This window comes from Hyphomicrobium album (genome assembly GCF_009708035.1).
Taxonomy (GTDB): Bacteria; Pseudomonadota; Alphaproteobacteria; order Rhizobiales; family Hyphomicrobiaceae; genus Hyphomicrobium_A; species Hyphomicrobium_A album.
The window spans coordinates 2,387,234-2,497,171 of the sequence record NZ_WMBQ01000001.1 but is presented as its reverse complement, the minus strand read 5'-3'; the positions used below and the strand labels follow the sequence as shown (position 1 = coordinate 2,497,171).

Below are 109,938 nucleotides of genomic sequence, written 5' to 3'. Positions count from 1 at the left end.
CTTGGCCACATGGAACGCGCCCGAAGCGATGAACAGCACGTGGTCGGTCTTCACCGGCCCGTACTTGGTCGACACCGTGGTGCCCTCGATGAGCGGCAGGAGATCGCGCTGCACGCCTTCGCGCGAGACGTCGCCGCCAATACGCCCGGCGTCCGAGCGCGAGCAGATCTTGTCGATCTCGTCGAGGAACACGATGCCATTGTTCTCGACCGCGTGAATCGCCTCGCCGGTCAGCGCCTCGTTGTCGATGAGCTTGTCGCCCTCCTCGCCGATCAGCAGGTCGTAGCTGGCGGAGACGGTGACCCGGCGCGGCTTGGTGCGGCCCCCGAAAGCCTTGCCCAGCATGTCGCCGATGTTGACGGCGCCGATGGACGTGCCCGGGGCGCCCGGAATATCGAACATCGGGAAGCCGGCCCCCGGCGAATCCGAAACCTGGATCTCGATCTCCTTGTCGTTGAGCTCGCCGGTGCGCAGCTTCTTGCGGAAGGATTCGCGCGTCGCCGGCGACGCGCCTGGCCCGACGAGCGCATCGAGCACCCGCTCCTCGGCGTTTTTCTCCGCCCGCGTGCGCACGTCCTTGCGCTTCACGTCCTTGACCAGCGCCAGCGCCACCTCGACGAGATCGCGAATGATCGAATCGACGTCGCGGCCGACATAGCCGACCTCGGTGAACTTGGTCGCCTCGATCTTGATGAACGGCGCGCCGGCAAGCTTGGCCAGGCGGCGCGAGATCTCCGTTTTGCCGACGCCCGTCGGCCCGATCATCAGGATGTTCTTCGGCAGCACCTCTTCCTTGAGGTCGCCGGTGAGCTGCTGACGCCGCCAGCGGTTGCGCAGCGCGATCGCCACGGCGCGCTTGGCGTCATTCTGGCCGACGATGTAGCGGTCGAGCTCGGAAACGATCTCGCGGGGAGAGAAGCTGGTCATAGGATCGAAGGGGCCTCTGCTGCGCGCGCCGTCGCCGCTCAACGGCTGGACGGCAGGCTTTCGATGACGACGTTGTCGTTGGTGTAGACACAGATCTCGGCGGCGATCGCCATCGCCTTGCGGGCAATCGCCTCGGCGTCGAGCGGCTGGTCGAGCAGCGCCCGCGCCGCGGCGAGCGCATAGTTGCCGCCCGAGCCGATGCCCATGACATGCCGCTCAGGCTCCAGGACGTCGCCCGTGCCGGTCAGCACCAGCGTCGTCTCCGCGTCGGCGACCAGCATCATGGCTTCCAGCCGGCGCAGGTAGCGGTCGGTGCGCCAGTCCTTGGCGAGCTCCACGCAGGCGCGGGTGAGCTGCCCCGGGTACTGCTCGAGCTTGGCTTCCAGCCGCTCGAACAGGGTGAAGGCGTCCGCCGTCGCCCCGGCAAAGCCGCCGATAACGCCCCCTTTGCCGAGGGTGCGGACCTTGCGGGCATTGGCCTTGATGATGGTGGCGCCGAGGCTGACCTGGCCGTCGCCGGCGATGACGACACGACCATCTTTACGAATGGTCAGTATAGTCGTGGCGTGCCAGGAGCGCGGCTCGTCCGCGTGTGGGCCGGAGGTTTGCATTGCATTAGCATCCAGGCTGCGGGTTTATCGGCCCGCGAGCCGCAGGATGCGGCTCTGGAACGGCAGGGTCCAAGCTGATAAACGCTCGGTTCCAACGAGGCAAGTAAAGCCGAAGAGGGCGCATTTGAAGCGGCAGGCGACAATTTCCCGCAAGACCAAGGAGACCGAGATCACGGCCACCGTCGATCTCGACGGGTCGGGCGTATTCGACGTTTCGACCGGCATCGGCTTTCTCGATCACATGTTGGAGCAGCTCGCCCGCCATTCAATGATCGACATCACCCTGAAGGCGAAGGGCGACCTGCATATCGATTTCCACCACACGGCGGAAGACACCGGCATCGTGCTCGGCCAGGCGGTCGCCAAGGCCCTCGGCGACAAGAAGGGCATCACCCGCTACGCCGACGTGCACCTGCCGATGGACGAGACGCTGACGCGCGTCTGCATCGATGTGTCCGGCCGCCCGTATCTCATCTGGAAGGTCGAGTTTTCGAAGCCGAAAGTCGGCGAGATGGACACCGAGCTGTTCCGCGAGTGGTTCCAGGCCTTCGCGCAGAACGCCGGCATCACGCTGCACATCGAGAACCTGTACGGCGAGAACAACCATCACATCGCCGAGACTTGCTATAAGGGCCTTGCGCGCGCGCTCCGGGCGGCGACCGAGCCCGACGCGCGCCAGGCGGGCCGCGTGCCTTCGACGAAGGGCACGTTGGCGAGCTGAGTCACATCAACTGCGCATGAGGACCGGCGTGGTCACCTACACCGTCTATGAGCCGCCCCACGCCTCCGCCAACCGGCTGGAGAGCGCCGAGCAGCTCGTCTTCGTGAAGGACGGCTACACCATCATCGGCGCGCTGTTGCCGCCAATCTGGCTCCTGGCGAAGCGCATGTGGCTGGAATTCGCAGTTTACATCGGCGGCTCCGGCCTCCTCGTCTGGGCGCTGACCTCCGCGGGCGCGACGGAGCTCGCCAACGTCCTCGTGCTCATCATCCAGATCGTGTTCGGCTTCGAGGCCGGCGCGCTGTACGGCGCGGCGCTGGAGCGGCGGGGCTGGCGGCTCGTCGGCACCGTGACCGGGCGTGGCCAGGAGGACAGCGAGCGGCGCTTCCTCGAGGTGTGGCTGCCGACCCGCACCGAGATCCCGCCGGCGCCGCTGGGTGCCGCCACGCCGGCCGCACCGTCATGGACCGCGACCGCGCTGACCCGTGCCAAAGAGACAATCGTGCGCGGCCGGCGCGCGTGGGCGGGGGCGCAAACCTAGAATGCAGCGCGTCGCTATCATCGACTACGGCTCCGGCAACCTTCACTCCGCGGCCAAGGCCTTTGAGCGGGCGGCGCGCGAGAGCGACGCCGACGCCTTGATCACCGTCACCGCCGATCCGAAGATCGTCGCCGCCGCCGATCGCATCGTGCTGCCGGGCGTCGGCGCGTTCGCCGACTGCAAGCGCGGGCTCGAAGCCGTTCCCGGCATGCGCGCCACGCTGGAAGAGGCCGTGCGCGGCAAGGGCCGGCCGTTCCTCGGCATCTGCGTCGGCATGCAGCTCATGGCGACGCGCGGGCTGGAGTTCGAAGTGACCGACGGCCTCGGCTGGATCGCCGGCGAGGTGCGCCATATCGAGCCCACCGACAAGACGCTGAAGATCCCGCACATGGGCTGGAACACGCTGAAGACCGTCACGCCGCACGCGTTGCTCGACGGCATCCCCACCGGGCCGAACGGCCTGCACGCCTACTTCGTGCACTCCTTCCACTTCGTGCCGGAGGACGCCGCGGCCGTGGTGGCGCAGACGGACTACGGTGGACCGGTCACGGCGATGATCGCGGCGGGCAACGTCGCCGGCACGCAATTCCACCCCGAGAAGAGCCAGACCCTCGGCCTGAAGCTGATCGCCAACTTCCTCAACTGGCGCCCGTGATCGGCGCCGCACAACGGCTCAGAGCGCGGTGGCGCAGACAACGCCAAGCAGCGCAATGATTGCTCGTCGGTTGTCGGCCTGCTGACTGATGTAATGAGCCTTTTCAACAGGCCCAGGCCGGATTCACGCGGCCCAGACGGCGGCGAGTTGCAGGAGCTGTCCCATGAAGATGAACCACAGTCCCGTTGAACCCTCGAAGAACAGCCAGTTGCGCAGGCCTGTCCTGATGGGGGTGTCCGGGTTGTCGATGATCTCACGGGTGATGCGCGAGGGCGGCCCACCCGGCCACTTCTCCTCGTCGCCGTACTCGCGGATGATCCGCGCGAAGACGCCGCTAACCTCCAACTGCACGAGGCCCGCGATGTCGAACAGCAGGCCCGCCGTGCTCAGCCAATGCGCCGGGTCGCCGATGAACACCATCGCCAGCGACCCCGCGATGAGCGCCAGCAATGGATAGAGCAGCAGCCGACGCTTATTCCACACGATCCACCACCTAGGTTAGCGCCAGTTCTCGACCAGCATCTCAAAGATGTGGCTGCCGACGCCGTGGCACATGCCGATCAGCACCGCGCCGACAATCCCGACCACCCTCGTCCACCACCACGCCGAATGCCCGCGCCTCTCCGGTGGAGGCGGCGGCGCGGTGTGCTTGATGAGGAGCGGCTTCTTCGGCGGCTTGGGCGCGGGGCGCGGCACCAAGTCGGCCAGCGACACCTTGTAAGGTGGTCCCCGTCCTTCCCCGACCTTGATGTGGAGCGCGTGCTCCTCCTCGTCGTAACGCGTCGGATTTGGCCGGCGGGATCTTCTGTCTTCCGTGGTGGGCATGCGAGCGAAAACCTCAAAACAAAACCGCAGCGCGACCCCCGACGCGCGCTTTCAATATGCCTGCAAGATTCCCTTGGCAACACCGATTCCGCGCGGATTTGAGCGACAAAATATCGGCGTTTCATTCTGGACTGGCGCGCGGCTTTTGTCGGTGAATATGCGGATTGAACTTCCCCGCGTATCACCGAGACGGGGCGCGATTTTTCCCGAGCCGAGCGCAGCAACGACATCAAAGCGACCCGCGTCTCCCGCCAGAACTTCTTAACTTCTGAAATGGCTCGCGGCGATTCCGTGGCGCTCAACTGTTGCCCGATCACCGCGCGGGAAACAGCGTCAACGCCAGTCACCGGCCGAAACTTCGTCTGCGATGTTCTGCTTGGCGCCCCGCGCCACGACGTACACCGCGCCCAAGATCGCGGCGAAAGCTTCCCGTCCGTCGCGAGGACTAGCTCTCCTTAGGTCCGTGGGGGCACGCAGTTCCACCCCGAGAAGAGCCAGACCCTCGGCCTGAAGCTGATCGCCAACTTCCTCAACTGGCGGCCTTAGCTCATCTCCTACCTTGCTCGAGACTGGTGGTGCTGGCGAAGACGCGCGGCGGCGAATTCGACGAAGCGTTTCACGCGCGGCGTATCCGAGCGCGTGGCCCGGTAAACGAGATTGATCGGAATGGCAGTGTCCTCGAACTGCTGCAGAAGCGGCACAAGTTGTCCGGCCCGGATCGCCGCCTCGGCCTGATACGACAGCACGCGCACGACGCCGACGCCGGAGATCGCAGCGTCGACGGCCGCCTCGGCCGTATTGACGTTGAGGCGGGGATGAACGCGTACGGCCTTGCGGCCGTGGCGTTTGCTCTTGAACACCCAGCGAGAGCCGCCCTGCATGAGACCGCTGAAGGTGATGCATGGCCGATCCGCGAGATCGGACGGCGAGGAGGGGATGGCGCGGCCCTTCAGCAAGCGCGGCGCTGCGCCGGCCACGAGGCGCAATGATCCAACGCGCTGCGCCAGGAGGCCCGAATCCCGCAGATCCCCGATGCGAACCGCGACGTCGATGTCTTCCTCGACAAGATCGATGTTGCGATCGGACAGCAGCAGTCGCGCGTCGAGGCGAGGGTGGGTCGAAAGAAATTCGGCGACAAGCGGCACAATTTGCAGGCGCCCGAAGCTGACGGGCGCGGTGATCGCGATAGTCCCGGCAAGTTCCTCGGACTGACCCGCTATCCGGCCCTCCGACGCCTCGAGCGTTTCGATCACGTGGCGGCAAGCATCCAGGTAGTCGCGTCCTGCCGCTGTGAGCGCCATCCGGCGCGTGGTTCGCTCGATGAGTACGCAGTCGAGCTGCCCTTCCAGCTGCGCAAGCAGCCGGCTGATATTGGCCAGCGGTGCGCCCATACGGCGTGCCGCCGCCGACAGGCTGCCTGCGTCAGCTACCGCGATGAACGCCTTCATGGCGCGGAAGTGGTCCATATTATTCTTCCATTTTTCGCAAAGATCTTTCCCGCTATTCCTGACTAGCGCATCAATCGCCGAAGCGCCAGTTAGGTCCCCGGGGACAACTCAATTCAGGAACGCGACATGGCCGCCAAGCTCTATGACCTCGAGCTATCCGGGAATTGCTACAAAGTGCGGCTGTTGGCAGCGCTGCTCGGCGTGCCGCTCGATATCGTCCCGGTGGATTTTCTCGGCGGCGCGCACAAGAAGCCGCCGCTCGTCGACCTCAATGCCTTCGGCGAGCTTCCGACCTTCGAGGACGACGGCCTGGCGCTGCGCGACAGCCAGGCGATCCTCGTCTACATGGCGCGGAAGTGGGGCGGCGAAAGCTGGCTGCCGACGGATGCTGCGGGGCTCGCGCTTGTAACGGCGTGGCTGATGGTGGCCGAGAACGAGATCGCACGGGGGCCCAATGACGCGCGGTTGCACGACAAGTTCGGCTACAAGCTCGATATTCAACGCGCCCGCAGCAACACGGCGCACGTTCTCGGGCTCATGGAGAACCACCTGGCCCGCGCCACCTGGCTGGCGCTCGACCGCGTGACGATCGCGGACATCGCGTGCATGCCGTATGTCGCGCTCAGTCACGAAGGCGGCGTCTCGGCCGATGACTATCCGGCGGTCGCTGCCTGGGTCCAGCGTGTGAAGGCGCTGCCGGGCTTCGTCGGCATGCCCGGGATTTGACGCCGCTGCCGGCGACTCTCATCTCGAACAGGAGTGGCGATCGTGGCGCAACCCGTTTCCGACATTGCATTCACGCCGTCGGTGAAAGCCGCGCAAGAGCGGAACGGCTCACGCGCTCAGTATGCACGCATGGAGCAGGCGAAGGGCTGGGCAAGCGCAGTTACGCCCGACCTTGCCGCGCAGATCGGCGCCGCGCGCTCGTTCTATCTCGGCACCGCGAGCGCCGAAGGTCAGCCTTACATTCAGCATCGCGGCGGACCGCCTGGTTTTCTCCGGGTGTTGGACGAGCGGACGCTCGCTTTCGCGGATCTTTCGGGAAACCGGCAATACATCACGACGGGCAATCTCGCCGAGAACCCGCGCGCCTTCATTTTCATCATGGATTACGCACGGCGTCGCCGGGTGAAGATCTGGGGTCGTGCCCGGGTGGTCGAGGGCGATGACGAACTGCTGGCGCGGTTGCGTCCATCGCAAGGCAGCGGCGTTGCGGAACGCGTCATCTTGTTCGAGATCGAGGCCTGGGACCGCAACTGCCCGCAGCACATCCCTCAGCTTGTCGCCGTCGAAGACGTGCAGGCGGCGGTGCTGGCGCTTCAGGAGCGCATCGCTACGCTCGAAGCGGAGCTCGCACGGGCGCGAGCGGGCGGGTAGGACGTGCTCCCTCGCGGACTAGTTGCCGGCGGCCGGTGCACTTGCCGGCAGCAGATACCGCAGCAGACGTGACGTGAAGTCTGTCGGTGCGTCGGCTTCTGCCGGTGACTGCTGGGCCATGAAGTCGGCCCGGCTCACGAGCCGCGGTCCCTCTACAAGCTGCACTTCCCGACTGGCGAGACGCGGGCCCTGCACGAGCCGCGGGCCGGGGCTCGCCGGCCGCGGGGGCGCGCGCAATATCACGAGCTCGCTTGCGAGCGATGGCGACACCGCGAGCTGCGGCCGCGGCACCAGTTCATTCTCCAGCGCCGCAACTTCCGCCGTCCCCGCCGTGTCGTCGACAAGCTCCTCACCCTCGCGCAGGTCAAAGCGAACCTCGGCCGTCTCGATCGCAGCATCGACGGTCGCGAACTTGCCGAGGTAGCCCGGAACGAGTGGGTACACGCGCCTTCTTGCGTAGCTCGCCTCGGCCTTGGTCGGCGATTGCAGGACGCTGATGACCAGCCCGGCAACGCCCTGCTTGCGGAAGCCGAGCTTATCTGCAGCGGCGCGCGATACGTCGAGCTTGCGCTCTCCGCTATACGGGCCGGCGTTGGTGACGCGCAGCACGGAGGCGTCGCCGGTTTTCGGATTGTAGGCGAGAATGACGGTGCCGTCCGGCAGCAGCGGGCTCGCGGCGTTGTCGGGGAGATCGGCGCGGAAGACGGCGCCCGAGCTCGTCAGCCCGCAGGGATTCAACCGGTCACGATGACAGCTGTCGTAGTAGGAAGCCTGCACGTAGCCGCGCCAGCCCACGAGCGTATCGGTCTGCGCCAGCGAGCCGACGCGGTGACAATAACCGTGGAAGCAGTAGCGGCTGCCGGGAGATTTGGCATCCGCCGTCGGCACGGCCATGGCGCTGACGATGAAGGTCGCGGCGCCGACTAAAGCCGGCAACCCAACCCGCCAACCCGTGATCAAATGCGAGCCTGTTGCAAGCAGCGGAAGCGTCTCCCGTGGCATGTGACGCGGGCCGATTCGCCAAGACCGATTTTCCGACTTGCGAGACAATGGTGGCAAATTTTTGAGCAGGCTCGTTCCCGCCAGGCTCGGCAAGCAGCCATGCAGCCCGGTCGCCGCCCAAAAAACAAAACGGGGCCCGGCTGCGGACCGGGCCCCGAACTCTTACGCAAACGCTTCACGCATTACCGGAGGGAGAGAGAACTCAGCACGCTTCGGCGAGTGGCAGCTCCTGCTGGTCGTCGATAAAGGGCTTCGGCATCGGGAAGGCGAGGACGTTGGAATCGCCGCCCATATCGACGCCGGCGCGCCGCTGGCGGAACCAGCGCAGCGCCGTGTTGGTCAGCACCGCCTCGTCGCGGGTCGCCTGGATGAGCAGGCCGTCATCGGGATCGAGTGCGCCGCGCAGCTGCGCCTCGATCTCTTCCTCCGTCGCGTCGGTGCGCACGTACCAGGTCTGCTCGAGCGGGCGCGCCCAAGAATTGCCGATGGCCATGATGTGATGCGCGAGGACGTGCTTGTTACGGTGTGGCTGGGCCAGGTCGTAGGAAATGATGAGGGTGCGCATGGCGGGATTTCTCCTGGCTGTGGCTTCACGGGGGGAGACGCGAAACTAGCTCCGGATTGCGCTGCATTTGCGGCTGGAACGTAGGGAGAACATCGCACGAATCAGCGGGTCTGTCCAGCGTTTGTTCTCATCTTGTTCCTGGCTGTTCCTGGCCGTGGCCCGGCGCAGCAGCAACTATTCGAACATCGCCAGCTGGTCGGGATGGGGGGCGCGAACGTGGCGCGCGTGGGGTCCGAAATCGACCCGGTCGATGAGCCCCGGATAGCGGGCCGCGAACAGCTCCAGCGCCTTCTTCCTGGCCCCCGCGAACCGCTCCTCGCCCCAGATCTCGTACAGGCGGCGCGGGTCGCAGCCGTAGCGGTTGACGAGATCCTTGCGGCGGATGCGCAGCCAGCGAGCGATCCAGATGTCGACCGCGTCCGCCTCGGTGAGCGGACGGCGCGCAAGCGCGGCGGGTACGGTCTGCAGGAACGCTACGGCCATCGTCGGTACGCGGGTGCTCCGCTGTTGCGCGCGGCCTTGACTTATAGAGCCGCTCAACCTCTATCGCCGACAATAACAGCGAACTCATGGCTGCGGTTCAAGCGGAGCGCGACTTCGCATCCACGCAGCCGCTCAACCGCCACGCGAGGCCCGCCGTGATTCTTTTCCCCGCCATCGATCTCAAAGACGGGAAATGCGTGCGCCTCAAGCTCGGCGACATGAACCAGGCGACGGTCTTCAGCGACGACCCGGGCGCCCAGGCACGCGCTTTCCAGGATCAGGGCTTCACGTACCTGCACATCGTCGACTTGAACGGCGCCTTCGCCGGCGAGCCGGTCAACCAGGACGCGGTCGATTCCATCCTCAAGGCGATCGACATCCCCGCCCAGCTCGGTGGCGGCATCCGCGACATGGAGACGATCGAGAAGTGGATCGACACGGGCATCGATCGCGTCATTCTCGGCACCGCCGCCGTGCGCGATCCCGAGCTGGTGCTCCGTGCCTGCGTCGAATATCCGGGCCGCATCGCCGTCGGCATCGACGCCAAGGGCGGCAAGGTGGCGGTCGAAGGCTGGGCGGAGACGTCCGAGCTCACCGGCGAGGAGCTGGCCAAGCGCTTCGAGGACGCCGGCGTCGCCGCCATCATCTACACCGACATCGAGCGCGACGGTATCTTGAAGGGCCTCAACCTCGAGGCCACCGCCAAGCTGGCGCGGGCGACGAAAATCCCCGTCATTGCCTCGGGCGGGCTCGCCTCCATCGACGACGTCAAAGCCTTGCTGCAGCCCGAGTATGCGATGCTCGAAGGGGCGATCACCGGCCGGGCGCTTTACGACGGCCGGATCGACCCGAAAGCCGCCCTGGCCCTGCTCGCCGCGACCACCTGAACCTCGCAAATTCTACCGGGACATCGACGCTCTAGTCCAAACCGACTTTGCCCGGCGCCCAATAGGCCTTGGTCTTCACCCGCGATGCTACGACGCCGGCTGCTCGCAGGGCCCGGTTCACGCGCTGGATCGACGATGCCTTGCCTGTAAGAACGAAATGCACGCCGCCGCTTGCGGCAAAGCGCAATACCTGTGCTTCGGCCGCGGCGAGATGGGCGTCATCGGCGCTGCGCTCGATCAGCGTCGCTTGGCCGAGACCGATCTCCTCCAGCACCGGCCGCGACTCGGAGACATCCGAGACCTCGAACACATGGATCGGATCGGCACCCATCGCCGCCGCCAGGCCGAACGAGGTCTCATCGCCGAACAGGACCACCGGTGATTCAAGGCTGGCCAAAGTGGGGCCCGATAGATCGAGAGAGCGGCGCGGACCGAAGAACTGGCACGTGTCGCCTTCGCGCAGATCGCTTGCCCATCGGCTGCCGGGACCCTCGCCATGCGCGAAGGTGAGCAGTCGCATCCTGCCGCTGTCGGCGTCCCACGACATCGGCGTGTAGGTCCGCGCGCTAAGGCCCGAGCCCATCGATATCTGGACCTTTTGGCCAGGCGTCCAAGCGATGTGCCTCAGCGCTTCCCCTTCCAGATCGACCAGCCGGAAGCGGGGCGAGAGCGTCTCGACTGCGGCAACGCGCGCCGGACGCATGAACCATCGCAGCAACGTCAGCGTCAATCGACCCGGCGGAGGCGGCGCCGCCGCGCCGGTCACTTGGTCCTCACCGTGAGTTCGTTGCCGCGGCTGGGATTGAACGGCAGTGGCAGCGAGAGATACCCGTTTTGCGGATCGCGCACGTACTCGATGTAGCCGCACGCTTGCTCGAACGCGTTCTCGCCGATGATCACCGCGCCGGGCCTCAGGTGCGGCTCGAGCAGCTTGAGGATGGGAAGGTAGAGGGTGAAGGCGCCGTCGAGCATCACCATGTCGATGTCGCCGCCGACGCCGGGTTGGAGCGTTTCCCGCGCATCGCCGACACGGATCTCGACCAGATCGGCCAGCTCGGCGGCGGCGACGTTCGCCTGTGCCCGCTCGGCCTTGCTAGGCTCGAGCTCGGTCCCGATCAGGCGCCCACCGCCCATGTCGCGCAACGCAGCCGCCAGGTAGATGGCGGAAATTCCCATCGAGGAGCCGAACTCGACAATGCGCTTGGCTCGGCAGCTGCGGGCGCACATGTAGAGGAATCGCCCGAACTCCGGCGAAACCGCCAGGAAATTGCCGGCGAGGCCCTCATAGACCGCTTTCAAATCCTTGGTCTCTGCTTCGATGAACTGGCCGATCACATCGTCGAGATTGGTCCCCTCGCTCATGTGGGTCTGCATCAGCGGCGCGTCGGTCGCTTCCGCTTCCTGATGGAGGCGCTGAAGAACCTCCGCGACCGCGCCGCTGCTGATTGAATCCATGTTTCGGTCCCCTCGAACGTGCCGGCGGCCCATCCCGCCGTCAGCGTCGGAGCCTGGATACGCAATCGCCCGCATGGCTGCATTCCGCCAACGGGACAATAAATTGCGATTTCTGGTCACGGCCCGCGAAGGGAATTTGTCCGAAGGCGGCGAGCGATCACGCGGCGTTCCGGCGTTCCGCCAGATAACGGGCGGGCGGCTTGCCCAGGGCTTTGCGGAACATGGTGACGAAGGCGCTCGCGCTCTCGTAACCGAGATCGAGCGCCACGCTCTGCACCGACGCCCCCTGGTCGAGACGCTGCAGCGCAATGAGGATGTGGAGCTGCTGGCGCCAGCGGCCGAAGCTCATGCCGGTCTCGCGTTTCAGCGCGCGGGTCAAGGTCCGCGGAGCGACGGCCATTCGCCGGGCCCACTCGTCGATCGTCGCGCGGTCGGAGGGTTCGGTCATCATCGCGGCGGCGATCTTGCGCAGCTTGGCGTCGGCCGGCATCGGGAAGTTGAGCTTCTCGACCGGCGCCAGGGATAGTTGGTCGAGCAGAACAGCGGCGATGCGGCCGTCGGCGCCATCGACATCGTAGAGGAGCGGAATCTGGGTGACGTGCAGCAGCAGACGTTCCAGCAACGGCGAGATCGACAGCGTGCAGCATTGCCTGGGCAGCACCGGCGCCGCATCCGGTTCGACCAACAGGACGTAGACCTCGACGTCTCCGGCGAAGGTCGCGCTGTGGGGAACATTGTCGGGAATCCATAATGCGCAGCGCGGCGGCACGATCCAGACGCCTTGGTCGGCTTCGCACCTGACGACGCCCCGCAAGGTCAGAATAAGCTCGGCTTTCCGGTGTGCGTGCGTGGCCAGCTCCATGCCTTTCGTAACCATGGTGCCGCCGACGGCGACGACGGCGCGCGGCACGTCGTCTGGAGCGAAATCGACACCATCGGCGAAGTCGAGGTCGTTTTCCTCGACACGATAGAACGGCATGGCGGGCAACTCTGATCAGACTGCGACATTCAGCACAGGGGGCCCCGTTTTCAGCCGGCGTTGCCCCACCGCTCAAACATCTACGATGGAACCCTGAATGTCGATCAGTCCTAGACCGCCGGCCCGCCGCCCGCTAACGATCGCGCATGCTGAAAACCCGCGTCATCCCCTGCCTCGACGTTAAAGACGGCCGCGTCGTCAAAGGCGTCAATTTCGTCGACCTGATCGATGCCGGCGACCCGGTCGAGTCGGCTGCCGCCTACGACGCCGCCGGGGCCGATGAATTGTGCTTCCTCGACATCACGGCGAGCCACGAGAACCGTGACAACATCTTCCACGTCGTCGAGCAGACGGCCGAGCGCTGCTTCATGCCGCTCACCGTCGGCGGCGGCGTGCGCACGGTGGAGGACATCGGCCGTCTGCTCAACGCCGGCGCCGACAAGGTGTCGATCAACACCGCGGCGGTGAAGAACCGGCAGTTCGTCAAGGAGGCGTCGGAGAAGTTCGGCGCCCAGTGCATCGTCGTCGCCATCGACGCCAAGCGCGTCTCCCAGGTCGACGAGCCGAACCGGTGGGAGATCTTCACGCACGGCGGTCGCACGCCGACTGGCATCGATGCCGTGCAATTCGCCAAGGACGTGACTGCGCTCGGCGCCGGCGAGATCCTGCTCACGTCGATGGACCGCGACGGCACCAAGGCCGGCTTCGACCTCGAGCTGACGCGCGCTGTCTCCGACGCCGTCACCATTCCGGTCATCGCCTCGGGCGGCGTCGGCAATCTCGATCATCTCGTCGAGGGCATCACGCAGGGCCACGCGAGCGCCGTGCTCGCCGCGTCGATCTTCCATTTCGGGACGCACTCGATCTCGGAAGCCAAGCGCTACATGGCGGAAGCCGGCATCGCCGTGAGGCCCGCCGGCTAACCCTGCACTTCACGCGGCGTGCGAATGGCGCAGCGCGCACTCCGACAGCACCGCGGCGAGCTCGCTCACCGGCACCGGCCGGCCGATGTAGAAGCCCTGCGCCTTGTTGCAGCCGGCGCGCACCACGGTGTTGAGCTCGTCCAGCGTCTCGACGCCTTCCGCAACGCTCGTCATGCCGAGCGTGTCGGCAAGCGTGGCGACGGCCTTCACGATCGCCGCGTTCTCATTGCGGCCGGGCATCTCCCGCACCAGGCGCTTGTCGATCTTCACCTTGTCGAACGGGAACGAGCGCAACGAGCTAAGCGAGCCAGTCGCCTTGCCGAAGTTGTCGAGCGTGATGCCGACGCCGATACGATGCAGCTCCTCCAGCGTGCAGCGCATCTTGCCCTTGTCGCGTTCGATCAGCGCCTCGCTGATCTCGAGTTCGAGCCGCGACGGCGCGAGATCTGCATCGGCCAGCGCCTTCTTGACGACGTTGATAAGATCGCCGCTCTCGAACTGCAACAGCGACAGGTTTACCGTGACGGTGAGCTCCTCGGCCCAGCGGGTCACGTCGTGGCACGCCTGGGTGAGCACCCAACGTCCGATGTCGACGATGGCCCCGGTCTTCTCGGCGAGCGGCAGAAATTCCGAGGGCGGGATCAGCCCGCTGCGCGGATGCTGCCAGCGCAGGAGCGCCTCGCAACTCGTCACGTGATGCGTACGCAGGCTGAGGATCGGCTGATAGTGCAGCTCGAACTGCTCGCGCCGCAGAGCCGCCTGAATGTCGGCCTCCATGCGCCTCTGTGCATCGACGTGACGTCCGCAGCCGCGGCGATAGATTTCAAAGCCGCGGCGGCCGGCGGTTTTCACGTTGTAGAGCGCGATATCGGCGTTCTTCAGAAGCTCGTCCGGCGTCTTGCCATGCGCCGGCGCCCGCACGATGCCGAGGCTGGCGCTGATCGTGATCGGCTGCCCGAGAATGTTGTAGGTCCTGCCGATCGACCCCAGCACGCGCTTGGCCAACCGCTCGCACTGCTCCGTGCGGCCACCGCCGGTCTGGATGATGGCGAACTCGTCGCCGCCAAGCCGGGCGAGGAAGTCCGACTTGCGTATGCTGGCCCGCAGCCGCTGGGCCACGGCCTTCAGAAGCGCATCGCCGATCGGATGGCCATAGGTGTCGTTGACCTCTTTAAACTCATCGAGGTCGATCCAGTGCAGGGCCAGCGACTGCCCTTTCGGTAGCGCTTTCAACGCCTTCTCGAAGGTCTGGCGGAAGTGGAAGCGATTGGCGACGCCGGTCAGCGCATCGTGATGCGCGAGCCACTCTATCCGCTCCTCGGCGCGTCGCTTCTCGGTGATGTCCTCTTGGATGTCGACCCAGCCGCCGTCGGCGAGCGGTTGATAGGTGACGAGCAAGGTGCGCCCGCAGCGCAGATGCTGAACTTGCGAGAACGGGCTGCCTACCGCGATCTTCACAAGGTGATCGTCCAGCCACTTGGAGAAGTTCGCTTCTTCCCCGCTTTGCTCGCGACCGCTTTCGTGACGCAAGTGATAGCTCACGATCTCCGTCAGCGGGGTGCCGGGACGCGTCAGCTCCTCGGGCAGCGAGTATATCTGGCGATAGCTGTTGTTGCAGACGATCAGCCGCTGCTCGCGGTCGAACATGGAGAGACCGCGCACCATGTTGTTGAGTGCGATCTCGAACCAAGCGTTAAGCTGCTCGAGCGAGCGCTTCTGCTCCAACAGCAGATCGGCGCGTAGACCTTCGGTGAAGTGATCCGGAGGATCCCCGGCCTCGTAATCCGCACGAGCGGTTTCGGGTTTTCTACCCATAGAAAAGTGTGCCCCTCCACAACGCAAACGTCTGTGGCCCAATGAGGCGGACGATACGAAGCGATCCGTATTCGGTAGCTTAAGCCGGCCGGCGGGCTTTCACCTAAATCTCGATGATCGCGGTAACCTTTGAGGCTGCGAGCCGTCTGGCTGACCCTTGATAAACCAGCGTCTTTCATCGGCTCGTCAGGCGAGGCGTTAACGCCTAAGCAGTCCGCAGTCCTCTATAGCAATCACATATTGTGTCGACCGACTTACCTCAGTTTGAACACGGCGTTTTAGCCTCGAACAGGCACAAATCACGGATGCTGCAACTAGGACATTCCGGGCGGCGCGCCTTGCAGACGTAGCGGCCGTGCAGGATGAGCCAATGGTGGGCATGCAAAGCATATTCGGCGGGAATGACGCGCAGCAGGTCCTCCTCGACCTCGAGCGGCGTGCGCCCGCGCGACAGGCCGGTGCGGTTGGCAACGCGAAACACGTGCGTGTCGACGGCCATCGTCGGCTCGCCGAACGCCACGTTCATGACGACGTTTGCCGTCTTGCGGCCGACCCCGGGGAGGGCCTCGAGCGCGGCGCGATCGCGCGGAACGTTGCCGCCGTGGTTGGCGATAAGCTGGCGCGATAGCTCGAGCACGTTGCGCGCCTTGTTGCGGTAGAGGCCGATCGTCTTGATGAACTCGCGGATTCCCGCTTCGTCGAGACGCACCATCTTCTCGGGCGTGTCGGCAATCTTAAATAGCGCGCGCGTCGCCTTGTTGACGCCGGCATCCGTCGACTGCGCCGACAGCACGACGGCAACGAGCAGCGTGAACGGATTGACGTACTCGAGCTCGCTCTTCGGATGCGGGTCGGCGGCTTCGAGACGGCGGAATATCTCGGCAATTGCGGGCTTGCTGAGCCGCGTGCGCCGCGGCATGGCCGGCGCTCGCGTCGGCTTCGACGACGGGCCGTGGCGCCCGGCGGGTTTCGCACTCTTGGTCGCTTTCCCAAGGGTCTTCATATTGGCCGCCCCCCGCGCTAGGCTTGCCACATGAGCGAAAACCAGGAGCCAAAACAAGCGCCGATCGCGCCCCCTCCGGATTCCGCTGCGCATGACATTGCGTCCGATGCGCCCTCGAATGCGCCCCGGCCGTTTCGCGTCGTGCTCTATCCGCATCGCTCGCTGGGACCGACCGGCTTTCTGATCCTCATGTCCGCCGTCGGCGGCGTCAGCTTCGTCACCGGGATGGTGTTCCTGATGATGGGCGCCTGGCCGGTCATGGGATTCTTCGGCCTCGACGCCGCGCTGGTCTACGTCGCGTTCAGGCTCAACTACAGGTCGGGGCGCCTCTATGAAACCGTCGAGCTGACGCGCGAGACGCTGACGGTCACGCGCGTGCATCCCTCGGGCGACCGGGAGAGCTTCGACTTCAATCCCTATTGGGTGCGCGTCCGCCTCGCCGAGGGACCGCAAGGGCGCAACGACCTGCGGCTCACCTCCCACGGCCGCGAGTTCGCGTTCGGCCGCTTCCTCACCGACGACGAGCGCCGCGAGGTCTCCCAAGTGCTCGCCGGCGCCCTCGCCCAGACTCGCGTCGGGCCCGACGTGAAATCGGCGTGAAATGAAGGTTCATGCACCGGTTCATGAGGCGCATGCACATTCGATGCAAATGCATGCAATTTGACGGAATTTCGCTTCAAACACGCATGCCCCACCAAGCGTGAAAGCAACCCCCGACGGGTAACCTTAAGGCAGCCGGGAAATCCGGCATGAGGTTCAGGTGTCGGAGGGGAATATGCGTGCTCTTGTCATCGCCGCGCTGCTGGCCGGAGCAATCCTGCCGGTCGTCGGCACTCAGTCGGCGGAAGCCGGCCGGTCGTACCGCGCACCGCGGAGCGACTGCAAGCCGTACAATGGTCCGTTCGGCTTCTACGGCAACATCTGGTGCGATCCGGGCGAGGCGTCCTACCTGCGCAATCTCGGTGCGCAGTGGCCGCAGAAAGTTCCGAAGTCGCTGCGCTCGCCGAAGTACTCGTCGAACTACGACTGGTAAGGCCAGGACTGCGTCGCGAAATTAAAGAGCCCGCACGTTGCGCGGGCTCTTTGCTTTTTTACTGGAAGCGGCCGCCGCGCTGCAGGACCTCGATCTTATAGCCGTCGGGATCCTCGATGAAAAAGAAGGTGCCGAACGGCTTGCCGTCGTGCGCCATCTGCTTGATGTCCTTCGGCGCCAACCCGACAGACTTCATGCGCGCGTGCTCGGCGGCGAGGTCATCGACGACAAACGCCATGTGCCCGTAGCCGTCGCCCAGTGAGTAGGGCTCGGCGCGTCCTTTGTTGACGGTGAGCTCCACCTCGAACGGCGATTGCGCGCCCTTCATGTAGATCAGCGTGAAGTCCGGGAAGTCGACGCGCTCGGAAATCTCCAGACCGAATGCCTTGCGATAGAAGTCGACGCTGCGCGCCTCCTCGTTCACACGCACCATCATATGGATCGGCTTGGCCATGGTGCCGCTGTCCTCCCTGGCTTATTTTTTGATTTGCCTTCGAAAGTCGTCTTACAGCCACGGGCGCGCCGTGGCCGCCGATTGCTCGAACTTCTCGATCGATTGCTTCTTCTCGAGCGTCAGGCCGATGGCGTCGAGCCCGTTGAGCAGGCAATGCTTGCGGAACGGGTCGATGTCGAACTTGATCACGCCGCCGTCGGGGCCGCGGATCTCTTGGCTTTCCAGATCGACCGTGAGGGTCGCATTTGCGCCGCGGCCGGCGTCGTCCATCAGCTTGTCGACCTCTGCCTGCGGCAGCTTGATCGGCAGAATGCCGTTCTGGAAGCAGTTGTTGTAGAAGATGTCGGCGAAGTCCGGCGCGATGATGCAGCGAATGCCGAAGTCGAGGAGCGACCACGGCGCGTGCTCGCGCGAGGAGCCGCAGCCGAAGTTCTCGCCGGTGACGAGGATCGTCGCCTTGCGATAGGCCGGCTGATTGAGCACGAAGTCCGATACCTCCTTGCCCTGCTCGTCATAGCGCATCTCGTAGAACAGGCTCTTGCCGAGCCCGGTGCGCTTGATCGTCTTCAGGAACTGCTTGGGGATGATCATGTCCGTGTCGATGTTGCGCAACGGCAGCGGCGCGGCGACTCCGGTGAGGGTGGTGAACTTGTCCATGCTCTCGCTCTTTCAGCGCCTTCACATTCTGAGGCCGTCCGCGAGGGCACGGAAATAACCCTCGGCCGAGGCCAGGCGATCCAGGTGGATGGGCTTGTGGCCGGCAACCACGCTTTTGTGCAGCTCGCCCGGCCGAAGCAGCTCTAGGCGCCTTTTAACCCCCGCCAGCTTGCGCCCGTCAAGGTGATGCTCCAGCGCGCCGACCATCGTCTCGATGTAGCCGCTGATGCGGCCAAGCTCACGGACCGCTTGCGCGCAGGCTCTGCGGTCGCTCGGTGCGGCCTCTAGATGGCGCAGGGCTTCCCCGGCCCGCTCTAGGGTCGCCGCGATCTTTTCCGCGTAGCCGGCAACCCGCGTCCGGCGCACCTCGTCCAGGCCGGCGAGCGTGGTGAGCCAGCAATGGACCGTCTCGGCGATCGAAAGCAGGCAGCGGGCGTAGTCGGAGAGGGGCAAGGGCGTGAGGCTCCGGGGCTGCCGGGATCATAAGGCAGGCCACCGGTGACGGGGATTTCCAGGCCTTATCCGAGACCTGCATCCTGCCCCGCCCGCCAATCCGCGCCGAACTGGCCAATCGTCCACCTTTTCTTAACCAAAAGAATTCACCCTCCGGGACAGGCCCCTGGCTGTCTAATTCGTGTTCGGAGATGCGTATGTACCGAGTTCTCGTCGCCGTCCTTTTGGGCGCCCTAGCAGTTGCCGTAACGGGCTGCACCGGCTCGCTCCGCCTCGGCAGCAACATCCCCGTGGTCTCTGCCGGGCATTCCGCCACCCACGCCTGATCAGACCGCGCACCCTAGCGACGAACGTGGGCCGCAAACTCGGCTGGCACGCCGCGAGACTGTAGATCTCTGCCTGTAGACGCTGCATCCCGCCGCCGGTATTTGGCTGCGGGCTGCTTGGCGTCGGGCAGCGATGCTTCAGGGTCCGCCCATGTCCTCGCACGTCGGCACTACGTCATCAGGTCTCGCGGCGCTTACCAGCGGCGCCGTGCTGTCGCCGTTCACGCAGTTGCGCAAGCTCTTGGGCGCGACGCCGGCAGGTCATGCGGAGGCGATCGATCTGACGATCGGCGAACCACGCGAGCCCATGCCGCCGTTCGTCGTCGACAGGCTCGTCGAGGCAGCGTCGAGCTATGCGAACTATCCGCCCATCCGCGGCACGACGGAGCTGCGTGAGGCGATTTCCGGTTGGGCCGCGCGCCGCTACGGAAGTGCTGCGGCGCCGGACCCCGAGCGCGAAGTTTTGCCCATAAATGGCTCGCGCGAAGGGCTTTTCCTTGCGGCGCTACCCGCCGCCGGCCGCAAGCAGGTGCGCGGTCAGCCGGCCATCCTGATGTGCAATCCGTACTACAGCGCCTACATCGGCGGCGCGCTCGCCGCCAACGCCGAGCCCGTCTATCTCAACGCCACGGCGGCGACCGGCCATCTGCCCGATCTCGAAGAGCTCGCGCAGGACAGGCCGCTGCTCGAACGCACCGTGGCACTCTACCTTTGCTCGCCGGCGAACCCGCAGGGCGCAGTGGCGAGCGCCGCTTACATCGCCCGCGCGCTCGAGCTCGCGCGCACCTACGACTTCCTGCTGTTCTTCGACGAGTGCTATTCGGAAATCTACTCGGCCGCGCCACCGCCGGGCGCCCTGCAGGTCGCCGCCACAACGCCGGATCGCTTTGCCAATCTCGTCGTCTTCAACTCGCTGTCGAAGCGCTCGAACCTGCCCGGCTTGCGCTCGGGATTCTGTGCCGGCGACCCAGGCTTCATCGAGACGTTCGCCGAACTGCGCAACATGGTCGCCCCGCAGATGCCGGGTCCCACCCAGCATGCGTCGGCGGCAGTGTGGGCGGACGAGACGCACGTCGAGGCGAACCGCGCCGCCTACCGGCAAAAATACGAGGTCTGCGACTTCGTCCTCGGCAACAAATACGGTTACCGCCGACCGGCCGGCGGGTTCTTCCTGTGGCTCGATGTAAGCAACTTTGGGGGCGCCGCTCAGGCAACAGTAACCTTATGGCAACGCGCAGGTGTCAAGGTTCTACCCGGTGCCTTCCTGGCGCAAGTCGGACGCGATGGGACCAATCCGGGAGCGAACTACCTGCGCCTGGCTTTGGTCCGCGACGCGGCGACCGTCGGAGAGGCGCTCGAACGATTAGTAGTAGTATTTGCGTAACAGAGTACGTTCGAAATGCCGCTCGAGTCGCAAGACCCGAGACGCCTGCTTCCGCCTGCGTTGGAAGAAAGGCTGATCGGATGGCTGATCCGCGCCGGAGGGCTGCTTGTCCTGGCTTGCGTCGCTGCAGCCTGGGCTAGCCTCCTCACCTGGTCCCAATCCGACCCCAGCCTGACGCACGCCGCCGACGGCGCCGCGACGAACGCACTGGGTTCGCTGGGCGCCATCTTCGCCGACGTACTCCTCAACACCCTCGGATTTGCCGGCGTGTTCCTGCTGCTCGCCCCGATGTTCTGGGGGCTCGAGCTGATGCTCACCGAGCGCGTCTCCGCCAATCGGAAGAAGACCAGCCTATTCCCGCTCGCCGTGCTGCTGCTCGCCGCCGGCTTTGCCGCGCTGCCGCTGTCGCCCGGCTGGCCGTTCGGGCACAGCTTCGGCGGCATCGTCGGCGACTGGGTCTACAAGCTCACCGCCACGGTCTTCGATGTCGTCGGCGCCGGCAACGCGATGCCGCTCGCCGGCCTTGCCTACTTCCTCACCGGCTTCGCGATGCTGGGATACAGCGTCGGCCTGGAGCGTGACGACCTCAACCGGTTGATCGAGCGCAGCCAGCGCATTTCACGTCGCCGCGGTGGGCTGATGCCCGAGTGGCTGGCGCAACACTTCGCCAAAGTGACCGTGGCCTTCGAGCCCGCCGCGGCAGCAGCCGCTGCCGCTCAGCGTCCGCGCTACGCCACCGACGGCGAGCCGGCGTTCGCGCCGACGCGCCGCGAACCCTTCCTTCCTGGCCCCGCCGCCTTCGAGCGTCCGAACCCGGTCATCCAGGCCGCCTTCGCGCAAGCGATCGCGCGCAAGGCCGGAACGCCAGCGGCCGCCGAAGCCCGCGACGATCTGCCCAGCGGCCGCGACATCGATTTCGACAACGATACCGACGCGGAAAGCCGCGCCATCGCTCGCCGCTTCGCACCCGCCAACGCGGAGCGCCCGCCAACACCGCAAGTCGTCGAGCTGCCCCTCGAGCACGAGGACAAGCCGGCTCCCGCGAAGTCCAAGGCGAAGCGCGGCAGCCTGTTCGCCGGGCTGGCGCAGGTGCGTGCCAGCGGTAGCTATCGCCCTCCGTCTCTCAACCTTTTGCGCCGGCCGCCGGTCTCGAAGGCCGGACCGACCTTCACCCAGTCGGTTCTGCGCGGCACGGCGCGCCTTCTCGAGGAAGTGCTCGCCGACTTCTCCATCAAGGGCGAGGTGCGCGAGATCAAGCCCGGTCCCGTCATCACCCTGTTCGAGCTCGAGCCAGCGCGCGGCACGAAGTCATCGCGCGTCGTGGCGCTCGCCGAAGACATCGCCCGGTCGCTGAGCGTCACCTCGGCGCGCGCCGCCGTGGTTCCCGGCCGCAACGTGATCGGCATCGAGCTGCCCAACGTGCGGCGCGAGACCGTTTACCTGCGCGACATCTTCGAAGCCGATGCATTCCGCACGTCCGACGCGGTGCTGCCGATGGCGCTCGGCAAGTCGATCGGCGGTGAACCGATCGTGGCCGACCTCGCGCGCATGCCGCATCTGCTCGTTGCCGGCACCACCGGCTCGGGCAAGTCCGTCGGCATCAACGCGATGGTGCTGTCATTGCTCTTCCGCCGTTCGCCGGAAGAGTGCCGCCTGCTGATGATCGACCCGAAGATGCTGGAGCTGTCTGTCTATAACGGCATTCCGCATCTGCTGACGCCGGTCGTCACCGATCCGCACAAAGCGGTCGCGGCGCTCAACTGGGCCGTCGCCGAGATGGAGGAGCGCTACAAGCGCATGGCCGCCCTGTCGGTGCGCAACATCGAGGCCTTTAACACGCGCGTCCGCAAGGCGCAGAGCCGCGGTGAGCTTCTCACGCGCACGGTGCAGACCGGCTTCGACGAGAGCACCGGCGAAGCCGTCTACGAGCAGCAAGACCTACCGGCCGATACGATGCCGTACATCGTCGTCGTCGTCGACGAGTTCGCCGACCTGATGATCGTTGCCGGCAAGGAGATCGAGGGCGCCGTGCAGCGCCTGGCGCAGATGGCGCGCGCCGCCGGCATCCACCTGATCATGGCCACGCAGCGTCCCTCGGTCGATATCGTCACCGGCACGATCAAGGCGAACTTTCCGGCACGCATCAGTTTCAAGGTCGCGTCGAAGATCGACAGTCGAACCATCCTCAACGAGCAGGGAGCCGAACAGCTCCTCGGCCACGGCGACATGCTCTACTCGCTCGGCATGGGGCAGATCGTCCGCGCCCACGGACCGTTCGTCTCCGACGAGGAGGTCGAGCGCATCACCGAGGCGCTGCGCCAGCAGGGCACGCCGCACTATGTCGACGGCATTACCGATACGCCGGCCACGACCGAAGGCGCGGCCGCGGAAGGCCGCCCGACGAGCGACGACGACCTCTACGACATGGCCGTCGCCATCGTGCTGCGCGACCGCAAGGCGTCGACCAGCTACATCCAGCGCCGCTTATCGATCGGCTACAACCGCGCCGCCGACCTGATCGAGCGGATGGAGAGCGAGGGCCTGATCGGCCCGGCGAACAGCACCGGCCGCCGCGACATCCTCATCACCGGCCGCGATGGCGCGGCCGCACGCGCCGCTGCCGGCTAGACGGGCACCCCCGCCAACATGTAGACGCATTGTTCGGCGATGAGCGCTGGCTGGGAGTTCACGCGCGCGCGCGGATATTCTATCAAAGGCAAGATTTCTGACGATTCGGGAGATCTCGGGGGCCCATGCAGGAGCTGAGAGCAGTCGCGGTTGCGGCAATGGCAACCCTTGGTCTGCTGACGGGGCCTGCGGGCGCCGCCGCCGAGGACGCCGCCAAGCCCCTGAATGTGCCGGCACCGATGCCGGCATCTCCACCCAAAGCCGGTGATCCGCCGTCTCCGGGCTCGAGCTCTGCGTGGAACGCAGAAGTCGCGCCGGCCAAGCCCGGCGAAGCCATGACGCTCAATCCCCACCAGACCGAGCTCGTGCACAAGGTCTCCAGCTACTTCAGCGAGATCAATACGTTGCAAGGCAACTTCGTGCAGACGGGTGCGGACAACAAGAAAATGAAGGGCAAGTTCTACGTCAAGCGCCCTGGCCGTTTCCGCTTCGACTATGCGCGGCCCTCGCGGCAGATCGTCGTGTCGGACGGCCACTACCTTTCCATCCAGGATCTGGACCTCAACAACGAGGACCGGGTGGCGCTCGACGACACCCCGTTCCGGCTGCTGCTGCGCTCCGACGTCGACCTCGTGCGCGACGCGAAGATCATGGAAGTGCAGGAATCGGAAGACCTTCTGGTCGTCGGGCTGGTCGACAAGAACCCCGACACCCCTGGTCAAATCAAACTGTTCCTGTCGACGAAGCCCAACCTTGAACTCAAGGAATGGGTGACCAAAGACGCCCAGGGATTGGACACCCGGGTGCAGGTCTCGGACCTGACCAAGAGCGGCGAACTCGATGCGGCGCTGTTCAAGATTCAAACCATCGGGCGCCCGATGACGATGCCCTGAACGCCAGCCACTGTGGCTGTTCGGACTCTTGGCAACAGCAGGCTGGGGAAAACCCCGGCCGCTCTGGTAACATTTTTGTGAAGTCCGGCCCCCGGCTCTATTGAACTTCGGGCCTTTGCGCTTAACTCAAGTCAGTCAGGTGGTGTCACCCTGTATCGGTAGTGCCCCCCGTCTAGCCGAAAGACATCACCTGGGGTGCCGGCTTCCCTCCCGGCACCACGCGCGAAAGCGCTCTCGACGCCCAACCCCTCCCCCCGGGGTTGGGCGTTTTTTCGTTCGGAAGGCCGGCCTCAGGCTGCAGTTGCTTCCGGCTCGGCCGCGATAGGTTTCGGCGCGGGACCCGCGAGGCGTGCGTCCACGCTGCGGAGCTCCTCGGCGAAGGCGGCCAAGCGCCGGCCAAGGTTCTCAGCCAGCCGGCCGGCCAGATCGGGATCTTCCAGCATTTGGGCGTGCAAGGCGTCGCGGGTGATGTGTACCGCCCGCACCGCCGTCCGTGCGACCACGGTGGAGCCGTAGGTGGTCTCCACCAGCATACCGGCCTCGCCCAGCAGCGAGCCGGCGATCACCGGCTCGGACCGGCCCTCAAGCTCGGGTCCGCTCACCCGTGCTGCCGTCCCTTTGATGACGAGTATGGCCGCCTCGGCAATCCCGTTCTCTTCGATGATGGTGGCGCCGGGGCTGTAGGAGACCCGATCTGCGCGGCGGGCGATGCCGGCTAACTGCAGCGGGGTGAGCCCGCGAAACAGGGGCAGCACCGCGAGGTATCCTGCAAAGAGTTCCAATGGCGACCGTTGCGTTGAGCGGCTGATCCGAACGCATGACTTGTCACCACGCCATCCACATCGCGACCGGCGCGGCGGATGCGCAGAATCTGGGGCAACTTCAATTGATTCGGAGCAGGCTACTAGGACCGGCGCACAACAGCGGCGCGCTGCATCCACATGATGTCCACTTGGGCTGTGGAGAAGTCTCAGGGCACCAGCCGATAGCCGCCGGTCTCGGTCACCAGCAGCTCGGCGCTCGAGGGGTCCTTCTCGATCTTCTGCCGCAAGCGATAGATGTGCGTCTCGAGCGTGTGCGTCGTCACGCCGGCGTTGTAGCCCCACACCTCGTGCAGGAGCGTGTCGCGCGACACGACCTTGTCGCCGGAGCGATAGAGGTACTTGAGGATCGATGTTTCCTTTTCAGTCAACCGGATCTTCGTGCCCTTGTCGTTGATGAGCAGCTTGGAGGCCGGCTTGAACGTATACGGCCCGATCGCGAATACGGCGTCCTCGCTCTGCTCGTGCTGACGCAGCTGCGCGCGGATGCGCGCCAACAGCACGGCGAACTTGAACGGCTTGGTGACGTAATCGTTGGCGCCGGCGTCGAGGCCGAGGATCTGGTCGGCGTCGGACACGTTGCCCGTCAGCATGACGATCGGCGTCTTGAAGCCGGACTTGCGCAACAGGCGAACCGCCTCACGTCCGTCCATGTCGGGCAACGACACGTCGAAGACGACGAGGTCGTAGTGGTCGGATTTGGCGAGCTCCATGCCCTTCGACGCGGTGCCGATGGTCTGCACCTCGAACTCGTCATGAAGGATGAGCTGGTCCTTGAGGGTTTCGCGCAGCTCCTCATCATCGTCGACGATGAGGACGCGTCGGGCAGTGCTCATATTCGTATCTTGCTCCCGCTCGGATACTGCCGGAGAGGCTGCAAAGTCCTTGGCCGCGGCCCATGCCGGCTTTATCTGACGGGAAGCGAATAGCACGCGCGCCGGGAACCTCCAATGAAGACCCAGGGTGGCAGCCCCCAGCAGGCCCCTAAAATCGTCGTGAGAAGCCTATCGGCGGGGGCCACCCGCGGCGTGGTCAGCTACGGCAACCTGCGCTTCCCGTGCGCTCTGGGCCGGACCGGTCGGCGCTCCGGCAAGCGAGAGGGGGACGGCGCCACCCCGACCGGCGATTTTCCACTGCGGTCAGCCTATTATCGGCCGGACCGCTTGCGCCGGCCGCAGACGCGGCTGAGCCTCACGCCGCTGCGCCCGGGCGACGGCTGGTGCGATACCACCCAAGATCGCAACTACAACCGCCCCGTTCGCCATCCCTATCCGGTGAGCGCCGAGGAGATGTGGCGTGCTGACGGGCTCTACGACCTCGTCGTCGTGATGGGCTACAACGACCGTCCGCGTGTGAAGGGTCGCGGCAGCGCCGTGTTCATGCACGTTGCGCGGCCGGGCATGTTGCCGACGGAAGGATGCGTCGCGCTCGCTCGCCCGCACCTCGAGCGCCTGCTGCAGGCGGTGAAGCGCAACGCCGTCGTCAGCGTGCGCCCTTAGCAGCGATCATCTGAGAAAATAAAAAACGGCCCGGAATGCCGAAGCACCGGGCCGAGTTTAGAGCGCGCCTAGGGGAAGGCGCACGCTCGGGAGAAGACGCAGGCCGCGCGCCGTGAGAGCGCGCGGCCTGCAGGAGCCTTACTGAACGGACTCGCCGTGCAGCGCGACGTCGAGGCCTTCGACCTCGGCGGCCTCGCTGACGCGAATGCCGATCGTGAACTTCAGGACCATCAGGATGACGAAGGTGGCGATGGCGCACCAGGCAACGGTGGCGAGGACGCCGTACACCTGGATCGGAACCTGCGCGAAGTTGCCCTCGAGCAGACCGGCCTTGCCGCCGTAGGCCTCAGCGGCAAACACACCCGTCAGGATGGCGCCGATGATGCCGCCCACGCCGTGGACGCCGAAGACGTCGAGGCTGTCGTCGTAGCCCAGCATCTTCTTCACGCCCGTGGAGCAGATGTAGCAGCCGACGCCGGCAGCCGCGCCGATGACCAGCGCGCCCTTCGGATCGACGAAGCCGCAAGCCGGCGTGATGGCAACGAGACCGGCGATGGCGCCGGAAGCGATGCCGAGCAGGCTCGGCTTACCGTGGACGAGCCACTCGGAGAACATCCAAGCGAGCGCCGCCATGGCGGTGGCAACCTGCGTCGTCATCATGGCGACACCGGCAGTCGAGTTGGCAGCGACAGCCGAGCCGGCGTTGAAGCCGAACCAGCCGACCCACAGCAGCGAGGCGCCGATGAGCGTCAGAACGAGGTTGAACGGAGCCATGCTCTCGGTGCCGTAGCCAGTGCGGCGGCCAAGAACCAGGGCGGCCACAAGACCGGCGATACCGGCGTTGATGTGAACGACCGTGCCGCCGGCGAAGTCGAGAACGCCGTCGGCCGAGAGGAAGCCGCCGCCCCACACCCAGTGGCAGACCGGGATGTAAACGAGAAGCATCCAGGCGGCCATGAAGATCAGGAGGGCCGAGAACTTCATGCGATCGACGATCGAGCCGATGATCAGCGCCGGAGTGATGATGGCGAAGGTCATCTGGAAGCAGACGAACACCAATTCGGGGATCGTGCCCGTCAGGCTATCCTTGCCGACGCCGGCGAGGAGGAGTTTGTCGAGACCGCCGATGTAAGGCTGGTAGCCTTCATTGGCGTTGGTGGTGAAGGCCAGCGAGTAGCCTACGACCATGTAGATGACCGACAGAAGGCAGATGGTGGCGAACGTCGCCATGAGCACCGACAGCACGTTCTTCTTGCGGACCATGCCGCCGTAGAACAGTGCCAGGCCGGGGATGGCCATCATGAGCACGAGACAGGTGGAGGCGAGCATCCACGCCGTGTCGCCAGAGTTGAGCGTCGGCGGCGGTGCGTCCTGTGCCAGCGACGGAAGTGCAGATCCGGCGTAGAGTGCAGCCGCCGCGGACGCGGTTGCTGCCAGCTTTCTTAGTCCGTTGAAGTTCATCCTGAAACTCCCCTTCCCTTCCAGTAGTACTTGGACCGTGTCCTGACGGACTAAGCCCGCTTAAAGCGCGTTGTCGTCTGCTTCACCGGTGCGGATGCGAACGGTGTGCTCGATTGGAGAGACGAAAATCTTTCCGTCGCCGATCTGGCCGGTCTTGGCTGCGCGCTGGATTGCCTCCAACGCTTTGTCGACTTGGGCCGACGGAACGACCACCTCCACCTTGATCTTGGGCAGAAAGCTCACGGCGTACTCGGCGCCGCGATAGATCTCGGTGTGTCCCTTCTGGCGTCCGTAGCCCTTCACTTCCGTGACCGTCATTCCCTGCAAGCCGATGTCGGTCAGCGCGGTGCGGACCTCCTCGAGCTTGAAGGGTTTGATGATTGCCGTGATCAACTTCATGCAGTCCCTCTCCCCTGACGCGTCCGCCGCTGCGACGGCCGACATTTCGTCTTCGTTTTGGCTCCGCCCCGGTGGTCCGGGCGCGATTGCCGTGTAAGACGGAGTCAAGACCCGTGCCAGTTTGACGATGCCTAAACAACCAATTGGATTCGTTGGAGAAAGTCTGCCAACAATTCAGGCGACCGCCTGCTGGGCGCCGTATATCTGCCTATCTGATGGGCATTTGTTGGCGAGTGCCCATCAATTGGGCACGAATGCCGAGCGGCGCTGCCGCATCAGGCCCTCTTGCACCACGGAGGCGATCAGCGTGCCCTCCTGCGTAAAGATGCTGCCCCGACAAAAGCCCCGCGCTCCGTAGGCATTGGGGCTGTCCTGCACATACAGGAGCCACTCATCGGCGCGGAACGGCCGGTGGTACCAAAGTGCGTGGTCGAGGCTGGCGAGTTGTACGTCCGCATCGAACAACAGCTTGCCGTGGGCAATCAGCGCCGTGTCGAGCAGCGTGAAGTCCGAGGCGTAGGCAAGCACCGCCTGGTGGATGGCCGGGTCGTCGGGCAGCTTGCCGTTGGCCCTGATCCAAATGTGTTGCAGGGGGGCCTTCTTGTCGCGGGTGAGGTAGCGCGACACGTCGACGACGCGCATGTCGATGGGGCGCTCGCGGCTCCAGTAGCTGCGCATCGACTGTGGTAGGGCATCGATGAGCCCGGCGATGAGATCCTTGGGGTTGGGGAGCTCCTCCGGCTGGGGAACCTTGGGCATTTCCGACTGGTGGTCAAAGCCCGGCTCCGCCTTGTGAAACGAGCTGCTCATCGAGAAGATCGGCCGCCCGTGCTGGATCGCCTTCACGCGGCGCGTGGTGAAGCTGCCGCCGTCGCGGATGCGCTCGACGTCGTAGACGATAGGCCGCGAGGGGTCGCCGGCGAGCAGGAAATAGCCGTGCAGCGAATGGACCGAGCGCTCCGCGTCGACGGTGCGGGCGGCGGCCATCAGCGCCTGGCCGAGAACTTGCCCGCCGAACACCCGCTGCCAACCCTCGTTGCCCCGCGCGCCCAGGAACAGGTTGTCCTCCAACCGCTCGAGGTCGAGCGTGGCGAGGAGCGCGTCGAGCGCGCTCTGCGGCGCGGGATTGTCGTCTGGCATCGGGCCTCGCGGTTCAGAGGTGGCAGGCTGGGCACGGGTGGCGTAGGTTAGCGCGCCGTAAGGCGCTCTTCAGCCTCGCAAATTAGCCTAGATCCCCTGACGAGAGATGACGCAAGAAGCCGCCCGCTATGATGTCGCAATCTCCGGCGCGAGCTTCGCCGGGCTGGCGCTTGCCGGCGCGCTGAGCGATGCGCTCGGGCCCGAGCTCAGGGTCGCCGTCATCGATCGCGCCGCGCCGGCTTCCATGCCCGCCGATGCCCGCGCCTTCGCGCTGTCGGCGGCGTCGCGGCACCTGCTGGAAGCGATGGGGGTCTGGCCGGCGATCGCACCTGAAGCCCAGCCGGTCGAGGGCATCGACATCACCGACACGAGCCTCGACTCCGGGGTGCGTCCGGTGCTCCTCAGCTATGACAACGCCACCACCGCCGGCGAGCCCGCCACGCACATCGTGCCGGTCGGGCCGCTCACCGCCGCGCTGCAGGCAAAGGCGAAGAACCATCCTTCGATCGCCCTGCTGGCGCCCGCCGAAGCGACCGGCTTCACCGCGGACGACACCGGCGCGCGCATTACGCTCGCTGACGGGCGCACGATCACCAGCTCACTGGTCGTCGCCGCCGACGGGCGCAAGTCGCCGCTGCGCGACGCCGCCGGCGTCAAGGTCATCGGCTGGGCCTACCCGCAGACGGGCATCGTCACCACCGTCCGCCACGAGCGTCCGCACGGCGCCCGCGCCGTGCAGCACTTCCTGCCGAACGGCCCGTTCGCCATCCTGCCGCTCACGGGCAACCGCGCCTGCATCACCTGGACGGAGGACGCGGGCGAGGCGAAACGGATCATGGCGCTCGACGACGCTGGCTTTCTGGCGGAGATCGACAAGCGGTTCGGCGGTAAGCTCGGCGCGATCGCGCTCGACGGACCGCGGCAATCGTGGCCGCTGCAATTGCATCTCGCCCGCCGCTACGTCGCGCCGCGTTTCGCGCTCGTCGGCGACGCGGCGCACGGCGTGCATCCGCTGGCGGGGCAGGGGCTCAATCTGGCATTCCGCGATGTCGCCGCGCTGGTGGAGGTGGTCGCCGACGCGGTGCGTCTGGGGTTCGAGGCGGGCGACGCGCAGGCCCTCGCGCGCTACGAACGCTGGCGGCGCTTCGACTCGGCCGTCTCCGCCGCGACGTTCGACGGCATCAACCGGTTGTTTGCCAGCGATGTCCCGCTGCTGCGCTCGGTACGCGAGGTGGGGCTCGGCGTCGTCGACCGCATCCCGGCGCTGAAGCGGTTCTTCGTCAGCGAGGCGGCGGGCCTGACAGGCGAGGTCCCACGCCTCCTCAAGGGCGAGCCGGCCTAGTCGGGTTCATCCTCGGCAGCGGCGTCGTCAGCATCGGCGTCATATACCGGCACCACCACGACGACGCGCCCGCCCGCCACGTCGACGACCGGAACGAACGCGTCGGTGAACGGAATCAGCTCGGTCGCGCGTTGGCCCTCGAGCCGCACCTCTAGAAGATCTCCGGCGCCGTAGTTCTGCACCGCCACGACCTGGCCGATGCGCTCGCCGGCTTCGTTGTCGGCGCGCAGGCCGGCAAGATCCTCGTAGTAGAACTCGCCTTCCTCCGGCTCGGGCAGTTGTCCGCGTTGAGCGTACAGCGCCGTGCCGCGCAGCGCTTCCGCCCCGTTGCGGTCGGCAACGCCCGCGACGCGCGCGATGACGCCGCCTTTCGGCGTCGTGCGCACCAGCTTGATATCGAGGTTCCGACCATCCTCGGTAGCGAGAGGCCCGTAGGCGGCGATGTCCTCGGCCGCGCCCGTGAAGCTGTCGATGACGACCTCTCCGCGGATGCCGTGCGCCGAGACGATGCGGCCAAGGAGTATGCGCTGAGGGTTTCCGCTCATCACCAGCCGTTGATCGCCAAGTCAGTTTGGCAGCGGTCCAAGATACCTGATCTGCACCCCGACCGGCGCGCCGGCAATCTGGATGAAGGCCGTCGTGTCGGCCGCCGATCCGGAGAACGCGCCGGCGATGTCCAACGTGGCGCCCGTTGCCCCGGCGGAAAAACCGGTGACGAGCACGCCGTCGGGTGGCACGTCGAGGCGCAGGCGCACCCTATTGAGCTGGCGCGCCGCGTCGAACTCGTAGGTGCCGGTGAACACCGCCCCCAGCGGGTCGGAGCCCAGCACCTTGCCATCGCGCAGAACCGCGAGCCCGCTGCCGTCAGCCGGCTCGCCGTCGTGCGATGCCGCAAAACGCAACCCGTAGATACCGTCCTCGAGCATGTCGGTCCCCCTCGGCGAGGCCGATGCCCCGCGCGAGGAGAATTTGACACGGCAGGATTGAACGCCGGGTTAGCGGCACGCGCCGATTGCGGCCTTACTCGGCGGCGGGCTCGGCGGCGGCAGCAGCGGCGGCCTCGGCAGCCTTCTTCGCCTTCTCGGCCTGCGCCGCCTCGCGCTCCAGGCGCTTCTTCTTCGGCTTCGACTTCTCGGGGTTGTTCGAGGCCGTGCGCTTCATCAGCCCGGCGGCGTCGAGCAGGCGGGCGACGCGGTCCGTCGGCTGGGCGCCGACCGAGAGCCAGTACTTGCAGCGCTCGAGCTCGAGCTTCACGCGCGTCTCGTCGTCCTTCTTGAGCATCGGGTTGAAGGTACCGATCTGCTCGATGTAGCGGCCGTCGCGGGGCGAGGCCGTGTTGGCGACGACGACGTAGTAGTAGGGGCGCTTCTTGGCGCCGCCGCGCGACAGGCGGATCTTCACGGACATTGCTTCATTCCTTCAGTCAGTTGTTATCAAGATTCACTTCTTCTTTCCCGGCAAGCCGGGGAATTTCGGTAGGCCGGCGCCGCCCAGGCCAGGAAGGCCGGAGCCGAGGCCGGGGAGCCTCGTCAGCATGCCTCCGGGAAAACCGGGCATGCCTTTGCCCGGCGGCCCCTTGGGCAGCGCGTCTTTCAAATCTTGCGGCAGTTGCTCGAGCGCTTTCGGATCGAGCCTGGCGAGCTCGTCCTGCATCGCTGCCATCTCGGCTTCGCTCGGCGCGGCACCGCGGCCGGGACCGCCGACGAGGCGATTGAGCATGCCTTTGTTGCGGCCGAGGCTCTTCATCATGTCCGCCATCTGCCGGTGCATTTTGACGAGCTTGTTGACGTCCTCGACCTTGGTGCCGGAACCTGCCGCGATGCGCCGCTTGCGGCGCGCGTCGAGCACCTTCGGGTTGCGGCGCTCCTGCGGCGTCATCGACGTGATGATCGCGTGCTGACGCTTGAGGATGCCGTCGTCGAGGTTCGCGTCGGCGATCTGCGCTTTGATCTTGCCCATACCGGGCATCATGCCGAGCACGCCCGACATGCCGCCGATGCGCTGCATCTGTTTGAGCTGCTCGGCCATGTCGTCGAGATCGAAGATGCCCTTCTTCATCTTCTCGGCGATCTTCGTCGCCTTCTCGGCGTCGATGGTCTGCGCCGCCTTCTCGACGAGCGTGACGACGTCGCCCATGCCGAGGATGCGCGAGGCGACCCGGGCCGGATGGAAGTCCTCCAGGGCGTCCCACTTCTCGCCGACGCCGAGCAGCTTGATTGGCTTGCCGGTGACGGCGCGCATCGACAGCGCGGCGCCGCCGCGTGCATCGCCGTCGGCGCGCGTCAGCACGATACCGGTGATTCCGATGCGTTCGTCGAACGCCTTGGCGACGTTGACCGCGTCCTGGCCGGTCAAGCTGTCGGCGACGAGCAACGTCTCGTGCGGGCGCGCGATGTCGCGCACCTCGACGGATTCGCGCATCAGCTCTTCGTCGATATGGATGCGGCCGGCGGTGTCGAGCAGCACCACGTCGTAGCCGCCGAGCCTGGCGGCATCGACGGCGCGCTTGGCGATCTGCTGCGGCGTCTGCCCGGCGACGATCGGCAGCGTGTCGACACTCGTCTGCTCGCCGAGCACGCGGAGCTGCTCCTGCGCCGCCGGACGGCGCACGTCGAGCGATGCCATCAGCACTTTCTTCTTGTCGCGGTCGGTGAGCCGCTTGGCGATCTTAGCCGTCGTCGTCGTCTTGCCAGAGCCCTGCAGGCCGACCATCATGATGGCCACCGGCGGCGTGGCGTGGAGGTCGATCGTCGACCCCTCGGAGCCGAGCATGGCGACAAGCTCGTCGTTGACGATCTTGATGACCATCTGGCCGGGAGTGATCGAGCGCAGCACTTCCTGGCCGATCGCCTTGGCCTTCACCTTGTCGATGAAGTCGCGCACGACATCGAGCGCCACGTCGGCCTCGAGCAGGGCGCGGCGCACTTCGCGCATCGCCTCGCCGACATCGCTCTCGGTGAGCGCGCCGCGACGCGTCAGCTTGTCGAGAATGCCGGACAGGCGATCTGACAGCGATTGGAACATGCTCTTCCTTCACCGGCGCTGCGGGAGATCCACAGGCGCAAACGAAAATCGCACCCGCGGGCGCAACGCGCTGGCGGGTGTTGACCTCCCGGCCTCGACGCCTAAGGCGCGGGCAGGGCGGCGGCTCTGAAGTCAGGGCCGTCGTGATTGGGGCGGACAATGCCCGTAGGGGCTAGGACGTGTCAACCTTGGGCAATCCGGGGGCCCTGAACCGGCTTAGGCACGGGCTGCGGCGCGCGCCCGGGCTATGGCCCTGACCCGGCGGCGCTGCTGGCGACGCCATTTGCGGGCGATCCGGTAAACCCGGCGCAGGGCGCGGCGCTCCGGCGGGGTGAGGCAAATGCAGCCCCCGCAGTGGCAGGGTCGCGGCGCGACGAAGGACAGCAGCAGGAGCCGGCGGCTCGGGCGGGAAAGCGGGGCGTAGGCTGTGTCGGTCATGGCAGCGCTCATTGGATGGGCCGGGGCTAGCCCCGGCGATTATCCTCAAGTCGCAGCATTCCGCCAGGGTTCCGAAAAATCGGGCAGCCGTTTGTCACGGACTGCTTACCGGTGCAGTGGCAGCGACATTGTCAAAGGCTCGAGTGCAGGCGATGGTTCGGCATTGATGGAGGCCAGACAATGCGCAGGCGCAACGGATTAGGCTGCCGGCAGACGGGGCTCGCGGTTCTCGTGGCGCTGCCGCTGCTCGCTGCCGACTCTCCCGGGTGGGCCGCCGATCTGACGACGCGCGAGGTGGTGAGCGCGCTGTTCAAGGCCGCGCCCGGCTCGGCGCCGGACCTATCGGGCAAGGACTTGCGCCGGCTCGACCTCGCGGGCGTCGATTTCAAGGGTGCCAATCTCGCGCGAGCGACGCTGTTCGGCTCGGATCTCGCCGGCGCCAATCTAGCCAAAGCCAACTTGGCCGGCGCCGTGCTCGACCGCGTCACCATCACGAAGACCAACTTCGCCGATGCCAACCTGGCTCAGGCGACGATTCTGCGGCCAAACATCTTCTCGTCGCTCGAGGCCGCGAGCAGCGAGGTGCCGACGTTCGCTGGCGCGCGTCTTGCGGGTTCGCACCTGAGCGGACGGTTCGACCTCGTGAACTTCCGGGGCGCCGATCTCACCGGCGCACGCTTCGGGCCGAAGGACCCGCGCAGCGAAGAACTGATTACAGGCCGCGCGGAGCTCACCGGCAGTGATTTTTCCGCTGCGATCCTGCGCGATGCGAACCTGAGCCGCAGCGTCGCCAAGTATGCCAAGTTCACGCGCGCCGATCTGCGCGGAGCAAATCTTGCCCACGCCAACGTCAAAGGCGCGGATTTCACCGGTGCGGATCTGGCAGGCGCCGACTTCACCGGCGCCGTGCTCGAGGGGGCCAATTTCACGAATGCTCGCGGCCTCGACCGCGCACGCGGTCTGCAGCAGGGCTTCAGCGGCGACAACTCGACCACGCCGTCGAATAACTGACGCGCCGGCCTAGTTCACTGTTCCGGCGTGACGCGCAACACCTCGCCCGAGTCGTCGGTTAGCAGCCATAGCGCGCCATCGGGGCCCTGCCTGACATCGCGGATGCGCTTACCCTGATCATCGAGCAGCGTCTCGGCAGCAACGACCTCGTCGCCTTCGAGCACGAGTCGCTGCACTTGCGTGCCGGCGAGCCCGCCAACGAAGGCGTTACCCTTCCAGTCAGGAAACAGATCGCCGTCATAGAATGCGAGGCCGGACGTGGCGATCGACGGCACCCAATAGTAGACCGCCGGCTCCATGCCTGCCTTTTCGCTGCCTTCGCCGATCTTCTCGCCCGAATAGTCGATGCCGTAGGTGATGACCGGCCAACCGTAGTTCTTTCCGGCCTCGGGATGGTTCAGCTCGTCGCCGCCCTGCGCGCCGTGCTCCACGACGTAGAGCGTTCCGGTCTCAGGCCGTAACGCCGCGCCCTGCATATTGCGGTGGCCGATCGACCAAACCTCGGGCGCCCAGCCTTCGAGCTTCGGATTGTCCGAAGGAATCGTCCCATCGGCGTTGATGCGGATAACCTTGCCGATGTCGTTTGCCGGATTTTGCGATTGATCGCGCAGGACGTTGCGCTCGCCTGTCGTCACGAACAGCGTGCCGTCCTTCGCCCAGACGAGGCGCGAGCCGAAGTGATGGGCGCTCTTCGCGGCAGGCTCTTGCCGAAAGATCACCTTGACGTCCTCGAGCTTGCCGCCGTCGCCGTCGAACACGAGTTTGGCGCGCGCCACGGTCGTGCCGTTCTTGCCCTCGTCGCGCGGCTCGCCGTACGAGAAATAGATGATATGGCTCTTGGCGAAGTCGGGAGCCAACAGAACGTCGAGCAGGCCACCCTGACCTTCCGCCGCAACCTCGGGAACGCCCGCAAGCGGCGGAGACAGCCTGCCATCCTTGGTGACGATGCGCATGCGGCCGGGCCGCTCGGTTACCAACAGACGGCCGTCGGGGAGAAACTGCATGCCCCAGGGGTGCTCGAGCCCAGAGGCGAAGGTTTCGACCTTGATTTTGCTGGGCTTCGCTGGAGCAGGCGCGTCGGTGATGACGGCCAATGCCGGCTGCGCCGCGGTACAGAAGCCGACGATGATCAAAAACACGAAGCTCCTTAGGGCGTTGCTCGTCATCCGCTGTTTCTCCGTTCGATTGTCTTTTTGAGGCCCCGGGCCATATATGGTCGCATGACGGACGCCGCCAGCATCCCCTTTCGAAAGATGAACGGCCTCGGCAACGATTTCGTCGTGCTCGACGCGCGCACCCGACCGCTGTCGATCGCGCCAGAGGATGCGCAGCGACTCGGCGATCGCAATCGCGGAATCGGATGCGATCAAGTCATTGTCATGGAGTCGTCACAGAAGGCCGACGTGTTCATGCGCATATTCAATGCGGATGGCTCGGAGGTGAGCGCCTGCGGCAATGCCACGCGCTGTATCGCGCTCCTCGCCGCGGAAGAGACCGGGCGCTCGGAGGTCAGCGTCGAAACGAACGCCGGCCTGCTGAAGGCCAAGGTCGACGGAGCCAACCGCATCACGATCGACATGGGCCGACCGCGCTTCAACTGGGAAGCGATCCCACTTGCCGAGCCGTTCGAGGACACGACCGGCATCGAGCTGCAGATCGGTCCCATCGACGCGCCCGTTCTGCACACCCCATCGGCGGTCAACGTCGGCAATCCGCACGCCATTTTCTGGGTCAACGACGTTAACGCGCATGACCTCGGACGCTTCGGCCCGCTGCTGGAGAACCACCCGATTTTTCCCGAACGGGCGAATATCTCGCTCGCGCAAGTCACATCACGCAACAGCCTGAAGCTCCGCACGTGGGAGCGTGGCGCCGGGCTCACAAAGGCCTGCGGCACGGCCGCCTGCGCCGCCGCCGTGGCTGCAGCGCGCAAGGGGCTGACCGACCGAAAAGTAACCGTAGAGCTCCCCGGCGGGCCGTTATTCATCGAATGGGCCGAAAATGATCACATCCTGATGTCCGGTCCGGCCGAGCTCGAGTTTGAAGGCACGCTGGCGCCGGATACTCTGTCGCGCGCCCCCGTCTAGCGAACGACAAAGTTGTCCTTTATGACCGCACGAGAATTAACCGGCCGGACAGCCCGTTGGCACCACGCTCTCCTCGCGCGGATCGGCTATCGTCGCGCGTATCCGAGGCTCCCGAGGCTTGCTGAGCGATAATGGCCGACCCCATCATCATAACGCTCGGCTGCCGGCTCAACGGCTATGAGTCCGACGTGATACGCCGGAACGCGCTCGAGGCCTGGCTCGATGACGCCGTCATCGTCAACACCTGCGCCGTGACGAGCGAGGCGGTGCGGCAGGCAACCCAGACGATCCGCAAGCTCCGCCGCGCGCATCCCTCTTCGCGCATCATCGTCACCGGCTGCGCCGCGCAGATCGAGCCTGAGCGCTTCGCGGCGATGCACGAGGTCGATCACGTCGTCGGCAATGCCGAGAAGCTGAAGCCCGAAACGTTCGCCAGACTTTCGACCGTCGGCTCGGAGCGCGTGCAGGTCGACGACATCACGAGCGTGCGCGAGACAGCCGGGCATCTGATTGACGGCTATGGGACGCGCACGCGTGCCTACGTGCAGATCCAGAACGGTTGCGATCACCGCTGCACCTTCTGCATCATCCCCTACGGCCGCGGACCTTCGCGCTCCGTGCCGGCCGGCGAGGTCGTGGCGCACATCCGCCGCCTCGTCGAGCGCGGTTGCCGCGAGGTGGTGCTGACCGGCGTCGACATCACCTCGTACGGCGGCGACCTGCCTGGTGATGCCTCGCTTGGATATCTCGTGCGCCAGATCCTCAAGCTCGTGCCGGAGCTCGAGCGCCTGCGCCTTTCCTCGATCGATCAGGTCGAGGCCGATACGCACCTGCTGCGTGCCATCGCCGAAGAGGAACGCCTGATGCCTCATATGCATCTGTCGATGCAGGCAGGCGACGACATGATCCTCAAGCGCATGAAGCGGCGGCACAGCCGCGCCGACGCGGTTCAATTCTGCCGCGACGTTCGCCGCATGCGGCCCGATACCGTCTTCGGCGCCGACTTTATCGCCGGTTTCCCGACCGAGACCGACAGGATGTTCGAGAATTCGCTCAGCATCGTCGACGAATGCGATCTCACATATCTGCACGTATTTCCCTTCTCGGCGCGCCCTGGCACGCCCGCGGCCCGCATGCCGCAGGTCCCGCGCAAGGTCGCCAAGGAGCGCGCAGGGCGCTTGCGCACCAAAGGCACCGGCGCACTCGCGCGCTTTCTGGACGCGCACAGCGGCGCGGAGGTTGAGCTTCTCGCCGAGCGGGGCGGCGTCGGCCGCACGCGCCAGTTCGCCGAAATGCGACTGCCGCCCGCGATCGCCGCCGGTTCGATGCTGCGCGCGCGCGTCACCGGTCACGATGGTCAGCGTCTCTCCGGTGAGGTCCTGGCGTGAGCAGCAAGACGCAGGGCGCATTGGGACGGCTTTGGGGCGGCAAGCGCGCCGATGAACCCGGGCCGGACTCGGCGCCGTCCGCCGGGGCGGAACCGCAAGCGTCCGCGAAGGCCGGATGGTTCAGCCGCCTCAAACAGGGCCTCGGCAAGACGTCGACGAAACTGTCCGACGGCATCACCGGCATCTTCACGAAGAAAAAGCTCGAAGCGGCCACCCTCGATGATCTCGAGGACGTGCTGATCGAAGCCGACCTCGGCGTCGACACCGCGGAGAACATCATCACTGCCCTTCGCAAGGGCCGCTTCGAGAAGGACATCAGCGCCGACGACGTGCGCGCGGTCTTGAAGGCCGAGGTCGAGCGCGCTCTCGCACCCGTTGCCAGGCCTCTCGTCGTCGACGGCACGCACAAGCCGCACGTCATACTCATGGTCGGCGTGAACGGCACCGGCAAGACGACGACCGTCGGCAAACTCGCTGCTCAGTTCCGCGGCCAAGGCAAGAAAGTGATGCTCGCGGCCGCCGACACGTTCCGCGCCGCCGCGATCGATCAGCTCGGCATCTGGGGCAAGCGCACGGGCGCGAGCGTCGTCTCCGGCGCCGTCGGCGCCGATGCGGCGGGTCTCGTCTACGACGCGCTCACCCGGGCCCGCGATGACGGCGCCGACGTGCTGCTCGTCGACACCGCCGGGCGCCTGCAGAACAAGGAAGGGCTAATGGAGGAACTGGCGAAAATCGTCCGCGTCCTTCGTAAAGTCGATCCAAGCGCCCCACACGACGTCCTGCTCGTCCTCGACGCGACCACCGGGCAGAACGCGCTTTCGCAAGTCGAGGTATTTCGCCAGCGGGCGGGTGTCACCGGCTTGGTGATGACCAAGCTCGACGGCACCGCCCGCGGTGGCATCCTCGTTGCCATATCCGCCAAGCACGCCATACCCGTCCACGCCATCGGTGTGGGGGAAAGCATCGACGATCTACAGCCTTTCGACGCCGGCGAATTCGCCCAGGCGATCGCAGGGAGCTAGCCGCGGTGACGCGGGACACTTAAACACGCTGCTAGACGCAACCGAAGCGAGAAGGACGACCCCCGGCACATGAGCGCCCTGAAGCGATTGATGCCCTTCAACGCCGAGCAGGCCGTGAACATCCTCAGCGAGTTCGGTCCGCTGGTGCTGATGTTCATCGTCAACGCCATGTACGGTATCGCGGCCGGCACGTGGGCGCTTATCATTTCCACGGTTGTCGCCATTGTCGCCATGCTGTTGGTGCTGCGACGCCTGCCGATCTTCCCGTTGATTGCGTCGACCGTCACCGTCGTGTTCGGCGGCCTCACAATCATCACCCACGATCCGATGTGGGTTCAGATCAAGGTCACCATCTTCAACGCGATGTTCGCCGCATTCCTGTTCGGCGGCCTCTATTTCAAGCGCAACTTCTTCAAGTACGTGTTCGAGAAGACCTTCCACTACACCGAGGAGGGTTGGGACAAGTTCACTTGGAACTTCGCTTGGTTCTTCGTCTTTACGGCGTTCGCCAACGAGGCGGTGCGCCTAGGCTTCAAGGACGAGCGAGTCTATGACATCCTCGGGCTCCAGATGGACGGGGTGGGGATCTGGATCGCCTTCAAGGTCGCGCTGATCATGCCGCTGTCGGGCCTTTACGCGTATTACCTGACGCGCCTGATGCAGCGGTACCGAATCCCCGAGCCCAGCACGCCTGCTGGCACGAGCACGGCCTCGAACGGTCAGCGTCCACAGATCGGCGCCGCCAATGGATCGGGAAGGGTGCCAGTAAGCGCCGGTGAGCGCAGCGGGCCCGCAAAATCGGACATCCGTGAAATCAATCACGGATAAGCACATCGCGACGCCGACAAATTGGGATGGGAACTATGGCCGACGAAGCAACCAACAAGCCTGAAACTGCGTCGGCAACGCAAGCGCAACTCCTAAAGCTCGCTGTCGAAATCGGCCCGCTGGTCGTCTTCTTCATCGTCAACGCGCGCGCCGGGATCTTCTGGGGTACCGGCGTCTTCATGGTCGCAACGATCGTGTCGCTGATCGCCTCGCGCTTCATGTTCGGCCGTATCCCGGTGATGCCGCTCATCTCCGGAGCCTGTGTCGTCGTATTCGGTGGCCTGACCCTTTGGCTGCAGGATGACCACTTCATCAAGATCAAGCCGACGATCGTGAATGCCTTGTTCGCCGCCGCGCTTTTTGGCGGACTGTTCGCCGGTCACTCGCTGTTGAAGGTCGTGTTTGGCGAAGTCTTTCGCCTGAACGAGGACGGCTGGCGCAAATTGACGCTCCGCTGGGCGTGCTTCTTTACATTCCTGGCTGTGCTCAACGAGGTGGTCTGGCGCACGGTGTCGACAGATACTTGGGTCAGCTTCAAGGTCTTTGCCATCATGCCGCTAACGATGGTTTTCGCGTTGTCGCAAATAGGTTTGCTGAAAGCACACGAGATACCCGCAGACTAAGTCCTGCGAGGCAGAACTATCGTCTTTGTGCAGACTGTCTGCCGTCGAAGTATATCCCCCAATATTCTTGCGCACCGCCGCTGAGCGCCGTCCTTTTGTTCTGGACGAACGCTGAAAACTGGTATTTTCTCCAAATCGAAGCGCAACCTATTCCACATAGGCGAAGGTGGGCGGGGGAACCGGAGCGTCGCACAGGTCGATGCTTCGCACATGCCCCTCCTTTGACTGCAATCATGACACGTCACAGGGGACGCGATATGGCCGGCGGAAAACTGGAGCGATCCCCGATTCATTTGCTGCATCGGGCCGGCCAGTGCGCCAGCGATATCTTCCAGGGTGAAATGGTCGCCGGCGATCTGACGCCGCGACAGTACGCGGTGCTCGTCGCGGTTTCACTGAACGAGGGCGTCAGCCAGACGCTTCTCGTAGAGAAGACCGGCGTCGACCGCTCGACTCTCGCCGACATCGTGCGGCGCATGCTGAAAAAGGGACTCCTGCAGCGCCGGCGCACCAAAGAGGACGCGCGCGCCTATTCGGTGAAGCTCACCGACGAGGGCTGGAAGGTGCTCAAAGCGGCCGATCCTCTCGCGCGGCGCGTCGACGACCGGATCCTTGGCGTGCTGCCCGGAGCGCAGCGCGAGCGCTTCCTGCAGGATCTCAATCAGATCGTGAAAGCGCTCGGCAAGTTGCAGGCAAACGGCGCCGGCAAGGCTGATTAGACCAGCCGTCGCCGCGCGTCAGGCGGCGTTCGGCATCAGCTTGCGATTGATGAGCGTCTCGGCGATCTGCACCGTGTTGAGCGCCGCGCCCTTCAAGAGGTTGTCGGACACCACCCACAGCGACAATCCGTTCTCCACGGTCGCATCCTCGCGGATGCGCGACACGTAGGTGGCGTACTCGCCCGCTGCCTCGACCGGCGTCACGTAGCCGCCTGGCTCGCGCTTGTCGACGACCATGATGCCAGGAGACTCGCGCAGGATGGCGCGTGCCTCCTCGGGGCTAATGGCCTTCTCGAACTCGATCGTCACCGCCTCCGAGTGGCCGACGAACACCGGCACGCGCACGCAGGTCGCCGTCAGCTTGATGGCTGGATCGAGGATCTTCTTCGTCTCGACCATCATCTTCCATTCCTCCTTCGTGTAGCCGTCCTCCATGAAGACGTCGATTTGAGGAATGCAGTTGAAAGCGATCTGCTTGGGGAACTTGCTCGGCTCGACGCCCTGGCCGGGCACGTAGATGCCCTTGGTCTGGCGCCACAGCTCGTCCATGGCCTCCTTGCCGGCGCCGGAGACGGACTGGTAGGTCGAGACGACGACGCGCTTGATTTTCGCTGCGTCGTGCAGCGGCTTCAGCACCACGACGAGCTGCGCGGTGGAGCAGTTCGGGTTGGCGACGATGTTCTTCTTGGTATAGCCGGCGACCGCCGCCGCGTTCACTTCCGGCACGATCAGCGGCACGTCCTGGTCGTAGCGCCAGTACGACGAGTTGTCGATGACGATGCAGCCCTTGGCGCCGATCTTGGGCGACCACTCCTTGGACACGGCGGAGCCGGCCGACATCAGGCAGAAGTCCACCTTGGAGAAGTCGAACTGCTCGAGGTCATGGCATTTGAGTTCGCGGTCGCCGAACGACACCTCGGTCCCGACCGAGCGGCGCGAGGCGATGGCGTAGACCTCGTCGGCCGGAAACTCGCGCTCGGCGAGCACGTTCAGCATTTCGCGGCCCACGTTGCCCGTGGCGCCGACTACGGCGACCTTATAACCCATCGTCAGACCCGATTTCCCAAGAGGCTGCGGCGCTTGCCGCATCTCGCCCGGCTGTCACTTAACCGCCGTAGTGCCACCTTGCAAGGGGTCCGAGCTAGTGGGTCAGTTTGCAAACGCCACTCGGTGCCGTAGGAATGACCGATCAAGCAATTGATGCGCCCGGTAGGATCGCCGACCCGGGCAGGAGGGGGTGATGAGGAAGATTCTGCCCTTTATGATTTTTGCACTGCTCGCATCTACTGGTGCCGTTGCGGCAGTTGACGCAAATGGCGACGGCAAGGTCACACTGGATGAGCTAACTGACTACAAATTGGAGCAAGTGCCCTTTGCCGCGCGTGACCGCAGCCACGACGGCTATCTCGACCCGGTCGAACTGCCAGAACTAACGAACAATGAAACATTGACGGCTTACGATTCCGATCACGACGGCAAGCTCTCGCCCACAGAATACCGCACTTTCATCACGGACTTTGCCATCGCCGCGATGGCCCTCTGCGCTGAGAATGAGGATGACATCCTGACCGGCTCTGAAGTCGCCTGTGGCATTCAAAGTGTCAGGGATTTGCGCCAGCCAAATTGACCCAGAACTCGAGTTCGCCGCTTTCGAAGGGGCGGCGGACGTCAGGCAGCCAGTTTGCGCAGCTGTTCGAGGATGGCGGAGCCCATCTCCGCGGTGCCGACCTTGTTCATGCCCGGCTGCATGATGTCGCCGGTGCGGAGGCCGGCCGCGAGCACGCTGGCAATCGCCTTGTCGAGCAAATCGGCTTCCTCGCCCATGTCGAAGGAGTAGCGCAACGCCATGCCGAACGAGGCGATGGTGGCGATCGGGTTGGCGAGCCCCTTGCCGGCGATGTCGGGCGCCGAGCCATGCACGGGCTCGTAGAGCGCCTTACGCTTGCCGGTCTTTGCGTCCGGCGCGCCGAGCGAAGCAGACGGCAGCATGCCGAGCGAGCCGGTCGCCATCGCCGCCTCGTCGGACAACACGTCGCCGAACAAGTTGTCGGTGACGATCACGTCGAACTGCTTCGGATTGCGGACGAGCTGCATGGCGCAGTTGTCGGCGAGGATATGCTCGAGCTTGACGTCCGGCGCGTACGACTTGTGCGTCGCCGTGACGACCTCGTTCCACAGGACGCCCGTGCGCATCACGTTGCGCTTCTCGGCCGAGTGCACCTTGTTGCCGCGCCTGCGCGCAAGGTCGAAGGCGACCTTGGCGATGCGCTCGATCTCCGACGTCGTATAGACCTGGGTATCGACGGCGCGCTTCTCGCCACTCTCGAGCGTGACGATTTCCTTCGGCTCGCCGAAGTAGACGCCGCCGGTCAGCTCACGCACGATCATGATGTCGAGGCCCTCGACCAGCTCGCGCTTCAGTGACGAGGCGTCGGCGAGCGCCGGATAGCAGATCGCCGGCCGCAGGTTGGCGAAAAGGCCCAAGTCCTTGCGCAGGCGCAGCAGGCCCGCCTCGGGACGCACCGCGTAGGGTACGCCATCCCACTTGGGGCCGCCAACGGCGCCGAAAATCACCGCGTCAGCCTTCTGCGCTTTGTCCATCGCCGCGTCGGTGATGGCGACGCCGTGCTTGTCATAAGCCGCTCCGCCGACCAGGTCCGTCTCGGTTGCGAACTTGACCTTCCCGGCTTTGTTGAAGAAGTCGACGATGCGCTCGACCTCGGCGATGGTCTCGACGCCGATGCCGTCACCGGGGAGCAGAAGCAGATTGTACGTGGTCATGCGCGGAAGGGCCTGGCGAGAGGTGGACGAAATGCGCGGTAGTGCTAGCCGCTCGGTCCGGCTGCGGCAAGGGTGCCGGCGCTAGAACGATCCGGCAAAGAACAGGAGGAAGCCGTTGAGCGTCGACAGGGTGCCCAAGCCGGCGAGCAGGCCACTCAGTAGGAGAAGCACCGTGCCGCCCGTGATGATGGCGACGGAAGCTAGGACGATGGCGATCTGCAGCAGTGCCTGGCCGTAGTCGAAAAAGGGATCCTTGACCATTGCCCTGTCGCGCTGCGTCTCGAGCGACTTCGCCCTGACTTTCAGCTCTTCAACACCCTCGCCCGTGTCCGGCTCCGAAGTCAGCCGCGCCTCGTCGGCTCGATACTTCTTCAGCTTCTCGTCGACGAGCGTTCGCGCTGCCGGCGGCATGTCCGGCCGGCTGGCGAGCATTACCTCGAACTCGGCGATTTGCAGCCGCAGCTCGTGGCGGCGAATGTTCTTGGCCTGGAAGAATGCCCAGATGTTCGCCGCCTCGATGTTGCGGGCGGTGGCGTCCTTCATGGCGTTGCCGCCACCGACACCGCAGACCGCGAGCAACACGGCGAGAACGCCGATATAGACGGCTATCAAGCGGTCGCGGCCCGTCTTGTCGCTGTCGATCGCCTCGACCAAATCCTTGAATGCCATCGCGAGCTACCTCAAACGATCTTGTCTTCGGGCGGAGCGTCGATGCTGCGCGCCGGCAAGAGGTCGCTGCGCTCGGTCGGCAGGCCGTCCGATCCGAGCTGGTAGACGATCGGCGCACCGGTTGCGAGCTCGCGGCTCAGGATCTCCTCGCCGGTCAATCCCTCGAGGTTCATGATCAGCGCGCGCAGCGAGTTGCCGTGCGCCACCAGCAGCACCTTCTTGCCGGCCTGCAGGTCGGGCCAAATGTGGGTGTCGTAGTAGGGCATGACGCGCTCTTCCGTGTCCTTGAGGCTTTCGCCGCCGGGCGGTGGAATATCGTAGCTGCGCCGCCAGATCTCGACCTGCTCCTCGCCCCAACGCTCGCGCGCCTCGTCCTTGTTGAGCCCGCACAGATCGCCGTAGTGCCGCTCGTTGAGCGCCTCGTCGAAGTGGATGGGGATCTTGTCCTGGCCGAGCTCCGACAGAATGATGTCGAGCGTGCGCTGCGCGCGCTTCAGCTGGCTGGAATAGGCGACGTCGAACACGATGCCGCGGCTGCGCAGCATGCGCGCGGCGACGAGAGCCTCGATGAGGCCTTTCTCCGTGAGGTCGGGATTGCACCAGCCGGTGAATAGATTGCGCCGGTTCCACTCGCTCTCGCCATGGCGGACGAGCACCAGGGTGTGGGAGCGCTGATCGTTCGCGACTACGGGACGCACTTCCACGTTCACAGCCCCAGCACGTCGGACATCGAATAGAGACCCGGCGCCTTGCCGTAGCCCCACTGCAAAGCCTTCACCGCCCCGCGCGCGAATATCGAGCGGTCGCCGGCGACGTGGACCAATTCCACGCGCTCCCCGGCGCCCGCGAAGATCACCCGGTGGTCGCCGACCACGCTGCCGCCGCGCAAGGTGGCAAAGCCGATATCGCCGCGTTGGCGGGGACCGGTGTGCCCGTCGCGAGCCCTCACCGCGCGCTTGCCCAGATCGATGCCGCGTCCCTCGGCGGCCGCCGCACCCAGCATGAGCGCCGTGCCCGAGGGGGCGTCAACCTTGTCGCGGTGATGCATCTCGACGATCTCGATGTCGAAATCCTCATCCAGCGCCTCGGCCACGCGCCGGGCGAGCGCCACCAGCAGGTTCACGCCGAGGCTCATGTTGCCAGCCTTGATGATCGGCGCGTGCCGGGCGGCGGCGGCGATCTGCGCCTCGTCCTCCGCGCTCAATCCGGTGGTGCCGATGACGTGCACGGCGCGGGCGTTGGCAGCGAGACCGGCGAACTCGACCGTGGCCTTGGGGGTGGTGAAATCCAGAATGCCATCACAGCGGGAGATGACATCGATCGCGTCAGAGGTGACCGGCACCCCGAGTGGCGGCAAGCCGGAGACCAAGCCGATGTCGGAGCCGATGACCGGCGACCCTTCTCGCTCCACCCCGCCGACGATGCCGCAGCCGGCCGCGTGCGCCGCGCGCACGAGCTCCTGGCCCATGCGCCCCGCAACGCCCATGACGGCGACTTTCATTCGAGAACCTCGAGTCGATCGAAGGAAGTGCGCCGCGATATAGCAACACCCGGGGCGATGAGGAAGGCTAAGCCGGCATCCGGCCCCCTGCTGCACCGCCGCACCGGCTGTCGGGGGCTATGCGGTCAGTCCCATGCAAAGGCGATCTTTTTCAGCTTGGCGCGTCCGAAGCGCTCGGAGGTCGCACCGACCGGGCGCCCACCGCGGCGGCGATAGAAATCGCCGGCCATCTCGTTGTCGGCCAGCGCCCAGACGATGAGACCGCGCAATTGACGGCCGTCGAGATGGTAGCGGCATGCCTCGAACAGCCGCTCGCCGAGGCCGACGCCCTGGTGCGTCGGCAACAGGTACAGTTCGTAGATCTCGCCCTCGTAGGGACCCTGGGCGCGAGCCGCGCCGAGCGTGGCATAGCCCGCGACTACGCCCGCGACTTGCAGCACGAGCAGCCCACCCGACTTGATGGTCGTGCTCCACCAATCCGGCGTCCGTCGCTCGATCATGCCGTCGAGGTGGAAATGCGGGATGATGCCGCGATAGGCGCCGCTCCAGCTGGCGCGGAAGATCTCGCTCAGGGCTCGGGCATCGGCAGGGACGCCGGGCCGAATCTCGCAGTGTGAACTCTCACCCAGCATGACTGTACTTACGCTCTCAACGCCACTCGCAACGCCACTATGGCCTAGACTAAGCCAGACGCCGCATCCTGCGAACCAGATTTGCTGAAAGTAGGGCTGGAGGCTACGGCAAAGGGGCCGCGGAGCATCCTCCGCGACCCCTTGGTGCCGCAACCCGCCGCTTATCCTAGTCGACTAGTGGCCTAGCCAACCTTCTTGAACTGCTCGAAGCTCTTGCTGGCGGCCGAATTCATGCTCTCGAGCGTCTGACGGCTGATTTTGCTCGACAGCTCGAAGAATTCCTTGGTTTGCGAGGAGGCGGTGGCAAGCTGCTGCTTGAAGTAGTCGGCCTGCACGCGGGCAACCTCGGGGAGCGTCTTGGCCTTGGCCATCGCCTCGGCGGCGTCAAAAGCAGCCTCGGCGTTCAGCGTCGCGGCATGCAGGAACTTCTCGCCGAACGACTTGGCGCCGGCCTGGGCGGCCAGAACGATCTCCTCGACGGCCTTCACGCTGTCCTGCGTAGCGGCGTTGATCTTGGTGTAGGCGTCACGCGTCTTGGCGACGCTCTCCTCGGCAAAAGCCTTCACGTTCTCGGGGATGCGCGCCTCTTTGGCAGCGGCGAACATGTCTTGCGCCTGGCGGGCGAATTGATCGTTCATTCTTCTCTCCATAATCGCATAAGGCCGCTGGGGCACAGTCGGCGCAAAACCGGTGGCAGTTGCATAGGCTCCGAAGAGCATTACCGAGGCCCTACCATATCCGATTTTTTGTGCGGCGCAACAAAATAATGCTGCGGTGCACCAAACCGCCTAGCGGAGCATATTGTGTTGAGGGCTCTGATGGTTAGCAACGCGGTCGCGGCCAAACGGTTTCGCGTCAGCGAAATTTAAGTCGGTAGCCGGGGAAATTTTTCCCGGTAGCCCATGGCGGTGCGGTCGAACAGGATATCGGCCGGCCGCAGCGGCCGCGCGAGCGCCAAGCCTCCCAGCGACCGGCAGCGGGAGAGTGCAACGTAAGCCTGGCCGTGGGCGAACGTCCCGCGCCCGAGATCGATATAGACCTTTTCGAGTGTCAGCCCTTGCGACTTGTGAATTGTGAGCGCCCAGGCCAATCGCAGGGGAAATTGACGGAACGTGCCGGTGACGTTCTCGACGATCTTCTCAGCGGTTTGATCGTAGGCATAGCGCCGCGCCTCCCACGACACCTGCTCGATCTCATGCGTCTTGCCGTCGAGCTCGATCCAGACACGCTTGTCCTCCAGCCGCGCGATGCGGGCGATGGTACCGTTCACCCAGCGCTTGTCGGGATCGTTACGCAGCAGGATCACCTTGGCGCCCTCCTTGAGGAGGAGGCTGGCATCGGTCGGATGCGCTGAGTCCGAGTACTCGCCCGTGATCCCGGCCTCATAGGTATGTTCGGCCGTGTGCAGCGCATCGAGGAAGGCCATGTTGATGCGCTGCGCCGCTGCATTCGTGGGCGTCAGGATGACGTAGGGATCGCCTTCGCTCAACGTGCGGATCGGATGCGTGCGCTCGTTGAGTGCCTCGAGGTCTTCCTCCGTCACGTCGCCGTCGCGAACGCGATTGAGCACGTGCACGAACGTCTCGTCGCTTTGGCGGAACACCTGCTCGAGCTCGAGCAGCGAAACCCCCGCACCCTCGTTCAGCGACGACACCTGAAAGAAGAACGGCCCGCCGTGCTCACTTTCGAGGTGCTCGGCGACGTCGCCCTGAACGACAGGCGGTAGCTGGTGGAGATCGCCGAACAGGATCAGCCGCACCCCGCCGAACGCTTCGCGCGGGCGCCCGCGATTGACGCGCAGCGACTGGTCGATCGCCCACATCAGGTCGGAACGCACCATCGACACCTCGTCGATGATGATCACCTTCAGTTTGCGCATCACTCGGCCGTTGCGGCTGCGCCGGATATCGTCGGGACCAATGAGGCGCGGGGGGAATCCGAAGAACGAATGGATCGTCTGGCCGCCGACGTTGACCGCCGCCAACCCGGTCGGCGCCAGCACGACCGACTCGTCCTCAATGTGGTCACGCAAGGCGCGCAACAGCGTCGATTTACCTGTTCCCGCGCGGCCGGTGACGAACAGATGGCCTTCGTCATTGCGAGCGAAGTCGACGGCTCGAATGAATTCCGCCGGCGGCGTCACGCCTTCCGGCCAGGTGATGGGCGCAACCTTCGTCGTGTCCTTGAATTGGGGAAGCTTGCCGCTCACCGCATCGCCTCATTGCACGCTGATGGCCTGAATAGCAGGCGCGACGCCGGTCCGGAAACGATTACGCCGGCCGATGGTATCGGCCGGCGCCATTTGATGAATGCCGCGCGCTTCGCGATTTAGTCGCGAGTGATGGAGATGATCTTGAAGCTGCCGTCGAGCTTGACGTCGTACTGATTGCCGTCCTTGCACTTTACGTCGTCAGCCTCGAACATGCCGGACGCTTCAGTCTCCTTCTCGAAGGTGCCGCCCTCGCAGCCCCAGTCCGAAAGCGTCTGCTTGATCTTGCCGGCCTCGTCCTCTGCGGGCTTGGAGTCGGCAAGTGCTGCGCCACCACAAAGCGTCAAGGCGAGTGCAATGCATGCGAACTTTTTCATGGAAGTTCCTCCTCCGTTGAGTGCCACGCATACCGCTATAACACGCCGGTTTTGCGCCGCACAAAGCGAAATTGGCTACGCGACTTCCCGATCGCGCGCGCGTTCCATTCTCTTGCGCTCGTTCGGATCGAGCCAGCGCTTGCGCAGACGAATCGATTTCGGAGTGACTTCGACGAGCTCCTCGTCGGTGATGTAGCTCATCGCCTTTTCGAGCGTGAGCTTCATCGGTGTCGTCAGCAACACATTCTCGTCCTTGCCCGACGCACGTACGTTGGTCAGCTTTTTGCCTTTGACGACATTGACTTCGAGGTCGTTGTCGCGCGTGTGCTCGCCGACGATCATGCCCTCGTAGACGCGCGTTTGCGCGCCGATCATGAATGGTCCGCGATCTTGCAGATTGAAGATTGCATATGCCGCCGCTTCGCCGGCCGAGTTCGAGATGAGCACCCCGGTACGGCGCCCTGCGATCTCGCCTTTGAATGGCGCGTAGTCGTGGAACAACTTGTTCATAACTGCCGTGCCGCGCGTGTCGGACAGGAGTTCGCTTTGGTAGCCGAGCAGGCCGCGCGTCGGCACGTGGAACACCATGCGCTGGCGCCCCCCGCCCGAGGGCCGCATTTCGAGCAGCTCGCCCTTGCGCTCGGACAGCTTCTGCACCACGACGCCGCTGAAGCCCTCATCGACGTCGATGATGACTTCCTCGATCGGCTCGATTTTGTTGCCGTCCGCGTCCGTCTTGTAGACGACCTTCGGCCGCGAGACCGTGAGCTCAAAGCCTTCGCGGCGCATGTTCTCGATCAAGATGCCGAGCTGCAGCTCACCGCGGCCGGCGACGTCGAAGGCGTCCTTGTCGTCGGACACCGTGACCTTGATCGCGATGTTGCGCTCGGCCTCCTTCATCAGCCGCTCGAGGATGACGCGGCTCTGCACCTTGTCGCCCTCCTGGCCGGCGAACGGCCCATCGTTGATGCGGAAGGTCATCGAAAGGGTCGGCGGATCGACAGGCTGTGCCGGCAGCGGCGCCTCGACCGACGGATCGCACAGGGTGTCGGCGACCGTCGCATCGCTCATGCCGGCAATGGCAACGATCTCGCCCGCTTCGGCCTGGTCGACCGGCGTGCGCTCGAGACCGCGGAACGCCAGCACCTTTTGCACGCGGAAATTCTCGACGACGTCGCCGTCGCGATTGAGCGCCTTGAGCGGCATTCCCGGTTTCAGCACGCCGGAGCTGATGCGGCCGGTGAGAATGCGCCCGAGGAACGGGTCGGCTTCCAACGTCGTCGCCAGAATGCGGACGGGGCCGGGCTCGACGGTCGGCGGCGGCACGTGCGCCAGCACCAGGTCGAACATGGGCGCCAGGCTGTCCTGCGGACCCGCGGGGTCCAGCGCCATCCAGCCGTTGCGGCCCGAGCCGTACAGCACCGGGAAGTCGAGCTGCTCGTCGGTCGCGTCGAGGTTGGCGAACAGATCGAAGATCTCGTTCAGAACGTCTTGATGGCGCTCGTCGGGACGATCGATCTTGTTGACCACGACGATCGGACGCATGCCGCGCTTCAGCGCCTTGGAGACGACGAATTTCGTCTGCGGCAGCGGACCTTCGGAGGCATCCACCAGCACGACCACGCCGTCGACCATGTTGAGGATGCGCTCGACCTCGCCGCCGAAGTCGGCGTGGCCCGGCGTATCGACGATGTTGATACGCGTGTCTTTCCAGACGACCGACGTGCACTTGGCGAGGATGGTGATGCCGCGCTCGCGCTCGAGGTCGTTCGAATCCATCGCGCGCTCAGCCACGCGCTGGCCCTCGCGGAACGCGCCGGATTGCTTGAGCAATTCATCGACAAGCGTGGTCTTGCCATGGTCGACGTGGGCGATAATCGCGATGTTTCTGAGCTTCATCAGTCACTTTGTGCGCTGCAAAAGATGCGCGGACCTAGCACAGAAGCTTGAAAACCGATAGGGGCCACTCCGCCCCTGATCCTTAAGCGGGCAAATTAGCCGGCCTGCTCCTCGGCTAGCAGCTGCCTAATCCGCCGGCGCCGCCAGTTCGCCCCTCCAGATGGCGTAGTTGGCCAGCGCGAGCATAGGTCCGGCCAGGAGGAGAGCCGGATAGCTGGCAATTCCGAACACGCTCCATACCCCCATGAGGAGGCCGGCACCCGCAACGAGGCGCACCGCTGCGGCGTCGGCGAGGACGTTGCCGAGGAGCAGGCGGGCGATGCGCCCGCCGTCCAGGGGAAACGCCGGCATCAGATTGAAAATCACGATGCCCACGTTGACGTAGGCGAGCCACTGAAGCGAAACGCGCAACACCGGAACGTCGGTGGCCGGCGAGGCAAACATGGGAGTGCCGAGGTAAAGCGAATCCGTAAGCGTCGGCATCCCAAGGGCTAGGAGCAGCAGAATGGAGTTGATGGCGTTGGCGAGCGGCCCCGCCAGCAGGATGAGAATGCTGTCGATGCGGCGCGCCGGCGAGCCCGCCAAGATCGCGAGGCCGTAAAACCCGCCGATGCGGATCTCGTCGGCATAGAGCCCGAACCGGCGCGCCACAAGCGCATGCCCAAGCTCATGAGTGAGGATCGACAGGAACACGCCCGCCGTCACCAGCAAGACGACGATGCCGTAGTCCGCAAGGCTCGGGAACTGGCGCCGCACCACGCCGAAAAAGATGGTGAGGACAGCGAGTAGGAAGGTGACGTCAACAAAGATGGGTATGCCGAAAAGCCTGCCGAGTCGCAGCGCTGGTATGTCGCTCAACGTCGCCATACGTGTCAGCCTCGAAGTCCCCAGCGCCCACTGCCGGCGCGCGTTGCGCTTGATGACGCCAGACCGCCCGCGCCCTCTACCTTTTACCGCGACTGTTCCATGGCGCTATGAAGACGGGTGTCGCGCATAAAGGCATACACGGCCAGCGACACTGCAATGCAGCCGGTCACATACCAAAAGAAGGCGGACTCGTGTCCGATTTCCTTGAGATACAGCGCCACGTATTCGGCGGTACCCCCGAATAGCGCCACGGTGATCGCGTAGGGAAATCCCACGCCCATGGCGCGCACGCCGGTCGGAAACAGCTCAGCCTTCACCACCGCGTTGATTGCGGTGTAGCCGCTGACGATCACCAGCGCGCCCATGATGAGGAAGAAGGCCGTCCAGGCGCTGTCGGTGTTCTGCAAGGCGGTGAGAATCGGAACGGTCAAAAGTGTGCCCAACACGCCGAAGGTCAACAACACGGGGCGCCGGCCGACGATGTCCGAGATCGCGCCGACAACTGGCTGCAGGCACATGTAAAAGAACAGGGTGCTCGCCGCGATGACGGTCGACGTATCCTTCGACAGCCCGACGGAGTTGACCAGGAACTTCTGCATGTACGTCGTGTACGTGTAGAAGGCGACCGTGCCGCCGAGTGTCAGCCCGACGACGATCGCCACCTCGCGCGGGTGACGCAGCAATCCTTTCAGAGGGCTTTCGCTCACGCCCCGTGCCTGGGCCTCAACGAAGGCTTCGCTCTCGTGCATGTCGCGCCGCATGAAGTAGACGACGACGGCGAGGCAGGCGCCAATGAAGAACGGTATGCGCCAGCCCCACGCATCGAGCTGCTCGGGCGTCAGCAGAAGCTTTTGCAGGAACAGCAGGACGAGCATGGCGAGCAGCTGGCCACCAATGAGCGTCACGTACTGGAAGCTCGAGTAGAAGCCGCGGTGCTCGGGGTGTGCGACCTCGCTCAGGTATGTTGCGCTGGTGCCGTACTCGCCGCCGAGGCTCAGGCCCTGCACCAGCCGTGCGAACAGAAGGACCAGGGGCGCTGCGATGCCGATGGTCGCGTAGGTCGGCGTCACCGCGATGATGAGCGAGCCCGCGCACATCATCAAAACCGAAATGGTGAGCGACAGACGCCGTCCGTGCCGGTCGGCGACGTGGCCGAACAGCCAGCCGCCGAAGGGGCGCATCAGGAAGCCGACAGCGAAGATTGCCGCGGCGTTCAACAGCTGCGCCGTCTGGCTTTCCGAAGGGAAGAACGACTTGGCGAAGTAGAGCGCGAATGCCGAGTAGGCGTAGAAGTCGAACCACTCGACGAGATTACCGGCCGAGCCTACGAAGATGGCCTTCAGGCGCCGTGCAGTGTCGGCAAGCCCGGTCTCGGGCGGCTCGCTGGTCGAAACGCCCGCTACCCGATCGTGCATGTCGCCCGTTACTCCGACAAATCTTCTAGGCGCGCGTCAGGATCGAGCGCAGCTCTTGCAACCGCTGCTTGGTCTGCATGTCGATCGCATCTTTGATCGACAGCATCTGTTTCTCGATTACCGAAGTGAGTTCGCCCGCCATGCTCTCGCGCGCGGTGGCATTCATGGCGGCGAGCGTCTCGCGGATGTGTGCCAGACCCAGATCGCGCTCGATGTGTTGGCCGAGCTTCTCGAGGAACTCACGCGCAAAGTTCGGAACCTCGAGCCGCGCCATGGCGGCGAGCGCCCGCCGGCGCACGGCGGTGTCGGGATGCGTCAGCGCCGTGCGCATCAAGTGGTTGTTCAGCGTGGTTGGCACGCGCACAAGGCGCTTCTTCACGCTTTCCGGGCTGACGGTGCCGTTCTCCAGGGCATGCGCCATCGACAGCTGATGGCTCCATTGCGTCAACCGCAGCAGCAGGGCGCGCACGACGATAATCGAGAGCGTCACGACGATGATCAGGCGCACAGCGTTGCCGGTCCAGCCGTTGTAGACGATCTGCGCGCTCATGTTGTCGGATAGGTCGACGAGGTTGGCCCACGCGTTGAGAACCGAGGTGACGATCGGCACCTCATTCAGGACGCAGGCGAGGTATTCGCCGTACTCATGATTTAGCGTCGGCCGGTTGCGGAGGATCTGCGCCAAACCGGTGTGCTCCACCGTCTGGATCAGTGCCGCCAATCCGAGCACGTAGAACACGGTGGACGAAGCGAGGATCGGCACGTTGTTGACGGCGTCAAGCGCCGAGAACGTCATCTTGTCGGCGGCCATGGCGCCTTCCATCACCCGCTTCTCCTCGTACATGATCCGCAGACTGCCGGAGATGATGAGGATGTGCACGATGAGGAATACGGCCAGAGTCCAGAACAGCGGTTGGGTGTTGAGGCCCGTGACCGCCAAATAGAGGATGGCCGTGTTGGCGGCGAGCCACAGGGCCACCTTCCATAGCGCGACGGCGCCCGTCTGGGGGTCGGGGCGGAAGAAGAAGTTGAGGAGACCGATGAGCGGCCAGCAGACGCTCGTCCAGGCGTCGTCCAACGCGCCGAACACACTCGTTGTCACTTTCGACATGACGCGAACCCTGTCCCTTGGCTCCCCAGCCCCAGGCTAGCGTAGCACGGCTCGAGCGGACAACGTGTGGCGCGGCATCAGCTTAACGGCGGAGATTGCAGGGCCGTCGTCTGCCCCCAGCTTGGCGGCTGGCGTGCATTGACCTTGGCACTTGTACAGGTCTAAGTGCAGCCCAATCTTAGGGGCCCTCGGACGCGCATTTGCGGGCCGGGCAGGAGGGTAATATGGCCAACGCCAGGCACGCGAAGGTGCTGATCCTCGGTTCGGGACCGGCCGGCTACACGGCCGCCATCTATGCCGCTCGCGCCATGCTGAAGCCGCTGCTGATCGAGGGCTCGCAGCCGGGCGGGCAGCTCACCATCACCACCGACGTCGAAAACTACCCGGGCTTCGCCGACGTGATCCAGGGCCCCTGGCTCATGGAGCAGATGCGCGCCCAGGCCGAGCACGTCGGCACCGAGATCGTCATGGACCAGATCGCCAAGGTCGATCTGAAGAAGCGGCCGTTCAAGCTCAAGGGCGAGTCCGGCGATACCTACACCTGCGACGCGCTCATCATCTGCACCGGCGCACAGGCACGCTGGCTCGGCATCGAGTCGGAGGAGCTGTTCAAGGGGCATGGCGTTTCGGCGTGCGCGACCTGCGACGGCTTCTTCTACAAGGGCAAGGATGTCGTCGTCGTCGGCGGCGGCAATACCGCCGTTGAGGAGGCCATTTTCCTCACCAACTTCGCCAAGAAGGTCACCGTCGTGCACCGGCGCGACCACTTCCGCGCCGAGAAGATCCTGCAGGACCGGCTGTTCAAGAATCCCAAGATCGAAGTGGTTTGGGATCACGCCGTCGAGGAGATCGTCGGCACCGAGGATCCAAAGTCCGTCACGGGCGTGCGCGTGAAGAGCACCAAGACCGGCGCCATAACAAAGTTGCCAGCAGACGGCGTGTTCATCGCCATCGGCCATTCGCCGGCAACGAGCCTGTTCAAAGGCCAGGTCGAACTCAATCACTCGGGCTACATCGTCACGCGGCCGGATTCGACCGCGACTGCCATCCCTGGCGTCTATGCGGCGGGCGACGTGAAGGACGAGGTCTATCGCCAGGCGGTGACCGCGGCGGCCATGGGCTGCATGGCGGCACTCGAGGCCGAGCGCTATTTCGCCACGCTCGAGATCGAGGCTGAGACGGAAGCGGCAGAATAACGGCCTAGACGGATCGGCCATCAGAATGCCGTGAGGCGGTAGGAAACCTCCGCCGTCGCTAATACGGCTTACCGAAGCCAATCGCACTAACCGATATGGGGGACTTCAATGAAATTCTGGAAGTGCGTCTGCGTGGCCGCTTGCCTTGCGCTTTCAATGCCGGCCGTGCACGCGGGGGACGGACCTGCGTCCAGCCACGATGGTGCAGCGGATTGCGCCGCGAAGAACGGTCTCTATGACGCGAGCACGGGTCAGTGCGCAGAGCCAAGCCAGGACTCGCCATCGGGTGATCTCGTCGTCGGCCCGATGATGAAGGTGCTTGGCGAGGAAGCACAGAAGGAGCTTAGAGAGGACGTCGCCCCGGCGCCGGGCCAATAACGGCAGAATAAGAGGCGCGCGGGGTTGCCGCGCGCCGCTGCCACCTACTGCACGCGGTAGGCGATGAGCTTGTCGCTCATCATCATCGGGATGAGCAGCAGCTTCTGATCCGGCACGTAGCCGATATCGGCGGTGCCCTGGTCGAGATCGAGAATCAGCTCGGCCTTGCCCGATTTGGCGATGCGGAACACCTTTCCGGCCACCCAGTCCGAGACGATGTAGTCGTTGCCGTCGGGCTCGATGCCGTCGAGGTTGCCGACGGGCGTACCGTCACCCAGATCCTTGATCGACTTGTCGGCGATGTTCACCTCGACGAGGTTCGACGGTGAGGCCGCCGCCTTATCGGAAGTTCCAGGTGGGCCCCAGGCCGCGACGATCAGCTTGTCGCCCGCCACGTGCAAGCCGTTGGGGAACTTCAGCGCCTTGTCGTCGATCCACTTCTCGAGCTTACCGGCGGTCAGCTTCCAGATCGTGCTGGCGCTTGAGTCGGAAACATACACGTTCCCCTGCGCATCGGCGGCAACGTCGTTGAGGAACTGCGAGCCGGGTGCCTCGTACTTGGCAACAACCTTGCCGGTTGCCGGTTCGATCTCGACGAGCTTGTCGATGTCGGACGTGTAGAGTTTGCCGCCGGCGAGGGCCATGCCCTTTGGCGCGTCCATTCCCTTCGCCCATTCGAGCGCGATGATCTTGCCGTCGGCGAGCGACACCTTCGAGATGAAGCCATTGCCGTCTTTGTCGGTCGGTTTGCCGGCCACGTTGCTCACGTAGGCGAACCCTTCAGCCGGCACGGGCAGCGCCGACTCCGGCGTCTTCAGTCCGCTCGTCTCCCACAGCACGGTCGGCTGGGCGGCGGCGGTGCCGAACAATGACCCTGCGACGACAAGTGCCGCTGCGATACCGACAGACTTCATCTCAAGCCTTCCTTTGATTCCAGATTTGGGTTGCACCCGCATATATGGGCTGCGCCCCCCGGTCGCCCTATTCATGCTTGGGGTGGTGGTCTAAGTTGCAGCGCAGCAAAGGCCGCGCCGTCGACGTTTCCGGCCAATTTTGCAGGCCTCGGCACCCTGCCCGAGCATCTCTAGCGGAACCCGCTTCATGGACTGGGACAAGCTCAGGATCTTTCACGCGGCCGCCGAAGCGGGGAGCTTCACGCACGCCGGCGACGCGCTGCACATGAGCCAGTCGGCCGTGAGCCGTCAAGTATCGGCCTTAGAGCGCGATTTGAAGGTGTCGCTGTTCCATCGGCACGCGCGCGGCCTCGTGCTCACCGAGCAGGGCGAGCTCTTGCATCGCACGACCTCGGACGTGATCAACAAGCTCCACACCGCCGAGACGCTGCTCTCCGATACGACGTCGAAACCTTCGGGCGAGCTGTGCATCACGGCGCCGGTCGGCTTCGGCACGATCTGGCTGACGCAGCGCCTGCGGCAGTTCCAGGATCTCTATCCGGAGATCCGCATCGAGCTCTCCCTCAACGACGACCAGGTCGACATCGGCATGCGCGCGGCAGATGTCGCCATCTGGACGCGCGAGCCGCCGCATTCGGACCTGATCCGCCGCATGCTTTTCACGAGCCGCGTCCGCGCGTTTGCATCGACGCAGTACGTGCGCCGTTTCGGCGCGCCGAAGACCCTGGACGAGCTCGAAGGCCACAGCATCGTGTCCTATAGTGGCCAGCCGGCTCAGCACTTGACCGCGATCACCTGGATCGAGACCGCGGGGCGCGACGGCAAAGGCCCGCGTGAGCCCGCCTTCCGCGCCAATAGCGTGGTGGCGCTGCGCTACGCGATCCGCGCCGGCATCGGGATCGGCATGATCCCGGACTACATGACCGATAACGAGGCGGACCTGGTGCCGGTGCTGACCGAGATCGACCCGCCGACCCTGCCGATCCTGTTTTGCTACCCCGAGGAGCTCAAATCCTCCAAAAAGGTGCAGGTACTGCGCGATTTCCTCGTCGCCCAAGCGCGCCAGTGGAAGTTCTGACCCGGCTCGCCGACCCGCCGCCAACCAGTTGACGCAGGATTTGCAGGCGGCGGAGCAAGACGCTATCTAACGGTCAGTTTCTTGAGCATCGGCGGCTAAGAAGCACCCAATTCCACCTTCGCGGACCGGCCCCGGCTGGGGCGCGAGGGGTGGCATTCCGCGCGGCTGGCTGCTCCAATGGCCCATCGAGATGAGACACGGCATGGCTAAGACACTCTACGACAAGATCTTCGAAGATCACGTGGTCGAGCGCCAGGACGATGGCACATGCCTTCTCTACATCGACCGCCATCTCGTCCACGAGGTGACGAGCCCGCAGGCCTTCGAGGGCCTGCGCATGACGGGTCGCAAAGTACGCGCGCCGGAGAAAACGCTGGCCGTCGTCGACCATAACGTGCCGACCACCGACCGTACCAAGGGCATCGACGACGACGACAGCCGCATCCAGGTCGAGACGCTCGCCACCAATGCGCGCGACTTCGGCGTCGAGTACTACAACGAGCTCGACAAGCGCCAAGGCATCGTCCACGTCGTCGGCCCCGAGCAGGGCTTTACGCTGCCGGGTACGACCATCGTCTGCGGCGACAGCCACACCTCCACGCACGGCGCCTTCGGCGCGCTGGCGCATGGCATCGGCACGTCCGAGGTCGAGCACGTGCTCGCCACGCAGACGCTGATCCAGCGCAAGGCGAAGAACATGCTCGTCGCCGTCGACGGCAAGCTGCCGGCCGGGGTCGGCGCCAAGGACATCATCCTCGCCATCATCGGCGAGATCGGCACCGCCGGCGGCACCGGCCACGTCATCGAATACGCGGGCGAAGCCATCCGCTCGCTGTCGATGGAAGGCCGCATGACGGTCTGCAACATGTCGATCGAAGGCGGGGCGCGCGCCGGCATGATTGCCCCGGACGAGAAAACCTACGAGTTCATCAAGGGCCGTCCGAAGGCGCCGAAGGGCGGCGCCTGGGATATCGCCATGCGTTACTGGGAGACGCTGCACACGGACGAGGGCGCCCACTTCGATGCCATTGTGAAGCTCGACGCGGCGAAGCTGCCGCCCATCGTCACCTGGGGCACGAGCCCGGAAGACGTGGTCTCGATCACCGGCGTCGTGCCCGATCCGGCAAAGGTCGACAACGAGAACAAGCGCGCCTCGATGCAGCGCGCGCTCGACTACATGGGCCTCAAGCCCGGAACGAAGATGACCGACGTCCCGCTCGACGTGGTGTGGATCGGGTCGTGCACCAACGGCCGCATCGAGGATCTGCGCGCGGTCGCCAAGATCGTCGAGGGCAAGAAGATCTCCGACCGTCTCGCCTACGCGATGATCGTGCCGGGCTCCGGCCTGGTAAAGGCGCAGGCGGAAGCGGAGGGTCTGGACAAGATCTTCAAGGATGCCGGCTTCGAATGGCGCGAGCCGGGCTGTTCCATGTGCCTCGGCATGAACCCGGACCAGCTGAAGCCGCAGCAGCGGTGCGCCTCGACGTCGAACCGCAACTTCGAGGGCCGCCAGGGTCGCCTCGGCCGGACACATTTGCTGTCACCGATCATGGCGGCAGCAGCGGCCATCGAGGGGCACTTCGTCGATATCCGCTCCTGGAGCGGCGCGAACACCTAGCAATCCTTCGGCAGGTCCCACCAGGGCCTGCCGGCTTCGTTCCAGGCGTCGGCGCGCGATGCGCCGAAATCCTTGAGCGCGGAATCTTCCAGGCGCAAAAGCTCACGCCGCTGACGGGCCACCGCGCCGGCGCGCTGCACGAAAGCGACGACCTCGAACAGGTATCCGCCTGCCCACCCGCGCCCATTCTGCCGGGCCTTGCCGCAATCCGCTGCCGCGCTCATTTTCGTCTCCCGCTGAGGTCTCGCAGCGGTATCTAGGGTCGGTGCTTCCATAAACAAATCGAATGTTTATTATGCTCGGCATTACGTCCCGTTATGAGACCCGGGAGGGTTCGCCATGACCCGCAACATCGATGTCGGCCTGCTGCGCGCCTTCGTGGCGGTCGTCGAGACCGGCAGCGTCACCCGCGCCGCGCACTTGCTGAGCCTCACGCAGGCGGCGGTCAGCCAGCAGCTGAAGCGTCTGGAGGAGCTGCTCGGTGTAGAGCTCTTCGACCGCACCAACCGCGCGCTGCGCACCTCCGCCGACGGTGAGCGCCTGCTCCCGCACGCGCACGCCATGCTCACCGTCAACGATGCGCTCTGGGGCCTCATGAGCCGCCCCCACTACGAGGGCGTGATCCGGGTGGGCGTGCCGCACGACGTGGTCGAGCCCAACATTCCGCCGGTGCTGAAGCGCTTCGATCGCGCCTGGCCGCGCGTACAAGTAACGCTCACGTCCGGAATCACCGTCGACCTGCTCGCCGCCCTGGATCAGGGTGAGCTCGACGTGGCACTGACCACACAGAAGGACACGCCCAAGGGCGCCGAGCTACTCTTGCGCGACCCGCTGGTCTGGGTCGGCGCGCCGGGCGGCCAGGCGCATTTGCGCCATCCGTTGCCGGTCTCGTTCGGCAGTCCCAACTGCGCCTTCCGCGCTTCCGCCATCGCATCGCTGGTAAGCGTCCGGCGGGATTGGCGCCCGGTCTGCGAGGCGAGCGTGCTCGACGCGGTAAAAGCGACGCTCTACGCCGACACGGCGATCGCGCCGATGCTGCTGTCGGCGGTGCCGTCCAATTTGACGGTGCTGGAGGCCGACGATGGTCTGCCGCCGCTACCGCCCTTCTGCATCAACATGCACCTGCGCCGTACCGGACGCTCGCCCGTGACGGACGAGTTCGCAACCTTCGTGCGCCAGGAATTCGCTAGCCGCTACGGCGAGCGCCGTCAGGCGGCGTCGGCCGCGTCCGAGCAAAAACAACTGGAGCGTACATGAACGAAACGCTGGTGCAGAAGCAGTTCGGCGTGGCGGCAGCCGACTACGCGACGTCGGCCGTGCACGCGAGCGGGCCAAGCTTGGCGCGGCTCGTTGCGCTGGTGCCAACTCAGCGCGAGTGGAGCGCGCTCGACGTCGCCACGGGAGCAGGCCACACGGCGCTGGCGTTCGCGCCGCTCGTCGCCAGTGTCGTCGCCTCCGACATCACCGACGCGATGCTGCGCGAAACGGAGAAACTTGCCGCCGCGCGCGGGCTCACCAATGTCGAAACGGCGAAGGGCGAGGCTGGCAAGCTGTCATTCGCAGATTCGAGCTTCGACCTCGTCACCTGCCGCCTCGCCGCGCATCACTTCCCCGACGTTTCCGCGTTCGTCGCCGATAGCTTCCGCGTCATGAAGCCGGGCGGCTTCTTCGCGCTCGTCGACAACGTCAGCCCCGACGAAAAGATGCTGCCGCTGGCGACGCCCGCGGAAGCCCTCAATGCGGCGCGGACGTTCAACACGTTCGAGAGGACGCGCGATCCAAGTCACGCGCGTGCCCTGTCGCTGGAGGAGTGGCTGGCGCTGATGAGCAAGACCGGTTTCACTGCCATAACTTCGGAATTGCTCGACCAGCACATCGCCTTCGTGCCGTGGACGGAGCGCATGCGCTGCACGCCTGAAACGGTCGAGGTCCTGAAGTCGATGCTGTTCAACGACGATCTCCTGCGCACGTTTCTGCGCCCGCGCGAGGAGAACGGCGAGCTCGTCTTCACCCTGCAGGAAGCCATCATCGTCGCGCGCAAGCCGAGCTAGCCATGCAGAAAAAGATCGATTGGCAGTGCGTCAGCGCCCCCGACCTCGCCGCATTCGAGGAGCTGGCGCAGGCGGCGTGGGCGCGGCTGCCGGAAGCGTTCCGTGCACCGGCCGGCGATCTCCTCATCCGCGTCGATGACTTCGCTACCGACGAGGTACTGGACGCACTTGGCATCGACGACGCCTTCGACCTCCTCGGCCTCTATCACGGCGTCAGCCTGGACAAGAAGAGCCTGCTCGACGTACCGCAGCAGCCCGACATGGTGTTTCTCTATCGCCGACCGCTGCTCGACGAGTGGGCCAATTCCGACGTCACGCTGGGCGAGGTCGTGACCCACGTCCTCGTCCACGAGGTCGGGCACCATTTCGGCTTTTCCGATGCCGACATGGAGCGGATCGAGGCCGCGGCCGGCGACTGACCGGGCCTTGACCGCGCCACGCACAGCCATTCACGGGCGTTACCGCGCGGCGCTTGTAACAGGCCCTAAACGGCGCCATGGTAGGGTCCATTAGGGGCCGGGAACTCCAAGAGATTGCGATGATCATCCGCCGCGGCGCGCGCCGCTTGGCCTGGGGCCTGATCGTACTGCTGGCAACGCCGCCTTGGGCCTTGGCGCAAGACCCCAAGTCGCCGTCGCCGGAGGAGTACATCTCCCACACCAACGGCGAGGCGACGATCATCCCGGCGGGCGAGTTCAAGCTCGACGGCATCAAGCTTTATTGCGGCACGCGCCCCACCGTCATCGACAACAACCTCGACGACTACGGCGCCGCCTATCCCGGCTTTCTGATCATGAACATGCGGCTGTTGTCGCGCGTGACGACGCCGGTGAAGCTGTGGATCTACTCGCACGAGTGCGGCCACCAGTTCCGCGGTCCCGACGAGGAAACCGCCGACTGCTTCGCCGTGCAGCGCGGTCGCCGCCAAGGCTGGCTGTCGCCGGGCGGCGTCGAGGAGATCTGCCAATTCATCTCCCCGGCCAAGGGCGATGCGATGCACTTCTCCGGCTCGCACCGGTGCGATTACATGCGCCAGTGCTTCAACGAGTTCGGCATCCGCTGATCACTTCGCCTCGGCGTGCAAACACGTCAAATTGCAGCGCTTTGCAGTGCGATTGCACGCGCTTGCATCCCCTCGGAGGTTCCCGATCGGGAACTTTGGTGCCCGCGACGGTCGACATCCGACTAAATGTTCCCGATCGGGAACCTGTGGTGACTCTCGCCGATCCGCAATCCTTGGATCCATTGGCGGCCTAACCGGCAACTCAAGGTCGTCTTTGTGACGGCGCCTACTTGCGCTGCTCTATTTCGATTTGGCGCGCCTAGCGCCGCCCGCCCTCCTAGACCCAGTTCGCTTGGCGATCATGTCGGGGGTCTCCTGCACGTTAACGTCGTGCGGCCCACCTCCAACTGTAAATCGCAGGGTTGAACCCTTGTCTCCAAAACCCTCAAAGCTAATCACAAGATCCGTGTTGACGAAAATCCGACTTCCAGAAACCTGCGTGAGCTCAAGCCACATAAAATATCCTTCCGTGTTTCACCGTCAGTGCAGCAGACTGTGGTGAAGGCACTGGGTGGTGCAAGAGCTTATCCTGCGCTCTCGCACTTCGCCTTTCGCTTCACCGCCCTTGGGCGGTGGCGATTCTTCCACATCGCCGCGCCGCTTCGGCTCGTTATTGTGCTTCCGCGGCAGCGTGTTCAATGCTGCCTTGAGCGTTTCATTCATGCGCTCCATCGACTCATTCGTCTGTTTTTTGTCTTTTGGATTGGCCATGAACACGCCTCGCAAAAAGCGCCGCTATAAGTGGCAGATAGACCTTAACGGCGGCCCACCCGGAGGCGAGGCCTACACGTGCGCACTTACCAACGAAAAATACGGAGCGCTGCTAGCCAACATAATCTCGGCGTTTGAGCACCTCGAAACGGCGATGCCCCAACTGCTTTCCATACTTCTGGGGCTACAAGACGAACGCACCGCTGGCTACGTCTACCGCACTCTCCGCAATCCAAACATCCGCCACGACGTTCTTCGTGAACTCTTGGAGATGTCGCCGAACAATGCCCAACTTGGCGACGAGTACGACGGGCTACTCTCCGAATACAGCGCGTTGCGGACAGCGCGCAATGACTATGCACATGGACTGTGGTTCACGCGCTCAAGGGACGGCGCAGTGTTCCTGTCCAAGAGTGATGACCACGGCTTTGGATATTTCACGGCGACGCCAGAGCCCATCGAAAACCTAGCTAAGGTTCGTGATCGGATTCTCGTGCTTGAAAGCGAGGTGCGGAAGACGGCTAGCGCCCATGCCCGATTTGGGCGGACAACGCAGCTTCCAGACAGTCTTCAGCCACGCGCAAAGCCCACGACTCGGTAGTCCCTATCGTTCCGCACCCCGAATGACGCGGGCGACCGCACTATCGTGGCTTCGGTGTTCCCGAGCGGGTACTTTTACCCTTGAAGCCGTCGTTTCGGCGCCATATGTTCCCGAACGGGAACAACGGCTCGCCTAAAGCCGCGAATCCCGCCATAACTTCCCGAGCGGGAACATCGCAGCCGAGGCGCTCATGGCCAGCCAATCCGAACGTATCTCCGACCGCCCGAAATCCGACGTCGAAACCGCCGCCGGCACCCAGGCCAAGCACTTCGGTGCGCTGGTGCGCGAGCGGCGCGAAGCCCTGAAGATGCGCCAGGACGACTTGGCCTTGGCCACCGGGGTCGGCCGCCGCTTCATCCTCGAGCTGGAGGCAGGCAAAGCATCCTGCCAGCTCGGCCGCGCGCTCGTCGTAGCGGCGGCGGTGGGCCTGCGTCCGTTCGACCTGATGAGCGCCAACAACGACGACGACAACGCCCTGCTGCCCGACCTCAGCGACGACCTCCCCGATCTCGAGGACGACGGCCGTGGCTGAGATCGCGGTCTACTACGAGAACCGCAGGGTCGGCACCATCGCGGTGCATGCCGACGGCCCGAGCTTCACCTACGCGCCCATCTGGCTGTCGACGCGCGGCGCTTTTCCGCTGTCGCTGCTGATGCCGCTGTCGCCGCGCCGCGTGCCGCCCAAGCTGTTCCTGCCCTGGGCGGCGAACCTGCTGCCGGAGTCGACGCAGCTGCGCGCCATCGGCCTGCAGCTCGGCGCCGCGCCTGAGGACGTCATCGGCATCCTGGCCGAGCTCGGCCGCGACACGGCCGGCGCGCTGTCGATCGGCAAGCCGGGCACGACCTCGACCGCCGACTGGCGCCCCGTGCCGAACGACAAGGCGCTGGAGAAAATCCTCGAGGAGCTGCCGTCGAAGCCATTTCTCGTCGGCGAAGACGGCGTGTCGATGTCGCTCGCCGGCGTGCAGACGAAGCTCGGCGTCGCCGTCGACGCCAAGGACCGCATCTGCGTGCCGATCAACGGCGCGCCGTCGACGTGGATCCTGAAACCGGATGCGGAGCGACTGTTCGGCGGCGTGCAGAACGAGGCGCTGTGCCTGGTGCTCGCCAAGCGCCTCGGCCTCAACACGCCTGAGGTGACGACCGGCAAAGCCGGCAAGCGCACCTACCTGATGGTCAAGCGCTACGACCGCATCGAGCAGCAGGGCCGCTGGCGGCGCCTGCACCAGGAGGATTTCTGCCAGGCGCTCGGCAAGCCGCCGTCGGCCAAATACGAGTCGAACCAGACCGGCATCCCCGGGCCTACCCTCGCCGAGATCTTCGCGGTGACGCGCAACGCCATGCAGGCGCCCGACGTCGTCAACCTGCTCGACTACGTCGTCTTCAACGTGCTCGCCTGCAACACCGACGCGCACGCCAAGAACTACTCGATGATGATCTCCGGCAAGGGGTTCAAGCTGGCGCCGATCTACGACGTGATGTGCGGGCTCGCCTGGGAGCACGTGACGCGCAACATGGCGCAGAAGATCGCCGGCAAGACCCGCGGCGAGCACCTGAAGCGGCGCCACTGGCAGCGCTTCGCTGCCGACGTCGGCCTCAACGCGCCGCGCCTCATCGCGCGCGTCGAGGCCCTGGCAAAGGGCGCGCTCGCCGAAGCGAAGAACGCCGCCGCCGACGTCGCCGCGATGCCGGCCGGCGCGCATCCGCTGATGCAGCAGGTCACGCAAGCGATCGAGGGGAGAGCCCGCGCGATTCTCTCGGGCCTCGATGATCACACGGCGGCCGACGATGCTCCTCCCGCCGCACCGGCCAGCGGCGCTCCACGCAAACGCGCCAAGGCCGCCCGCGCGAGCTGAGGCTATTTCGCCGAGCGTATCCGCAGAATCACAGCTCGCGGCGCGACGCCTGTTATGATTCGACCAGCGCGAATCAGCCTGGGACGCCGATGAAGAGAGACTGCCCGTTGGTCATCATCCGTTGGGAGGACAGCGCGCAGCCGATCCCGGCATGGAGGCATATCTCGCAGCTCCCGCAAACCCGGGCCATCGAGTGCGCCACGGTCGGCTGGCTCCTGAAGGACGACGCCGACATCAAGGTGCTGTGCCAGAGCGTCGGCGATCTCGACAATGCCCTCAACGCACAAGCGAGTGGGATCATGACGATACCCACTCGCTGCGTAATTTCGATCGAAAGACTAGTCGAAGAAGCCGAGCCTACTTCTTCTGCTGACCCTGAGGTTGTCCCTGGAATTGCTGGGACTGGCCCTTCTGCTGGCCTTGCTGACCCTGATTTGCGGGCTGGCTCAGCACCGAGGCCGCGAGGGTCTGAACTTCTTCCGATGTAAGGGACTTGGGGTCCTGCAACGCCTTGGAGGCGATGGCTGCTGCACGTTGAGACGTCTTATCACCCGACATGACTTACCTCACTGTCGCTGAATAACTGTCTGACTACGTCATACAACCAGGCGGTCGTATCACGCGGCCATCAGACGTCATCCGGCAAACAATGCCGTATGCGGAAGTTATCCACCGAATACGTGGGTTATCCAAAGCCTGCCCAATGTTCGGGCAGGCTCCGATTTACGTGCCGAAGGTGCGCACGTCCTCCTCCGGATTGGCCCTGATCTTGTGGATCGTCAGGTCGGCGCCGCGGTGTTCCTGGTCGGCTGTCAGGCGAATGCCGACCGTAAACTTCAGGAGGCCGTAAACGGCGACACCTACCGCCAAACCGTAGGCTGCGCCGAGCAGCGATCCAACGAGCTGCGAGGCGAATGTCACACCGCCGGAGCCGCCGAGCGCCGTCAGCCCAAAAATTCCGCAGGCGATGCCGCCCCATAGGCCGCACAGCCCGTGCAGGGCCCACACACCGAGCACGTCGTCGATCTTCCATCTGATGGTCGACACCTGGAACATCTGCACGAAGATCGCGCCCGCGACGCCGCCGACAAACAGCGACCCGAGCGGATGCATGACGTCGGAGCCGGCGCATACGGCAACAAGGCCGGCGAGCGCGCCGTTGTGCACGAAGCCCGGATCGTTATCGCCGATGATGTAGGCAACGATGATACCGCCGCACATCGCCATCAATGAGTTGATAGCGACGAGGCCGGACACGGCTTCCAGCCGCTGCGCGCTCATCACGTTGAAGCCGAACCAGCCGATGCACAGCAGCCAGGAGCCCATGGCGAGCCACGGAATCGACGAGGGCGCAGACGCCATGCCGCGTCCCTCGTAGCGGCCGAGGCGAGGTCCGAGCATGAGGACGGCACCTAGCGCCGCCCAACCGCCAAAGGCATGCACGACGATCGAGCCGGCGAAATCCTTGAAGGGCGCGCCGAGCTGCGCGTTGAAGAAGCTCTCTTGCAGGCCGAAGTTGCCGTTCCAGAAGACGCCTTCCAGCAGTGGATAGAAGAGCCCGACAAGGGCGGCCGTCGCGATCGCCTGCGGCGCGAACTTGGCGCGCTCGGCGATGCCGCCCGAGATGATCGCGGGAACCGCCGCCGCGAAGGTGCAAAGGAAGAAGAAGCGGACGAGCGTGTAGCCCTGCGCTTCGTATCCGGGAGCGCCGCCGGAGATCGCCGGTGCGGCTGCAAAGAAGCCGACCCCATAGGCGACCGTGTAGCCGATCAGGAAATAGAAGACGGTCGAAACGGCGAAATCGACCAGGATTTTGACCAGCGCGTTGACCTGGTTCTTGTGGCGAACCGTGCCGGTCTCAAGAAATGCGAAGCCCCCATGCATCGCGAAAACGAGTATGGCGCCCATCAATAGGAAAAATACGTCGGCTCCTTGCATCGCAATCCCCCATCCCCGGACTGGTTCTGATCCAGTCGAATGTGCCGCTTCGCTGGGCATTTGCCCGTTCGAGCAGCATTACGGATAGAGAGACGCAACCCGGAGCCGCCGTCAACGGCTCCGAGGGCGGATCAACAAGGTCGCAACCTGAGTGTGGTCAGCGCACCCGGCGCGGGTTCTTGTACAGGTCGAATTCCTGCGCATCGAGCGCCGGCCGGACCTTGCCCCTGCCAACGTCCTTCCACAGCCGCTTCATGTGGCGGCGGCAGTCGGCATTGAAGATCTGCAGGGCGCTGAATAGCTGCAGAACGGTGATCAGCCGGCGGTCGGCGTGCTCGACCTTGACCTTGCCTTTCCACTTGCCGCCGATGGAGAAGACCTTGCCGTCGAGGTGGCCGACGTTCTTCCCCCGCTCGTCGTACAAGGTATAGTCGCCGCCGAAATTGATGAGGTCGCGCTTGATCCGGTAGAAGGCGGGCTTGCCGTCCGAGCCGACAATGAAGAAGCCGAAATTCTCGGGCAGCAGCGGCCACTTGTTGGCCGACCGCTCGAGGTAGACGATGAAGTTGTCCTCGTCCGTATTGACCGAGTAGGTCATCACCGGCATGCCGCGGGAGGCAATCGTCTGCTGTAGCGACCGCCCGATCATCAGATCCATCGTCGCGCGCCAGTTCAACGACTCGTTGAACAGCTTGAAGACGAGGCGCTTGTCGACGCTTTCCGCCTTCTCCCACAGATCCTCGCGGTAGCCGATGAGGCCGGTGCGCTCGCCGCCTTCGATGACCTCGGCGAAGATGTCCATGTCGGAGGTGAACTGGCGGGACTTGGCGCGATTGCGCGTGCGCTTGTAGAGGCCAAACTCCGTGAAATTGAAGTCGGTAATCCAGATGTCGACGATGAAGTGGTAGTAGCCGTTTTTGACGGCCTTGGCGGCGATCGCCTTCGACACGCCGGGGATCTTCGTCACCTCGCCGCGCGCATCGTTTGCCGCGTCGGCGGCGGCGGCATCGGCCCTGGCGTTAACGCGGGCTGCAGCTGCGGTCATCGTCTGCCTCCAGGTCCATGCGAATCAAGTTGCAGAAGCCTAGCACCGGCAGCGCGCCCGCAATCCGCACGCCCGTAAATCGCGTTGGAAAACTTCAGGGATTGGGACGCGAGCCGAAAATCGCCGAGCCGACGCGGACATGCGTGGCGCCGAAAGCGACGGCCGTCTCGAAGTCGTCGCTCATGCCCATGCTGAGTCCTGCCAGGCCGTTCTCGGCCGCAAGCTTGGCGAGGAAGGCAAAGTGCAGCGCCGCCTCCTCGTCGACGGGGGGGATGCACATCAACCCGGTGATCTCCAACTGCAGCTCGTCGCGACACAGGGCCAGCAGAGTCGGGAGCTCGCTCGGCGGCACGCCCGCCTTCTGCGGCTCCTCGCCGGTGTTGACCTGCACAAACAGTTCCAGCCGCCTGCCCTGCTTTTTCATCTCCTCGGCGAGCGCGCGGGCGATCTTTTCCCGGTCGATGGAGTGGATGGCGTCGAACAGCTCGACCGCCTCCTTCGCCTTGTTCGACTGCAACGGGCCGATCAGGTGCAGCTCGAGGTTGGGATACTCGGCCTTCAGCGCCGGCCACTTGGCTTTCGCCTCCTGCACCCGGTTCTCGCCGAAGATGCGCTGACCAGCAGCGAGCACGGGAATGATCTCTGCCGCGCCGAAGGTTTTCGACACGACGATGAGGCGGACGTCGGCCGCCGCGCGCCCGGCCGCTTCCGCCGCCAGGGCAATCCGCAGCTGGGTCTCGGCAAGACGGGCCGCCGTTTCAGCTTCCGGTGTCATCCGACCGCCTTGACCCCAATGGTGCTTTAAGGCTCATTACGCCGCTCAAAGCCGCTAAATTCCGAAAGTCCAACGCCGTATGGCCAATCAAAGCTACGACGCGCCCGAACGCGAGAAACACTGGCAGGAAGCCTGGGAGAAGGCGGACATCTTCCGCGCCTCTCACGAGGACGGCCGCCCGAAGTGCTACGTCCTCGAGATGTTTCCATATCCTTCGGGGCGCATCCACGTCGGCCACTCGCGCAACTACACCATGGGCGACGTGTTCGCACGCTACAAGCGCGCCAAGGGCTTCAATGTGCTGCACCCCATGGGCTGGGACGCGTTCGGCATGCCGGCGGAGAACGCCGCCATGGAGCGCAAGGTGCACCCGGCGGAGTGGACCTACCAGAACATCGACACCATGCGGCGGCAGCTCAAGTCGATGGGCCTGTCGCTCGACTGGTCGCGCGAGATCGCCACCTGCTCGCCGGACTACTACCGGCATCAGCAGAAGCTGTTCCTCGACATGCTGAAGCGGGGCCTCGCTTACCGCAAGGCCTCGAAGGTGAACTGGGACCCGGTCGACCACACCGTGCTCGCCAACGAGCAGGTGATCGACGGCCGCGGCTGGCGCTCGGGCGCGCTCGTCGAGCAGCGCGAGCTGACCCAGTGGTTCTTCAAGATCACCGAATATGCCGACGAGCTCTTGGAAGCGCTGCAGAACCTCGACAAGTGGCCGGAGAAGGTGCGCCTGATGCAGGCGAACTGGATCGGCCGCTCCGACGGGATGCTGGTGCGCTTCGCCCTCGACAAGAAAACGGCGCCCAAGGGCGAGTCCGAGGTCGAGGTCTATACGACGCGGCCTGACACGCTGTTCGGCGCGGCGTTCGTCGCCGTAGCGCCCGACCACCCGCTGGCGACCGCGGCCGCCAAACACAACCCCGACCTCGCCCGTTTCTGCGAGGAGTGCCGCCACATGGGCACGTCCGTCGCCGAATTGGAGACGGCCGAGAAGCAGGGCTTCGACACCGGCATCCGCGCCGTGCATCCGTTCGACAAGGACTGGACGCTGCCGGTCTACGTCGCGAACTTCATCCTCATGGACTACGGCACGGGCGCCATCTTCGGCTGCCCGGCGGGCGACCAGCGCGACCTCGACTTCGCGCGCAAGTACGATCTGCCGTTCAAGCCGGTGATCCTGCCGCCGGGCGAGGACGCCGCGACGTTCGCCATCAAGGACAAGGCGTTCGACGCCGACGGCACGATGATCAACTCGTCGTTCCTCGACGGCCTCGACACCAAGGCGGCGTTCGAGGAAGTCGCCGGGCGCCTGGAAAAGACGAAGCTCGGCAAGAAGCCGGCCGGCACCCGCAAGGTGAACTACCGCCTGCGCGACTGGGGCATCTCGCGGCAGCGCTATTGGGGCTGCCCGATCCCGATCATCCACTGCGAGAAGTGCGGCACTGTCCCCGTGCCGGATGCCGACCTGCCGGTGGAGCTGCCGACGGACGCGACGTTCGACAAGCCCGGCAATCCGCTCGACCGTCACCCGACGTGGAAGCACGTGAAGTGCCCGTCGTGCGGGGGCGAGGCGCGTCGCGAGACGGACACCATGGACACGTTCGTCGACTCGTCGTGGTACTTCGTGCGCTTTACCGCCCCGCACGCCAAGACGCCCGTCGACAAAACGGAGGCCGCCTACTGGCTTTCGGTCGACCAGTACATCGGCGGCATCGAGCACGCGATCCTGCACCTGCTCTATTCGCGCTTCTTCACGCGCGCGCTGTGCGACACCGGTCACCTGAAGCTGAATCAGAACGTGCGCGAGCCGTTCGCCGCCTTGTTCACGCAGGGCATGGTCACCCACGAGACCTACAAGTCGCGCCGCGGCGGCTGGCTGCAGCCGGCCCAGGTGCGCATCGAGGGCGAGGGGGCCACGCGCCGCGCGATCGAGATCTCGACCGGCGACACGGCGACGATCGGCTCGGTCGAGAAGATGTCGAAGTCGCGCAAGAACACCGTCGATCTCGACGATTTTGTCAGCCGCTACGGCGCCGACGTGGCGCGCTGGTTCGTGCTGTCCGACAGCCCGCCGGAGCGCGACGTCATCTATACGGACGTCGGCGTCGACGGAGCCCGCCGCTTCGCCCAGCGCATCTGGCGCCTCGTCGATCAGGGCGCCGACAGCGCCGCCCCGAAGGGCACGCCCATGCCGGCGGCGTTCAGCCCCGAGGCAATGGCGCTCCGCCGCGCGTCGCACAAGGCGCTCGACCAGGTGGCCCGGTCCATCGAGGGCCTGCGCTTCAATGTGGCCGTTGCCCAGGTCTACGAGTTCACAAATGTTCTGGGTGGGGCCTTGGGGAAAGCGGGGGAAGATTTCGCCTGGGCCCAGCGCGAGGCGCTCGAGTTTCTGGTGCAGACGATCGGCCCAATGATGCCGCATTTGGCCGAGGAATGCTGGGCGCGGCTCGGATACAACACACTGCTCGCCAATCAGGCCTGGCCGGAGGTCGATCCGGCGTTGCTCGTTGACGATACGATCACCATTGCCGTACAGGTGAATGGTAAGCGACGGGATGAGTTAACGATTGCCCGAACAGCCAATTCCGGGGAAATCGAGGCCGCTGCACTCAGGCTTGAGCCGGTGCAGAGGGCCCTCGAGGGACGGCCGGCAAAGCGGGTCATCGTTGTGCCTCAGAAGATTGTAAACGTCGTCGTTTGAGGACGAGCACGGGGGACGGCGCTTGAAGGCTCGCCGCCGAGGGATGATCCGGGTTGTGTTCGCGTGTGCTGCGGCATCCATGCTCGTGGCCGGCTGCGGCGATTCCGGTTTCCGGCCAATGTACGCCTCCAGCGCCATCGTCGGTGGCGCCGAGCTCAGTGAAAAGCTCAAAGAACTCGAAGTTGCGCCCATTCCAGGCCGCGTCGGTCAGCGCCTGCGCAACGAGCTGATCTACCAGTCGACCGGCGGCGGCCTCGCGGCCCAGCCCGTCTATCGTCTCGAGATCGTCATCCGCGAGTCGCTGACGCCTACCCTGGTGCAGATCGACGGCAACTCATCGGGCAGCGTCTACAATCTCGACACCAGCTTCCGCCTCGTACGCATCGCCGACCGCTCGGTGGCGCTGACGGGCGAGAGCCACGGCCGCGTCGCCTTCCAGCGCTTCGACAGCGTGTTCGCCAACGTGCGGGCCCGCCAGGACGCCGAGGATCGCGCCGCCAAGACCGTCGGCGAAGAGCTCAAGGGGCGCGTCGCCGCCTTCCTCTCCGGCAACGCCTGATAACGCAGCGCGTGACGCAGTGCGGCCGTCATATGCTATGACGGCGCGCAATCATGGTTGCCATCAAAGCGCATCAAGCTCAGTCATTCCTCAACCCGCCGGGACCTAAGCATCCCGCGGTGCTGTTCTATGGCACCGACGCGGGACTGGTGTCCGAGCGCGCCGCGAAGCTCGCCGCGCTGGTCGCCGCGCGCGACAACGGAGAGATCATCCGGATCGACGACACCGACCTCGATACCGACCCGGACCGCCTCGCTGTCGAGCTGCAGACGATCCCCATGTTCGGCGGATCCAAAGTCGTGCGCGCCACTGCCGGACGCCGCATCACCGCCCAGGCGCTGCAGCCGCTTCTGGTCGGGGGCACGCTTGCAGCGACGCTCATCGTCGAGGCCGGCAACCTGAAGCCGACCGACGCGATGCGCGCCATGTTCGAGAAGTCGGCGCAGGCCGCCGCCGTCGCCTGCTACGCGGACGAGGCGCGCGACATCGAAGGTCTCATCGCCGAGACGCTGAAGCCGCACGGGCTCGGCATCACGTCGGACGCGCGCGAGCTTCTCGTCGCCCGCATGGGTGCCGACCGGGCGTTGTCGCGCGGCGAGATCGAGAAGCTCGCCCTCTACGCCGCCGGGCGGAAGGAGATCGAAGCGTCCGACATCGAGGCGATCGTCGGCGATGCCTCCGAGCTCGCCATCGACCGGACGCTCAATGCCGCCGCAGGGGGCGACGCCAGACGGGCCGTCGCCGAGTATTCGCGCGCCCTCGCCGCCGGCGAGAGCCCGCAGCTGATCATCCTTATGCTGCAGCGGCACTTGCAGCGCCTGCACCGCATCAGGACGGACCTCGATGCCGGGAGCTCCTTCGAGGACGTGATCCGCCAGCAGCGGCCGCCCGTGCATTTCAAGCAGAAAGACGCGCTCGGCGTTCAGTGCCGGCTGTGGTCGTCACCCCGGCTCGCCCAGGTACTGAAGCGGACGGCGGAGGCCGCCAAGGCGGCACGCCTCACCTCGGCACTCGAGGAGGCCATCACCGAGGATTTGCTCATCGCGGTGGCCGCCGCGGCGCGGCCGGCCCCGGCCCGGGGGGCGCATTAGCCAAGCCAGCACTTGGTTTTTGGCATATTCGTCCAGCCGACTTGTCGGGCGCGGCGCGGTGCCTATAGTGCGCGGCTATCACGACATTGGGGGGTTTATGCAAGAGACGCGCTACGACGTTGTCGGCATCGGCAATGCCATCGTCGACATCTTCGGACACTGCGACGACGCCTTCTTGTCGAAGCACGACCTCGCCAAGGGCTTCATGCGCCTCATCGATGCGCAGGAGGCCGACCGTCTGTACGGCCTCATGGGCCCTGCGATGGAGCGCTCGGGCGGCTCGGCCGCCAACACCATCGCCGGGCTCGCATCGTTCGGCGGCAAAGGCGCCTTCATCGGCCGCGTCGCCGACGACCAGTTCGGCAAGGTGTTCTGGCACGATATCCGCGCCTCGGGCGTTGCCTTCGGGACGGCGCCGGCGACGGGCGGCCTGCCGACCGCGGTATGCCTGATCCTCGTGACGCCGGACGGCGAGCGCACGATGAATACCTTCCTCGGCGCCAGCACCGAGCTGGGACCCGCCGAGGTCGACGCGGCCATGATCGCCGCCGCCAAAGTCACGTACCTTGAGGGCTACCTTTTCGATAAGCCCGAGGCCAAGGACGCGTTTCACGCCGCTGCCGCCATCGCCGCCAAGGCCGGTCGCAAGACTGCCCTGTCGCTCTCCGACGCGTTCTGCGTCGATCGCCATCGCACTGACTTCCGCAAGCTCGTCAAAAGCGAGATCGACATCTTGTTCGCCAACGAGAAGGAGATCACCGCGCTCTACGAGGTGAACAGCTTCGACGAGGCGGCGGCGGCCGTGCGCGGCGAATGCGAGATCGCCGTGCTGACGCGCTCGGAAGCCGGGTCGGTGATCGTCACGCAGAAGGAGACCGTGCAGGTGCGCCCGACGCGCGTCGAGAAGGTGGTCGACGCCACGGGCGCCGGCGATCTCTACGCTGCGGGTTTCCTCTATGGCTACACGCGCAATCTGAAGCTCGTCGATTGCGGGCGGCTCGGCAGTCTCGCTGCCGCCGAGGTGATCAGCCACCTCGGAGCGCGGCCCGAGCTTCCGCTCTCGGCTATCGCCAAGCAGGAAGGGTTGATCGCCGGCTAAGGCCGCGGATGCGCTGTAGCTCGGCCGGTATCCCATACAAGGCGCGGGTGCATTTGCGCCACAACGCCCGCCGATTGCACCGGCTGGCTGCTACAATGCATTTATTCTCCCTGGCAACGCTCTGACGCACAAACATAATCCCAATACCGATTCGAGCCGATCTCGAAGGTCATGGGGACCGATTGCATGCCGACCATGCACGCGCGTTATGGGCGTCCAAAGGGTAGCGGCCTCGACGATAGCCGGCACTTGCGGAGCCTCGCGGCACTGCTCGCCGCCAATCCGGCTCTCAAGCCGACCACCGCCATCCGCTCGCTTGGGGTCGAAAATCCCTCCGTCATTCGCCGCCTGCGCGACAAGTTTCACGCCGATCAGGCCCGCCTGATGGCCGACGCCCGGCGCATCTCCCAAACCAATGGCCGTGCGCTTGCCCGCCCCGGCCCGTTTCAACCCGCCGCGCGGCGGCCACTCGCCGCCAGCGTGCGCACCCATATCCCGGCCGCCAACGACGCCGCGCCGGAAGAGACTGTCGCCGCCGCTACCGCCCACACCGCGACGCAGCCCCCGCTGCCCGCAATCTGGTGTGACCTTGGGCTATGGGCGGTCGCAACGGCGATAGAGCAGCAAGCGGTGCTGGCCCGGCACTGGCTGCAATTACCAGCGGTCGAAAACGCCATGCGAGGTCAACTCGCAGTCGGCGCTTTCATTGTCGCGGTCATGGCGCCGCGAAAACCGCCGAAGCCGCGCACTCATTGAGCGGCACTCCCTGCACCTAATCTAGAGCTAGAGCGCGTCACTTGACGGGCCGCCTCCCCAGGCGGTCCTTTTTTTGTCTGGTCAAAGTTTGCGTAGAGCGACCGATTCGACGTGATGGTCGGCTTCCTTGCGCAGAATGAGGCGCGCCCGCTGCCGCGTCGGCAGGATGTTCTCTTCCAGGTTCTTGAGGTTGATCGAGCGCCAGATCTCGAGCGCGCGGGCTTGCGCCGCCTCCGGCGACAGGCCCGCATACTGGTGGAAGTAAGCGGCCGGGTCGCGGAACGCCGTGGTGCGCAGGCGCATGAAGCGGGTGACGTACCAGTCCTCGATCACCGCGGGGTCGGCGTCGAGATAGATCGAGAAATCGAAGAAATCCGACACGAACGGGATCACCTCGCCACCGCGCGGCATGCGCGCCGGCTGCAGGACGTTGAGTCCCTCGACGATGAGAATGTCGGGGCTTTCGACGACGACCTTCTGGTCGGGAATGATGTCGTAATGGAAGTGCGAATAGACCGGCGCCTCGACGCGCTTCACGCCCGACTTCACGCTGGCGAGGAAGTTCAGCAGACGCGCCGTGTCAAAGCTTTCCGGGAAGCCCTTGCGGTCCATGATCTTGCGGCGTTCCAGCTCCTCATTGGGCATTAGGAAGCCGTCAGTGGTGATCTGGTCGACGCGCGGATGGTCCGGCCAGCGCGCCAGCAGCGCCTTCAGAACACGCGCCGTGGTGCTCTTGCCGACTGCCACGGAGCCGCCGACGCCGATGATGAAAGGCACCTTGCCGTCGGTACGGCCGAGGAACTTCGAAGATATCGAATGGAGCTGCTGCGCCCCCGCCACGTAGAGATTCAGGAGGCGCGACATCGGCAGGTAGATCTGCTCGACCTCCTCGACCGACAGCTCCTCGATGAGACCGGAGAGCTGCTCGAGCTCGCTCTCCTTCAGGGTCATCGGGGTGTCGGCGCGCAACCGCGCCCATTCCTCGCGCTCGAAGACGCGATAGGGCGAGAACTGGAGGTTGGCGGGATAGGACATCGCGGTCACGCCGAGCCGGGATTTCTGGTTGTTATATCAGCCCTTGCTGCGCTCGGCCTTCTCTTTAAGGCCAGAGACGCCCTGCCGCTTGTCGAGCACGGCGAGCACGTCATTGAGCGCTACGCCGCGGCTCTCCAGCAGCACCAGCAAATGGTAGATGAGATCGGCGGCTTCCGCCTTTAGCTGTTCGTCGCCCTCGGAGGTCCCGGCGATGACCGTCTCGATCGCCTCCTCGCCGAGCTTCTTGGCGCACCTGGCCGGGCCGGCGTCGAGCAGCTGGCGCGTGTAGGAGCTGTCCGCGGTCGCCGACCGGCGGGCGCTGATGGTGGCCGCGAGTTGCAGCAACACGTCGCTCATGGCGCGATCCTCAACGGGCGCAAGGAGTTATAGCGTCCGGCAGATGCAGCAACGGCAGCGTGGCGTCAAGCTCAAGTGCCGCCCAGGCGCTGGCGGATATAGTCGAGCTGGTCGAAGTTGCCGAACTTGATGACCAGGTTGCCGCTCTCGCCGGAGCCGCGCTTGATCTCGACCTTGAGGCCGAGGACGTTGGAAAGATCCTTCTCGAAGGCCTTGGTATCGGGGTCCTTGTCGCGGGGGGTGCGCGAAACCGGTCCGCCGGGCGGTACCTCGCCGCCACCCTGCACCAGCGCCTCGACCTCGCGGACGTTGAGGCCCTCGCTGACAATGCGCTGCGCCAGGCCGTCGGCGTCGTTGCGGCCGATGAGGGCGCGCGCATGCCCGGCGGTGAGCCGGCCGTCCTGCACCATCGTCTGTACGCCGTCGGGGAGCTTCAGCAGGCGCAGCGTGTTGGCGACGTGGCTGCGCGACTTGCCGATGATCTCGGACAGCTGCTCCTGGCTGTAGTCGAAACGCTCGATCAGCTCGCGATAGCCCGACGCCTCTTCGATGGCGTTGAGGTCGGCACGCTGCACGTTCTCGATGATGGCGAGCTCGAGAACTTCCTTGTCGGTGAGGTCGCGGGCGATGACCGGCACGGTGTGCAGGCCGGCCTTCTGCGCCGCCCGCCAGCGGCGTTCGCCGGCGACGATCTCATAGCCGCCCTCGGCGGGGCGCACGATGATCGGCTGCACAAGGCCCTTCGAGCGAATCGACTCCGTCAGCTCCGCAAGCTCATCTTCGCGGAAGTCCTTGCGCGGATTGAGCCGGCTGGGGCGCACATCGGCCGTCGCCACCATGCGCTGCTGGCCCTCGGGCGGGAGCGACGCCACGCCGGGCACGGGCTCCTTCATGAGAGCAGCAAGGCCGCGTCCAAGACGGCTGGGCAGGGGTGCGTTCATGGGTCCTCTGAAGGCTCGGGCTCTCGTTATCAGGCGGCTTGGTTACGGCGCTCGCGCTCGATGATCTCGGTCGCGAGCTTGATGTAGGCCTGGCTGCCGGCGCAGTCGAAATCGTAGAGCAGGATCGGCTTGCCGTGCGACGGCGCCTCGGCCACGCGCGTGTTGCGCGGGATGATCGTCTCGTAGACCTTGGGGCCGAAGAAGGCGCGGACGTTGTCGGCGACTTCCTTCGACAACGACGTGCGCGCATCGTGCATCGTCAGCACGACGCCCTGGATTTCCAGCGTCGGGTTCAGCGTGGCGCGGATCTGGTCGATCGATTCCTTGAGCTGCGAAATGCCCTCCAGCGCAAAGAACTCGCACTGCACCGGCACCAGCACCGCGTTCGCCGCCGACAGCGCGTTGAGCGTCAAAAGATTGAGCGACGGCGGGCAGTCAATCAGCACGTAGGCGAAGGTTTGCTCGGGCGGCAGCGTGCGCTGCCTGGCGACGAGCGCCGACACCGCATCCCGCAGACGAAACGGCCGGTTGGCGTCCGTCAGCTCGGCCTCGATCCCGACGAGATCAGAGTTCGCCGGCACCACATAGAGGCCGGGCACCGCCGTCGGCTGCGCACACTCCAGGAGACCGGTACCGCCGATGAGGACGTCATACGACGTCTTCGGCCGGCTCTCGATGTCGATGCCGAGCCCCGTCGATGCGTTGCCCTGCGGATCGAGATCGATGACCAGCACGCGCTCGCCGACCGAGGCCAGCGCGGTTCCGAGATTGATGGCCGTCGTCGTCTTGCCGACGCCGCCCTTTTGATTGGCGATTGCCAGCGTCCGGGTAGCTCCGGCTCGCGTCGCGCTCATCGCGGTTGACCCTCCGTTTTGGCCTCTAACGCGCGGATTACGACGATTCGACCACCCGCGTCGGACACGCTCGGATGCAGCTCGGCCTCAAAGGCCCACCGCGCCCTGGCCGCGTCTACCTCGGTCTCCGCCTCGCGGCCCTTCAGGAACAGCCCGGTGGTCTGGGCTGAGAAGGCCGGAGCCGCCAGCTCGAGCAGGCGCGGCAAGGGTGCCAACGCGCGTGCGGTGATCACGTCGACAGCGCCAAGCTTAGATTGAGTCGCGGCTTTCTCGATTCGCTCAGGGCGGATGTCCACAGGTGCTCCAGTGCGGCGGCCCACTTCGGCGAGGAAAGCGGCCTTGCGGGTGTCGCTTTCAATGAGCGTGACTTTGGCTCCTTCGCGGTTGGCCAACATGATCGCCAGAACGAGGCCTGGAAATCCGGCGCCGGAGCCGAGGTCGAGCCAGCGCTTGGCATCCGGCGGGGCGAGGGCGAGGAGCTGGGCGGAATCGGCGAAGTGGCGCGACCAGACAGCATCGAGGGTACTGGGGGCGACAAGATTGATCGTCTTCTGCCACTGGCGCAGCAGCCCCTCGTAAGTCGAAAGTTTATCAATCGTTTCACGTGAAACGTTGAAGGTGCGGGCGAAGTCCTCGGGCCCCGAGATTTCGGCCGCGGCGGTGCGGGCGCTCATGCCGATTTCCGCACCGGCGCCGCCTTGAGCTGCGCCAGCAGGATGAGGAGCGCCGCCGGGGTGATGCCGTCGATGCGCGCCGCCTGGGCCAGCGTCGCCGGGCGATGCTGGCCGAGCTTCTGGCGCACCTCGGTCGAGAGACCGGGCAGGGCGCCGAAGTCGAAGCCGGCGGGGATGCTCAGCGCCTCGTCCCGGCGCAGGGCGGCGACATCGAGGTCCTGGCGCTCTACGTAGGCGGCGTAGCGCGCGTCAACGGCGACCTGCTCGGCGATGGCAGGCGATAGCGCGCCGATCTCCGGCCAGATGCTCGCGAGACGGGCGATGTCGACGCCCGGGAGCGCGAGAAGGTCGAAGGCGGAGCGGCGACGGCCGTCGCGGTTGACGTCAAGGCCATGGCGTCCTGCTTCCGACGGCGTCAGCGAGAGCGCCCGCAGCATGACGCCAGCCGCCGCAAGGGACTGGGCCTTGGCCTCATAGGCAACTTGCCTTGCAGCACCAACACAGCCCACGTCGAGGCCCAACGGAGTCAGGCGCTGGTCGGCATTGTCGGCACGCAGGCGCAGCCGGTACTCGGCGCGGGACGTGAACATACGGTAGGGCTCGGAGACGCCGCGGGTCACGAGGTCGTCGATCATGACGCCGAGATAGCCGTCGGCGCGGGAGACGACGAAGTCAGGCTCGCGGCCTCCGGCGAGCAGCGCGGCGTTGATTCCGGCCGCCAATCCCTGCGCCGCCGCTTCCTCGTATCCCGTCGTGCCGTTGATCTGCCCGGCGAGGAAAAGCCCGGGCAAACGTTTCACGTGAAGCGCCGGCGAGAGCTCCCGCGGGTCCACGTAGTCGTACTCGATGGCGTAGCCCGGCCGCTTGATGACGGCCTTTTCCAGCCCCGGCATCGTGCGGATGAAGGCCTCCTGCACCTCGGCGGGGAGCGAGGTTGAGATGCCGTTGGGGTAGACGGTGTCGTCGTCCAGGCCTTCCGGCTCGAGGAAGACCTGGTGGGTCTCGCGGCCGGCGAAGCGCACGACCTTGTCCTCGATCGACGGGCAATAGCGCGGGCCTGTCGAGGAAATCTGCCCGGAATACATCGCCGAACGGCCGAGATTGGCGCGGATGATGGCGTGCGCCGCCTCGGTAGTTCGAGTGATGGCGCAGGTGACCTGGGGCGTGGTGATCCGTTCGGTCAGGAAGGAGAAAGGCACCGGCGGGTCGTCGGCCGCCTGCTGCTCCAGCGCGTTCCAGTCGATCGAGGCCTTGGAGAGACGAGCGGGAGTGCCGGTCTTGAGGCGCCCGAGTTGCAGACCCAAGCCATAGAGCCGCTCGGAGAGCTTGCGGGCCGGGGCCTCGCCGGCGCGCCCCGCCGGGATCTGCTGCTCGCCCAGGTGGATCAGGCCGTTGAGGAAGGTGCCGGTGGTCAGGACCACGGCCCCGGCGGCCAGCGTTCGGCCCCCTCCGGTGACCACGCCGGTGACTCGGCCGTTCTCGACGACCAGATCCTCCACGCCGCCTTCGACGACCTCGAGGTTGGCCGTGGCGCGGATCGCCGCCTGCATGGCCTGCCGGTAGAGCTTGCGGTCCGCCTGGGTGCGCGGGCCCTGCACGGCCGGGCCCTTGGAACGATTGAGAAGTCGGAACTGGATGCCGGCGACGTCGGCGACGCGGCCCATCAGGCCGTCGAGGGCGTCGACCTCGCGCACCAGGTGGCCCTTGCCGAGGCCGCCGATGGCGGGATTGCACGACATCTCCCCGATGGTCGCGAACGTATGCGTGACCAGCGCCGTCCGGGCGCCCATGCGGGCAGCCGCGGCCGCGGCTTCGCAGCCGGCATGGCCGCCGCCCACAACGATCACGTCGAACTTGGCGTCTGACATCCTAGGGAATCCGGGGTTTCGGGCGCCGAACCTAGCCGTAGCGGGCCGGCGAATCAAAGGCCCCGGCGTGGTTAACAAGGGGTTTCACGTGAAACATTGGCTCACTTGCCGATGCAGAAGCGCCCGAAGATCTCGCCCAGCACGTCCTCCACGTCGACGCGGCCGGTGATGCGGCCGATGGCCTGGGTAGCGCGCCGCAGGTCCTCGGCGCGGAGTTCGTACTGGTCCGCCGGCCCGTTCATGTACTCATGCACCGAGTTCATGCACTCCATGAACCGCTCCCTGTACCGCGCACGGGTGATGGCCGGCGCGGACAGGTCGCCGACACGCTCACGGGCGCGCTGCGCGATGGCGGCAACGAGTTCGGGCAGACCGGCGCCGGTCTTGGCCGACACGCCGAGCCGGCCGTCCGCGACAGCACCGGAGATATCAATCTTGCTGGCGAGGGGGAGAAAAAACGTGTCCCCGCGACCTGAGACTTCGGGCGGGGGCGGCACGAGCGGCGCCGTCGCCTCGCTCAGCCAAAGGACGAGGTCGGCGTCGCGCGCGTGGGCCAGAGTGCGGCGGATGCCTTCCTTCTCGACGGCACCCCGAGGCTCGCGGATGCCGGCGGTGTCGGAGACGATGACCGGTAGGCCATCGAGATCGAGGCGCACCTCGATCACGTCGCGGGTGGTGCCGGCTTCCTCGGAGACGATAGCCGCATCGCGCCGGGCCAGGGCATTGAGCAGGCTCGACTTGCCGGCGTTGGGCGGTCCCGCCAGCACGACGCGAAAGCCGTCGCGAAGGATCTCGCCGCGGTTGCCGTCGTCGAGATGGGCAGCGATTTCGCCTTCGAGCTTGCCGACGATGGTGCGCGCCCGCTCCATCGCGTCGGCCGCCACGTCGCCCTCGTCGCTGAAATCGATGGCCGCCTCGGTGAGTGCGCTCGCCTCGAGCAGAGCGCGACGCCAGCCCTCGTAGAGCTCGGATAGTGCGCCACGCATCTGCGCCAAAGCCTGGTGACGCTGCGCCTCCGTCTCCGCCTCGATGAGGTCGGCGAGGCCTTCGACCTGCGCCAGGTCGAGCTTGCCGTTCTGGAAGGCGCGGCGCGCGAACTCGCCCGGCTCGGCGAGCCGGCAGCCGGCCTGGCGGCCGAGCACGCCGAGGACGGCTTTGACGATCGATGGGCCGCCGTGGAGGTGCAGCTCGGCCATGTCCTCGCCGGTTTCGGTGCGCGGCGCGGCAAAGAAAAGGACCAGCGCCTCGTCCAGCACCTCTGCCGATTGCGGGTCGCGGATACGCCGCAGGGCGGCGACCCGATCCTTCGGCCGCGGGGGCGCCAGAGCGTCCACGACAAATCCCGCGCGCTCACCGCTGACCCGCACGACGGCGATGCCGGCGCGCCCCGGCGCGCTTGAAAGGGCAAAGATTGTGGGGGACTCAGCCATGCATCGACCTAGCCGTTCCGGCGTTAAGACCCCATGTTAGCGCGCAACTGCCAAAACCGGCGTGCAGCCAAGGGATCGTCATGAGCGAGAACCGTCTCAGCAAAGAGACGAGCCCCTATCTCCTGCAGCACAAGGACAACCCCGTCCACTGGTGGGCTTGGGGACCGGAGGCGCTGGCCGAGGCGAAGCGCACCAACAAGCCGATCCTGCTGTCGGTCGGTTACGCGGCCTGCCACTGGTGCCACGTCATGGCGCACGAGAGCTTCGAGGACGAAGCGACGGCGGCGGTGATGAACGAGCTGTTCGTGAACATCAAGGTCGACCGCGAAGAGCGGCCCGACATCGACGCCATCTACATGGGCGCTCTGCATGCGTTGGGTGAGCAGGGCGGCTGGCCGCTGACGATGTTCCTCGACCAAGAGGCCCGCCCGGTGTGGGGCGGCACGTATTTTCCCAAGCAGCATCGCTTCGGCCGCCCGGCGTTCGTCGACGTCCTGCAGCGCGTCTCCGCCGTGTTCCGCGAGGAGCCGGAGAAGGTCGCCGAGAATGCCAACGCGCTGACCGCCGCCTTGCAGAACCCGGATCAGGCGACGACCGCCCCGATGATCGACGATCGGCTCCTCAAGGACCTGACCACGCGCATGGTGCCGGCGGTGGATGCCGTGCATGGCGGCCTACAAGGCGCGCCCAAGTTTCCGCAATGGAGCATCTTCTGGCTGCTCTGGCGCGGCGGCATCCGCTACGACCACGCGCCGGCGCGCGAGGCGGTCGTGCGCACGCTCGACAACATCTGCCAGGGCGGCATCTACGATCATCTCGGCGGCGGCTTCGCCCGCTACTCGGTCGACGAGCTCTGGCTCGTCCCCCACTTCGAGAAGATGCTCTACGACAATGCGCTGCTCATCGACCTGATGACCGAGGTCTATCGCGAGACCGGGTCCCCGCTCTACAGGGCGCGCGTCGCCGAGACGGTCGAATGGCTCGAGCGCGAGATGATCGCCGAGGGCGGCGGCTTCGCCGCCTCGCTCGATGCCGACTCGGAAGGCGAGGAAGGCAAGTTCTACGTCTGGTCGCTGGATGACGTGCTGCGCATTCTCGGCGGGGAGGACGGGCGCTACTTCGCACAGGTCTACGACGTCACTGCCGACGGCAATTTCGAAGGCCACAACATCCTCAATCGCCTGAACCGCCTCGCGCTGCGCTCCGATGAGGAGGAAGCGCGGCTGCGGAAACTACGCGCGACGCTGATGGCCGAGCGCGACAAGCGCGTGCGCCCCGGCTGGGACGACAAGGTGCTCGCCGATTGGAACGGGCTGATGATCGCCGCGCTGGCGCGCGCCTCGGTCGTGTTCGAGCGGCCCGAATGGCTGGAGCTCGCCAAGCGCGCGTTCGATTTCGTCGTCACGCGCATGACCGAGAACGGGCGGCTCAAGCATGCCTATCGCGCCGGTCGGGCGAAGGCGCCGGCGACCGCCTCCGACTACGCCAACATGATCTGGGGCGCGCTGCGCCTCAACGAGGCGACGAACGAGCAGCGCTATTTCGACCAAGCCGCCGCATGGGTCGAGGTGCTCGACAAGCACTACTGGGTCGAAGGCAAGGGCGGCTATGCAACTTCAGCCGACGATACGCGCGACGTGATCGCGCGCCTGCGCCCGGGGACCGACGACGCGACTCCCAACGCCAACACCATCATGCTGGCCAATCTCGTGGCGCTCGCCACGCTCAGCGGCGAGACCCGGTACGTCGAACGTGCGGCCCAGTTGCTGGCCGCCTTCGCCGGCGAAGTGGGGCGTAACATTGTCGCACACACAGGGCTCCTGGCGAGCACATTTGATTTGCTTAAGCCGCAGCAAGTCGTCCTTGCCGGACAGCATCTGGAGGGCGGAGCGGAGCTGATGAAGGTCATCAGAAGTATTTCTTTGCCCGGCGCGCTGCAGTACGCTTTGAACGACACTGCGAATGGTGCCACATTACCGGGCCTTCGCGACAAGAACGCTGTTAACCGGCGAGCGGCAGCCTATGTGTGCATAGGTCCACAATGCTCTCCGTCGCTGACCGAGCCCTCGGACCTCGCGAAGGCGCTGAAAGAACAACGAAGTTTGTAAACAAGCTCGCTACGCGTGCGGTGCCAATCTCGAACGGGTTTCATTCCGGCGCGTTGCTACGACCAGCTGAAGCCGCATAAGCCCGCCTGTCGAGGGGTGTCTGAGTTGCCCAACAGCCGCGACAACTCGATTCGGAGACCGATTTGATGCCAGCACTACGCGCGATCGTGCGCTACGGCTACGCACCTTTCATGATGCTCGGCCTGACCGCCGCCGCGTATTTGGTGGTTTCGGAATTGGCCGTCGCTGGCGACAACCCGTGGGCCTATCTATGGCTTGCGCCGCTGCTGGTACTCGCCTACGCGACCGCGTTCGGCGCCGAGAAAATCGCTCCGTTCTTCGATGAGTGGAACGACCACCACGAGCATGGCGACACTCCGACGACCGTGCTGCACATCCTCGTCTACGAATATCAGTCGATCGTCGGCGTGGTGCTGATCCCGGTGATCTGCTGGCTGTTCCCGTTCCAGGGCTTGTGGCCGACGCAGTGGCCGCTGTGGGCGCAGGTCATCGTCGCCTTCGTCATCTCCGACTTCATGTTCATGATCATGCACTACATCAGCCACCGCTACGCGCCGCTGTGGCGGTTGCATGCGGTGCACCACGGTGTCGGGCGGCTCTATGGCATGAACGGCGTGATGCGCCATCCGCTGCATCAGGTCATCGACATGATCATTGCCAACGCGCCGCTGGTCATCATCGGCATGCCGGTGCCGGTGGCGGTGATGCTCGGCTTCATGATCTCGATCACGCTCATCGTGCAGCATTCGAACGTCGATGCGCGGTTGGGGCCGCTGCAGAAGCACCTGTCGATCGGGCGCATCCATCACCTGCACCACGTCAATTGGGGCACCGAAGGCGACTGCAATTTCGGCCTGCTGCTGACGATCTGGGATCGCCTGCTCGGCACCTTCCACGAGAAGCCGCCGCGCGAGATCACGGCGAAGGATTTGGGCGTCGACGAGGTGCCGAACTTCCCCAAGGGCTATGTCGAGCAGTTCCTGTTCCCGCTCCACTACAAGCCGGGGCAGGGCGAGCCGGAGCGCTATCGCAAGCCGGCCGAGCCCGCGCCGACGCCGGCACAGGAAGCCCGCCGCATCGTCGACGCCGCGGAGTAGCTCGTTCTCGGAACTCCGGATGCTACGTAACCTCTCCCAGGGGGAGAGGTCGACGCGAAATGCGTAGAATTGAGCGGCGGGCGAGGGGTTATAGGCGCCCGAGTTCCAGCAAGATCCAGTCGAGCACGCCGTCGAGATTCTTGTAGATGTCGGTGTGGGTCACGCGGACAACGTGAAATCCGAAGCTCTCTATCTCGGTGGTCCGACGTGCGTCACGCGCGATTTCCTCATCTGTCGAATGAGTCGCCCCGTCGACTTCGATTACGAGCTTTCGCTCCAGCGAAACGAAGTCCACGATATAAACTCCGATGGGATGTTGGCGCCGGAACTTGCAACCATCAAGGTGCCGGTTGCGCAGCTCGCGCCAAAGAATCTCCTCGGCGCGCGGCTGCTCTGTCCGCAGGCATCTGGCCCTCGATTTGAAGCGGTTCATCCCCTCACCCGGCTGGCGCGCCAACGCGCGTCCAGCCGACCTCTCCCTACGGGAGAGGTTAGCGTACACCATGTCGCTCGGCGAGCGCGTCTGGGTCCCGCCTGCGCGGCCATGACGTTTCTTTAAACGTGCGCTTGAGAATCAAGAAGAAGGGCCGCTGGTGAGCGGCCCTTTCGCGTTTCAGAGATGCCGCGCGGGCGGCGATCAGGTGTTCATCGAGGAGAAGAACTCGCCGTTGGTCTTGGTCGAGCGCAGCTTGTCGATGAGGAACTCGATGCCGTCCATCGTCCCCATCGGGTTGAGGATGCGGCGGAGCACGTAGACCTTCTTGAGCTGGTCCTTCGGCACGAGCAGGTCTTCCTTGCGGGTACCCGAGCGGGCGACGTCGATGGCCGGGAACACGCGCTTGTCGGAGACCTTGCGGTCGAGAATGATTTCCGAGTTACCGGTGCCCTTGAACTCTTCGAAGATCACCTCGTCCATGCGCGAGCCGGTGTCGACGAGCGCCGTGGCGATGATGGTCAGCGAGCCGCCTTCCTCGATGTTGCGGGCGGCGCCGAAGAAGCGCTTGGGGCGCTGCAGGGCGTTGGAGTCGACGCCGCCGGTCAGCACCTTGCCAGAGGACGGCACGACGGTGTTGTAGGCGCGGCCGAGGCGGGTGATGGAGTCCAAAAGGATGATCACGTCGCGCTTGTGCTCGACGAGGCGCTTCGCCTTCTCGATCACCATTTCCGAGACCTGCACGTGGCGCGACGGCGGCTCGTCGAAGGTCGAGGAGATGACCTCGCCCTTTACCGAGCGCTGCATGTCGGTGACCTCTTCCGGGCGCTCGTCGATGAGCAGCACGATCAGGTAGCACTCGGGATGATTGACTGCGATGGAGTGGGCGATGTTCTGCAGGAGCACCGTCTTACCGGTGCGCGGCGGAGCGACGATGAGGCCGCGCTGGCCCTTGCCGATCGGCGCCACGATGTCGATGACCCGCGGGGAGAAGTCCTTGACCGTCGGATCCTCGGTCTCGAGCTTCAGCCACTTGGTAGGATAGAGCGGCGTCAGGTTGTCGAAGTTGATCTTGTGCTTCGTCGCCTCGGGGTCTTCGAAGTTGATCTTGCTGACCTTGAGGAGGGCGAAGTAGCGCTCGCCGTCCTTGGGGCCGCGAATCTGGCCCTCGACCGTATCGCCGGTGCGCAGGGCAAAGCGGCGGATCTGGGAGGGCGAAACGTAGATGTCGTCGGGGCCGGGCAAATAGTTGGCGTCAGGCGAGCGGAGGAAGCCGAAGCCGTCCTGCAGCACCTCGACGACGCCCGTGCCGGTGATTTCGATTTCCTTGGCGGCGAGCTGCTTCAGCGTCGCGAACATCAGCTCCTGCTTGCGCATGGTGCTGGCGTTCTCGACGCCGTTCTCTTCCGCAAAGCTCAGCATCTCCGTGGGAGACTTGAGCTTCAGGTCTTCGAGCTTCATTTCAGTCATAGAACGCTCCGGGGGGCCACGGCGTTTGAGGCGGGAAGAGAGGGTGCCGCGGCGAGAAAGGTGGGGGATGGGGTATTCGTGGCCAATGCCACGGGCGGTCTGCCGTGCCCCTTGAGGTGGAGCGCCGGCGACCAACTCACAGGCCTGAGCGGCCCCGAGTCGATGCGGAATTCGAATTACGTATAGCAGATGGAAAAGCCAGAGAAAAGCGGCTCCGACAATAATTTGCTTAGAAGGGCTTGAGAACGACGAGAAGAACGATCGCGATGAGGAAAATGGTCGGGACCTCGTTGGCCACCCGATAGAATTTCGCGGAACGTGTGTTTCGGTCGGCCGCGAAGTCCTTCGTCCAGCGGCTGAGCGCTCCCTGGTAGCCCGAGAGCAGGAAGACCAGCGCGAATTTCGCCTGCAACCAATGGTCCGTGTAGTAGCCGGTCCACCAGGCGAGCGTCAGGCCGCTGATCCAGACCAGGGCCATCGCCGGCGTCATGATCGCCGTCAGGAGCCGGTGCTCCATCTTCTTGAAGGTCTCGGAGAGCTGCGACCCGACGGGGGCGTCCGCGTGATAGACGAAAAGTCGCGGCAGGTAGAACAGTCCGGCGAACCAGGCGACGACGGCCATGATGTGGAAGGCCTTGAGCCACAGCATCGGTCAGATGCCCTCGCGTACGAGCTCGACCAGGCGGGCAACATTCTCCGGTGGGGTATGCGGCACGATGCCGTGACCGAGGTTGAAGATGTAGGGCGCGCCGCGCATGGCGGCGAGTGTCTCACGCACCCGGGCGTCGAGTTTCGGGCCGCCGGCGGCGAGCAATAGTGGGTCGAGATTGCCTTGCGCGGCAACACCCTCGCGGTCGGCGAGATCGCGCATATGCTGCAATGGCATCGCCGTATCGCATCCCAGTCCCTCGACCCCCGTTGCCTTGACGTAGCGCCCTGCGTTGGTCCCCGCCCCGCGCGGAAACCCGATGATCGGCGTGTCCGGGTGCCGACGCTTCAGCTCTGCGGCGATTCTACGGGTCGGCGCCACCACCCAGGTGTCGAATTCCCCATCGGGGAGGTTGCCTGCCCAACTGTCGAAGATCTGCAGGGCGTCGGCGCCGGCGCGCACCTGGCCGTCGAGGTAGTCGATCGAGGCGTCCGTCACCGTGTCGATCAGCGCGGCAAATGTCACGGGGTCGCGGTAGGCGAGTTCGCGCGCCGCCGCCTGATCCGATGAGCCCTGGCCACCGACCATGTAGGTCGCAACCGTCCACGGTGCGCCGCAAAACCCGATCAGCGCCGTTTCGCGCGGCAGGTCTTGGCGCAGCCGCTGCACGGTTTCGTACACGCGGGCAAACTTGCCGTCCGTTGCGCCGGGGTTGAGGCACGCGAGTTCGGTAGCCGAGCCGATCGGGTCGAGGCGCGGGCCTTCGCCTTCGACGAAGCGGACGCCCTGGCCCAGCGCATCCGGGACGACGAGGATGTCGGAGAACAGGATCGCCGCGTCAAAGCCGTAACGGCGGATCGGCTGCAGCGTCACCTCGGCAGCGAGCTTCGACGTGTAGCACAGCTCGAGGAAGCCGCCGACCGACGCGCGCACCTCGCGGTACTCGGGCAGATAGCGGCCCGCCTGGCGCATCAGCCACATCGGCGGCGGCCAGACTGCCTGACCCTCGAGCACGCTGACGAGCGTCAACTGCGCTGAAGGCTTGGGTGCGGGTTCGGCCGGGGAACGCATGTGCTACTAAACCAATCTAAGATTCTTAGACTTTTATTGCTCTTACTATTAGGGCCGTGGGTTGTGGGGATTGCCGGTTGTCCTACCCTAATCCCACGGCCGCGCACAGGGGTCGCGGCGAGACGGCCGATGTAGTGGTACGCGCGGGCGGCAGACCACTAGGCCCGGCGAAGGCGTCGCCGATCAATGGACTAGCACGGGCTGTGCGGCTGCAACCCGAAGGCTTCGACTGTTGAGAGCCTATGGAATAGCATCGCGGAGCGCACCGATCCCTCCGGCGGCGGCAAACTCCAGGTTCGGCTATGCAAAAGCGGCTCAGCGTGTGCAGTTTCGTGGACAGCGTACGTGGCTCGGGTCGAACGGCCCCGCGTTGCAGCGGCGCTCTTAATAACCCAGGCAGTTGTCAACACCCTATCCCGCTGGAATCACGAAACGCATGACAAGCGGCCTGCCGAGCTTCTTCCACCTGCATCTCGTCTCGGACTCCACCGGCGAGACTTTGACGACGATTGCCAAGGCGGCATCGGTCCAATACGCGCTCGTGCGGCCGATCGAGCATGTGCATCCCCTGGTGAGAACTCCCCGACAACTGAAACGCGTGCTGCAGGAGATCGAGCAGGCGCCCGGCATCGTGCTCTACACCATCACCAACAAGGAGCTGTCGGAGGAGCTTGAGCGGCGCTGCACCGAGTTGAAGATGCCGTGCCTCGCCGTGCTGGCGCCCATTATGCAGGTGCTGGAAGGATATCTCGGCGCGCCGCGGACGCCGACCGTCGCCGGCCAGCACGTTCTCGACGCCGACTATTTCAGGCGCATCGACGCGCTGAACTTCACGATGGCGCACGACGACGGGCACTTGCCCGAGGATCTGAACGACGCCGATATCATCGTGCTGGGCATCTCGCGCACGTCGAAAACTCCGACCAGCATCTATCTCGCCCAGCGCGGCTACAAGACGGCCAACCTGCCGCTCGTGCCGACGATCCCGCTGCCGGAGAAATTGACCAAGCCGCACCGGGCGTTCGTCGTTTGCCTCGTCGCCAGCCCCGATCGGCTGGCGGAGGTGCGCCGGCACCGGGCAATGATGCTGGCCGACCGCAATCTCGGCGATTACGTCGATCGCGACCGCATCGCCGCGGAGCTTGCCTATTCGCGCAAGATCTGCGCCCAGAACGGCTGGCCGGTTATCGACGTGACGCGGCGCTCGGTGGAAGAATCGGCCGCGCAGATCTTGAAGCTGATGCACGACCGGCAGGCGGGAATGGAAGAGGTGCACGATGCCGGCGAGGGCTAGCGCGAAGGATATCGTGCTGGCGTCGGGCAGCCGAGCGCGACGGGAGATGCTGGCGGCGGCCGGTGTGCCCTTCACGGTGCAGGCCGCCGACGTCGACGAGCCGGCGATCCGCGCGCGCATGCACGAGGTGGATCCACACGTCGATCCGAAGAAGGTCGCGGCCGTGCTGGCGGCTGCGAAAGCCGAGGACGTCGGCGCCAAGCAGCCGGGCGCGTTGGTCATCGGCGCCGACCAGGTGCTGGCGCTGGGCGACGAGTTGCTGAGCAAGACGCCGAGCATCGGCGCGGCGCGCGCGGCGTTGCGGAAACTGCGCGGCAAGACGCACGAGCTGCATTCGGCGGTTGCGTTCACCGAGAACGGCAAGGTGACGTGGGCGCACGTCGCAACCGCGCGGCTAACGATGCGCGAGTTCTCCGACGCGTTCCTCGACGACTACCTCAATCGCGCCGGCGACCGCGTCAGCCAGACGGTCGGTGCCTACGAGCTCGAAGGCCTCGGCGTGCAGCTGTTCGATCGGATCGAAGGCGACTACTTCACCATTCTCGGTATGCCGCTGCTGCCTGTGCTCGGTGAGCTGCGCGCGCGAGGGATGATCACCCAATGAACCGCGCTTGCGTCATCGGCTGGCCGGTCGAGCATTCGCGCTCGCCGCTGATCCACGGCTATTGGCTGAAGGAGTACGGCATCGACGGCAGCTACACGAAGGAAGCGGTGCGGGCCGAAGAGGTTGCGGAGTTCCTGCGGGGACTGAAAGAGCGCGGCTTTGTCGGCTGCAACGTGACGGTGCCGCACAAGGAGATGGCGTTCGCCATCGCTGAGGAAGCGGAAGAATCCGCCCGCGTCGTACAGGCGGCGAACACGCTGTGGCTGGAAGGCGACCGGCTGTTTGCGGCGAATACCGACACCTACGGTTTTATGACCTACCTCAGCCATTCGGTGCCCGACTGGCGCGCGCACGACGGGCCGGTATGCGTGCTCGGCGCCGGCGGCGCGGCGCGGGCGATCGTCTATGGCTTCCTCGACGCCGGCGTGGACGAGGTGCGCGTGTTCAACCGTACGCGCTCGCGCGCCGAAGCGATCGCCGAGCAGTTCGGACCGCGCGTGAAAGCCTTCGACTGGACCAACCGCAGCGACGGCGCGCGCGATGCTTGCGTGCTGGTCAATACGACCGCCGCCGGTTTGAAGGGGGCCGGTACGCTCGGCATGGATTTCGGCGGCTTCAACCAGGACTGCGTCGTCGCCGACATCGTCTACGTGCCGCTTGAAACGGAGTTCTTGGCGCAGGCGCGCGCGCAAGGCTTGCGCACGGTGGACGGCCTGGGGATGCTGCTTCATCAAGCCGTGCCCGGCTTCGAGAAGTGGTTCGGCGTGCGTCCACAGGTCACCGACAAGTTGCGCGCCGTGCTTGTCGCCGATATCGAGGGCAGAACATGATTGTCGTCGGGCTTACCGGCTCGATCGGCATGGGAAAATCCACAGCGGCTGCACATTTGCGTGCCCGCGGGTTGCCGGTGTTCGACGCCGACGCGGAAGTGCATCGTCTCTATGCCGGTGGAAAAGCAGTGGAGCGTATCGAGCGCGCGTTTCCGGGAACGACGTCGGCTACGGGCGTTGATCGCGGCAAGCTCTCCGCGGCGCTGATTGCCTATCCTGCGCGGCTGCGCGAGCTGGAGGCGATCGTGCATCCGATGGTGCGCGAGGCGGAGCGGTCGTTTCTGCGCGGCGAGGCCAAACGCGGCGCGCCCGTCGCGGTGCTGGAAATCCCGTTGCTGTTCGAGACCGAATTGAACCGCCTGATGGACGCCGTCATCGTGCTGAGCGCGCCGGCGGAGATCCAGCGCGCGCGGCTGCTGGAGCGGCCGGGCATGTCGGCCCAGAAGCTCGAACAGCTCCTCGCGCGGCAGTTGCCGGATGCGGAGAAGCGCGCCCGGGCGGATTTCGTTGTGGACACCGGCGGGAGCATCGAGGAGACCCGGGCCAAGCTCGACGGGATCGTCACCCAGCTGCAGAGTTGGTCGAGCCAGGCGTATGCCCGCCACTGGGCTTGACCCTAAGCGGCGAATCGCGGCGTCCAAGGGACTATGCGCGAGATCATCCTCGATACCGAGACCACCGGCCTCAACCCGCAGGGCGGCGACCGGCTGATCGAGATCGGCTGCATCGAGCTCATCAACCGCATTCCCTCGGGGCGCGAGTTCCACTGCTTCATCAATCCCGAGCGCGACGTGCCGGCCGAAGCCCAAGCGGTGCACGGACTGTCGACAGACTTTCTGAAGGACAAGCCGCTGTTCGCCCAGGTGGCGGCCAACTTTCTCGCCTTCATCGGCGAGGACGGACTCGTCATTCACAACGCCGCGTTCGACATCGGATTTTTGAACTTCGAGCTGGGGCGCTTGACACTCGGCGCCATCGCCATGGACCGCGTGACGTGCACGCTGCAGCTGGCACGCCGGCGCCATCCGGCCGGCCCGAACAACCTCGATGCGCTGTGCAAGCGCTACGGCATCGACAATTCAAAACGCACCAAGCACGGCGCGCTCGTCGACTCGCTCCTGCTCGCCGAGGTCTATATCGAGCTGCTCGGTGTGCGCCAGGCGGCGTTCATCGACTTTGCCGCCGCGAACGGAAGTCCGCTGGGCGCAGAGCTGGCGCCGTTGCAGCGTGGCAAGGCGGCGCAACGTCCCGCGCCACTCAAGCCGCGTCTCACCGCCGAAGATGCTCAGGCGCACGCGGTGTTCGTCGAGAAGCTGGGCAAGAAGGCGATCTGGTGGCGGTTCCTGACGCCCGCACGCTCTGACGCCTAAGCCAACCTATCTGCGTCTTACATTCGTCATGCCGGCGGAGGCCGGCATCCACGCAAGTCGCAATGGGCGACTCCGCGAAGCGGGTAGATCGTGCGGACACTTACCGGATCGCCCGTGGACGCTGGCTAGATCCCGGCCTGCGCCGGGATGACGTGGGGGACGGATGGCCCCACGTGCCTTCTATTCCGTTCGGTCAGTTCTTCGGGGCGGCCTCGGCCTGCGCGCGCAGCTCCTGCTGACGCCGCATGTAGAGCGACGCGAAATCGAACGGATCGAGCAGCAGCGGCGGGAAGCCACCTTCGCGCGTCAGGTCGGCGACGAGGCGGCGCACGAAGGGGAACAGGATCGACGGACAGTTGACGAGCAGGAACGGCTCGAGCGCCTGCTCGGGAATGTTCTGGATATTGAACAGTCCGGCGTAGACGAGCTCGAGCTGGTAGATCTCGCCGTGCTTGTTGGTCGCCTGTGCGTTGAAGTCGATCGAGCTCTCGTACAGCGAAGGGCCGACCGACTTGGCGGAGACGTTGATCGCCAGCTGCAGGTTGGGCTGATCGCCCGGCTCCTTGATGAGCTTCTCGATGTTCGGGTTCTCGAACGACAGATCCTTGATGTACTGCGCGGCGATCTTCACCTGCACGGGCGGAGGTGTGGTCTGCGCCGCCACTTCAGAGCTGCCATTGCCGTTGGTGGTGCTAGCCATCGAAGGAATTCCAATCCGAGCTCGAATACGAGGCGGCTAGCTAACACGCGCCTTCCTCGGCGACAATGTCGAACCCGGCAGGCGACTTAACGCTTGGTGTCGGTGTCGTCGTCGAGCCGCTGGTACGTGCCCTCGATGATGATCGGGCCTTTGGTGGGGGCCTGCGCCTCGACCGGCCCGGAAGTATTGCGCGGCCGTTCAGCAAAACCGGGAAAGAGCGCACGCAGCAGGGCGCGGCGCACAGGAGGTACCAACAGGGCAACGCCGATGGCGTCGGTGATGAAGCCCGGAACGATCAATAGGAAGCCGGCGGCGATCGTGGCGTAGCTGTCGATCAGCGCGGCGATGCCGAGGCCGCCGCGACCCATGCCGTCGAGCATGCGCCCGACCATCGCCGTGCCGGCGTTGCGGACGATGAGCATGCCGGCCGCCGCCGAAAGAACGAGGAGCCCCAAGGTTGCCCACAACCCAAGCCAGCGCCCGACCTCGATCAGCACGCCGATTTCGAGCAGCGGCAGCCCGAGGACGAACAGCGCGGCAGCAAGATGCAAAGGCGACGTCATTTGCGACTATTCATCCCGCTGGACGATTGTTGAGCACGCGGGAACCATCCTAGGTTCAAAAGGCCTACCCCCGCGTAATCGGGTTGGCATTGCAGCTTTTTCGCCTTACCTTGAGGGGAGCGACCATCTTAACCCCTTGATGGCGGATTCGGATCAAAGGCCCCTGTTGCTCCCTGGACGTGGGCCCAGCTCAAGACGCAATCATATATATTGCTGTCGTATCCAGTCACGCTGTTGATTGCCAGGAAGGCAACCGCTCATGGAGAAGATTGATCTCTTCACCCTTATCTCGCTCATCGTCGCGGTTATCGTGGTGTTGAAGCTGAGAAGCGTCCTCGGACGCCGCACGGGTGATGAGGAAGCGCGCGTCGAGCGCTTCCGCGCCGAGCGCGCGCGCCAGGGCACACAGGCTTCGGCCAGCGACAATGTGGTCGCCATGCCGCGCCGCGAGCGCGAGGCTGCCGCTGCGGCGCCGACCGCCGAGGTGACGCAGGCGGACGCCGAGGAGCGCATCAACACGTATCCGAGCATCGAGACGGCGGCGCGACCCGGTCTCATCGAGATCGCCCGCCTTGATCCGGCGTTCGATCCGGACAGCTTCATCCGCGGCGCCAAGCAGGCATACGAGATGATCGTCACGGCGTTTGCCGAGGGCAACCGCAAGCTTCTGAAGGATCTGTTGAGCCGCGACGTGTACGACGGCTTCACGCGCGCCATCACCGACCGCGAGAGCCGCGGCGAGCAGGTCGACCAGAGCTTCGTCGGCATCGACAAGGCCGACATCATGGAGTCGGAGGTGAAGAGCGGCATCGCGTCGATCACCGTCCGCTTCGTCAGCCAGCTGATCTCGGCGACGCGCGACAAGGCGGGCGCGATCATCAACGGCGACCCGCAACGCATCAAGGAAGTCACCGACATCTGGACGTTCAGCCGCGACGTGTCGACGGGGAAGGCACTTGCCAATCCGAACTGGCGCCTCATCGCCACGCAGTCGCCGGCCTAAGTCTCTAGCGCGCGCGGGGGCGCGTTCTCCGGGAGTGAAGAGGCCGCCGCGGCGCGGTTTCATCAAGCGAGGGGGAAGCTCAGGCGTGACCGGCGCGCGCGCATCGGCTGGCGTCCTCTGGGCGGCGGGATCGGCCGTCGCGGGATTGCTTGTCGCCAGCGCCGCTCTCGCCCAGACTGGCAGCATATCGCCACCGTCCGCCACCTCCGCCGCCCCGACACCCGCGATGAGCAAAGACGCCAGTCCACCGCCCACAGCGGCCAAGCCTGCCGCGCCGACGCCGCCCGAGGCGAAGCTCGAGCGCGTGACGTTCGGCGAGCTGCCCGGCTGGGAGGCGGACGACCACCTCGCCGCGTTCAAGACGTTCCTCAAATCGTGCGACGCCGTCGCGCGGGTCGCGAGCAAGGCCAGCGGCAACGCCGCGTCGCAATGCAAAGTGCCGATCAGCGATCTCGCCGCCGCCTGCCGGGCCGCCCAGGATCTGATGGCGCCGACCAAGGCTTCGGCGAAGGCCTTTTTCGAGACGCAGTTCATCCCGCACCGGATCGCGCACGGCAAAACGGAAGGCATGCTGACCGGTTATTACGAGCCGGTGCTGCAAGGATCGCGCACGCCGGAAGGCAAGTTCCAGACGCCGGTCTACAAGCGGCCGGCCGATCTCGTGAACGTCGTCGCCGAAGCCGACCGCGCGTCGAAGCAGACCGGCTTCACGCACCTGCGCCACACCGACGCCGGCGACGTGCCGTTCCCGACGCGCGAGGACATCGAGAAGGGGGCGCTCGCCAATCAGGGGCTGGAGCTGCTCTACCTCGAAGACCCGGTGGAAGTGTTCTTCATGCACATCCAGGGGTCGGGGCGCATCCACCTTGCCGACGGCACGACGATCCGCATCAACTACGACGGCAAGAACGGCCATCCCTACTCGTCCATCGGCCGCTACCTGATCGACAATGGCATGCTCGACGCCAACAAGATGTCGATGCAAGCGTTGGGCAAATGGCTGCGCGCGGACAAGGAGCGCGGCCAGAAGGTCATGTGGCAGAACCGCTCGTTCATCTTCTTCCGCGAGCTGGACGACAGCGAAGGCCCGATGGGCGCCATGTCGGTGGCGCTCACCTCCGGCCGCTCGCTGGCGGTTGATACCGGCTTTCACACGCTCGGCACGCCGATCTACCTGAACGTGCCCAAGCTCACCCGCGGCCAAGGCCGGGGCGGCTTTAATCGTTTAATGGTGGCGCAGGACGTAGGCTCGGCGATCAAAGGGCCGGAGCGCGGCGACATCTACTTCGGCTCCGGCGAGACGGCCGGCAAGCTGGCGGGCACCACCAAGCACGCGGGAAACTTCTTCGTGCTGCTCCCCGCCGCCACGCAGACCGCCGGGCAAGGGATTAGGTTCGGCGAGCGCCTGCCATGGCAAACGATCGTGAAAGGCGCCCAGTAAAGCATCCGCCGGGCAAGAAGCCGGGTGCGCGGCTATCGAGCGAGGAGCGCGAGCTGTGGGAGCACGCGGCGCGCTCGATCAAGCCCATCAAAGGCAAGAAGGGCCGCGTGCATACGGCGCTGGAGGACGCAGACGAAGCCCCGCCTCGCCCCGGCAAGCACGAGCCGCCGAAGCCCGCGCCGACGAAGCACAAGCCGGTAACGCCGCCACCCCCTTCGCCTCGGGTGGCATCGCCTCCGCCGGCACCGGCGCCGCTGTCGCTCGAGCGGCGCAAGGCGCGCAAGCTCGGCTCGGGGCGCATCGAGATCGAAGGACGCATCGACTTGCACGGCATGCGTCAGAGCGAGGCGCATGTCGCGCTCATCCGCTTCCTGCAGCGCGGTTACGTCGACGGCCGACGTTGGGTGCTCGTCATCACCGGCAAGGGCGCTCCGACGCGCACGGCGCACGACGAGAAGCTGGAACGCGAAGGTGCCGAGCGCGGGGTCCTGCGCCGCAACGTGCCGCGCTGGCTCGCCGAGCCGGAGCTCGCGCCGATTGTCATCGGCTTCACCACGGCGGCCATCAAGCACGGCGGCGAGGGCGCACTTTACGTGCACCTGCGCAAGAAGCCGGGCGGCCGTTCGGACGACTAAAAAAATCCTGTTGCTTTCGAGCAAACTTTGGAACGGCCGCGACTCACCCTAGTCTGCGCCGCCGCCCGAAGGGGCTTTTGAATTTCGAGGAGCTAGTCGATTGGGCTAGGTCGCGGCAATGCATGTATTGGTCATCGAATTCTTTATGATTTCCATCGGGCTCATGAGTGGGGGATTTTTCTTCCGCGACGCTCTTGCCCAGCGCCCGATTTACGAGCTCGTCGCCGGCGTCGTCGTCATCGCCGCGACGCTGACTTGGGGGTTCGAGATGTACGGTCTCGCGGCCGTTAAGTGGGAACAACTCAACGAATACCAACGGCAGACTGAGATCGATAGCGAGAACGCAGCTCGAGCCGAGAAGATAGAGGTCAATCGCGAGCTTCAGACAGAGTTGAAGCGATTAGGTTGTTATGGGGGACCGCTTGACGGCGTATGGGGAGACCAATCGAGTGCGGCTTTGTCGGAGTTCCTAAAAGCTGTCGGGCGGCAGGATGAATTTGGAGATAGCGTGAAGGTCTCGGACGCTCGTGCGATGTTCTCAGCTGCACCAGATCAGGTGTGCTCCACGGCGGCCGCGACGAGGGTCACCACGACCATGAGGCGGTATAAATCTGCTTACAATTCCCACGTGAAGAACTGCACGGATTACGTATTCGTCTTTCGCGTCAGAAAGCGGACACCGGAGTGCACAGCTTTGCAAGCAAACCGAGATCGGTATGCGCGGCAGCTCGAGGCTATGGGCGTCCAGCCGCCAGGCTAGAACACCGCCCTACAGAGGGCCAGGGATCAGCCGGAGCAGGTGGCGGCGAGCTTGTCGAGGGCGGTGGAAAGGCCGGACAGCGAGTACGTGTCGGTCGTCGCCGTGCCGCGCGCCGAGGTCGCCTTGACGAAGGCGTTCGAGCCCTTCTTGAGGGACTCGATCAGCTTCAGCTCCTCGTTCGGATCGGAGACGAAGCCGCGCTCGCCCTTCACGAACAGCTTGAACGTATCGGTGCCGACGGTGACTGACATCTCGGCGTCCGGCTTCACGGGATAGCCGACCTTGATGCTCGGCTCGGCCTTCACGCCCTCCTTCGGCCAGGCGGTGATGTAGAAGAAGATCGGCCCGCGGTTGGCGCCGAGCGGCTCCACCGCTTGCGGCTGCGCGGCGATGAAGCAGACGCCCTTGGGCGTCGCCGTGTCGGCGTAGATGCTCCACGCCCCCTGCTTCTCGACGAGATCGACGGATTGCGCCGCGGCCGTGCCGGCGAGCGCGAAGGCCAAGATGGCTGACGCAATGATTGTGCGCATGAGGTCCCCTCCCCAAAAACGAAGCGCTTTTAAGTCAGCATATGCACCCTTTCGGGGGCCTGTCACCCATCGCGGCCAATCTTACCCCCGGTTCTCCCCCGCGGCCGGCCGGGCAATTCCGGGCCGCCTTCCCGCACCGGACGGTCGGCAAACCGGGCGAGTGAGCGGGTGCGGTCGTACATGACGATGGCGCCGGCCATGGCGACGTTCACGCAGAATGTCGTCGGGATGCGCACGACATAGTCGCAGCGCGCCAACAACTCGTCCGAGAGCGAGCCCTGCTCGGGGCCGAGCACGTAGGCGGCTTTGAGCGGGTGCCGGAAGCTCGGAAGATCTGTTGCCGTATCAAGGAGTTCGACGCCGACGAGCTTGCACCCATGCGGAAGCGCCATGTCCTCCAGCGTGGCCCAGTTGTAGTGCGGCAGGTGAAGCTGCGTCTTGGAAGTATCGGCGAACGCCTCGAGCGCCCGGTAAGTGGCTCCGACCGTGAACGTGAAGCTCGCCCCGAAGCCATGCGCCGAGCGCATCAGGTTGCCGAGGTTCAGGGATTTGGACATGCGCTCGGCGCCGATGGCGAAATAGCCTCGGGGGCTCGGCGGCCAGTTGGCGGTGGGTCGGTGGGACATCGTTGGGCAACTCGGGCGCGCCGGCTTGCGGCGCGCGTTGGGGCATGATGGAAGGGCAGGAGACAACGAAATGCCCTGCCGGCGGGAGGTTTTACATGAAAGCGGCGCTTTGCAAGAGCCTCGACGGGCCGGCAGGCCTGGTGATCGAGGACATCGCGGCGCCGCAGCCGGGGCCGGGCGAGGTGCTGATCGCCGTAAAGGCGGCGGCGCTGAACTTCTTCGATACCCTCATCACCCGCGGCAAATACCAGTCGAAACCCGACCTGCCGTTCTCACCCGCGGCCGAGGTGGCGGGCGTCATCGAAGCGCTGGGACCGGGCGTGACCGGGGTTCGTATGGGCGAGCGGGTTGCGGCCTACGTCGGCTGGGGCGGGGCGCGCGAGAAGGTCGTTGCCAAGGTCGACGCCGTCGTGCCGATCCCCGACGGCGTGAGCGAGGCGGTCGCATCGGGCATCTCGGTGACCTACGGCACCGCCATTCACGGGCTGAAGGACCGCGGGCATCTCAAGGCAGGCGAGACTGTCGCCGTGCTCGGCGCTGCGGGCGGGGCGGGTCTCGCCGCTGTCGAGATCGCCAAGCTGATGGGCGCACGCGTCATCGCCGTTGCCTCGTCGGCGGAGAAGCTCGCCGTCTGCCGCGAGCACGGCGCCGACGAGGCGGTGAACTACGCCAGCGCCGACCTGAAGGACGGATTGCGGGCGCTGACCGGCGGTCGCGGCGTCGACGTCGTCTACGACTGCGTCGGCGGCGACAGCTCCGAGGCGGCGTTGCGCGCCATCGCCTGGCAGGGGCGCTTCCTGGTCGTCGGCTTTGCCTCGGGCGACATTCCGAAGATCCCGCTCAATCTCCTGCTGCTCAAAGGCTGCGATGCGATCGGCGTGTTCTGGGGCGAGGCGGTGAAGCGCGATCCGGGCGCCAACCGCGCCAACATGCGTCAGGTTCTTGACTGGATTGCGCAGGGCAAGCTCGCGCCGCGCATCCATGGGACGTACCCGCTCGCCGACATCCGCGAGGCACTGGGCGTCATCGACCGGCGCGAGGCCGTCGGCAAGGTCGTGCTGGCGCTCTAAGCGCGAAATCGGACTGTCGTTCAGACTTTCTTTGCCATGTTGGCGCGATGCTGCGCTCCGGTGGTGTTGCGGAGCGTCGAGTGCCGATGCGTCTCATTCGTCTTTGCCTGTTTGTTGGCGGCATCGTCATGGCGATGGCGTGGGCGAACCGATCGGCGCACGCCGAAGGCTTCTTCTCCAAGCTGTTCGGCTGGGGCTCCTCGAAGCGCACCGAGCGCAGCATCGAGCCGCCGACGTGGAACTTCGGCTTCGGCGGCGGTGGGCAGCGCTTGGACTACGGGCGCGGCTACGGCGACTACGGCTGGCCGCAGGACACCGCGCGCTACCGGACGCTGTGCGTGCGCACCTGCGACGGCTTCTATTTTCCCATCGGTGACAACGTCGGGCGCGAGCGGCTCTATCAGGACGCACGCACCTGCGCGGCGCGTTGCGACGGCGAGGCGGCCCTCTACTACTACCCGCTGAACGGCGGCAGCCCCGAGACGATGGTCGACATGCGCGGTCGGCCCTATGCGCAGACGCCGACGGCGTTCGTCTATCGCAAGACGCTTGTGCAGGGCTGCACCTGCAAGCCGGCGCCGTGGTCCGCTGAGACGGCCGCGCGCCACCAGGGCTACAAGGACGACGAGCGGGCCATCGCCGACATGCGCCGTGGCGAGCAGCGCTATGCCGGCGGCGCGGCGCCGAACGGCGAGATCGACGCGTACCTGATGCGCGAGGGCGACGGCCCGCGGCAGACTCCCTGGCAAGGCGGCTACCGCCGGTATTGAGCGTGGCGTAGCAGAGAGGTCAGCTTACAATGGGCATCGAGCACGCCACTTGCGTCTCGTCATTCCCGCGCAGGCGGGAACCCAGCCATGCTTCCGCGGGTGCCCGTAACTTGATCCACTATAGCCGAACAGCGAAGGCTGACGCCACGGACAGCGTGCATCGTTGATCTCGTGTCGGTGTGTTCTGGGTTCCCGCCGTCCATGTGGAGCATGGCTGCGCCATGACGCGGGAATGACAGTGTGGTTGGGTGCCGTCCCGGTCAAATTTTCGAGCCTGAATGGATCAGTTATTGCCAACTTCGAGAGCGCGGCTGCTCCGTCCGCAGGCGTCTTGCCCTCGATTTGAAGCGGTTCATCCCCTCACCCGGCCGGCGCGCCAACGCGCGTCCAGCCGACCTCTCCCCGCGGGAGAGGTTAGAGTACAACGGGCATCGAGCCGGCAATAGACGCAACTACCAGCCGTAGTCGAGGTCGAGGTCGCCCGCGTATTCGCCGCCGCGCAGGTTGAAGGCTTCCTCGATCGCGTAGGGACCGCCTCCCGTCTTCGGCTTGGCGGAGAACAGCACGAAGCGCGAGACGATGAACGGCTGGGAGCGGAAGGCGCCGATCCGCTGCAGCACGCGCGCAACCTCGTCGGCCGAAGCGTATTTCACGCGGGCGAGCGTGACGTGCGGCTTGAATTGCCGGCCGTCGGGCGGCAGGCCGGCGGCACGCGCGGCGCGGTCGTTGGCGCGGGCGAGCGCTTCGAGCGGGGCCGACGTTTCAACGCCGGCCCAGATCGATCGCGGCTCGTTGCCGCCGAACACGCCGAGGCCCGCCAGGCGCAGCTCGAAAGCGTCGACGTCGATGGTCTCGAGGTTGTCGGCGAGCTCGCGTGCCTGCGGCTTTTCGATGTCGCCGACGAAACGCAGCGTCAGATGCAGGTCGTCCGGCTCGGCCCAACGGCTGCCGCCGGGCAGCGGAACCTTCAGCCGCGCGATCTCGTCGCGTTGCTCGGCGGGAATTTCGATGCCGGTGAACACGCGTGGCATGACTGTTCCTGTTCGTTCAGCTCTTGGCGGCGCGGCGCGCCTCGACTTTGGCGATCAATTCCTCGACAGAGGGCAGGATCTGGCGGACGATCTCGGTGACGCCCTTTGCGTTCGGGTGCATGCCGTCGTCCTGGTTGAGCTTGGCGTTGAGAATGACGCCTTCGAGAAAGAACGGGTAGAACAACAGTGTGTGTTCCTTAGCAAGATCCGGGAAGATTACGTCGAAATCTTCCGCGTAGGTGTCGCCCCAGTTGGTCGGCGAGCGCATGCCCGTGAGCAGCACCGGGATGTTGCGGGCTTTGAGCTTGGCGAGGATCTTCTGCATGTTCTCGCGCGTGACCTTCGGATCGATGCCACGCAACGCGTCGTTGGCGCCGAACTCGAGGATGACGGCGTCGACGTCGTCGCCGATCGACCAGTCGAGACGGGCGAGCCCGGCGGCGGTGGTGTCGCCGGCGACGCCCGCGTTGCTGACGACGACATTGTGGCCGCGCGCCTTCAGCTCCTTCTGCAACTGGACGGGAAAGGCCTGGCTCTGTCGCAGGCCGTAGCCGGACGACAGGCTGTCGCCGAAGGCGGCGATACGGATGGGTTTGTCCGCCTTGGCGTCGGCGTCGGGGATGATCGAAAATGTGGCAGCGGTAAGAAGCGCGAGGCCCGCCAGCGTGTTGACGAGCGCCCCTGCGCACACCACCTGTGCCCAGTCCAATACGTTGCGTCCTGCAAACATCGGCTTCATGCTTCTCCTAAGGCAACTGAGAGCGGCCCCACGACGTGCCCCCTGACGTAAAGGCGCCGTCAAGTTGAGACAAGTGTTCCCTCCCACAAGCTGCGAGCAGATCAGATCGTGACGAAGCCGATTGTCGTTTTGAAGAACGTGCGCCTCACCCTGACGAGCCGCGCCGGTCCCGTGGGCATTCTGCGCGACGTGGACCTCGATGCCCGCGAGGGTCAATCGCTGGCCATTGTCGGGCCTTCGGGCTCCGGCAAGACGTCGCTGTTGATGGTCACGGCCGGCCTCGAACGGGCGACGGGCGGCAAGGTCGAGGTTGCTGGCCACGACCTGTCGAAGATGGGCGAAGACGATCTGGCGCTGATGCGCGGCGCCGAAATCGGCATCATCTTCCAATCTTTCCATCTCGTGCCGACGATGACGGCGCTGGAGAATGTGGCGCTGCCCCTGGAATTTGCCGGCGAAGGAAACGCGCAGGCAGCGGCGCGGGAGCTGTTGCAGGAGGTGGGCCTCAGCCACCGCATGGATCATTTTCCCGCGCAGCTGTCGGGCGGCGAGCAGCAGCGTGTCGCCATCGCGCGGGCGCTGTCGCGGCGGCCGAAGCTCATTCTCGCCGACGAGCCGACCGGCAATCTCGACCGCCGCACCGGCGGGCACATCGTCGATCTCTTGTTCGGCTTGCAGCGGCGGCGCGAGGCGACGCTCATCCTGGTGACGCACGACGAAAAGCTCGCTGGCGCCTGCGATCGCATCATCCGCATGGCCGACGGCCGCATCGAGAGCGAAACGGGGGCGCTCGTCTCGTGACCGCCACCGACGCCATCAAAACCGCGGCACCGCAGGGAGAACGCCGGCTGCCGCTGCTTCTCGGCATTGCCGCGCGCGAGCTGCGGTCGGGGATTTCCGGCTTCCGCATCTTCATCGCCTGCGTAGCGCTCGGTGTGCTGGTCATCACCGCCGTCGGCGCGGTGTCGGATGCATTGCGCGCCGGATTCGAGAAGCAGGGCGAGGCAATCCTCGGCGGCGATCTGACGCTGGCGCGCACGCATGTGCGCGCGGTGGGCGAGGAGCGCGATGCGATCGACGCCTTCGGGCGCGTGAGCGAAACGGCGACGATGCGCACGATGGCGCGGCGCCCGGACAACTCCGATCAGGCGCTGGCGGAATTGAAGGCGGTCGACGCCGCCTATCCGCTGGTCGGCGCGGTCGAGGTGGCGGGCGGCAAGCCGCTGCAGGAGGCGCTGCGCGAAGGTGCCGTCGTCGATTCGGCGTTGCTGGAGCGGCTGAAGCTGAAGGTCGGCGACGCGATTGCCCTCGGCTCGGCGCAGGTGAAGGTCGCGGGCGCGCTGAAAACGGAGCCCGACGGCATCACCGACCGCCTGACCTACGGCCCGCGCGTGCTGATCTCGGAAGCGACGCTGGAGAAGTCGGAGCTGATCAAGCCGGGCACGCTCGTGCGTTGGCGCTACGCGGTGAAGACCGGCGAGGCCTCGGCGGACGAGGACGCCCTGCTGGCCCTGCGCCAGCGGATCGAGGCGGACCTGCCCGAGGCCGGCTTCACGATCGCCGACCGGCGCGATCCCTCGCCGCAAGTGAGCCGCACGCTGGAGCGGCTGCGGCAGTTCCTGACGCTCATCGGTTTGACAGCGCTGCTCGTCGGCGGCGTCGGCATCGCCAACGCGGTGGCGACGTTCATCGACAAGCGGCGCAAGGTCATCGCCACGATGAAGAGCATCGGCGCGACGAGCCGCATGGTGCTGTCGATCTTCCTCGCCGAGGTGCTGGCGGTGGCCGCGATGGGCGTGGTGATCGGGCTCGTGCTCGGTACCCTCGCACCATTCGTGCTCGACTGGCTGTTCGGCGACATGCTGCCGATCGCGGCCGAGATGACGGTGAAGCCGCTCAGCATCGTGACGGCGCTGGTCTACGGCTTCGGCGTCGCGCTCTTGTTCACGCTGTGGCCGCTAGGGCGGGTGGAGCGCGTCAGCGCCTCGATGCTGTTCCGCGACGAGGTCGCGCACGAGCCGGCCATGCCGCGCATGTGGGTGGTTCTCGCGACGCTCGGCGTGGCTGCACTGCTCGTCGTCTTCGCGCTGCTGACGTCGGATTCAAAACGCATCGCCATCTATTTCACGGTCGGCCTCGTCGTCGTCTTCGCCGTGTTCGCGGCGCTCGGCTGGGCAGTGACCTGGGTCGCGCGGCGCTTGCCGCGGCCGCGGTATCCCGAATTGGCGCTGGCGCTCGGCAACCTCGGTGCGCCCGGCGGGCTGACGCGCTCGGTCGTGCTGTCGCTCGGCGCCGGACTGTCGCTGCTCGTCGCCGTCGCGCTGGCGGACGCGTCGCTGGTGCGCGAGCTGAAGGACCGGCTGCCGACGAGCTCGCCCGACTATTTCGTGCTTGACGTGCCGAAGGACGACTACGACGCCATGCGCAGCCTCATCGAAGGCCGAGTGCCGGGTGTGACGATGGAGGAGGCGCCGATGCTGCGCGGGCGGCTGGTGCGCCTCAACGATGTGCCGGTCGAGGAGGTCAAGGCGCCGCCGGAAGCGCAGTGGGTGCTCAACGGCGACCGCGGGCTGTCCTATGCCGACGAGGTGCCGCCAGGTTCCCGCGTCGTCGCCGGCGACTGGTGGCCGAAGGATTACAGCGGCGAGCCGCTCGTCTCCTTCGAAGCCGATCTCGCCAGCAAGCTTGGCCTCAAGCTCGGCGACAAGGTCACGGTCAACGTGCTCGGCCGCAACCTGACGGCGACCATCTCCAACCTCCGCGAGGTGAAGTGGGAGAGCCTGGCCATCAATTTCGTCATGCTGTTCTCGCCTAATACCCTCGCCGGCGCCCCGCACAACCTGCTGGTGACCGTCTCGCTGCCCGAGGGAACGGCGCTCGCCGCCGAAGGCGAAGCGATGCGCGAGCTGAGCAAGGTTTACCCGTCGGTCACCGCCATCCGGGTCAAGGACGTGCTGGCGATGGTCAACGGGGTGTTCGCCCAGGTTATGACGGCGGTGCGCGCTGCGGGCAGCGTGACCTTGCTGGCGGGCGCCCTAGTCCTGGCCGGGGCGCTGGCGACGGCGCAGCGGCGGCGCATCCTCGAGGCGGTAATCCTGAAGACGCTCGGTGCCACGCGCCGGCGCATCCTCGTCTCGCACTTCCTCGAATACCTGATCCTGGCTTCGATAACGGCGCTGTTCGCCGTGCTGCTCGGTGCGCTTGCCGCCTCAATTGTGGTCGGCCAGCTGATGCACATCCCCTTCGCCTTTTCGGCGGGGGCGGTGGCGCTCGCCCTGGCGCTTTCGATGGGGCTCGTCTTCCTGTTCGGGTCGGCCGGCACCTGGGCGGTGCTCCGCGCCCCGGCGGTCCCCTACCTGCGCAGCGAGTAAAGGTTTGATGAAACGCCGCCTTTTGGCGCCAGGTATATTATTGCAGTTGGCGAATCTTACAGTTTCGTAAGCCTTGAAAGGTGCGGGTGGGCGGAGCATATTTCCCACGTGATTTGGCAAATTCTGCCAAGCAAAGGAATCTCAGGGAACACAAATGGCTCAGTTTGATCCTAGGTCCGCAACTTCTGCCTACCCGACCCGCACCGGCGCCGCGGTAGACGAGGGTCTGCGCTCCTACATGCTCGGCGTCTATAACTACATGGCCGCCGGCGTGGCTCTTACGGGCGTCGCGGCTTACCTCACCAGCATGATGGCCGTCGGCGCCGACGGCCAGCTCACGGCGTTCGGCACGGCGCTCTACGCTTCGCCGCTGAAGTGGGTCGTCATGCTCGCCCCGCTCGCCTTCGTATTCTTCCTCTCGTTCCGCATCGAGAAGATGAGCGTCGGCGCGGCGCAGCTCACGTTCTGGCTGTTCGCGGCCGTGATGGGCGTGTCGCTGTCGTCGATCTTCCTGGTCTTCACCGGCCAGTCGATCGCGCAGATCTTCTTCATCACCGCGGCGACGTTCGGCGCGCTCAGCCTGTGGGGCTATACGACGAAGCGCGACATCTCCGGCTGGGGCTCGTTCCTGTTCATGGGCCTCATCGGCATCATCCTCGCTTCGATCGTCAATATCTTCCTGCAGTCGAGCGGCCTGCAGTTCGCGGTCTCGGTGATCGGCGTGCTCGTGTTCGCCGGCCTCACCGCCTACGACACGCAGCGCATCAAGGACGGCTACACGATGGTCGCCGGTGATGCGGTGGCGATGGGCAAGAGCGCCATCATGGGCGCCCTCAGCCTGTACCTCGACTTCATCAACATGTTCATGATGCTGCTCAATCTGTTCGGCAACCGCGAGTAAGCCGACCGGCAGCGACGAAACGGCGAGGGCCGCGGATCACTCCGCGGCCCTTTGCTTTTGGGGGTTCATACTGTCATCCCGGCCAAGCGAGCGTAGCCATGCTCCGCATGGACGCGAGCGCTGAGCCGGGACCCAGCACAAAGAGCGCCGAAGGCACTACGGAGTCGTCGACGATTCTTACGCTGGGTCCCGGATAGCCTTCGCTATGCTCCGGCTTCCGGGATGACAGTGTTGAGTTACGCGGTGACGAGGCGCGGGCGGCTTTCCAGAACGCTGAGGACGCGGGCAAGGTCGGGGCCGCGCTTCAAGATGAGGCCCGCCGGCGCCAGGACCGAGTAGGCACCCTGCTTGCGCGCGAGCTTGGGGCTCTTCTCGATGCGGAACAGCGGCACCTCGCTCGCGCGGCGGAAGACGGAGAAAACCGCCTTGTCGCGGCCGAGGTCGATGGCGTAGTCGCGCCATTCGCCCGCCGCGACCTTGCGGCCATAGACGGCGAGAATGGCCATGAGTTCATGGCGAGTGAAAGTGATGCAGCGCAGAGGGTCAGGTGAGTGGCCACCTGCGGCGGGATGGCCGCGATAGCCGCCCGTGCGAGACGGGCTGAAGAGTATCGGTTCGGATTCGCTCAACGGCGCCTCCCTGTCGCGATACCTTCATGATCGCGCTGCTCGCGCCCGATTTCAAGCCTCACGCTTGTGCACTCATGCCGCGCATATGCATCACGTGCGCGCAATCGGCGCAGCGCGGCACGGAAATTCCCCGACATGGACAAATTCGCTCCGCTTGCCGGACAATGATCCGCCCCAAACCGATGCGAGAGTGACAATCGTTGCCTCTAGACCCGGTCCGGCGGAACCGCCCGGACTCTCAGCCCCCCAGCCCCCTGGGCAGTTCCGAGGACCGGGTTTTAAGGCAGACTCCCAGTAGTATTTATCTCCCCCCAAATTCGTC

Annotated in this window: 118 protein-coding genes and 1 pseudogene (1 of these 119 running past the window's edge); 55 read left to right on the top strand and 64 right to left on the bottom strand. The window is 65.4% G+C overall.

Going from position 1 to position 109,938, the window contains the following annotated elements:
• Together hslU and hslV are read right to left on the bottom strand one after the other, a co-directional pair.
• Positions 1-927 carry the 5' portion of an ATP-dependent protease ATPase subunit HslU gene (gene hslU, locus GIW81_RS11925; RefSeq protein WP_154739387.1) on the bottom strand. The gene continues 390 nt to the left of window position 1, outside the view, so the window shows 927 of its 1,317 coding nt (coding positions 1-927); its start codon is at positions 925-927; its stop codon lies off the left edge, out of view.
• Positions 928-965: 38 nt separating this feature from the next.
• Positions 966-1,538 (bottom strand): ATP-dependent protease subunit HslV, encoded by a 573-nt coding sequence (gene hslV, locus GIW81_RS11920; protein ID WP_154739386.1) that lies wholly within the window; start codon positions 1,536-1,538, stop codon positions 966-968.
• A 124-nt stretch (positions 1,539-1,662) separates the two neighbouring features.
• On the opposite strand from hslV, the gene hisB reads away from it, so the two are divergent.
• Genes hisB through hisH form a run of 3 tightly spaced genes read left to right on the top strand, consistent with a single transcriptional unit; the run spans position 1,663 to position 3,455 of the window.
• The gene (gene hisB, locus GIW81_RS11915; RefSeq protein ID WP_229309154.1) at positions 1,663-2,259 is read left to right on the top strand and encodes an imidazoleglycerol-phosphate dehydratase HisB; all 597 of its coding nucleotides are present in this window, start codon (positions 1,663-1,665) and stop codon (positions 2,257-2,259) included.
• 28 nt (positions 2,260-2,287) lie between these two features.
• Positions 2,288-2,800 (top strand): DUF2628 domain-containing protein, encoded by a 513-nt coding sequence (locus GIW81_RS11910; RefSeq protein ID WP_195930520.1) that lies wholly within the window; start codon positions 2,288-2,290, stop codon positions 2,798-2,800.
• A gap of 1 nt (position 2,801) precedes the next feature.
• Positions 2,802-3,455: an imidazole glycerol phosphate synthase subunit HisH gene (gene hisH, locus GIW81_RS11905; protein ID WP_154739383.1), complete on the top strand. Its 654-nt coding sequence runs from the start codon at positions 2,802-2,804 to the stop codon at positions 3,453-3,455.
• A gap of 123 nt (positions 3,456-3,578) precedes the next feature.
• Here hisH and GIW81_RS11900 read toward each other — a convergent pair whose 3' ends face one another.
• The gene (locus GIW81_RS11900; RefSeq protein WP_154739382.1) at positions 3,579-3,938 is read right to left on the bottom strand and encodes a hypothetical protein; all 360 of its coding nucleotides are present in this window, start codon (positions 3,936-3,938) and stop codon (positions 3,579-3,581) included.
• A 15-nt stretch (positions 3,939-3,953) separates the two neighbouring features.
• A complete protein-coding gene (locus GIW81_RS11895) occupies positions 3,954-4,280 on the bottom strand; it encodes a hypothetical protein (RefSeq protein ID WP_154739381.1) in 327 nt (108 codons plus the stop codon).
• A 468-nt stretch (positions 4,281-4,748) separates the two neighbouring features.
• On the opposite strand from GIW81_RS11895, the pseudogene GIW81_RS19095 reads away from it, so the two are divergent.
• Positions 4,749-4,826: pseudogene (locus GIW81_RS19095) on the top strand (imidazole glycerol phosphate synthase subunit HisH); the annotation flags it as partial.
• Positions 4,827-4,834: 8 nt separating this feature from the next.
• Here the strand turns inward: GIW81_RS19095 and GIW81_RS11885 are convergent.
• Complete coding sequence (locus GIW81_RS11885) at positions 4,835-5,746, bottom strand: LysR family transcriptional regulator (protein WP_154739380.1); 912 nt, start codon at positions 5,744-5,746, stop codon at positions 4,835-4,837.
• A gap of 108 nt (positions 5,747-5,854) precedes the next feature.
• Here GIW81_RS11885 and GIW81_RS11880 point away from each other — a divergent pair, with 108 nt between their 5' ends.
• Both GIW81_RS11880 and GIW81_RS11875 read left to right on the top strand, forming a co-directional pair.
• A complete protein-coding gene (locus GIW81_RS11880) occupies positions 5,855-6,454 on the top strand; it encodes a glutathione S-transferase family protein (RefSeq protein WP_154739379.1) in 600 nt (199 codons plus the stop codon).
• A gap of 42 nt (positions 6,455-6,496) precedes the next feature.
• Positions 6,497-7,105 (top strand): pyridoxamine 5'-phosphate oxidase family protein, encoded by a 609-nt coding sequence (locus GIW81_RS11875; RefSeq protein ID WP_324614991.1) that lies wholly within the window; start codon positions 6,497-6,499, stop codon positions 7,103-7,105.
• Positions 7,106-7,123: 18 nt separating this feature from the next.
• Here GIW81_RS11875 and GIW81_RS11870 read toward each other — a convergent pair whose 3' ends face one another.
• The 3 genes from GIW81_RS11870 to GIW81_RS11860 all read right to left on the bottom strand — a co-directional run bounded on the left by GIW81_RS11870 (position 7,124) and on the right by GIW81_RS11860 (position 9,155).
• A complete protein-coding gene (locus GIW81_RS11870; protein WP_229309153.1) occupies positions 7,124-8,041 on the bottom strand; it encodes a septal ring lytic transglycosylase RlpA family protein in 918 nt (305 codons plus the stop codon).
• A gap of 268 nt (positions 8,042-8,309) precedes the next feature.
• On the bottom strand, positions 8,310-8,672 hold the full coding sequence (locus GIW81_RS11865; RefSeq protein ID WP_154739377.1) for a hypothetical protein: 363 nt from the start codon (positions 8,670-8,672) through the stop codon (positions 8,310-8,312).
• A gap of 174 nt (positions 8,673-8,846) precedes the next feature.
• Positions 8,847-9,155 carry a hypothetical protein gene (locus GIW81_RS11860; protein WP_154739376.1) on the bottom strand — a complete coding sequence of 103 codons (309 nt, stop codon included), beginning with the start codon at positions 9,153-9,155 and terminating at the stop codon, positions 8,847-8,849.
• Positions 9,156-9,310: 155 nt separating this feature from the next.
• On the opposite strand from GIW81_RS11860, the gene hisA reads away from it, so the two are divergent.
• Positions 9,311-10,042, top strand: a complete 732-nt coding sequence (gene hisA / locus GIW81_RS11855; RefSeq protein WP_324614990.1) for a 1-(5-phosphoribosyl)-5-[(5-phosphoribosylamino)methylideneamino]imidazole-4-carboxamide isomerase — start codon at positions 9,311-9,313, stop codon at positions 10,040-10,042.
• A gap of 31 nt (positions 10,043-10,073) precedes the next feature.
• Here hisA and GIW81_RS11850 read toward each other — a convergent pair whose 3' ends face one another.
• From GIW81_RS11850 to GIW81_RS11840, 3 genes are all read right to left on the bottom strand, one after another.
• Positions 10,074-10,808 carry a siderophore-interacting protein gene (locus tag GIW81_RS11850; protein ID WP_324614989.1) on the bottom strand — a complete coding sequence of 245 codons (735 nt, stop codon included), beginning with the start codon at positions 10,806-10,808 and terminating at the stop codon, positions 10,074-10,076.
• Positions 10,805-11,497 carry an O-methyltransferase gene (locus GIW81_RS11845; RefSeq protein WP_154739374.1) on the bottom strand — a complete coding sequence of 231 codons (693 nt, stop codon included), beginning with the start codon at positions 11,495-11,497 and terminating at the stop codon, positions 10,805-10,807. The genes GIW81_RS11850 and GIW81_RS11845 overlap by 4 nt, the downstream gene beginning before the upstream one ends.
• A gap of 157 nt (positions 11,498-11,654) precedes the next feature.
• A complete protein-coding gene (locus GIW81_RS11840) occupies positions 11,655-12,476 on the bottom strand; it encodes an AraC family transcriptional regulator (RefSeq protein ID WP_154739666.1) in 822 nt (273 codons plus the stop codon).
• A gap of 146 nt (positions 12,477-12,622) precedes the next feature.
• Here GIW81_RS11840 and hisF point away from each other — a divergent pair, with 146 nt between their 5' ends.
• Positions 12,623-13,399: an imidazole glycerol phosphate synthase subunit HisF gene (gene hisF / locus GIW81_RS11835; RefSeq protein ID WP_154739373.1), complete on the top strand. Its 777-nt coding sequence runs from the start codon at positions 12,623-12,625 to the stop codon at positions 13,397-13,399.
• Positions 13,400-13,408: 9 nt separating this feature from the next.
• Here hisF and GIW81_RS11830 read toward each other — a convergent pair whose 3' ends face one another.
• Both GIW81_RS11830 and nth read right to left on the bottom strand, forming a co-directional pair.
• Complete coding sequence (locus GIW81_RS11830) at positions 13,409-15,214, bottom strand: putative bifunctional diguanylate cyclase/phosphodiesterase (RefSeq protein ID WP_154739372.1); 1,806 nt, start codon at positions 15,212-15,214, stop codon at positions 13,409-13,411.
• Between the two features lie 259 nt (positions 15,215-15,473).
• Entirely contained in the window at positions 15,474-16,217 is a 744-nt protein-coding gene (gene nth / locus GIW81_RS11825; protein WP_229309152.1) for an endonuclease III, read from the bottom strand.
• Between the two features lie 30 nt (positions 16,218-16,247).
• On the opposite strand from nth, the gene GIW81_RS11820 reads away from it, so the two are divergent.
• A complete protein-coding gene (locus GIW81_RS11820; RefSeq protein WP_154739371.1) occupies positions 16,248-16,817 on the top strand; it encodes a DUF2244 domain-containing protein in 570 nt (189 codons plus the stop codon).
• A gap of 175 nt (positions 16,818-16,992) precedes the next feature.
• Positions 16,993-17,250 (top strand): hypothetical protein, encoded by a 258-nt coding sequence (locus GIW81_RS11815; protein WP_154739370.1) that lies wholly within the window; start codon positions 16,993-16,995, stop codon positions 17,248-17,250.
• A 58-nt stretch (positions 17,251-17,308) separates the two neighbouring features.
• Here GIW81_RS11815 and GIW81_RS11810 read toward each other — a convergent pair whose 3' ends face one another.
• The 3 genes from GIW81_RS11810 to GIW81_RS11800 are packed head-to-tail and all read right to left on the bottom strand — an operon-like array spanning position 17,309 to position 18,814.
• On the bottom strand, positions 17,309-17,704 hold the full coding sequence (locus GIW81_RS11810) for a VOC family protein (protein WP_154739369.1): 396 nt from the start codon (positions 17,702-17,704) through the stop codon (positions 17,309-17,311).
• A gap of 51 nt (positions 17,705-17,755) precedes the next feature.
• Positions 17,756-18,361: a 3-isopropylmalate dehydratase small subunit gene (gene leuD, locus GIW81_RS11805; RefSeq protein WP_154739368.1), complete on the bottom strand. Its 606-nt coding sequence runs from the start codon at positions 18,359-18,361 to the stop codon at positions 17,756-17,758.
• A gap of 21 nt (positions 18,362-18,382) precedes the next feature.
• Positions 18,383-18,814 (bottom strand): hypothetical protein, encoded by a 432-nt coding sequence (locus tag GIW81_RS11800; RefSeq protein ID WP_154739367.1) that lies wholly within the window; start codon positions 18,812-18,814, stop codon positions 18,383-18,385.
• Between the two features lie 197 nt (positions 18,815-19,011).
• Here GIW81_RS11800 and GIW81_RS19245 point away from each other — a divergent pair, with 197 nt between their 5' ends.
• The 4 genes from GIW81_RS19245 (at position 19,012) to GIW81_RS11785 (ending at position 24,045) form a co-directional block, all read left to right on the top strand.
• Positions 19,012-19,140: a hypothetical protein gene (locus GIW81_RS19245; protein WP_267873820.1), complete on the top strand. Its 129-nt coding sequence runs from the start codon at positions 19,012-19,014 to the stop codon at positions 19,138-19,140.
• Between the two features lie 151 nt (positions 19,141-19,291).
• Positions 19,292-20,524: an aminotransferase class I/II-fold pyridoxal phosphate-dependent enzyme gene (locus tag GIW81_RS11795; protein ID WP_154739366.1), complete on the top strand. Its 1,233-nt coding sequence runs from the start codon at positions 19,292-19,294 to the stop codon at positions 20,522-20,524.
• Between the two features lie 15 nt (positions 20,525-20,539).
• Positions 20,540-23,152, top strand: coding sequence for an FtsK/SpoIIIE family DNA translocase (locus GIW81_RS11790; RefSeq protein WP_154739365.1), 2,613 nt, complete (start codon positions 20,540-20,542; stop codon positions 23,150-23,152).
• A 125-nt stretch (positions 23,153-23,277) separates the two neighbouring features.
• Entirely contained in the window at positions 23,278-24,045 is a 768-nt protein-coding gene (locus GIW81_RS11785; RefSeq protein ID WP_229309151.1) for a LolA family protein, read from the top strand.
• A 290-nt stretch (positions 24,046-24,335) separates the two neighbouring features.
• On the opposite strand, the gene GIW81_RS18855 is transcribed toward GIW81_RS11785, so the two are convergent.
• Both GIW81_RS18855 and GIW81_RS11775 read right to left on the bottom strand, forming a co-directional pair.
• On the bottom strand, positions 24,336-24,800 hold the full coding sequence (locus tag GIW81_RS18855; protein WP_195930519.1) for a Crp/Fnr family transcriptional regulator: 465 nt from the start codon (positions 24,798-24,800) through the stop codon (positions 24,336-24,338).
• Between the two features lie 215 nt (positions 24,801-25,015).
• Positions 25,016-25,702: a response regulator transcription factor gene (locus tag GIW81_RS11775; RefSeq protein WP_154739363.1), complete on the bottom strand. Its 687-nt coding sequence runs from the start codon at positions 25,700-25,702 to the stop codon at positions 25,016-25,018.
• Between the two features lie 114 nt (positions 25,703-25,816).
• Here GIW81_RS11775 and GIW81_RS11770 point away from each other — a divergent pair, with 114 nt between their 5' ends.
• Entirely contained in the window at positions 25,817-26,365 is a 549-nt protein-coding gene (locus tag GIW81_RS11770; protein WP_154739362.1) for a L,D-transpeptidase family protein, read from the top strand.
• Positions 26,366-26,503: 138 nt separating this feature from the next.
• On the opposite strand, the gene GIW81_RS11765 is transcribed toward GIW81_RS11770, so the two are convergent.
• From GIW81_RS11765 to tesB, 3 genes are all read right to left on the bottom strand, one after another.
• On the bottom strand, positions 26,504-27,826 hold the full coding sequence (locus tag GIW81_RS11765) for an ammonium transporter (protein WP_154739361.1): 1,323 nt from the start codon (positions 27,824-27,826) through the stop codon (positions 26,504-26,506).
• Positions 27,827-27,886: 60 nt separating this feature from the next.
• Positions 27,887-28,225, bottom strand: coding sequence for a P-II family nitrogen regulator (locus tag GIW81_RS11760; protein WP_154739360.1), 339 nt, complete (start codon positions 28,223-28,225; stop codon positions 27,887-27,889).
• Between the two features lie 240 nt (positions 28,226-28,465).
• The gene (tesB, locus tag GIW81_RS11755; protein ID WP_154739359.1) at positions 28,466-29,365 is read right to left on the bottom strand and encodes an acyl-CoA thioesterase II; all 900 of its coding nucleotides are present in this window, start codon (positions 29,363-29,365) and stop codon (positions 28,466-28,468) included.
• Positions 29,366-29,471: 106 nt separating this feature from the next.
• Between tesB and GIW81_RS11750 the strand changes: the two genes are divergently transcribed.
• A complete protein-coding gene (locus GIW81_RS11750) occupies positions 29,472-30,707 on the top strand; it encodes an FAD-dependent monooxygenase (RefSeq protein WP_154739358.1) in 1,236 nt (411 codons plus the stop codon).
• On the opposite strand, the gene rimM is transcribed toward GIW81_RS11750, so the two are convergent.
• The 4 genes from rimM to ffh form a co-directional block, all read right to left on the bottom strand.
• The gene (rimM, locus tag GIW81_RS11745; RefSeq protein ID WP_154739357.1) at positions 30,704-31,252 is read right to left on the bottom strand and encodes a ribosome maturation factor RimM; all 549 of its coding nucleotides are present in this window, start codon (positions 31,250-31,252) and stop codon (positions 30,704-30,706) included. The genes GIW81_RS11750 and rimM overlap by 4 nt on opposite strands.
• A 21-nt stretch (positions 31,253-31,273) precedes the next feature.
• Positions 31,274-31,633 carry a hypothetical protein gene (locus GIW81_RS11740; protein ID WP_154739356.1) on the bottom strand — a complete coding sequence of 120 codons (360 nt, stop codon included), beginning with the start codon at positions 31,631-31,633 and terminating at the stop codon, positions 31,274-31,276.
• Positions 31,634-31,727: 94 nt separating this feature from the next.
• A complete protein-coding gene (gene rpsP / locus GIW81_RS11735; RefSeq protein ID WP_154739355.1) occupies positions 31,728-32,114 on the bottom strand; it encodes a 30S ribosomal protein S16 in 387 nt (128 codons plus the stop codon).
• A gap of 33 nt (positions 32,115-32,147) precedes the next feature.
• The gene (gene ffh, locus GIW81_RS11730) at positions 32,148-33,731 is read right to left on the bottom strand and encodes a signal recognition particle protein (protein ID WP_154739354.1); all 1,584 of its coding nucleotides are present in this window, start codon (positions 33,729-33,731) and stop codon (positions 32,148-32,150) included.
• A gap of 618 nt (positions 33,732-34,349) precedes the next feature.
• Here ffh and GIW81_RS11725 point away from each other — a divergent pair.
• Positions 34,350-35,180: a pentapeptide repeat-containing protein gene (locus GIW81_RS11725; protein WP_154739353.1), complete on the top strand. Its 831-nt coding sequence runs from the start codon at positions 34,350-34,352 to the stop codon at positions 35,178-35,180.
• Between the two features lie 14 nt (positions 35,181-35,194).
• Here the strand turns inward: GIW81_RS11725 and GIW81_RS11720 are convergent, their stop codons facing one another.
• Positions 35,195-36,346: a PQQ-dependent sugar dehydrogenase gene (locus GIW81_RS11720; protein WP_154739352.1), complete on the bottom strand. Its 1,152-nt coding sequence runs from the start codon at positions 36,344-36,346 to the stop codon at positions 35,195-35,197.
• Between the two features lie 54 nt (positions 36,347-36,400).
• Between GIW81_RS11720 and dapF the strand changes: the two genes are divergently transcribed.
• The 6 genes from dapF to GIW81_RS11690 all read left to right on the top strand — a co-directional run bounded on the left by dapF (position 36,401) and on the right by GIW81_RS11690 (position 41,847).
• Positions 36,401-37,267, top strand: coding sequence for a diaminopimelate epimerase (gene dapF / locus GIW81_RS11715; protein WP_154739351.1), 867 nt, complete (start codon positions 36,401-36,403; stop codon positions 37,265-37,267).
• Between the two features lie 131 nt (positions 37,268-37,398).
• On the top strand, positions 37,399-38,655 hold the full coding sequence (mtaB, locus tag GIW81_RS11710) for a tRNA (N(6)-L-threonylcarbamoyladenosine(37)-C(2))-methylthiotransferase MtaB (RefSeq protein WP_154739350.1): 1,257 nt from the start codon (positions 37,399-37,401) through the stop codon (positions 38,653-38,655).
• A complete protein-coding gene (ftsY, locus tag GIW81_RS11705; protein WP_324614988.1) occupies positions 38,652-39,677 on the top strand; it encodes a signal recognition particle-docking protein FtsY in 1,026 nt (341 codons plus the stop codon). The genes mtaB and ftsY overlap by 4 nt, the downstream gene beginning before the upstream one ends.
• 69 nt (positions 39,678-39,746) lie before the next feature.
• Positions 39,747-40,505, top strand: coding sequence for an inner membrane-spanning protein YciB (locus GIW81_RS11700; RefSeq protein ID WP_154739349.1), 759 nt, complete (start codon positions 39,747-39,749; stop codon positions 40,503-40,505).
• Positions 40,506-40,540: 35 nt separating this feature from the next.
• The gene (locus GIW81_RS11695; protein ID WP_154739348.1) at positions 40,541-41,128 is read left to right on the top strand and encodes a septation protein A; all 588 of its coding nucleotides are present in this window, start codon (positions 40,541-40,543) and stop codon (positions 41,126-41,128) included.
• Positions 41,129-41,385: 257 nt separating this feature from the next.
• Positions 41,386-41,847 (top strand): MarR family winged helix-turn-helix transcriptional regulator, encoded by a 462-nt coding sequence (locus GIW81_RS11690; protein ID WP_229309150.1) that lies wholly within the window; start codon positions 41,386-41,388, stop codon positions 41,845-41,847.
• An 18-nt stretch (positions 41,848-41,865) separates the two neighbouring features.
• Here the strand turns inward: GIW81_RS11690 and GIW81_RS11685 are convergent, their stop codons facing one another.
• Positions 41,866-42,894 carry an aspartate-semialdehyde dehydrogenase gene (locus GIW81_RS11685; RefSeq protein WP_154739346.1) on the bottom strand — a complete coding sequence of 343 codons (1,029 nt, stop codon included), beginning with the start codon at positions 42,892-42,894 and terminating at the stop codon, positions 41,866-41,868.
• Positions 42,895-43,087: 193 nt separating this feature from the next.
• Here GIW81_RS11685 and GIW81_RS11680 point away from each other — a divergent pair, with 193 nt between their 5' ends.
• Positions 43,088-43,474, top strand: a complete 387-nt coding sequence (locus GIW81_RS11680; protein WP_154739345.1) for an EF-hand domain-containing protein — start codon at positions 43,088-43,090, stop codon at positions 43,472-43,474.
• A 41-nt stretch (positions 43,475-43,515) separates the two neighbouring features.
• Here GIW81_RS11680 and leuB read toward each other — a convergent pair whose 3' ends face one another.
• From leuB to GIW81_RS11620, 12 genes are all read right to left on the bottom strand, one after another.
• Positions 43,516-44,628: a 3-isopropylmalate dehydrogenase gene (gene leuB, locus GIW81_RS11675; protein ID WP_154739344.1), complete on the bottom strand. Its 1,113-nt coding sequence runs from the start codon at positions 44,626-44,628 to the stop codon at positions 43,516-43,518.
• 81 nt (positions 44,629-44,709) lie between these two features.
• On the bottom strand, positions 44,710-45,297 hold the full coding sequence (locus tag GIW81_RS11670; protein ID WP_154739343.1) for a DUF4337 domain-containing protein: 588 nt from the start codon (positions 45,295-45,297) through the stop codon (positions 44,710-44,712).
• A gap of 11 nt (positions 45,298-45,308) precedes the next feature.
• Positions 45,309-45,995, bottom strand: coding sequence for a 2,3-bisphosphoglycerate-dependent phosphoglycerate mutase (locus GIW81_RS11665; protein WP_324615019.1), 687 nt, complete (start codon positions 45,993-45,995; stop codon positions 45,309-45,311).
• Between the two features lie 8 nt (positions 45,996-46,003).
• Positions 46,004-46,798, bottom strand: a complete 795-nt coding sequence (gene dapB / locus GIW81_RS11660) for a 4-hydroxy-tetrahydrodipicolinate reductase (RefSeq protein ID WP_154739342.1) — start codon at positions 46,796-46,798, stop codon at positions 46,004-46,006.
• A gap of 125 nt (positions 46,799-46,923) precedes the next feature.
• On the bottom strand, positions 46,924-47,430 hold the full coding sequence (locus GIW81_RS11655; protein WP_154739341.1) for a GNAT family N-acetyltransferase: 507 nt from the start codon (positions 47,428-47,430) through the stop codon (positions 46,924-46,926).
• A 182-nt stretch (positions 47,431-47,612) separates the two neighbouring features.
• Positions 47,613-48,068, bottom strand: a complete 456-nt coding sequence (locus tag GIW81_RS11650; RefSeq protein WP_154739340.1) for a phasin family protein — start codon at positions 48,066-48,068, stop codon at positions 47,613-47,615.
• 227 nt (positions 48,069-48,295) lie between these two features.
• Entirely contained in the window at positions 48,296-49,639 is a 1,344-nt protein-coding gene (locus GIW81_RS19375; protein ID WP_324614987.1) for an ATP-dependent DNA helicase, read from the bottom strand.
• 119 nt (positions 49,640-49,758) lie between these two features.
• On the bottom strand, positions 49,759-50,016 hold the full coding sequence (locus tag GIW81_RS11640; protein ID WP_154739339.1) for a PepSY domain-containing protein: 258 nt from the start codon (positions 50,014-50,016) through the stop codon (positions 49,759-49,761).
• Between the two features lie 75 nt (positions 50,017-50,091).
• Complete coding sequence (gene typA, locus GIW81_RS11635; RefSeq protein ID WP_154739338.1) at positions 50,092-51,915, bottom strand: translational GTPase TypA; 1,824 nt, start codon at positions 51,913-51,915, stop codon at positions 50,092-50,094.
• 126 nt (positions 51,916-52,041) lie between these two features.
• A complete protein-coding gene (locus GIW81_RS11630) occupies positions 52,042-52,782 on the bottom strand; it encodes a M50 family metallopeptidase (protein ID WP_154739337.1) in 741 nt (246 codons plus the stop codon).
• 83 nt (positions 52,783-52,865) lie between these two features.
• Entirely contained in the window at positions 52,866-54,197 is a 1,332-nt protein-coding gene (locus tag GIW81_RS11625) for an MFS transporter (RefSeq protein WP_154739336.1), read from the bottom strand.
• A gap of 25 nt (positions 54,198-54,222) precedes the next feature.
• Positions 54,223-55,308: a hypothetical protein gene (locus tag GIW81_RS11620; RefSeq protein WP_154739335.1), complete on the bottom strand. Its 1,086-nt coding sequence runs from the start codon at positions 55,306-55,308 to the stop codon at positions 54,223-54,225.
• Positions 55,309-55,532: 224 nt separating this feature from the next.
• Between GIW81_RS11620 and trxB the strand changes: the two genes are divergently transcribed.
• A complete protein-coding gene (gene trxB / locus GIW81_RS11615) occupies positions 55,533-56,504 on the top strand; it encodes a thioredoxin-disulfide reductase (RefSeq protein WP_154739334.1) in 972 nt (323 codons plus the stop codon).
• A gap of 422 nt (positions 56,505-56,926) precedes the next feature.
• On the opposite strand, the gene GIW81_RS11610 is transcribed toward trxB, so the two are convergent.
• Positions 56,927-57,796, bottom strand: coding sequence for an SMP-30/gluconolactonase/LRE family protein (locus GIW81_RS11610; protein WP_154739333.1), 870 nt, complete (start codon positions 57,794-57,796; stop codon positions 56,927-56,929).
• Between the two features lie 187 nt (positions 57,797-57,983).
• On the opposite strand from GIW81_RS11610, the gene GIW81_RS11605 reads away from it, so the two are divergent.
• Together GIW81_RS11605 and leuC are read left to right on the top strand one after the other, a co-directional pair.
• Positions 57,984-58,874, top strand: a complete 891-nt coding sequence (locus tag GIW81_RS11605; protein WP_154739332.1) for a LysR family transcriptional regulator — start codon at positions 57,984-57,986, stop codon at positions 58,872-58,874.
• A gap of 202 nt (positions 58,875-59,076) precedes the next feature.
• The gene (leuC, locus tag GIW81_RS11600; protein ID WP_154739331.1) at positions 59,077-60,492 is read left to right on the top strand and encodes a 3-isopropylmalate dehydratase large subunit; all 1,416 of its coding nucleotides are present in this window, start codon (positions 59,077-59,079) and stop codon (positions 60,490-60,492) included.
• Here the strand turns inward: leuC and GIW81_RS11595 are convergent.
• The gene (locus GIW81_RS11595; RefSeq protein ID WP_154739330.1) at positions 60,489-60,716 is read right to left on the bottom strand and encodes a DUF1127 domain-containing protein; all 228 of its coding nucleotides are present in this window, start codon (positions 60,714-60,716) and stop codon (positions 60,489-60,491) included. The two genes, leuC and GIW81_RS11595, sit on opposite strands and share 4 nt — an antisense overlap.
• Positions 60,717-60,831: 115 nt before the next feature.
• Between GIW81_RS11595 and GIW81_RS11590 the strand changes: the two genes are divergently transcribed.
• The 4 genes from GIW81_RS11590 to GIW81_RS11575 all read left to right on the top strand — a co-directional run bounded on the left by GIW81_RS11590 (position 60,832) and on the right by GIW81_RS11575 (position 63,606).
• Complete coding sequence (locus GIW81_RS11590) at positions 60,832-61,749, top strand: LysR family transcriptional regulator (protein ID WP_154739329.1); 918 nt, start codon at positions 60,832-60,834, stop codon at positions 61,747-61,749.
• Positions 61,746-62,543: a class I SAM-dependent methyltransferase gene (locus GIW81_RS11585; protein ID WP_154739328.1), complete on the top strand. Its 798-nt coding sequence runs from the start codon at positions 61,746-61,748 to the stop codon at positions 62,541-62,543. Before GIW81_RS11590 ends, GIW81_RS11585 begins: the two co-directional genes overlap by 4 nt.
• Positions 62,544-62,545: 2 nt before the next feature.
• Positions 62,546-62,962: a metallopeptidase family protein gene (locus GIW81_RS11580; RefSeq protein WP_154739327.1), complete on the top strand. Its 417-nt coding sequence runs from the start codon at positions 62,546-62,548 to the stop codon at positions 62,960-62,962.
• Between the two features lie 119 nt (positions 62,963-63,081).
• Positions 63,082-63,606 (top strand): hypothetical protein, encoded by a 525-nt coding sequence (locus GIW81_RS11575; protein WP_154739326.1) that lies wholly within the window; start codon positions 63,082-63,084, stop codon positions 63,604-63,606.
• A gap of 480 nt (positions 63,607-64,086) precedes the next feature.
• On the opposite strand, the gene GIW81_RS11570 is transcribed toward GIW81_RS11575, so the two are convergent.
• Positions 64,087-64,317 carry a hypothetical protein gene (locus tag GIW81_RS11570; RefSeq protein ID WP_154739325.1) on the bottom strand — a complete coding sequence of 77 codons (231 nt, stop codon included), beginning with the start codon at positions 64,315-64,317 and terminating at the stop codon, positions 64,087-64,089.
• Between GIW81_RS11570 and GIW81_RS11565 the strand changes: the two genes are divergently transcribed.
• From GIW81_RS11565 to GIW81_RS11555, 3 genes are all read left to right on the top strand, one after another.
• Entirely contained in the window at positions 64,316-64,918 is a 603-nt protein-coding gene (locus GIW81_RS11565; RefSeq protein ID WP_154739324.1) for a hypothetical protein, read from the top strand. The two genes, GIW81_RS11570 and GIW81_RS11565, sit on opposite strands and share 2 nt — an antisense overlap.
• 190 nt (positions 64,919-65,108) lie before the next feature.
• The gene (locus GIW81_RS11560) at positions 65,109-65,450 is read left to right on the top strand and encodes a helix-turn-helix domain-containing protein (protein ID WP_154739323.1); all 342 of its coding nucleotides are present in this window, start codon (positions 65,109-65,111) and stop codon (positions 65,448-65,450) included.
• Positions 65,443-66,774 carry a type II toxin-antitoxin system HipA family toxin gene (locus tag GIW81_RS11555; RefSeq protein WP_210251929.1) on the top strand — a complete coding sequence of 444 codons (1,332 nt, stop codon included), beginning with the start codon at positions 65,443-65,445 and terminating at the stop codon, positions 66,772-66,774. The genes GIW81_RS11560 and GIW81_RS11555 overlap by 8 nt, the downstream gene beginning before the upstream one ends.
• A gap of 357 nt (positions 66,775-67,131) precedes the next feature.
• Here GIW81_RS11555 and GIW81_RS11550 read toward each other — a convergent pair whose 3' ends face one another.
• The 4 genes from GIW81_RS11550 to GIW81_RS11535 all read right to left on the bottom strand — a co-directional run bounded on the left by GIW81_RS11550 (position 67,132) and on the right by GIW81_RS11535 (position 70,532).
• The gene (locus GIW81_RS11550; RefSeq protein WP_154739322.1) at positions 67,132-67,332 is read right to left on the bottom strand and encodes a hypothetical protein; all 201 of its coding nucleotides are present in this window, start codon (positions 67,330-67,332) and stop codon (positions 67,132-67,134) included.
• 165 nt (positions 67,333-67,497) lie between these two features.
• Positions 67,498-68,712, bottom strand: coding sequence for an ammonium transporter (locus tag GIW81_RS11545; protein WP_154739321.1), 1,215 nt, complete (start codon positions 68,710-68,712; stop codon positions 67,498-67,500).
• A gap of 157 nt (positions 68,713-68,869) precedes the next feature.
• Entirely contained in the window at positions 68,870-69,757 is an 888-nt protein-coding gene (locus tag GIW81_RS11540; RefSeq protein ID WP_154739320.1) for an LURP-one-related/scramblase family protein, read from the bottom strand.
• Positions 69,758-69,851: 94 nt separating this feature from the next.
• Positions 69,852-70,532 carry a YggS family pyridoxal phosphate-dependent enzyme gene (locus tag GIW81_RS11535; RefSeq protein ID WP_154739319.1) on the bottom strand — a complete coding sequence of 227 codons (681 nt, stop codon included), beginning with the start codon at positions 70,530-70,532 and terminating at the stop codon, positions 69,852-69,854.
• Between the two features lie 79 nt (positions 70,533-70,611).
• Here GIW81_RS11535 and leuS point away from each other — a divergent pair, with 79 nt between their 5' ends.
• The 5 genes from leuS (at position 70,612) to GIW81_RS11510 (ending at position 76,741) form a co-directional block, all read left to right on the top strand.
• A complete protein-coding gene (gene leuS / locus GIW81_RS11530) occupies positions 70,612-73,236 on the top strand; it encodes a leucine--tRNA ligase (RefSeq protein WP_154739318.1) in 2,625 nt (874 codons plus the stop codon).
• 118 nt (positions 73,237-73,354) lie between these two features.
• Entirely contained in the window at positions 73,355-73,795 is a 441-nt protein-coding gene (locus GIW81_RS11525) for a hypothetical protein (protein WP_229309149.1), read from the top strand.
• Between the two features lie 53 nt (positions 73,796-73,848).
• Positions 73,849-74,886, top strand: coding sequence for a DNA polymerase III subunit delta (gene holA / locus GIW81_RS11520; protein ID WP_154739316.1), 1,038 nt, complete (start codon positions 73,849-73,851; stop codon positions 74,884-74,886).
• A gap of 97 nt (positions 74,887-74,983) precedes the next feature.
• Positions 74,984-75,985 carry an adenosine kinase gene (locus tag GIW81_RS11515; protein WP_154739315.1) on the top strand — a complete coding sequence of 334 codons (1,002 nt, stop codon included), beginning with the start codon at positions 74,984-74,986 and terminating at the stop codon, positions 75,983-75,985.
• Positions 75,986-76,234: 249 nt separating this feature from the next.
• Positions 76,235-76,741, top strand: coding sequence for a hypothetical protein (locus tag GIW81_RS11510; RefSeq protein WP_154739314.1), 507 nt, complete (start codon positions 76,235-76,237; stop codon positions 76,739-76,741).
• 81 nt (positions 76,742-76,822) lie between these two features.
• Here GIW81_RS11510 and coaA read toward each other — a convergent pair whose 3' ends face one another.
• From coaA to mnmE, 7 genes are all read right to left on the bottom strand, one after another.
• The gene (gene coaA, locus GIW81_RS11505) at positions 76,823-77,776 is read right to left on the bottom strand and encodes a type I pantothenate kinase (RefSeq protein ID WP_154739313.1); all 954 of its coding nucleotides are present in this window, start codon (positions 77,774-77,776) and stop codon (positions 76,823-76,825) included.
• A 36-nt stretch (positions 77,777-77,812) separates the two neighbouring features.
• Positions 77,813-78,133: a phosphoribosyl-ATP diphosphatase gene (locus GIW81_RS11500; RefSeq protein ID WP_154739312.1), complete on the bottom strand. Its 321-nt coding sequence runs from the start codon at positions 78,131-78,133 to the stop codon at positions 77,813-77,815.
• A gap of 71 nt (positions 78,134-78,204) precedes the next feature.
• Complete coding sequence (locus GIW81_RS11495; protein ID WP_154739311.1) at positions 78,205-79,074, bottom strand: ParB/RepB/Spo0J family partition protein; 870 nt, start codon at positions 79,072-79,074, stop codon at positions 78,205-78,207.
• 29 nt (positions 79,075-79,103) lie between these two features.
• A complete protein-coding gene (locus GIW81_RS11490) occupies positions 79,104-79,928 on the bottom strand; it encodes a ParA family protein (RefSeq protein ID WP_154739310.1) in 825 nt (274 codons plus the stop codon).
• Positions 79,925-80,602: a 16S rRNA (guanine(527)-N(7))-methyltransferase RsmG gene (gene rsmG / locus GIW81_RS11485; protein ID WP_154739309.1), complete on the bottom strand. Its 678-nt coding sequence runs from the start codon at positions 80,600-80,602 to the stop codon at positions 79,925-79,927. Before rsmG ends, GIW81_RS11490 begins: the two co-directional genes overlap by 4 nt.
• Positions 80,599-82,470, bottom strand: coding sequence for a tRNA uridine-5-carboxymethylaminomethyl(34) synthesis enzyme MnmG (mnmG, locus tag GIW81_RS11480; RefSeq protein WP_154739308.1), 1,872 nt, complete (start codon positions 82,468-82,470; stop codon positions 80,599-80,601). Before mnmG ends, rsmG begins: the two co-directional genes overlap by 4 nt.
• Before the next feature lie 101 nt (positions 82,471-82,571).
• A complete protein-coding gene (gene mnmE / locus GIW81_RS11475; protein ID WP_154739307.1) occupies positions 82,572-83,900 on the bottom strand; it encodes a tRNA uridine-5-carboxymethylaminomethyl(34) synthesis GTPase MnmE in 1,329 nt (442 codons plus the stop codon).
• Between the two features lie 80 nt (positions 83,901-83,980).
• Between mnmE and GIW81_RS11470 the strand changes: the two genes are divergently transcribed.
• On the top strand, positions 83,981-86,008 hold the full coding sequence (locus tag GIW81_RS11470) for a thioredoxin domain-containing protein (RefSeq protein WP_154739306.1): 2,028 nt from the start codon (positions 83,981-83,983) through the stop codon (positions 86,006-86,008).
• Between the two features lie 146 nt (positions 86,009-86,154).
• Positions 86,155-87,126 (top strand): sterol desaturase family protein, encoded by a 972-nt coding sequence (locus tag GIW81_RS11465; RefSeq protein WP_154739305.1) that lies wholly within the window; start codon positions 86,155-86,157, stop codon positions 87,124-87,126.
• Positions 87,127-87,214: 88 nt separating this feature from the next.
• Here GIW81_RS11465 and GIW81_RS11460 read toward each other — a convergent pair whose 3' ends face one another.
• The 4 genes from GIW81_RS11460 to hemE all read right to left on the bottom strand — a co-directional run bounded on the left by GIW81_RS11460 (position 87,215) and on the right by hemE (position 90,749).
• Entirely contained in the window at positions 87,215-87,559 is a 345-nt protein-coding gene (locus GIW81_RS11460) for an endonuclease domain-containing protein (RefSeq protein WP_154739304.1), read from the bottom strand.
• Positions 87,560-87,763: 204 nt separating this feature from the next.
• Positions 87,764-89,029, bottom strand: a complete 1,266-nt coding sequence (gene rho, locus GIW81_RS11455) for a transcription termination factor Rho (protein ID WP_154739303.1) — start codon at positions 89,027-89,029, stop codon at positions 87,764-87,766.
• 229 nt (positions 89,030-89,258) lie between these two features.
• A complete protein-coding gene (gene hemJ, locus GIW81_RS11450) occupies positions 89,259-89,678 on the bottom strand; it encodes a protoporphyrinogen oxidase HemJ (protein ID WP_154739302.1) in 420 nt (139 codons plus the stop codon).
• 3 nt (positions 89,679-89,681) lie between these two features.
• Positions 89,682-90,749 (bottom strand): uroporphyrinogen decarboxylase, encoded by a 1,068-nt coding sequence (gene hemE / locus GIW81_RS11445; RefSeq protein WP_154739301.1) that lies wholly within the window; start codon positions 90,747-90,749, stop codon positions 89,682-89,684.
• Between the two features lie 436 nt (positions 90,750-91,185).
• On the opposite strand from hemE, the gene GIW81_RS11440 reads away from it, so the two are divergent.
• Genes GIW81_RS11440 through dnaQ form a run of 5 tightly spaced genes read left to right on the top strand, consistent with a single transcriptional unit; the run spans position 91,186 to position 94,847 of the window.
• Positions 91,186-92,043 (top strand): pyruvate, water dikinase regulatory protein, encoded by an 858-nt coding sequence (locus GIW81_RS11440; protein ID WP_154739300.1) that lies wholly within the window; start codon positions 91,186-91,188, stop codon positions 92,041-92,043.
• Entirely contained in the window at positions 92,027-92,647 is a 621-nt protein-coding gene (locus tag GIW81_RS11435; protein ID WP_154739299.1) for a Maf family protein, read from the top strand. The genes GIW81_RS11440 and GIW81_RS11435 overlap by 17 nt, the downstream gene beginning before the upstream one ends.
• Positions 92,644-93,477 carry a shikimate dehydrogenase gene (locus GIW81_RS11430; RefSeq protein ID WP_154739298.1) on the top strand — a complete coding sequence of 278 codons (834 nt, stop codon included), beginning with the start codon at positions 92,644-92,646 and terminating at the stop codon, positions 93,475-93,477. The genes GIW81_RS11435 and GIW81_RS11430 overlap by 4 nt, the downstream gene beginning before the upstream one ends.
• A complete protein-coding gene (gene coaE, locus GIW81_RS11425; RefSeq protein ID WP_154739297.1) occupies positions 93,474-94,091 on the top strand; it encodes a dephospho-CoA kinase in 618 nt (205 codons plus the stop codon). The genes GIW81_RS11430 and coaE overlap by 4 nt, the downstream gene beginning before the upstream one ends.
• A 33-nt stretch (positions 94,092-94,124) precedes the next feature.
• Complete coding sequence (dnaQ, locus tag GIW81_RS11420; protein ID WP_154739296.1) at positions 94,125-94,847, top strand: DNA polymerase III subunit epsilon; 723 nt, start codon at positions 94,125-94,127, stop codon at positions 94,845-94,847.
• 193 nt (positions 94,848-95,040) lie between these two features.
• Here the strand turns inward: dnaQ and secB are convergent, their stop codons facing one another.
• Both secB and GIW81_RS11410 read right to left on the bottom strand, forming a co-directional pair.
• Positions 95,041-95,547: a protein-export chaperone SecB gene (gene secB, locus GIW81_RS11415; RefSeq protein ID WP_154739295.1), complete on the bottom strand. Its 507-nt coding sequence runs from the start codon at positions 95,545-95,547 to the stop codon at positions 95,041-95,043.
• Positions 95,548-95,633: 86 nt separating this feature from the next.
• Complete coding sequence (locus tag GIW81_RS11410) at positions 95,634-96,110, bottom strand: FxsA family protein (protein WP_154739294.1); 477 nt, start codon at positions 96,108-96,110, stop codon at positions 95,634-95,636.
• Positions 96,111-96,369: 259 nt separating this feature from the next.
• Here GIW81_RS11410 and GIW81_RS11405 point away from each other — a divergent pair, with 259 nt between their 5' ends.
• The 4 genes from GIW81_RS11405 (at position 96,370) to GIW81_RS11390 (ending at position 99,949) form a co-directional block, all read left to right on the top strand.
• Positions 96,370-97,113, top strand: a complete 744-nt coding sequence (locus tag GIW81_RS11405) for a Tim44/TimA family putative adaptor protein (RefSeq protein WP_154739293.1) — start codon at positions 96,370-96,372, stop codon at positions 97,111-97,113.
• An 85-nt stretch (positions 97,114-97,198) separates the two neighbouring features.
• Positions 97,199-98,554 (top strand): murein transglycosylase A, encoded by a 1,356-nt coding sequence (gene mltA / locus GIW81_RS11400; protein WP_324614986.1) that lies wholly within the window; start codon positions 97,199-97,201, stop codon positions 98,552-98,554.
• Positions 98,524-99,189: a Smr/MutS family protein gene (locus GIW81_RS11395; protein ID WP_154739292.1), complete on the top strand. Its 666-nt coding sequence runs from the start codon at positions 98,524-98,526 to the stop codon at positions 99,187-99,189. The genes mltA and GIW81_RS11395 overlap by 31 nt, the downstream gene beginning before the upstream one ends.
• A 127-nt stretch (positions 99,190-99,316) precedes the next feature.
• A complete protein-coding gene (locus tag GIW81_RS11390) occupies positions 99,317-99,949 on the top strand; it encodes a peptidoglycan-binding domain-containing protein (RefSeq protein ID WP_154739291.1) in 633 nt (210 codons plus the stop codon).
• A gap of 26 nt (positions 99,950-99,975) precedes the next feature.
• Here GIW81_RS11390 and GIW81_RS11385 read toward each other — a convergent pair whose 3' ends face one another.
• Positions 99,976-100,479, bottom strand: coding sequence for an invasion associated locus B family protein (locus GIW81_RS11385; RefSeq protein ID WP_154739290.1), 504 nt, complete (start codon positions 100,477-100,479; stop codon positions 99,976-99,978).
• A gap of 62 nt (positions 100,480-100,541) precedes the next feature.
• On the bottom strand, positions 100,542-101,105 hold the full coding sequence (locus GIW81_RS11380; RefSeq protein WP_154739289.1) for an RNA methyltransferase: 564 nt from the start codon (positions 101,103-101,105) through the stop codon (positions 100,542-100,544).
• Between the two features lie 95 nt (positions 101,106-101,200).
• On the opposite strand from GIW81_RS11380, the gene GIW81_RS11375 reads away from it, so the two are divergent.
• Both GIW81_RS11375 and GIW81_RS11370 read left to right on the top strand, forming a co-directional pair.
• Positions 101,201-102,175 (top strand): NADPH:quinone oxidoreductase family protein, encoded by a 975-nt coding sequence (locus GIW81_RS11375; RefSeq protein ID WP_154739288.1) that lies wholly within the window; start codon positions 101,201-101,203, stop codon positions 102,173-102,175.
• Positions 102,176-102,261: 86 nt separating this feature from the next.
• Positions 102,262-102,945, top strand: coding sequence for a DUF2865 domain-containing protein (locus tag GIW81_RS11370; RefSeq protein ID WP_195930517.1), 684 nt, complete (start codon positions 102,262-102,264; stop codon positions 102,943-102,945).
• Positions 102,946-103,397: 452 nt separating this feature from the next.
• On the opposite strand, the gene thpR is transcribed toward GIW81_RS11370, so the two are convergent.
• Together thpR and GIW81_RS11360 are read right to left on the bottom strand one after the other, a co-directional pair.
• Positions 103,398-103,976 carry an RNA 2',3'-cyclic phosphodiesterase gene (gene thpR, locus GIW81_RS11365; RefSeq protein WP_154739286.1) on the bottom strand — a complete coding sequence of 193 codons (579 nt, stop codon included), beginning with the start codon at positions 103,974-103,976 and terminating at the stop codon, positions 103,398-103,400.
• Between the two features lie 16 nt (positions 103,977-103,992).
• Positions 103,993-104,715, bottom strand: a complete 723-nt coding sequence (locus GIW81_RS11360; protein WP_229309148.1) for an arylesterase — start codon at positions 104,713-104,715, stop codon at positions 103,993-103,995.
• Between the two features lie 105 nt (positions 104,716-104,820).
• Between GIW81_RS11360 and GIW81_RS11355 the strand changes: the two genes are divergently transcribed.
• The 3 genes from GIW81_RS11355 to GIW81_RS11345 all read left to right on the top strand — a co-directional run bounded on the left by GIW81_RS11355 (position 104,821) and on the right by GIW81_RS11345 (position 108,987).
• Positions 104,821-105,516, top strand: coding sequence for an ABC transporter ATP-binding protein (locus tag GIW81_RS11355; protein ID WP_324615018.1), 696 nt, complete (start codon positions 104,821-104,823; stop codon positions 105,514-105,516).
• Positions 105,513-108,086, top strand: a complete 2,574-nt coding sequence (locus GIW81_RS11350; RefSeq protein WP_324614985.1) for an ABC transporter permease — start codon at positions 105,513-105,515, stop codon at positions 108,084-108,086. The genes GIW81_RS11355 and GIW81_RS11350 overlap by 4 nt, the downstream gene beginning before the upstream one ends.
• Positions 108,087-108,240: 154 nt before the next feature.
• The gene (locus GIW81_RS11345) at positions 108,241-108,987 is read left to right on the top strand and encodes a Bax inhibitor-1/YccA family protein (protein ID WP_154739283.1); all 747 of its coding nucleotides are present in this window, start codon (positions 108,241-108,243) and stop codon (positions 108,985-108,987) included.
• A gap of 236 nt (positions 108,988-109,223) precedes the next feature.
• Here GIW81_RS11345 and GIW81_RS11340 read toward each other — a convergent pair whose 3' ends face one another.
• On the bottom strand, positions 109,224-109,616 hold the full coding sequence (locus GIW81_RS11340; protein WP_154739282.1) for a DUF2794 domain-containing protein: 393 nt from the start codon (positions 109,614-109,616) through the stop codon (positions 109,224-109,226).
• Positions 109,617-109,938 lie beyond the last annotated feature (322 nt).

Bases quoted from the DNA above. Each gene is read 5' to 3' on its own strand.
- rpsP (WP_154739355.1), bottom strand. From the start codon at position 32,114: ATGTCCGTGAAGATCCGCCTGTCGCGCGGCGGCGCCAAGAAGCGCCCC.
- GIW81_RS11410 (WP_154739294.1), bottom strand. From the start codon at position 96,110: ATGACGTCGCCTTTGCATCTTGCTGCCGCGCTGTTCGTCCTCGGGCTG.
- GIW81_RS11500 (WP_154739312.1), bottom strand. From the start codon at position 78,133: ATGAGCGACGTGTTGCTGCAACTCGCGGCCACCATCAGCGCCCGCCGG.
- GIW81_RS11815 (WP_154739370.1), top strand. From the start codon at position 16,993: ATGCGTGCTCTTGTCATCGCCGCGCTGCTGGCCGGAGCAATCCTGCCG.
- GIW81_RS11860 (WP_154739376.1), bottom strand. From the start codon at position 9,155: ATGGCCGTAGCGTTCCTGCAGACCGTACCCGCCGCGCTTGCGCGCCGT.
- GIW81_RS11845 (WP_154739374.1), bottom strand. From the start codon at position 11,497: ATGGATTCAATCAGCAGCGGCGCGGTCGCGGAGGTTCTTCAGCGCCTC.
- rho (WP_154739303.1), bottom strand. From the start codon at position 89,029: ATGACTGAAATGAAGCTCGAAGACCTGAAGCTCAAGTCTCCCACGGAG.
- GIW81_RS11440 (WP_154739300.1), top strand. From the start codon at position 91,186: ATGACAAGCGGCCTGCCGAGCTTCTTCCACCTGCATCTCGTCTCGGAC.
- GIW81_RS11385 (WP_154739290.1), bottom strand. From the start codon at position 100,479: ATGCGCACAATCATTGCGTCAGCCATCTTGGCCTTCGCGCTCGCCGGC.
- hisH (WP_154739383.1), top strand. From the start codon at position 2,802: ATGCAGCGCGTCGCTATCATCGACTACGGCTCCGGCAACCTTCACTCC.
- GIW81_RS11360 (WP_229309148.1), bottom strand. From the start codon at position 104,715: ATGAAGCCGATGTTTGCAGGACGCAACGTATTGGACTGGGCACAGGTG.
- GIW81_RS11785 (WP_229309151.1), top strand. From the start codon at position 23,278: ATGCAGGAGCTGAGAGCAGTCGCGGTTGCGGCAATGGCAACCCTTGGT.
- leuD (WP_154739368.1), bottom strand. From the start codon at position 18,361: ATGGACAAGTTCACCACCCTCACCGGAGTCGCCGCGCCGCTGCCGTTG.
- coaA (WP_154739313.1), bottom strand. From the start codon at position 77,776: ATGTCCTATCCCGCCAACCTCCAGTTCTCGCCCTATCGCGTCTTCGAG.
- GIW81_RS11470 (WP_154739306.1), top strand. From the start codon at position 83,981: ATGAGCGAGAACCGTCTCAGCAAAGAGACGAGCCCCTATCTCCTGCAG.
- GIW81_RS11375 (WP_154739288.1), top strand. From the start codon at position 101,201: ATGAAAGCGGCGCTTTGCAAGAGCCTCGACGGGCCGGCAGGCCTGGTG.
- GIW81_RS11830 (WP_154739372.1), bottom strand. From the start codon at position 15,214: ATGGGTAGAAAACCCGAAACCGCTCGTGCGGATTACGAGGCCGGGGAT.
- GIW81_RS11405 (WP_154739293.1), top strand. From the start codon at position 96,370: ATGGAGAAGATTGATCTCTTCACCCTTATCTCGCTCATCGTCGCGGTT.
- rimM (WP_154739357.1), bottom strand. From the start codon at position 31,252: ATGAGCGGAAACCCTCAGCGCATACTCCTTGGCCGCATCGTCTCGGCG.
- GIW81_RS11590 (WP_154739329.1), top strand. From the start codon at position 60,832: ATGACCCGCAACATCGATGTCGGCCTGCTGCGCGCCTTCGTGGCGGTC.
- GIW81_RS11595 (WP_154739330.1), bottom strand. From the start codon at position 60,716: ATGAGCGCGGCAGCGGATTGCGGCAAGGCCCGGCAGAATGGGCGCGGG.
- GIW81_RS11790 (WP_154739365.1), top strand. From the start codon at position 20,540: ATGCCGCTCGAGTCGCAAGACCCGAGACGCCTGCTTCCGCCTGCGTTG.
- GIW81_RS11680 (WP_154739345.1), top strand. From the start codon at position 43,088: ATGAGGAAGATTCTGCCCTTTATGATTTTTGCACTGCTCGCATCTACT.
- GIW81_RS11720 (WP_154739352.1), bottom strand. From the start codon at position 36,346: ATGACGAGCAACGCCCTAAGGAGCTTCGTGTTTTTGATCATCGTCGGC.
- leuC (WP_154739331.1), top strand. From the start codon at position 59,077: ATGGCTAAGACACTCTACGACAAGATCTTCGAAGATCACGTGGTCGAG.
- GIW81_RS11570 (WP_154739325.1), bottom strand. From the start codon at position 64,317: ATGGCCAATCCAAAAGACAAAAAACAGACGAATGAGTCGATGGAGCGC.
- GIW81_RS11575 (WP_154739326.1), top strand. From the start codon at position 63,082: ATGATCATCCGCCGCGGCGCGCGCCGCTTGGCCTGGGGCCTGATCGTA.
- mnmE (WP_154739307.1), bottom strand. From the start codon at position 83,900: ATGGCTGAGTCCCCCACAATCTTTGCCCTTTCAAGCGCGCCGGGGCGC.
- ffh (WP_154739354.1), bottom strand. From the start codon at position 33,731: ATGTTCCAATCGCTGTCAGATCGCCTGTCCGGCATTCTCGACAAGCTG.
- GIW81_RS11495 (WP_154739311.1), bottom strand. From the start codon at position 79,074: ATGAACGCACCCCTGCCCAGCCGTCTTGGACGCGGCCTTGCTGCTCTC.
- GIW81_RS11465 (WP_154739305.1), top strand. From the start codon at position 86,155: ATGCCAGCACTACGCGCGATCGTGCGCTACGGCTACGCACCTTTCATG.
- mtaB (WP_154739350.1), top strand. From the start codon at position 37,399: ATGGCCGACCCCATCATCATAACGCTCGGCTGCCGGCTCAACGGCTAT.
- GIW81_RS11435 (WP_154739299.1), top strand. From the start codon at position 92,027: ATGCCGGCGAGGGCTAGCGCGAAGGATATCGTGCTGGCGTCGGGCAGC.
- GIW81_RS11670 (WP_154739343.1), bottom strand. From the start codon at position 45,297: ATGGCATTCAAGGATTTGGTCGAGGCGATCGACAGCGACAAGACGGGC.
- GIW81_RS11585 (WP_154739328.1), top strand. From the start codon at position 61,746: ATGAACGAAACGCTGGTGCAGAAGCAGTTCGGCGTGGCGGCAGCCGAC.
- dapF (WP_154739351.1), top strand. From the start codon at position 36,401: ATGACGGACGCCGCCAGCATCCCCTTTCGAAAGATGAACGGCCTCGGC.
- dnaQ (WP_154739296.1), top strand. From the start codon at position 94,125: ATGCGCGAGATCATCCTCGATACCGAGACCACCGGCCTCAACCCGCAG.
- GIW81_RS11765 (WP_154739361.1), bottom strand. From the start codon at position 27,826: ATGAACTTCAACGGACTAAGAAAGCTGGCAGCAACCGCGTCCGCGGCG.
- GIW81_RS11460 (WP_154739304.1), bottom strand. From the start codon at position 87,559: ATGAACCGCTTCAAATCGAGGGCCAGATGCCTGCGGACAGAGCAGCCG.
- GIW81_RS11625 (WP_154739336.1), bottom strand. From the start codon at position 54,197: ATGCACGATCGGGTAGCGGGCGTTTCGACCAGCGAGCCGCCCGAGACC.
- GIW81_RS11395 (WP_154739292.1), top strand. From the start codon at position 98,524: ATGGCAAACGATCGTGAAAGGCGCCCAGTAAAGCATCCGCCGGGCAAG.
- GIW81_RS11795 (WP_154739366.1), top strand. From the start codon at position 19,292: ATGTCCTCGCACGTCGGCACTACGTCATCAGGTCTCGCGGCGCTTACC.
- rsmG (WP_154739309.1), bottom strand. From the start codon at position 80,602: ATGAGCGCCCGCACCGCCGCGGCCGAAATCTCGGGGCCCGAGGACTTC.
- GIW81_RS11550 (WP_154739322.1), bottom strand. From the start codon at position 67,332: ATGTCGGGTGATAAGACGTCTCAACGTGCAGCAGCCATCGCCTCCAAG.
- hemJ (WP_154739302.1), bottom strand. From the start codon at position 89,678: ATGCTGTGGCTCAAGGCCTTCCACATCATGGCCGTCGTCGCCTGGTTC.
- trxB (WP_154739334.1), top strand. From the start codon at position 55,533: ATGGCCAACGCCAGGCACGCGAAGGTGCTGATCCTCGGTTCGGGACCG.
- GIW81_RS11545 (WP_154739321.1), bottom strand. From the start codon at position 68,712: ATGCAAGGAGCCGACGTATTTTTCCTATTGATGGGCGCCATACTCGTT.
- dapB (WP_154739342.1), bottom strand. From the start codon at position 46,798: ATGAAAGTCGCCGTCATGGGCGTTGCGGGGCGCATGGGCCAGGAGCTC.
- GIW81_RS11895 (WP_154739381.1), bottom strand. From the start codon at position 4,280: ATGCCCACCACGGAAGACAGAAGATCCCGCCGGCCAAATCCGACGCGT.
- GIW81_RS11640 (WP_154739339.1), bottom strand. From the start codon at position 50,016: ATGAAAAAGTTCGCATGCATTGCACTCGCCTTGACGCTTTGTGGTGGC.
- hisF (WP_154739373.1), top strand. From the start codon at position 12,623: ATGCTGAAAACCCGCGTCATCCCCTGCCTCGACGTTAAAGACGGCCGC.
- GIW81_RS11750 (WP_154739358.1), top strand. From the start codon at position 29,472: ATGACGCAAGAAGCCGCCCGCTATGATGTCGCAATCTCCGGCGCGAGC.
- GIW81_RS11885 (WP_154739380.1), bottom strand. From the start codon at position 5,746: ATGGACCACTTCCGCGCCATGAAGGCGTTCATCGCGGTAGCTGACGCA.
- GIW81_RS11605 (WP_154739332.1), top strand. From the start codon at position 57,984: ATGGACTGGGACAAGCTCAGGATCTTTCACGCGGCCGCCGAAGCGGGG.
- nth (WP_229309152.1), bottom strand. From the start codon at position 16,217: ATGAAGACCCTTGGGAAAGCGACCAAGAGTGCGAAACCCGCCGGGCGC.
- leuS (WP_154739318.1), top strand. From the start codon at position 70,612: ATGGCCAATCAAAGCTACGACGCGCCCGAACGCGAGAAACACTGGCAG.
- GIW81_RS11380 (WP_154739289.1), bottom strand. From the start codon at position 101,105: ATGTCCCACCGACCCACCGCCAACTGGCCGCCGAGCCCCCGAGGCTAT.
- GIW81_RS11725 (WP_154739353.1), top strand. From the start codon at position 34,350: ATGCGCAGGCGCAACGGATTAGGCTGCCGGCAGACGGGGCTCGCGGTT.
- GIW81_RS11775 (WP_154739363.1), bottom strand. From the start codon at position 25,702: ATGAGCACTGCCCGACGCGTCCTCATCGTCGACGATGATGAGGAGCTG.
- GIW81_RS11650 (WP_154739340.1), bottom strand. From the start codon at position 48,068: ATGAACGATCAATTCGCCCGCCAGGCGCAAGACATGTTCGCCGCTGCC.
- GIW81_RS11880 (WP_154739379.1), top strand. From the start codon at position 5,855: ATGGCCGCCAAGCTCTATGACCTCGAGCTATCCGGGAATTGCTACAAA.
- mnmG (WP_154739308.1), bottom strand. From the start codon at position 82,470: ATGTCAGACGCCAAGTTCGACGTGATCGTTGTGGGCGGCGGCCATGCC.
- secB (WP_154739295.1), bottom strand. From the start codon at position 95,547: ATGGCTAGCACCACCAACGGCAATGGCAGCTCTGAAGTGGCGGCGCAG.
- GIW81_RS11620 (WP_154739335.1), bottom strand. From the start codon at position 55,308: ATGTCGAAAGTGACAACGAGTGTGTTCGGCGCGTTGGACGACGCCTGG.
- typA (WP_154739338.1), bottom strand. From the start codon at position 51,915: ATGAAGCTCAGAAACATCGCGATTATCGCCCACGTCGACCATGGCAAG.
- GIW81_RS11540 (WP_154739320.1), bottom strand. From the start codon at position 69,757: ATGACCGCAGCTGCAGCCCGCGTTAACGCCAGGGCCGATGCCGCCGCC.
- hemE (WP_154739301.1), bottom strand. From the start codon at position 90,749: ATGCGTTCCCCGGCCGAACCCGCACCCAAGCCTTCAGCGCAGTTGACG.
- GIW81_RS11345 (WP_154739283.1), top strand. From the start codon at position 108,241: ATGGCTCAGTTTGATCCTAGGTCCGCAACTTCTGCCTACCCGACCCGC.
- GIW81_RS11370 (WP_195930517.1), top strand. From the start codon at position 102,262: ATGCGTCTCATTCGTCTTTGCCTGTTTGTTGGCGGCATCGTCATGGCG.
- GIW81_RS11695 (WP_154739348.1), top strand. From the start codon at position 40,541: ATGGCCGACGAAGCAACCAACAAGCCTGAAACTGCGTCGGCAACGCAA.
- GIW81_RS11565 (WP_154739324.1), top strand. From the start codon at position 64,316: ATGAACACGCCTCGCAAAAAGCGCCGCTATAAGTGGCAGATAGACCTT.
- GIW81_RS11630 (WP_154739337.1), bottom strand. From the start codon at position 52,782: ATGGCGACGTTGAGCGACATACCAGCGCTGCGACTCGGCAGGCTTTTC.
- GIW81_RS19245 (WP_267873820.1), top strand. From the start codon at position 19,012: ATGTACCGAGTTCTCGTCGCCGTCCTTTTGGGCGCCCTAGCAGTTGCC.
- GIW81_RS11535 (WP_154739319.1), bottom strand. From the start codon at position 70,532: ATGACACCGGAAGCTGAAACGGCGGCCCGTCTTGCCGAGACCCAGCTG.
- GIW81_RS11655 (WP_154739341.1), bottom strand. From the start codon at position 47,430: ATGCTGGGTGAGAGTTCACACTGCGAGATTCGGCCCGGCGTCCCTGCC.
- GIW81_RS11865 (WP_154739377.1), bottom strand. From the start codon at position 8,672: ATGCGCACCCTCATCATTTCCTACGACCTGGCCCAGCCACACCGTAAC.
- leuB (WP_154739344.1), bottom strand. From the start codon at position 44,628: ATGACCACGTACAATCTGCTTCTGCTCCCCGGTGACGGCATCGGCGTC.
- holA (WP_154739316.1), top strand. From the start codon at position 73,849: ATGGTTGCCATCAAAGCGCATCAAGCTCAGTCATTCCTCAACCCGCCG.
- GIW81_RS11525 (WP_229309149.1), top strand. From the start codon at position 73,355: ATGTACGCCTCCAGCGCCATCGTCGGTGGCGCCGAGCTCAGTGAAAAG.
- GIW81_RS11820 (WP_154739371.1), top strand. From the start codon at position 16,248: ATGAGCGAAAACCAGGAGCCAAAACAAGCGCCGATCGCGCCCCCTCCG.
- GIW81_RS11690 (WP_229309150.1), top strand. From the start codon at position 41,386: ATGGCCGGCGGAAAACTGGAGCGATCCCCGATTCATTTGCTGCATCGG.
- GIW81_RS11810 (WP_154739369.1), bottom strand. From the start codon at position 17,704: ATGGCCAAGCCGATCCATATGATGGTGCGTGTGAACGAGGAGGCGCGC.
- thpR (WP_154739286.1), bottom strand. From the start codon at position 103,976: ATGCCACGCGTGTTCACCGGCATCGAAATTCCCGCCGAGCAACGCGAC.
- GIW81_RS11610 (WP_154739333.1), bottom strand. From the start codon at position 57,796: ATGAAGTCTGTCGGTATCGCAGCGGCACTTGTCGTCGCAGGGTCATTG.
- GIW81_RS11685 (WP_154739346.1), bottom strand. From the start codon at position 42,894: ATGGGTTATAAGGTCGCCGTAGTCGGCGCCACGGGCAACGTGGGCCGC.
- tesB (WP_154739359.1), bottom strand. From the start codon at position 29,365: ATGCCAGACGACAATCCCGCGCCGCAGAGCGCGCTCGACGCGCTCCTC.
- GIW81_RS11490 (WP_154739310.1), bottom strand. From the start codon at position 79,928: ATGAGCGCGACGCGAGCCGGAGCTACCCGGACGCTGGCAATCGCCAAT.
- GIW81_RS11840 (WP_154739666.1), bottom strand. From the start codon at position 12,476: ATGCCGTTCTATCGTGTCGAGGAAAACGACCTCGACTTCGCCGATGGT.
- GIW81_RS11430 (WP_154739298.1), top strand. From the start codon at position 92,644: ATGAACCGCGCTTGCGTCATCGGCTGGCCGGTCGAGCATTCGCGCTCG.
- hslV (WP_154739386.1), bottom strand. From the start codon at position 1,538: ATGCAAACCTCCGGCCCACACGCGGACGAGCCGCGCTCCTGGCACGCC.
- coaE (WP_154739297.1), top strand. From the start codon at position 93,474: ATGATTGTCGTCGGGCTTACCGGCTCGATCGGCATGGGAAAATCCACA.
- GIW81_RS11740 (WP_154739356.1), bottom strand. From the start codon at position 31,633: ATGCTCGAGGACGGTATCTACGGGTTGCGTTTTGCGGCATCGCACGAC.
- GIW81_RS11580 (WP_154739327.1), top strand. From the start codon at position 62,546: ATGCAGAAAAAGATCGATTGGCAGTGCGTCAGCGCCCCCGACCTCGCC.
- GIW81_RS11560 (WP_154739323.1), top strand. From the start codon at position 65,109: ATGGCCAGCCAATCCGAACGTATCTCCGACCGCCCGAAATCCGACGTC.
- GIW81_RS11700 (WP_154739349.1), top strand. From the start codon at position 39,747: ATGAGCGCCCTGAAGCGATTGATGCCCTTCAACGCCGAGCAGGCCGTG.
- GIW81_RS11770 (WP_154739362.1), top strand. From the start codon at position 25,817: ATGAAGACCCAGGGTGGCAGCCCCCAGCAGGCCCCTAAAATCGTCGTG.
- GIW81_RS11515 (WP_154739315.1), top strand. From the start codon at position 74,984: ATGCAAGAGACGCGCTACGACGTTGTCGGCATCGGCAATGCCATCGTC.
- GIW81_RS11760 (WP_154739360.1), bottom strand. From the start codon at position 28,225: ATGAAGTTGATCACGGCAATCATCAAACCCTTCAAGCTCGAGGAGGTC.